Below are 115,343 nucleotides of genomic sequence, written 5' to 3'. Positions count from 1 at the left end.
CCACCGCGTTGCGGTGTCGGTGATCGCCCGCGCACAGCGCCCAGATGATGAAGATGTCGATGGCGATCAGCACGATGGCCCAGAACGGGTAGTAGGGGATCCACAGGAAGTTCGCGAGCGCACCGAGACCGGCGAGCGCGACACCGACGATGCGTGCCCACATGGCCCCGCTGGCGAGCAGCGCGACACCTGCGAGGAGGATCACGATGCCCAGGATGAGATGGATCCATCCCCAGCCCGTGAGGTTGAAGGAGAAGACGTAGTTGCGCGTCGTGACGATGATGTTGTCCTTGGCGAGGGCGGAGATGCCCTCCAGGAGGGCCATCGCGCCGCCGAAGATCATCAGAACTCCGGCGAATGCGGTCCACCCGCCAACGGTGTTCTCTTTCTGAGGGGCCATGGGTCACTCCTCACTTGAGAAACCTGGCCGCCGGAACGATCAGTCCGGTGGCCATGCCCTGGCTCCACGTTTCCACATGCACCCGTCATCCGCATGTCAGGGCGGCCCGGGCTCCACGACGCGCGGTGGGCCGGTACGGGCGGGGGCGCACCGGCGTCCGGTGGGGGAGGCGCCACCGAATCCGGGCCTCCCGTGCCACCGGACGCCTCGTCACGCCGCGGCCCTACGACCCCCTGCGGCAGTGCCCGGCAGCGGCACCGGATCGGGCGCGGGCCCCGGCTGCGGCCCGGGCGTCGGGGGCGCCGGGTTCGGCGGGACCGGATCCGGTTCGGGGCGCGGCGGCCCGGGGGGTACCGGATCGGGGCCGGGTGCGGGGACCGGGCCGGGTACCGGACCGGGCGTGGGGCCAGGGGGGCCGGGGGCCGGGCCCGGGGTCGGTGGCGCAGGGTCACGTGGGGTGTGCCCGAGGCGGGCGGTGGCTCGCTGTCGCATGCGGGGTCTCCTTGCCGTTCCGGTGCGGCCCATGCGACGCACCGGGCGTGAATTGCTCGGAATGCGTAGGTACCCGCTCCGGGCCCGGACCGGGGGCGTGGCGGGCCGAGTGCGCCCGGTCAGTCGTCCTGCCCAGGTTCCCGACCGCGCCCGGCCCGCTCCTCCAGGTGCCGGCGCTCCCGGCGGGCCCGCTCCCGGTCGGCCGGCGAGGCGTTGGTGACGTCCAGGAAGATCGGCTCGGCGCTGGGCCAGGTGTCGGTCATCGTCCGCTTGATCCGCACCAGCACCTCCTCGACCCGCTCGCTGTCCATGCCGCCGACCAGGTCGATACGGGCCGCGACCAGTGTCGAGCGGGGGCCCAGCCGCATCGTCAGCAGACGGGTCACCGCATCGATCTCCGGCTGCTCGTCCAGGAACCGGTGCAGCTCCTGGCGCAGTGCCGGGTCCGCGGCCTCGCCGATGAGCGCCCCGCGGGACTCCTTGGCCAGCTGGTACGCGACGTACATCAGCAGCGCGCCGATGAGCAGCGACGCCCAGGCCTCCCACTGCACCTCGCCGGTGACCAGGTGCAGTCCCATGCCGGCCATGGCCACCAGCACACCGAAGCAGGCGGTGGCGTCCTCGGCCAGCACCGTCCGCAGCGCCGGATCGTCGGCGGTGCGGATCGTCGCCAGCATCCCGCGGCCGGCCGCCCGGGCCTGGCCGTGCACCTGCACCAGGGCGCGGACCAGCGAGGAGCCCTCGGCGACCAGCGCCACGGCGAGCACCACGAGTCCGACCAGATAGCCCGTACGGGTCTCCGAACTGCCCGAGCGGAGCGCCTCGATGCCCTGGAAGAAGGAGAAGCAGCCTCCCATGACGAAGATGCCGACGGCGGCGAGCAGGGACCAGAAGTACCGCTCCTTGCCGTAGCCGAAGGGGTGCCGGTCGTCCGGGGCCCGCTTGCTGCGCTTGAGCGAGGCGAGCAGGAACAGCTCGTTGAGGCTGTCGGCGACCGAGTGCGCGGCCTCCGAGAGCAGCGCCGGTGAGTGCGCGAACAGCCCGCCGACCAGCTTGGCCAGCGCGATCACCAGGTTGGCGCCGAGCGCCACGAAAACCGTCACCGTGGTCCTGGCGTCCGCCCCGCGCTTCTGGTCGTCCGTCAAGCGTCGCCTCCCGGGTCGGTGGCCGGCCGCGGTGAGCGTAGCCGCCGGGGCCGGGGCGCGCACCCCCGCCGTCGTTGCGCCTCATGGCGCAACCGGCCGTTTTCCGGCCCGCGGACCGGGGAGTGTGCCGGGCGAAGCGGAACGGTGAGAGGACGGAGGGCGAGACATGACCGGCAGTCCCCCCAGAGGTGCGCAGTGCCCGCCCGGAGGCGCCCGGTGAACGCCGGGGGCGGACCGCGGGCCGTGGCCCGTACGCTCCTGGAGCGGTACGGCACCACCTATGCCGCCCAGGCCGGGATCCGTCCGGGGAACACCCCACAGCCGCTCTACCAGACGCTGGTGCTGGCCGGGCTGCTGAGCGCGCGGATCCGGGCGTCGGTGGCCGTGGCGGCGGCGCGCGCCCTGTTCGCGGCGGGTCTGCGCACCCCACGGCGGATGGCGGACGCGGCCTGGCAGCAACGGGTCGACGCCCTCGGCGAGGGCGGCTACCGGCGCTACGACGAGCGCACCGCCACTCAGCTCGGGGACGGCGCCCGGCTGCTGCTGGACACCTACGGCGGCGATCTGCGGCGGATGCGGGACGCGGCGGACGGCGACGCCGGCGCGCTGTGCGGCGCGCTGCGCCGGGTGCCGGGCATCGGTCCGGCCGGCGCGAGCATCTTCCTGCGCGAGGTGCAGGGCGTATGGCCCGAGTTCGCGCCGTACCTCGACGCCAAGGCCGTGCAGGGCGCCGAACGGCTCGGGCTGCCGGGGGAGGCTGGCGCGGCTGGTGGCGGAGGACGACCTCGCGGCCTTCGCCTCGGCGCTGGTGCGCGCGGCGCTGGAGGCGTCGGTCGTGGACGAGGTACGGCGGGCGGCGCCCGGCTGAGGCCGGTGCCGCCCGGTTTCAGTCGGGCGGCTCCGGGGACGGGTGCTCGTCCGGTTCCGCGCCGGGTGGCTCCGCGGGGGCCGGGCCCGGCTCGTCCGGCTCGGGCTCCGGCTCGGCCGGGACGGGGTCGCGGGGCAAAGGCTCGGGGTCGCTCGGCACGGTGCCCGGACCGTCGGGCGGGGGTTCGGTGGTCAGCACGGTCATGGCGGCCCTCCTTCCTCTCCATCGTGCGTCCCCTGCCCGCGGTCGGCCCCTTGACGGAAAGAGCGGGGCCGGCTTCGTGGGCGAACCGGCGTGGGCCCGGTTCACCGCGCCGGGCCCGGTTCACCGCGCGCCTGCGCCCCGACGTGGACAGCGGTGCCGGGCAACGGCGCAACGACGGTCTGCGTCAACGGCCCTTCTTAGAAGGCTCGTTGGTCCTGCTGTGAGCGCGGCCCGGCGAGCCCGGAGGGGCGGCCGGTCCTCAGTACACATCGCGCACGTAGCGCCGGTCGGCCATGAGCTGTTTAACGTATCCGGCGGCGGCGTCCTCAGTCAGCCCGCCGTGGTCGACCGCGATCTCCCGCAGCGCACGGTCGACGTCCTTGGCCATCCGGGAGGCATCGCCGCACACGTAGAAGTGGGCGCCGTCCGCCAGCCAGGACCACAGCTGGGCGCCGTGTTCCCGCATCCGGTCCTGGACGTAGACCTTGGCGCGCTGGTCGCGGGAGAAGGCGGTGTCCAGCCGGGTCAGCAGCCCGTCCCGGTGCAGCCGGCCGAGCTCGTCCTCGTAGTAGAAGTCGGTGGTGCGCCGCTGTTCGCCGAAGAACAGCCAGTTGGGGGCGCGGTGGCCGCGGGCCCGGCGCTCGTCGAGAAAGCCGAGGAAGGGCGCGACGCCGGTGCCGGGCCCCACCATCACCATCGGCGTGGCCGGATCGGCCGGGGGCCGGAAGTGCGCGGAGCGCTGTACGAACACCGGCACCGCGAGGTCGGGCCCGGCGTCGGCCAGGAACGTCGAGGCGACGCCCTTGCGCGGCCGGCCGTGCCGGTTCTCGAACCGGACGACGGAGACCGTCAGGTCGATCCGCCCGGGGTCGGTCAGCGGGCTCGACGAGATGGAGTACAGCCGCGGCTGCAGCCGTTTGAGGACCTCGGCCCACTCCTGCGCACCGGCCCGGACCGGGTGTTCGGCGAGCACGTCGACGGCCTGCCGGCCCCAGGCCCACTGGGCGAACTCGCCCTGGTTACCCGGGCGCAACAGCTTCTTGAGCACCCGGTCACCGGTGCGCTCGGCGAGCAGCCGGAGCAGGGCCGGGGTGATCCGGGTGAGGTCCAGGTGGCGGTGGAGCGCCTCGCCGAGCGGCACCTCGTCCAGGCTCGGGAGGCACACGGCCGCGGCGGGGTCGAGGCCGGTGACGGACAGCCACTCCTCGACCAGGTCCGGGCAGTTGACCGGCTGCACCCCGAGGGCGTCGCCCGCCGCGTACTCCAGGGGGCCGCCCTCGGCGTCCTGGGTGTCGAAGGTGAACCTGCGCACCTCCTTGGTGGCGCCGGCCCGGCTCAGCAGCTGGTTGCCGACGAGGCGGGCGGTGGCCGGGGCGGCCTTGGAGGGGCGGGCCGGACGCGGGGCGGCGGGCGCCGGAGCGGCGGACTCCGGGGCGGGGGCGGCCGGGGCCGGACCGGCGGTGTCCGGTGCCTCGCCGTCCGGCTCGGCCGCACCGTCCAGGGCGCCCAGCACCTGCTCCAGCCACTGCCCGGCCGGCTGCTCGTAGTCCGGCTCGCAGTCGGTGCGCGGCGCCAGCCGCACCGCGCCTAGCTCGGCCAGCCGGGCGTCGAGCCGCCGGCCGTGGCCGCAGAAGTCGTCGTACGAGGAGTCGCCCAGCGCCAGGACCGAGTAGCGCACCCCGTCCAGTCGGGGGGTGTCCGGGGCGTTGAGCGTCTCCCAGAACCCCGAGCCGTTGTCGGGGGCGTCGCCGTCGCCGAAGGTGCTGGTGACGAGGAGCAGGTCGGCGGTGCGCGGCAGCGCGGCGGGTGCGCTGTCGGCCATGCTCAGCAGCGTCGCCTCCCGCCCGCTGCCCTTCAGCCGCCGGGCCGTGTCCGCGGCGACCTCCTCGGCGTTGCCGGTCTGGGAGGCCCACAGGACCAGCACCGTGCGCGTGGCGGGGGCCCCGTCCGCGGTGCCGGTGCCGCCCGCACCGTCCGGCTCCGCCGTCGACGGGGTGGCCGGCACCCGGGAGAACATCCCGGCCAGCACGCCGTTGACCCACAGCGCGCGCTCCGCGGTGAACGGCGCCTGCGCGGGCAGGACGGGCGTGCCGACGGCCGGCGCGGACCGCAGTCCGGCGAGGAAGCCGGACAGATAGCGGCGCTCGTGCTCGGCCAGCTCCGGGGGTGCCGGCTCGGGGAGCCGGAACACCGCGGCCAGCTCCGCCACCACCGCCTCCGTGCCGCCGTCGCCCCCTGCCGCCGATTCCGGCGCACCCTCCTGCCGCGCCGCCGGCCCGCCGCCGCTGCCCCCCGCCTCGCCCGCCACCCGGGCCAGCGACACCGCGCACGCCTTGAACTCGGGCTGGAAGGAGACCGGATCGACCGCGTCGTGGGTGACCGCATTGACGCTCAAGTACTCCCCGAACAGGTCGTTCCAGTGGAACGGTGCGAAGCAGTTCCCGGGCCGCACCCGGTCGGTGACCACGGCGGGCAGCACCGCCCGCCCCCGCCGGGAGGCGACCTCCACCGCATCGCCCTCCACCACGCCCAGCGCCCCGGCGTCCTCGGGGTGGATCTCCACGAACGGGCCGGGGTTGAGCCGGTTGAGCTTGGTGACCTTGCCGGTCTTGGTCAGGGTGTGCCACTGGTGCTGCACGCGCCCGGTGTTGAGCACGAACGGGTAGTCGTCGTCGGGGAGTTCGGCGGCCGGGAGGTGCGGCCGGGCGAAGAACACCGCACGCCCGCTGTCGGTGGGGAAGGCCAGCCGGGGCCGGGTGCCGTCCGGCCGTACGGCGGCCCGCTGGCTGACCCCGTCGTTGAGGTACCGCACCGGGTTGCGGTCCGGGCCGTCCGGTGCCGCGCTGGGCCACTGCACGGGGGTGCTCCGCAGCCGCTCGTACGACACCCCGCGCAGGTCATAGCCGGTCCGCGGGTTCCAGGCGCGCTTGATCTCCTCGAATATCTCCTCCGCGCTGCGGTAGCCGAAGGCGTCCTCGTACCCCATCTCGCAGGCGATCCGGGCGATGATCCGCCAGTCCGGCCAGGCCTCGCCCGGCGGGTCGGCGGCCTGCCCCACCAGGGTCAGGGTGCGCTCGGAGTTGACCATCACCCCCTCGGACTCGGCCCACATCGCGGCCGGCAGCACCACATCGGCGTACGCATTGGTCTCGGTCTCCGCGAAGACGTCCTGCGCCACCACGAACTCGGCGGCCTCCAGGCCCTCGATGACGGTCCGCCGGTTGGCGACCGAGGCGACGGGGTTGGTGCAGATGATCCAGCACGCCTTGATGTCCCCGTCGGCCAGCTGCCGGAACATCTCCACGGTGCCCTTGCCGCCGCCGTCCGCCCGCAGCGTGCCCGGCGCCAGCCCCCACAACTCCTCGACGAACGCGCGGTCCTCGGCCACCAGCGTCGAGCGCTGCCCGGGCAGCCCCGGCCCCATGTAGCCCACCTCGCGGCCGCCCATCGCATTGGGCTGGCCGGTGAGCGAGAACGGTCCGCTGCCCGGACGGCACAGGGCCCCGGTCGCCAGATGCAGGTTGATCAGCGCATTGGTGTTCCAGGTGCCGTGGGTGCTCTGGTTGAGCCCCATCGTCCAGCAGCTCATCCAGGAGCCCGCCGCGCCGATCCACTCGGCGGCCCGGCGGAGGTCAGCCTCCGGGATGCCGGTGAGCTCGGCGACCACCGCGGGCGGATAGTCCCGCAGGAACGCCGGCATCGCCTCCCACCCCTCGGTGTGCTCGGCGATGAAGTCCTCGTCCAGCCGGCCGTCCTCGGCCAGCAGGTGCAGCAGCCCGTTGAGCAGCGCCAGGTCCGTGCCCGGGGCGATCTGCAGGAACAGGTCCGCCTTGGCCGCGGTGGCGGTGCGCCGCGGATCGACCACGATCAGCTTGGCGCCCGCCTTCACCCGTTCCATCAGCCGCAGGAAGAGCACCGGGTGGCAGTCGGCCATGTTGGCGCCGATCAGCAGGAAGACCTCGGCGTGCTCGAAGTCCTGGTACGAGCCGGGCGGGCCGTCCGCCCCCAGCGACAGCTTGTAGCCGCTGGCCGCGCTCGCCATGCACAGCCGGGAGTTGGCCTCGATGTGCCGGGTGCGCACAAAGCCCTTGGCCAGCTTGTTCGCCAGGTACTGCGCCTCCAGCGACATCTGCCCGGAGACGTAGAGGGCGAGCGCGTCCGGGCCGTGTTCGTCGACGACCGCGCGCAGCCGCCGGGCGGTCTGCCGCAGGGCGGTGTCCATCGCGGTGGGCGCGGGTTCGGCGCCGCGGTCGGTGCGCACCAGGGCGTGCGAGAGCCGTCCGGGCGCGCCGAGCAGCGCCGCGCTGGTCGCGCCCTTGGTGCACAGCCGGCCGGCGTTGGCCGGGTGCGCCTTGTCCCCGGAGGCCGAGCGGACGGTGCGCCGCCCGTTGTCGTCCACCGCCACGTCCAGCACGATCCCGCACCCGACACCGCAGTACGAGCACGCCGTCCGCACCTGGGTGCGGCCCTCTGCCAGCGGTTCCGGTGCGGTCACGGACGGTCCCCTTCGTGGTCGAAAAGCTCGGAAACGACCCTACGAACCGCCCGTTAACCGGGTGTCACATCGAGCGATCAACAGGCGTTACGGCGCCCACACACCGGCCAGCGGCGCTCCGTGAGGTGTCGGTCCGGCCGCCGCGCGTCGCTCGCCGAATGAGTGACTTAGAAAGTGTAGTCATTGCACTTTCTGAGTCGCTGTGCTTTTCTGTTGCCATGAACCCCACACCTCCCCGTATCGCGATCATCGGCGCCGGCCCCGGCGGGCTGACCTGTGCCCGCGTGCTGCAACGGCGCGGCGTACCGGTCACCGTCTTCGACCGCGACGCGTCCGCCGACGCCCGGCCGCAAGGCGGCACGCTGGACCTCCATCTGACGACGGGTCAGGCGGCCCTGCACGCAGCCGGGCTGCACGACGAGTTCACCGCCCTCGCCCGCCCCGAGGGGCAGCAGATGCGGCTGCTCGACCACGCCGGCACCGTGCTCTTCGCGCACCACCCCGCCCCCGACGAGCACGCCCGCCCGGAGATCGACCGGGGGCAGCTGCGCCGGCTGCTGCTGCGCTCGCTCGCCCCGGAGACCGTCCGCTGGGGCCACTACCTGCGCACCCTGCACCCGCTCGGCGACGGCCGCCACCGGGCCGAGTTCGACGGCGGTCACACCGAGACCTTCGACCTGGTCATCGGTGCCGATGGCGCCTGGTCCCGGGTGCGCCCGCTGCTCTCCGACGCCACCCCGCACTACTCCGGCGTCACCTTCGTCGAGTTCGGCCTCGACGACGTCGACAACCGCCACCCGGAGCTCGCCCGCCTGGTCGGCGACGGCAGCATGATGGCTCCCTTCGCCAACCGGGCGCTGATCGCCCAGCGCAACAGCAACGGCCACATCCGCGGCTACGCCGCCTTCCGGGGCTCGGAGGACTGGACGCTGGATGCCGGAGTGCGGATGGCGGACACCGAAGCGGTGCGGGCGGTGCTGCTCGACACCTTCGCCGGGTGGGACGAGGGGCTGCTGGCGCTGCTGCGGGAGAACGACGGCGGGTTCCTCAATCGTCCGCTGTTCGCCCTGCCGGTGCCGCACACCTGGACCCACACCCCGGGGCTGACCCTCCTCGGCGACGCCGCGCACCTGATGACGCCGTTCTCCGGCATGGGCGCCAACCTCGCCATGCTCGACGGCGCCGAACTCGCCGAGGCGCTGGCCGGGCACGACGGCCGGGACTCCGCACTGCGCGCGTACGAGGCGGCCATGCTGCCCCGCTCCGCCGAGGCGGCCGAGGGGGCCGCCCGCGGGCTGGCCAACGCCATCGCCCCCGACGCCCCGCAGGGCTCGCTGCGCCATGTGCGCCGGATGGCGGAGCAGGCGGAGCGGACCGGGCAGGAGGGCCCGTGACCGCCGTGGAACAGCCGCCGCCCGGCCGCCGGGAACGCAAGAAGGCCCGGACCCGCCAGGCGCTGGCGGACGCCGCTCTCCGCCTCTTCCTGGAGCGCGGCTACGACCAGGTCGGCGTCAAGGACGTGGCGGAGGCCGCGGACGTCTCGGTGACCACGCTGTTCAAGCACTTCCCCAGCAAGGAAGCCCTGGTGTTCGACCAGGACGCCGAGCAGCGCGCGGCCCTGCTCGCGGCCGTACGCGAGCGCGCGGACGGCACCACCGTCCTGGATGCGCTCCGGACCCACCTGCGCGCCCTGCTGGTGGGTGTCCATGAGGCCCCGGGGTTCCGGGAGTTCCGCGCACTGGTCGAGGGCACCCCGGCGCTCACCGAGTACGCCCACCGGATGTGGCTGCGCCATGAGGAGGCGCTGGCCGGGGCGCTGACCGAGGAGGTCGGCGGCGCCGCGGACGAGGTGGCGGTGCGGTCGTTGGCCCACTTCGTGCTGGCCGCCCCGCGGCTGGCCGGCGGCTGCGCCGACCCCGGCGCCGCGCTGGACGCGGTCTTCGTGCGGCTGCGGCAGGGCTGGCCCGACCTGGACGTCTGAGCCCTCCGGGCCGCGCCCGCGCTCCGGTTGCGGCCCGCTCCCGCGCTCCGGTTGCGGCCCGCTCCCGCGCTCCGGTTGCGGCCCGCTCCCGCCCGTCGCACGATCGGCAGCGTAGGGGCAGCGGCCGGCGGTACGCAGCGCGGGACGAGCGCGGCCCGGCCGGCTCGGCGCAGAGGGGTGGAACACCGTGAAGATCACTGAGCCCACCCCCGGCGCGCCCTGCTGGGTGGAGCTGGGCACCTCGGACGCCAGCGCCGCGGCGGGGTTCTACCGGGAGGTCTTCGGCTGGCGCATCGAGACCGACCCGCGCGAGGAGGCCGGCGGCTACACCATGGCGTACCTGGGCGCCGTGCCGGTCGCCGCGCTGACTCCGCGCTACGCCCCGGGGCAGCGGACCGCCTGGACCGTCTCGTTCGCGACCCGGGACGCCGATGCGCTGGCGGCCGCGGTCGCCGAGGCCGGCGGGCAACGGCTGACGGGGCCGATGGACGTCTTCGACGCGGGCCGCTTCGCGCTGCTGGCCGATCCGGAGGGGGCCGTCTTCTCGGTGTGGCAGGCCCGTTCGTTCGCCGGCGCCGGGCTGTTCAGCGCGCCGGGCTCGCTCGGCTGGGTGGAGCTCGCCACCCGGGACGCCGAGGCCGCCAAGCACTTCTACACCGGGGTCTTCGGGTGGACGGTGGGCGGCGCCCACGAGGACTATCCGCAATGGGGCGTCGACGGCGCCGACTTCGGCGGGCTGAGCGCGCTCGACGAGTTCTACCCCGACGACATCGAGGCGCACTGGCTGCCGTACTTCGCGGTCGCCGACGTCGACGGGACCGCGGCCCGGGCCGCCGAGTCCGGCGGGCTGCTGCTGGTGCCGCCGACGGACGTCCCCGACGGACCGAGGGTTGCGGTGCTCCGGGATCCGCAGGGGGCTTCTTTCGGCATCCACCGCGCGGGCACGGAGGGCTGAGTGTCGGCCGCACCGTGCGCCGCCGGTCACACGATCGGCGGCCTGTTCGTCGTTTCACCCGATTCTTGGGGTTGTTTGCGCGTATTGTCCGCTTCGCGGCAATGGGTGGCATTGCGCGTCAAGAACAGGAGACTCCTATGTCCACGACCGAAGTCCTCGTGGCCCGAGGCAGGAAGTTCGCGGCGGGCGCGGGTGCACTGACCGCGGCTGTCGCCCTGGGTGCGACGCTCTCGCTCGCGTCCCCAGCCCAGGCGACGCCCGGTCCGGCCGACACCATGAAGCCGTTCGGCACGGTCACCGCGAAGCGGGGTCTGAGTGCACGTCAGTACCCCAGCACGGACTCCTCCGTGAAGGGGTACTACCGGCACCGCGCGCAGGTCGGCCTGGTGTGCAAGGTCCGCACCCAGAGCGTCGGCGGCAACAGCCTGTGGTACCTGACCCGCGAGGAGCGGGGCACCTGGGTCGCGGCGAAGTACGTGACCAACAGCGGCGTCGTCAAGTACTGCAAGGACGTACAGCGCGGCCGGCTCATCCAGCCCGGCGGTCGCAACAACGCCGCGAAGCACGCCGTGGGCTGATGGGGCCCGGGCGAGGCCCGGTCCGGTGCCGAAGGTGCCGAACCGGGCCTTCGTGCGTCCGGGGGTGTGTCGGGCCGGGGGCGCAGGGCGGGGTGGCGTCGAGAGCCCCTTCCGTATTACTGGAACAAGTTCTACTGTGCCCTCCGAAGCGGCATCCGACGGACCGTCAGAATCAGGACGGCCCACGGACCGGACCACCGGACCGCAACCACGGGAGGGGCCGTGCACCTCGAATACACACCCGAGCAGCAGCAGTTGCGCACCGAGCTGCGCGGCTACTTCGCCGAGCTGGTGCCGGACGACGCCGCGGCACGGCACGCCGACCCCGCCGCCCAAAAGCGCTTCTACCGCGAGACCGTACGGCGCCTGGGCCGCGACGGCTGGCTCGGCGTCGGCTGGCCCAAGGAGTTCGGCGGGCGCGGGCTGACCCCGATGGAACAGTTCATCTTCTTCGACGAGGCGGCCCAGGCGGGCGTGCCGCTACCGCTGATGGCGCTGAACACCGTCGGCCCCACGCTGATGCAGTTCGGCACCGACGAACAGAAGGCCTACTTCCTGCCCCGGATCCTCTCCGGCGAGATCGACTTCGCCATCGGGTACAGCGAACCGGACGCCGGCACCGACCTGGCGGCCCTCAAGACCCGAGCGGTGCGCAAGGGCGACGAGGAGACCGGCCACTATCTCGTCAACGGCCAGAAGATCTGGACGACCAACGGGGACACTGCGGACTGGGTCTGGCTCGCCGTACGCACCGCCCCCATCGAAGAGGGCACCCCGCCCCACAAGGGCATCACCCTGCTGCTGGTCCCCACCAGCGACCCCGGCTACTCCTGCACGGTGATCAACACCCTTGCCTCGCACGACACCACCGCCAGTTACTACGAGAACCTCACCGTCCCGGCCGCCCGCCGCGTCGGCCGGGAGAACCAGGGTTGGCGGATCATCACCAACCAGCTCAACCACGAGCGGGTCACCCTCGCCGCCCACGGCACCATGGCCATCCGCGCTCTGCACGACGTCCAGCGCTGGGCCGCCGCCACGACGCTCGCCGACGGCCGCCGGGTCATCGACCTCGGCTGGGTCCGCGGACGACTGGCCCGCACCCACGCCCGGCTGGACGCCATGAAGCTGCTGAACTGGCGGATGGTCGACGCGCTCCAGCAGGGCACCCTCACCCCGCAGGACGCCTCCGCGGTCAAGGTCTACGGCTCCGAGGCCCGCCGCGACGCCTACGCCTGGCTGATGGAGATCGTCGGCGCCGCGGGCCCCCTCAAGGAGGCCTCGGCCGGTGCCGTCCTGCACGGCGAACTGGAGCGCGGCTACCGCTCCGCGGTCATCTTCACCTTCGGCGGCGGCAACAACGAGATCCAGCGCGAAATCATCACCTGGATCGGCCTGGGCATGCCCCGCGTACGACGCTGAGCGCGGCCCCGTACCGCCCGCCGGCCCGTCAGGCGGGCGGTACGGCGCCGGGGCGGTGCCCGCCGCCGATGCCCTGGCGGTCGCCGGTGCGGGCGGTGGCGCGGCGGACCGGGTCGGGGAACGCCCGGTCGACCGATGCGTCGAGGCGGGTGAGTTCCGCACGGACCGCGGGCCGCCGGCCGGCGGGCAGGGCGGCGAGCAGGCCCTCCAGCAGTGCCCGCAGGCGCCGGCAGATCTGCAGGGACGACGCCCCGTACTCCCGGATCTCGGTGACCGCGAGCTGGAGGTAGTCCTCCCAGGTCCGGCCGGGCACCACCAGCCGCGGACGGCCGTCGGCGCCGGTGAGGACATGGCGGTGGCGCAGTTCCGCCCCGCCGACCACGTGCAGGAACGCCTCGATGTGGTTCAGGACTTGGACGGCGGTCGTCGGGTCGTTCACGGCGGGCGACAGCGCGCGGATGGCGATGTCGACGAGCACCCGCAGGGCGAAGGCCGGATCCTGCTCGACCGTCCGCTCGGCGCCGAGCGCGATGCGCCCGGTCACCCGCCGGGGGTCGGGGAGCGGCCCGCCTCCGTGCACCTCGACCAGGACCGTTCCCGGTGGCACGAAGTCACCGACCGGATGGGTCAGCACCAGGACGCAGTCGTACCGTACGGCGGTGGCCCGGAGCCCGGCGACGTCGAACGCCTGGATGGCGCCGCCGAGTTCGGAGCGGACCGGGGTCACCGGACCGTCGGGGAGGGCGGGGGCGCCGTCGGCCGGCACCGGGCCGCGGGCCGCCGTCATCGCGCGGCACAGGACCTCCCGCCCCAGGCGGCCGACCAGGTCGGCGATGGCCACCGGTCGGAGGTTATGGGTGAACCGGTTGAGGTAGACCAGCAGGAGCACCAGGCTCACCGCGACGGCCAGCCCGGCCAGGGTGACCCCGAGGTCGGGGACCGCGTGCGGTTCGATGCTGCGCAGCAGGGAGAAGGCGAAGGCGAAGGTGCCGGTGAAGGTCGCCAGCACCGCCTTCTGCAGCCGGTCCCGGTACCACAGGCGCATGTACCGCGGGGACAGCGTCCCGGTCGCCTGCTGGACGACGAGGACGCCGATGGTCACCACGAACCCGAGCAGTCCCACCATGGCCCCGACGATGGCGGCGAGCACCCCGCTGGCCGTGGCGGCGGAGTACCGCCAGGACGTGGGGACCCAGGTGGCGCCCTCCGCGGCGATCGCGCACTGGGCGAGCACCGACCCGAGGACGAGCCCGAGCAGCGGGACGACCCACAGGCTGGCCCTGATGCGTTGCCGCAGCCGGAACCTGGACGCCCAGGAAAGCACGGAAGCCTCCGCCCGACAGATCGATTCGGGGCCCTGCCGTCCACCGTAATGCCGGTCCTTCGGCACCGCAGAACTCCCGCCCGCCGGCGCCGGGCCGGCTCGGCGGGCCGACCCCGTGGTCCCGGCTTACGCTGGGCGGAGGGACGGCATCCGGGGTATCCCCATCCGGGGAACGGCGAAGGGACGGCAGCCGGGCGACAGCGCATGCCGAAAGGGGCGCCGCGATGGCCGACTACCCGCTGATCGAGAACCATGGCGTGATCGGGGACCTGCAGACCGCGGCACTGGTCACCACCGACGGGACGGTCGACTGGTTCTGCTGCCCGCGCTTCGACTCGCCCAGCGTGTTCGGAGCCCTGCTGGACCGGGAGAAGGGCGGGCACTGCCGGGTCCGGCCGGCCCACGAGACGTACGCGACCAAGCAGTTGTACCTGCCCGACACGGCGATCCTGGTGACCCGCTACATGACCGAGGTCGGCGCCGGCGAGGTGGTCGACTTCATGCCGGTGACCGGGACAACGGCCACGCCCCGCCACCGTCTGGTCCGGCTGCTGCGCTGTGTACGCGGAAGCATGACCTTCGAGGTCGACATCGCCCCCCGGTTCGACTACGGCCGCGCGCCGCACGAGCTGCACCTCACTGAGCACGGGGCGGTGTTCTCCGCGCCGGGGCTGGAGCTGACCGCGCACGCGATCCGCGAGCCGCACGACGACCGGCTGGTGGACCACCTCGACGGCGGGAACGATGTGCACTTCGCCCTGACCCTCCAGGCGGGGCAACAGCGCGGGATGATCCTGGAGTCGGCGGCGGACGGGCCGCCCCGGGAGGTCCGGTATGCGGAGTTCCAGCAGCTCTTCGAGGAGACCGCGCAGTTCTGGCGGTCGTGGCTGGGCCGCTCGCGGTACTCCGGGCGGTGGCGGGAGGCGGTGGAGCGCTCCGCGGTGACCCTCAAGCTGATGACCTACGCGCCCAGCGGTGCCCTGGTGGCCGCCCCGACGGCCGGGCTGCCGGAGCAACTGGGCGGCGAACGCAACTGGGACTACCGGTTCACCTGGATCCGGGACGCCTCGTTCTCCGTGTACGCCCTGCTGGGGCTGGGCTTCACCGAGGAGGCGGCGGCGTTCATCGACTGGCTGGACGACCGGGTGCAGGAGCGGGCCGGCACCGCGGGCGGCTCCGGACCGCTGAACATCATGTACCGGGTCGACGGCTCCGCCGACCTCCAGGAGGAGATCCTGGACCACTGGGAGGGCTATGAGCGCTCGGCCCCGGTACGGATCGGCAACGGCGCCGCCAACCAGCTCCAACTGGACATCTACGGCGAGGCGATGGACAGCATCCACTTCGCCCACCGGCACGGCATCCAGCTGGGCCACCGGAGCTGGACCTCGCTGCGCACGCTCCTGGACTGGCTCACCGACCACTGGGACCAGGCCGGCGAGGGCCTGTGGGAGACCCGCGGGGGCCGCAAGCACTTCACCTACGGCCGGGTGATGTCCTGGGTGGCGTTCGACCGTGCGCTACGGCTCGCGGAGGCCAGCGGCCGGCCGGCCGCCACGGCACACTGGAGCAGCGCCCGCGACGCCCTGTACGACCAGATCATGGCGAAGGGCTGGGACGAGGGACGGCACGCCTTCGTCCAGCACTACGGCAGTGATGTGCTGGACTCCTCGCTGCTGCGGATGCCGACGGTCGGCTTCATCAGCCCCCAGGACCCGATGTGGGCGTCCTGCCTCGACGCGATGGACACAGAACTGGTCAGTGACAGCCTGGTCTACCGGTACAACCCGGAGGCCTCACCCGACGGACTGCGCGGCTCCGAGGGCACCTTCTCGCTGTGCACCTTCATGTACGTCGACGCACTGGCGCGGGCGGGCCGGACCGACCAGGCCAGACTCGTCCTGGAGAAGATGCTCGGGTACGCCAACCACCTCGGCCTGTACTCCGAAGAAATCGGTCTGACGGGCCGCCAGCTGGGCAACTTCCCGCAAGCCTTCACCCACCTCGCCCTGATCGACGCCGCCCTCACCCTGAACGAGACCCTCAACCGGGCGGGAAGCGACGGGGGTTGAGCCCAGGCCCCGGGGGTGACGGCACCGAGGGCGCCCGACCACACGGCCGTCAGGAAGCGGCCTGCCGTCCGGACGGCGACGGAGCGGCGGCGGTGCCGGGACCGAGCAGCACGACCGTGTCGCCCGCCCGCGGGCTGCCCGGATCCCGCGCGGTGACCGGGGCCAGCCGGCCGTTCGCCCGGACGACGAACAGCACCGTGTGGTCCGCCGGCACCGGAGCGGAGGCGGGCCGCACCAGGAAGCGGGCGCCCCGCGCATGGCGCTCGGCCAGTGCGGGCCGGACCAGGCCGGTGCCGAAGAGGACCTCGCCGCCGGTGTACGGGGCGGCGATGCCCTGGCCGCCGGGCGGCGGGCCGATGCGGTACACCGGCCCGTCGAAGGCGTCCTGCACCACGACCGAGGCGAGCGCGTTGAGGTCGTCGTCCTCGGTCAACAGCAGGACCGCCGCCACGCCCTCCAGCCGCGCCCGGGCGCCGGCGACGGCGGCCAGCAGCTCACCGGGCGCCAGTTCCAGCCCCGCGCCGGTGATCCGGTCCCGCTCCGCCGCCCGTCCGGACCACATCAGCACGTCCAGCCCCGCCGTGCTGAGCGCCCGCGCCAGGTCGACCACCCAGGGCGCCCCGCCCACCAACAGGGGCCGGGTGGCCGCCGGTCGGACGACGCGCAGCCGTGCGGCCACCGGGACCGCGGTCAGCCCGTAGACGACCACCGTGCCGACGATCACCAAGAAGGTGACCGGCAGGATCGTGCCGGCGCCGGGCAGCCCCCTCGCCACGAGCGTCGCCGAGAAGGCCGACGCGGTGGAGGCCGCGACGATGCCGCGGGGCGCCATCCAGCCGACGAAGGCCCGTTCGCCGGCGGGGAGAGCGGTCCCGGCGGTGGAGAGCAGCGCGACCAGCGGGCGCACCACCAGGACCAGCGCCGCCACCAGGGCGAGGGCCGGAAGCAGCACCGGGACGACGGACGCCGTCGTCACCGTCGCCGAGAGGGAGATGAACAGCAGGCCGAGGATGAGCTGGACGAGCGTCTCGAAGAACGGGCGGCGCGCCGGCATGTCGAAGCCGGGCAGGTTCGCCACCGTCAGCCCCATGACGATCGCCGCGATCAGGCCGGTGTCGTCCAGCACCATGTCACAGCCCGCGGACGCCACGACGACGGCCGCCAACTGCGCCAGCGTCCCGAGCGTCTCGCCGAGCCGGAGCGTGCGCAGGGTCAGCCACAGCAGAACGGTGCCCACCGCGCCGCCGGCCAGCCCGACGGCCACGCTGCCGAGGAACGCGCCGAACCGGAAGCCGTGGCCGGACTGGAACCCGCCGGCCTCGATGGAGTGGAAGACGACGGCGCTGAGGATGGCGCCGACCGGGTCGATCAGCGACCCCTCCCAGCTCAGGATCCGCCGCACCCGTTCCGTCGGCCGGACGTGGTCGAGCAGCGGGCCCACGACCGTCGGCCCGGACACCACGAGGATCGCGCCGAGCAGGGCGGCCACCGCCAGCGGCACCCCGAACAGGGCCGGCGCCAGGCCCACGGTGGCGCCCCAGGTCAGCAGTACGCCCAGCACGATCAGCCGGACCACGGTGCTCCGGGCCGGGCCCCGTAGATGGCGCAGGTCCAGGCTCAGCCCGGCGTCGTAGAGGATCAGCGCCACGGAGAGCGACACCAGCGGGGAGAAGGCCGGCCCCAGTAGCCGCACGGGGTCGACGGCGTCCGTCAGCGCGCCGGCGGCGAACCCGGCGGGCAGCAGCACGATCAGGGACGGCAGCCGCAGCCGGTGTGCCAGGATCTGGGCGCCCACCGCGAGCGCCACGGTCAGGCCGATGCCGAGGAAGACCTCGTCACCGGTCACCGTGGCCCCGCCCCCGGGGCGTTCCGCTCCGGCCGCGGCCCCTTGGGGTCAGCCGTCGCCTTCGCTGCCGCCGCGCCGCAGGTCGGCGTCGGTGAGGGATTCCAGTTCGCCATGGGTGTCCAGCCAGTACAGGAGGGCGACCGCGGGGAGGACCAGTACGACGGCCACGAGGGTGACCAGCAGCAGCCAGCGCAGCGTGCCGGCAGCGCCCGCGCCCTGGTCCACGGTCAGCGAGGTGGGGATCAGGTAGGGGCGTTGGGCGATGCCCCAGGCGAGGACCCCGGCCGCCACCACGGCGGTGGCCGCGGCCCGGGTCCGGGCGGTGACGGACCCGCGGAGCAGCAGCCACCCGGTGGCGAACGAGGCCGCCCCCGCGAGGACGACGAAGACGAGCCCGGGGCCGTGGGTGAGCCCGTGCCACACGTGCGGGGCGTCGCCATGGGTGACGAACAGCGTGATCACGGCCAGTGCGGCGAGCACGCCGAGCGAGCCCAGCGCGCGCCGGCGGAAGTAGCCGTCGAGGTCGGTGGCGCCGAAGCGCCGGGCGTCGCCGGCCAGGAACACGGCGCCGAGGAACGCCGCCATCGCGATGCCGAGCAGCCCGAAGAGCACCGACGTGGGGTTGGACCAGGCGTCGGCGGAGGCCCTCGTCCCGGGCGCCACCCGGCCCGAGGCGACCCCGCCGACCGCCGCGCCCAGGAAGAACGGCGTGAGCAGCGAGGCGATGGCGAACACGGCACCGTAGAGCCGCCGTCCGGCGAGCCGCCGGGTGGGCTTGCGCAGGGCGAAGCCGGCGCCCCGCAGCACGATGCCGACGGCGGCCAGCGCCAGCGGCAGCCACATGGCGGAGAACACGGTCTGGAACAGGACCGGGAATCCGGTCCACATGACGACGAAGACGAAGATCAGCCAGACGTTGTTGACCTCCCATACGGGCGCCATCGCATGGTCGATCAGCCACCTCGGCCGCCTGCCGCGCTCCGCGCCGCCCGCGGTGAGGTCCCAGAAGCCGGCGCCGTAGTCGGTGCCGCCGGCGCAGGCGTAGGCGGCGACCGCGAGCAGCAGGACGACGGCGACGATGCCCGCGGTCATGACCGGTCCTCACCGGAGGGGGCAGAACTGCCGCCGGCGGACGGGGTGTTCCCCGCCGGGGCGGTGGAGCGCGGCCCGTAGGGCGTGTCCGTCTCCGGTGCCTCGCCCCGGCGTCCCCCGGCGGTTGCGTCGGCGAGCCGCCAGCGGGTGCGCATCTTCAGCAGCACGGCGACGAACGAGCCGAAGATGAACGCGTACACCACGATCACCAGCCCGAACATGGTCCACAGGCTGCCGGGACGGGTCGAGGTCACCGCTTCGGCGACCCGCATGTGGAAGTAGACGATCCACGGCTGGCGGCCCACCTCGGTGGTGATCCAGCCGCACTCCACGGCGAGGGCGCAGGCGGCACCCGCGACCGCCGCGGCCCGGAAGAACCACGGTGACGAGGGGAGCCGGCGGTGCCGCAGCCACACCAGGCCGTACCACAGGGCGAGCAGCACCAGCACCGAGCCGATCCCGACCATGGTGTCGAAGGCCCAGTGCGCGATGGTGGCCTGAGTGGCCGTCGGCCGGTCGCTCGCGGGCACCGACGTCAGCCCCGTCACCTTGGTGTTCGGGCTGAAGCCGGCCAGGATCGAGTCGAGCTGGGGGACCTTGATGCCGCCCGAGACGGATCCGTCCGGATGCATCCGGCCGAAGAGGTACTCGGGCACGTGGGTGTCGGTCTTCCAGACGATCTCCATCGCGGCGAACTTCACCGGCTGCTTGTGGAACACCGAGCGGGCGATCGAATCGCCCAGCACGAACTGCACGGGGGTGCACACCGCGGCGAGGGTGAAGGGAACGGTGAACCCCAGCTTGTGGTAGCGGTCCCGCCGGCCGCGCAGCCGGCCGACGGCGTAGACGCCGGCCACCACATAGCCCGCGGTCATCACCATCGCCACGACGAAGTGCCAGTACTGCGGCCCGAACATCGGGGTGAAGAGCGTCTTCCAGATGTGCACGTCGACGGGGTGGCCCGCGGCGTCGAGGCGGAAGCCCTGGGGGGTGTTCATCCAGGAGTTGGCGGCCAGGATGCCGAACGCCCCGAGCAGCGCGGTGAACGGTAGCGGCAGCCCGAGCAGGAAGTGGGTGCGCGCAGGCAGCCTGCGCCAGCCGTAGAGGTAGATGGCGATGAGGACCGATTCGAGGAAGAACGCCCAGGCCTCGACGCCGAACCCGATGCCGAAGACATCACCCCACTTGCCCATCAACCCCGGCCAGAGCAGACCGAATTCGAAGGACAGCACGGTGCCGGTGACGACCCCGACCGCGAACTGCACGGCCATCACGGCCGACCAGCGCCGCGCCAGCAACAGCGCGACCGGGTCGTTGCGGCGCAGGCCGCGGTGGTGCATCACCAGGGTGATCAGCGGCAGCGCCACCCCCATGGGGACGAGGAGGATGTGCGAGGCCAGGGTGAAGGCCATCAGCTCCCTGGCCGGGAGCAGTTGGGCCGGCGCAGCCGCCAGCAGCTGGACGGTGGTGTGCATACGGGCCCTCCCGCCGCTCGGAGTCGTCGCAGGTCGCGCGGGGTCGGTCAGCCACCGGTGGCGAAGCCGGGGAAGAGTGTCATCCCGCCGTCGACGTAGAGGGTGGTACCGACGACGTAGTCCATGAGGTCGGAGGCCAGGCCGACCACGGCGTGGGCGATGTCCTGGGGTTCGCCGACGCGGCGGTAGGGGATCAGCCGCAGGAGGTCCTCCTCGGCCTCGGGCGTCTCCCAGGCGGCGCGGTTGATCGGCGTCTTGATGGCCCCCGGGGCGACCGCGTTCACCCGGATCTTCTGCGGGGCGAGTTCCTGGGCCAGGGTGGCCATCATCATCTGCACCCCGCCCTTGGACGAGGCGTAGTTGACGTGCCCCGCCCACGGGATGAGCTGGTGCACCGAGCTCATACAGATGATCTTGCCGGCCGCGCTGGACACCTCGGGGACGACCCCGCGCCGCAGGAACTCCTTGGTGGCCTCGCGCGCACACAGGAACTGGCCCGTGAGGTTGACCTCCAGCACCTTCCGCCACTGCGCCAGGGACATCTCGGTCACTGGGGCGTCGCGCTGCAGTCCGGCGTTCGCGACCAGGATGTCAAGCGTCCCGAACTCCTCGACCATCCGGTCGGTCATGGCGACGACCTGGTCCTCCTGCGACACGTCCGCCTCGTACGCCGCCGCGCGCACTCCGAAGGCGGCGATCTCCTCGACCACCTTCTCGGCCTCCTCGCGGCCGGCCACGTAGTTGACGACCACCTCCGCGCCGGCCCGGCCCAGGGCGACCGCGGTGGCCCTGCCGATACCGGAGTTGGCCCCGGTGACCAGCGCCTTCTGGCCCTTGAGGAGCTGGGTGGGGATCACGCCCTGGGGTGCGCCCACGGTGGAATTCACGTCTGCTCTCCTCCTCGCCGACCGGAAGCCCGGGCCGGGTACGGAGCGCCACAGAACCACCGAAGTCAGGGCGCGGACGCCGTGGCGAGCGGCCGTTGGGCCGCCCGGCGGAGGATCTTCGCCCGGTCGGACCACCGGCCGGCGTCGGCTGCCGGGCGGTGCCGGCGGCCCCGGGGGACGCGGCTCAGCGCAGCCTGTCCAGCAGGTGGTCGCCCACCCGCAGGGCGTTGGCCATGGCCGTCAGCGACGGGTTGACCGCGCCGATGCTCGGGAAGAAGCTGGTGTCGACCACGTAGAGGTTGTCCAGGTCGTGTGCCTTGCAGTGCACGTCCAGGGCGGAGGAGTCCGGGTCGTCGCCGAACCGCACGGTGCCGGCCTGGTGCGCGGTGGCCCCGATCGGCATGCCCTTGTGCAGGTAGATGCTGTGCGGCAGCAGATGGTCCTCGTGCATGCCCAGATGGCCGAGCAGGTGCTGGAGCTTGTGCCGGAGCCGTTGCAGGCCGGCGATGTTGTTCCGCTCGTCCAGGGCCAGGTGGATGCGCCCGTCGCCGTCCAGCGTGATCCGGTTGTCCGGCAGCGGAAGGTCCTCCCCGCACAGCCAGAAGTCGACGGCGTGGTGCGCCAGGACCTCGAAGGGCATATCGGGGGTCACCGCCCCCGCCCACCGGGGAGCCTCGCCGTGGATCTGCTCGGCGTCGGACTTGCCGAGCATCTGGATGCCGCCGAGGGGGTAGTCCCAGTCGTCCGCGCCCAGGTACCAGTCGTGCAGGGCGAGGGTCTTTTGGAACTGGGTGTCGTTGGGCTCCTTCGAAAGGGCCATCAGGGCGAGGTTGTTGTGCCGCATGTAGTGACGGCCGACCACGCCCGAGCGGTTGGCGAGCCCCTGCGGGTGCCGGTCGTCGGCCGACGCCAGCAACAGGGCGGCGGAGTTCACCGCCCCGCAGGACACCACCACGATGTCCGCGGTGTACCGCACCTCCGCGCCGTCCGCGAGCCGCACCACGACCGCGTCCACCCGGCGCCCGGCCGGGTCGGTCTCCAGCCGGACCACCCGGGCGCGGGTGACCATCTCGACGCCGGGGTGCTGCAGGGCGGGTTCCACACAGATCACCTGGGCGTCGGACTTGCCGCGCACCAGGCACGGGAAGCCGTCCACCCGGTTGCAGCGGATGCAGACGCTGGAGTGGGTGGCCCGGCCGGACTCGTCCTGGGTCAGGTTGACGCCGATGGGCAGGTGGAAGGGGTGCAGCCCGCGCTTCTCCAGATCGTCGCTCAACTGCTGGATGCGGGGCTCGTGTTCGACCGGGCCATGGGCGTACGGTGCGCTGGCCGGCCCTTCCCACGGATCCTCGCCGTGCCGCCCGTGCACCAGATAGAGGTGTTCGGCCTGGGTGTAGTACGGCTCCAGGTCCTCGTAACGGAGCGGCCAGGCGGGCGAGATGCCGTCGTGATGGCGCAACTCCCCGAAGTCCTCGGGCCGCAGCCGGAAGAGGGCGGCCCCGTAGAACTTGGTGTTCCCGCCGACGTAGTAATTGACCTCGGGCGGGAAGGTGTTGCCGTCCTTGTCGTACCAGAACTCCGGCGCCCGGTACTTGCCCCGGACGAACACCGCGGTGGAGTCCCAGTTGTCCCGCTCCCGAGGGAGGTAGTCGCCGCGTTCGAGGAGCAGTACCCGCTTCCCGGAGGGCGCGAGCCGGTGGGCGAGGGTGCCGCCGCCGGCGCCGGTACCGATGATGATGACGTCGTAGTGGGGGGAGTCGCCCACGGCGCTCACCGTCCTCGGGCTCGCGGCCCGGCGCTCCCGCCGGGACCTGGGTGCCCCCTCCTACGAACGTATACGCCCTCCGGGCGCGGGGCACCCGGGGGAGCGCACGGGGCCGCCGCGCTCACAGCACGGCGAGCGGATTCACCGGGGAACCGGTGGCGGCCGGCAGCCGCAGCGGAGCGACCACGCACAAGAAGTGCCACCGGCCCGCCTGTTCGCACGCCGGTGCCAGCTCCTCGAAGTCCAGGTAGTCCATCAGGTGCACCCCCATGGCCTGCACCGCCAGCACGTGCACGGGGAAGGCGACCCCGGGAACCGCGCTGGGGGCGGTGTCGTTGTTGCCGTCCGAGCCCAGCGCGGCCACGCACCGTTCGGCCAGGAACCGCATCGCGGTGGGGTGCAGACCGGCCCGGGACCGCGCGGTGTCCCACGGGCCGCGTTCCCGGCGCCGGCGACGGTGGCCCACCCGCACCAGCAGCAGGTCCCCGGGGCCGGCCCGCACCCCTTGGGCGGCCTCGGCGGCCGTCAGGTCCTCGGCCGTCACCTGGTCGCCGGGCTCCAGCCACGGGACCCCGCGCAGCCGGGGAATGTCCAGCAGCACGCCGCGGCCGACGATGCCGTCCCGCACCAGGTCGACCGTGAGGGCCCGCGCACCGTCCGGTGTCACGCTGCGGGCGGGCACACCGTCGTAGAGCGCGCCGTCGAACAGCACATGGCAGAGCGCGTCGAGGTGGCTGTCGGCGTCCCCGTGGACGTTCATCGCGAACCGGTCGCGGGCGAAGCTCAGCCCGGGCGCCCCGATGTCCCGCTCGGCCGGCCCGGTCATCCGGTGGACCGCGGGCTGCGGGTTGTCCGGCCCGGGCCGGGTCTCGATGGGCGCGGCCAGCGACACTGTGCGCCCGGACCGGACCTCGGCAGCGGCGGCCGCCACCCGGGCGGGCGTCAGGTGGCGCAGGGCGCCCGGACGCTCCTGCGAGCCGCCCGCGGCCCGGTCCCGCAGGTGCCGGTACAGCGCCCGGAAGTCGTCCTCGGACAGCGCGTGCGGCGCACTCCGGGATGCCGGTCCGGCCGCGCTCGTAGGATCCGTCACGTCCTCACCCTTCCGCGTTCCGCTCCGCGTCCACGGCCCGTTCCGGCGCCCTTCGGCGCATTTCAGCGCCTTTCAGCGTCCTTCGGCGCCCCTTGGAACTCCTCACACCATGACTCCGGAAGCCGGTGCTGTCTCGTCGGCGCTCGACGCGACAGCACCGGCGTGGTTCACGCGGACGCGGGCGGCCGTTCCCGGTCGGCCGCGTCGAGCAGCCGTTCCGCGGCCACCGTTGCCCCGTCGGTGCGGAGAGTGCCGGCCAGGGCCCCCGCCCGTGCGCGGGTCTCGGGCGTCAGGGCCGCTGCGAGCGTGGCGGACAGGGAGTCGACGGTCGGCGTCGGGCCGTGGTGAGCCGAGCCGATGCCCAGCTCGGCCACTCGGGTGGCCCAATACGGCTGGTCCACGATCCGCGGGACCACCACCTGAGGCGCGCCGGCCCGGGCCGCGGTCGTCGTGGTGCCCGCGCCGCCGTGGTGCACGACGGCGGCCACCCGGCGGAACAGCGCCTGCTGGTTGACCTCGCCGACGACGAAGCAGTCACCGGCGTCGTCGACCGGGGCCAGGTCGGCCCAGCCACGGGCGAGGACCACACGGCGGCCGTGCGCGCGGCTGGCTTCGATGGCCACCCGGGCGATGTCCTTCGGGGCGTGCGCGGCCATGCTGCCGAAGCCCACGTACACGGGCGGTGCGCCCGCGTCCAAGAACGCCTCCAGCCCCTCGGGGAGCGGACGGTCGTCGGGCAGCGTCCACGCCCCGGTCTGCACGATGTCGAGGTCCGTCTTGCCCTGCGCCGGACACAGCGTCGCGTCCGCCGCCAGCCACGGCCGGTCGGTGAGGACATGGTCGCGGACGTTGTCCACCGGCGGTAGGCCGATCGCCGCCCGATGGCGGTTCAGCGCCTCGCCGTACAGCGCGTTCACCCTCTGGGCGTCCTGCTCCCACAGCACCCGGTTGTCGGTCTCGTCCGGTGCGGACGGCTTGCCCGGCCGCGCCCCGGGAGGGAAGTGCCGCGACGGCAGACCGGAGAGGTGGAAGCACGCGTAGACGTAGCGGATGCCCCGTTTCTCGGCCACGTCCCGTGCGCCGGCCGGCATCAGGCCGGTTGCCAGCAGCACCTCACACCCCTCGGCCGCCGCGGTGAGCGTCTCGAACCGCGCGGCGACCAGTTCGGGAGCGAGCCGGAACGCGTCCTTTGCGGTCGGTGGCTTCGCTCCGGCGACCACCGAGCGCACCGTCGGGCCGAGTGGCACCAGCGGCACGCCGACCCGCGCCAGCAGCGCCGCGAACTCCTCGTCCGGTGGCGCGCACACCCGCACCTGCGCGCCGAATTCCCGCAATCCCACCGCCAGTCCCGCCAGTGGTTCGATGTCTCCGCGCGATCCCCACGTCGTCAACAACACGCGCATTCCGTGCCCCCCATGTCCGCACTTGCCGGCTATCGGCCGCCGATTCTGCGGTACGGCCCCGGTCTTGCCGCAAGCCCCCCGGGGCGCTATACGTTGAGAGTGGCAAGGGGTGCGATCTCCTTGCCCTTGCTCTTGCCCTCACCGCGGTGTCCGCCAGGCGGGCTCTAGGCGGTCGAGGAGCGTGTGGAAGGCCGCGTCGGTGTGCTCCTCGCCACCGAGTGCGGCCGAGGCGAAGAGCAGACCGAGCAGGGCGTCCACCACGACGGTGGCCTCGTTCCTGGCCCGTGCCTCGGGCATGCCCACCCCCGTGAAGAGCGTGGTGAGCAGCTGTGTCCACTCCGTGAGCGCCTCATGGGCGAGGGGGCCGTACCGTTCGGGGCGCAGCATGCTCGCGGTCATCACCTCGAAGGTGAGCGGGAGTACGGCGCGGCGGTCCGGGGTCCTGAATCGCCGCCACACCTCCTCCAGGACGCGCCGCACGCCCGCCGCGTCCTGGGGCGTGCCAACGGCGCCGAGCACGTCCTGGAAGCGCAGCAGCGGACGCCGTTCGTCGATCGAGAGGGCCTCCGCGACCAGCTGTTCCTTGGTGCCGAAGTAGTACAGGAGCATGCGGTCGCTGGTGCCCAGGGCCCGGGCCAGCGGGCGCAGGGAGAGGTTGGCGAGGCCGTTGTGCCGTAGGTAGGCGCGCACCTGGGCCAGCAGGTCGCGGCGCTTTGCCGGGTCGGCTGGTCGTGGCATGGGGGCCTCCCAGGTCCGGGGCGGTGGGCCACGGCAGCAGCTCGCCACGGTTGTCTGTTTTGCGAATTTTGGTGTGCTCTTTACTGTAGCGCCCGTTACGTGTATTCTTATACGTGTAGCAAACGCTACATAAATGGTGACTCCGGGTGAGATGTCCCGCGCGTTCGCGGTGGACCGACTCACTCCGAGTGACCGGCCTCCGACGGGACAGAAGGGACTGATCCTCCATGGGCAGCCCGTCCATCGGTCTCATGCAGCTGCGATGCGCCGGCCTCTGCCTCTCCTGGGCCACCTCGGGCCGGCGCGGCGCGCCACGACGTGCCGACGGCACACCGAAGGGTGTGGACGGGGCGGAGTGGGCCGCGCAGGACACCCCGGCATCGTGGGTGGCCCGGCACCTGACCCGGTGGGAGCGTCTCCTGCAGCCACTGCGGCCCCTCGACGCCCCCGTTGCCCGGGCCACCGCCCGGGAGGCTTCCTGGCCCCTCAGGCAGGACCTCACCTCGGCCGGCTGGTCCCGGCGGCTGGTGACCGGGCGGCTCGGCGAGTGGGGGCTCGGCGAGCTGGCCGACACCGCCGAGCTCCTGGTCAGCGAGCTGGTCACCAACGCCCTGCGCCATGCGCGAGGCCCGGTACGGCTCAACCTGAGCGTGTGCGAGGGCCGGCTGCGGTGCGAGGTGGAGGACACCAACGACGCCGGCCCGGTGCGCCGCACCGTTCCCCTCGACGCGGAGGGCGGTCGCGGGATCGAACTCCTCGACATGCTCAGCGAGGCGTGGGGCAGCTTCCGTACGGCCACCGGCAAGACGACCTGGTTCGAGCTGGCGGTTCCGGTGCAGTGGCCGGGCGCCATGGACCCGCAGACCGAGTTACCGCGGGCCGCTGGCGGCCGGCGTCGGGGCCGGGGCGGTTCCGGTGTCCCGCCGGCGGGTCAACTGGTCAGCTGGTACAGGCTCTTCCCGGTCAGCCAGAGCCCCAGCCCCAGGCAGATCAGCACGATCGCCTGCTGCTCGTGGCCCTCCAGCCACGCCCGCGCCCTGGGCAGCCGGGTCCGGGTCTCGGTCGACGCGAACACCGCGTAGAGCTCGGTGGCCAGCAGGCTCGCGGTGGCGAGCAGACAGAAGCCGAAGAGCGCCAGCCACGTCGTGAGATGGGAGGTGTTGGCCTGCACGACCGTGAGCGCGCCCGCCGCCACCAGGGCCCAGGGCTGGAGGAACACCGCGAGTCCGGCCGCCGCCCACGCCGAGCCCCGGTCGATCCGGGCGGTCAGGGAGTACGAGCTGCGCGGGCGGGCCGTGGTGCGCACCGTGGTGGCCGAGCCGCCGGACGGCGCGTCGTCCGCCGCCGGTGTCGGTGACGGTGTCGGCGCCGGACCGTGGGCGAGGGCCTTGGCCTTTCCCCGGTCCCGGTCCTTGCCCAGTCGGCGCCGCCGGAACTCCCCGTAGAGGACCAGCGACAGCCCCACGACGAGCTTGGCCACCAGGACCGCCGTCGAGGGCGGTGACCGGGGCGGTGGGGGTTGTCCTCCGGTCAGCGCCAGGACCAGGGCGATCACTGCGACGAGGCAGGCCAGCCAGCCGAGGATGAAAGCGAGCCCCTTCCACATGCCCCGTGCCGACACCAGCACCAGGACGAACGCCATGAAGGGCAGCGGGTTGAGCGTGATGGCCAGGGCGATGAGCAGCAGGTCGAGGACCATGGCGCCCCCATCGTGTCGGAACAGGTCGAGCGTACGCAGGGATCTCCGGGGTCACATCTCGTGGGCGGTGTTCGGGGCGCTGTGCGGGTCCGTGTGGGGACGGCGTTCGGGGGTGGGGCAGCGTACGGCCGCGGACCGTACGCAGGGTGCGGTGTGGGGCCGTGATCCACGGGGTGCGGGAGGCGGCCCGGTCCGCGCCGGCGGAGCGGGGGAGTCGAGGGAGAGCGGGAGGAGCCGGGGGAGAGCGGGAGGTGCGGCCGGTTCCCACCGGAGGCGCGGGAGGCACCTCCGGCCCTCACTCGCGTCCGGTCCTCACCCGGGTCCGGTCCACACCCGGTCCGGCCCTCACCCGCGTCCGGTCCTCGCCGGCGGAGCTTTGCCCGGAGCGATGGGCGGGGAGAATCGGAGCATCGCAGCGTCCCGATACCCGGACATCGGGACCGCGGCTCCGCAGCGGGCCTGGGGGACACCGGCCCGCCGAGGAACCGCACCGGCCACCGGGAGGCGTGGTGCAGGCGGACGACCCCGGGCTCTTCGGGCCCCGCTCGGTGACCTGGCAGATGCACGGTGACCCGATGATGTGGATCGCCGGCGTACGCGCGCTGCACCTCCAGGCGCTGCACCCGCGCGCGGTGCGCGGCGTGGTGCAGAACTCCGCCGCCTTCGACATGAGCGCGCGGGGCCGGCGGGACGCCTGGGGCCGGTTGATGCGGACCGCCGCCTTCGTCGGCACCCTCAGCTACGGCACCACCGACGCCGCCGAACGGGCCGGCGCGCAGGTCCGCGGCATCCACCGCCGGCTGTCCGCCACCGACCCGGCCACCGGCGCGCGCTACCGCCTCGACGAGCCGGAGCTGTTGCTGTGGGTGCACTGCGCCGAGGTGGACTCGTATCTGCACGTGCTGCGCCGCTCCGGCTATCCCGTCACCGCTGCCCAGGCCGACCGCTACCTCGCCGAGCAGCGGGCGAGCGCGCGGCTGGTCGGGCTGGACCCGGACACCGTGCCCGGCGACCGGGCCGCGCTGGCCGCCTACTTCGACCGGGTGCGGCCCGGGCTCGCGCTGACGCCCGAGGCCCGGAAAGTGGACGCCTTCCTGCGCCGGCCGCCGACCCCGGCCCCGCTCGTCCCGGCGCGCGCCCTGCTGTGGAGCTGGGTCGCACAGCTCGCCTACGGCGCCCTCCCGGCGTACGCACAGGAGCTCTACGGGCGTCCCGCACCCCCGCCGAGCGCGGTCACCCGCCGCCTGCGCGCCACCGGCCGCCTGCTTCGCGCCATTCCGCCCACGGTCCGCTGGCAGCTGCCACCCCGCCACATCCTGCGGGCGGTCGCACGGCTGGGCCCCGACACCCGCCCCGCGCCTTACAAGCTCCCCGCCTGCACCGCCATACTGGACGGGCACCAAGGCGCGCGGGGGGAGCTGCGCGGCTGACCGCGAGGCGGGGACGGGGGCTGCGGATCGCGATGGTGGAAGACAGACTTGTGCAAGGGCGCTACCGGCTGCTCGGCACCATCGGGCGCGGCGGCATGGGGGAGGTCTGGCGGGCCCGTGACGAGTCCCTGGGCCGGCAGGTCGCCGTCAAATGCCTCAAGCCCCTGGGGCCGCGGCACGAACCGTCGCTGCTGGAGGTGCTGCGGGAGCGGTTTCGCCGGGAGGCCCGGGTCGCGGCCGCCCTCCAGCACCGCGGCATCACCGTCGTCCACGACTTCGGCGAGGACGACGGCACCCTCTTCCTCGTCATGGAGCTGCTCAGCGGCCGCAACCTCAGCCAGCTGCTGGACGACAACCGTCGCCAGCCGCTGCCCGTCCCGGACGTCATCGACATCGCCGAGCAGGTCACCGCGGCACTGGCCTACACGCACGAACAGGACATCGTGCACCGCGATCTGAAGCCGGCGAACATCGTCCGCACCACCGACGGCACGGTCAAGATCTGCGACTTCGGCATCGCCCGCCTCAACCACGACATCGGCTTCACCGCCCGCCTCACCGGCACCGGCGTCGCCATGGGCAGCCCGCACTACATGTCGCCCGAGCAGATCGGCGCACACGCCATGGACCACCGCAGCGACCTGTACTCGCTGGGCTGCGTGCTCTACGAGCTGGCCACCGGGGTCCCGCCGTTCGACCTGGGCGACGCCTGGGCGGTGCTGGTCGGCCACCGCGACACCGCCCCGGCCCCGCCCCGTACGCTCCGCCCCGACCTGCCCGAGGCCTACGAGCGGATCGTGCTGGAGCTGCTCGCCAAGGACCCCGACGACCGGCCGCGGGACGCCGACGCACTGGCCAAGCGGCTGGCCGACGCCCGCCAGCCGCAGGCCGCCCGGACCGCCCGACCCGACGACGCCACGGTCCCGGACCGCCGACCGCCCGCCTGGACCCGGGGCATCACCCTCGGCTCCCCGGCGGGTGCCGCCCGGCGCCCGCCGGAGCGCGCCCCGGACCGGGCCGCCACGGTCCTCACCGATGCCTGGACCGACGGGGGATCCCCCCACCGTGCCGAGGCCTCTCCGGCCGCCGCGATCGTCAGCCCCGCTCCCCCGGACGACCGCCGCGCCGCCCTCCTCCGACGTCTGGAGGCCGGCCATGAACTCGCCCTTGAGGGGCGGCACTTCGAGGCACACCAGGTCTATGCCGAGGTGCTCACCGGCCAGGAGCGCGCCCTGGGCCCCGACCACCCCGACACCCTGGGCTGCCGCCACCACCTCGCGCTCAACCTCGGCCGACTGGGGCGACAGGAGGACTGTCACGCCCTGATCGGCGAGGTGGCCGCGGCCCGAGAGCGGGTGCTCGGCGCCCATCACCCCGACACCCTGACCACCCGCCATGAACTCGCCGGTGTGCTCGGCCGGCTGGGCAACTGGCCGGCCGCGGTACAGACCTGGCAGCAGGTCGCGGCGGCCCGCGCGGCCTCGCTCGGCCCCGACCACCCCGACACCCTCGCCACCCGTTACGAGGCCGGCATCGGCCTGGGCCGGCTCGGCCGCACCGCGGAGGCCCTGACGCTCTACCGTGACCTGGTGGCCGACCGTACCCGGGCCCAGGGCGCCGACGACCCGGACACCCTGCGCGCCCGGCACGGCCTCGGCGTCAGCCTGGGCCGGCTCGGGCGCTGGCAGGAGGCGCTGGCGGAGTCCCGGGAAGTGGCCCTGGTGCGGGCCCGGGCGCTCGGCCCCGAGCACCCCGACACCCTGGTCAGTCGCCGGGAGACCGCGGTGGCGCTGGGCTGGCTCGGCCGCTGGAGCGAGGCGCTGGACGACTACCGCGGGGTCGCCGAGGTCCGCGAACGGGTCCTGGGCGCGGCGCACCCCGACACCCTGGCCAGCCAGGGCGACCTCGCCCAGTGCCTGGAACAGGTGGGCCGTCCGGACGAGGCGGCCGCGGTGCACCGCCGGATCGCGGCGCTGCGCCGTGAGCGTGCCGGCCGCCGGCGGTAGCGGCGGCCGCTCCCGGCCCGTGCGCTCAGCCGGGCGTGACCCGGTAGAGCACGGTGCCGTGTGCCGGCACCCGCGCCACGATCTTGCCGCGGGTGTACGCGAGGTGGCCGGTCACCAGATCGCGCAGCCGGTAGGCGGACGCCTCCGGCAGCCCGGCCGCGCCCGCGGTGACGGACAGGGTGCGGGCCGCCTCGCCCGGGTTGAACAGCGCGACCGCCACATCACCGTTCTTCAGCGGCCTGGCCAGCACCACCGCGTCCCGGTCCTGCTCCACGATCCGGCCCTGGACGCCCAGTTCGTCCTGGTCGACCGCGATGACGTCCTTGTTGCCGAGGACCTCGCGTGCCTGTGGGGACAGCTTGTCCAGCGCCGTACTGGAGATCAGTGGCGCCGCCATCACCGCCCACAGCGACATCTGGCTCTGGATCTCGTGCCGGTTCAATCCGGTGTCGCCGGCCAGCAGGAAGTCCGGGTCGTTCCAGCGGCCGGGCCGCTGGAGGTCGGCCAGGTTCGCGTTGTAGCGGAAGTTGTAGACGATGGACGCCCACTTCGCGGCCGGGGTGCTCTGCTGCACCGCGATGTCCCGCCCGACCCGCCACAGGTTGCCGAGCTGCGCGGACCAGCCGATGACCCGGTGCCAGACGCTGTCACCGTCGTACTGGAAGTACGCCGGCGCGGAGATGGAGAAGGTGATCGGCCGGCCGGTGGCCCGCAGCGCGCCGCTCAGCTGTCCGTACAGGTCGCGGTAGGTCTCCTCCTTGCTGCGTCCCTGGGCGAGGGGCACATTGCAGCCGTCCGCCTTGACGTAGTCCACCTTCCACTGCGCGAACAGCTCGGCGTCCTCGCGGAAGTGGCCGAGACTGCCCGGGTACTTCTCACACGTCAGGGTGCCGACGTCCTCGTAGATCCCGAACTTCAGCCCCATCCTGTGCAGTTGTTCGCCCAGGTACGCCATGCCGTGCGGGAACTTCGCCGGGTCCGGCACCAGCTCGCCCTGGGGGCCGCGCTGCTTGCTCATCCAGCAGTCGTCGACCGTGACGGTGCGGTAGCCGCGCTGTGCCAGCCCCGTACGGACCAGGGCCCGCGCATTGTCCAGGATCGTCTTCTCGTCGATCCCGCACATGTAGTAGGACCAGTCGTTCCAGCCCATCGGGGGTGTGGGGGCCAGGTTGGGGTAGGGCGCTGCGGCGCGTGGGGCGCCGGGGGTGCGGACCGGCTCGGCGGCGGCCGAGGCGGGGGAAGGAGCCGCGAGCAGCCCGGCCGGGCAGGCGGCGACGGCGGTCAGTGCGGCGAGGACACGGCCGGTGCGGGGTACCGAAGGGCGGGACACGGGTCACCTCACGGGTGGGCGGGACGGCCTGGGTGGAGGAGCGCGGGTGCGGGACCGGGGCGGAGCACGGCCGGACGCTAGGAGCAGCCCCCGGGCCGGTCAAGAAGCCGCACCGGCCCGGCCGAAGGTTTCAGCCGCGTGCACCTGGCAACGGAGATCACCGCGTGCTACCAAGGGGCATGCCGGAACGGACTTCGTATGACGCGGTCATCGTCGGCGGCGGGCACAACGGACTGGTGGCCGCCGCCTATCTCGCACGCGCCGGACACAGCGTGCTGGTGCTGGAGCGGCTGGACCACACCGGTGGTGCGGCCGTGTCGACCCGGGCGTTCCCCGGGGTCGACGCCCGGCTGTCCCGTTACTCCTACCTCGTCAGCCTGCTACCGCCGAAGATCGTGCGGGACCTCGGCCTGCGCTTCGCGGTCCGCAAGCGCACCGTCTCCTCCTACACCCCCGCCGTGCGCGACGGCCGGCCCACCGGCCTCCTGGTCGGCGGCGGCGACGCCCGCACCCGGGCCTCCTTCGCCGAACTCACCGGCTCGGACCGGGAGTTCGACGCCTGGCAGCGGTTCTACGGCAGCACCCGGCGGCTCGCCGAGCGGGTCTTCCCGACCCTCACCGAGCCGCTGCCCACCCGCGCCGCACTCCGCGCCGCCGTCGACGACGACGCCACCTGGCACGCGCTGTTCGAACGCCCCCTGGGCGAGCTGATCGAGGGGACCTTCACCGACGACCTGGTGCGCGGAGTGGTCCTCACCGACGCCCTGATCGGCACCTTCGCCACCGCCCACGATCCGTCACTGCGGCAGAACCGCTGCTTCCTGTACCACGTCATCGGTGGCGGCACCGGCGACTGGGACGTCCCGCTCGGCGGGATGGGCGCCCTCACCGACGCGCTGGCCGAGGCCGCCCGCCGGGCCGGCGCGGAGATCGTCACCGACTGTGCGGTGACCGCCCTCGCCACGGACGGCACCGCCGCCGAGGTGACCTGCGACCTAGGGGCGATCGGTGCCCGCCGGGTGCTGGTCAACGCCTCCCCGCACGAGCTTGCCCGCCTCCTCGGCGAGGCCCCGCCACCCCCGGCCGAGGGCGCCCAGCTGAAGGTGAACATGCTGCTCACCCGGCTGCCGCGGCTGCGGGACACCCGGGTCGACCCCCGCGAGGCGTTCTCCGGCACCTTCCACATCGCCGAGGGCTACGACCGGCTGGAGCGCTCCTACCGGCAGGCCGCGGCCGGCGGACTGCCCGACGCACCGCCCTCGGAGATCTACTGCCACTCCCTGACCGACCCGTCCATCCTCGGCCCCGACCTGGTCCGGCAGGGCTACCAGACGCTCACCCTGTTCGGGCTGCACGCCCCGGCGCGGCTGTTCGCCGAGGACAACGACGCGGTCCGGGACCGGCTGCTGGCGGCCACCCTCGCCGAGCTGGAAGGCCACCTCGCCGAGCCGCTCGCCGACTGCCTGGCGCGCGATGCCGAGGGGCGGCCGTGCATCGAGGCCAGGTCGCCGCTGGACCTGGAGGCCGAACTGGGCCTGCCGGGCGGCAACATCTTCCACCGCGAGCTGGCCTTCCCGTACGCCGACCCGGAGGCCGGGGACACCGGGAGCGCGCCGGCCCGCTGGGGCGTCGGCACCGGCCACCCCAACGTCCTGCTGTGCGGCGCAGGCGCGGTGCGCGGCGGGGGAGTCAGTGGGATCCCGGGGCACAACGCGGCGATGGCGGTGCTGGAGGAGGGGTGACCGGCGGGGCGGGCCGCGGCGGGGCGAGCCAGCGGCGGGGCGGGCCGCCACCGCTCCGCCAGTGCGCCCCGCAACTTTCTGACGCTGCGTCAGAAAATCTCTTCCCTCGTACGACCCCCTGCGGCATCCTGCGCGCATGCAGACGGAGCTGAGCAATGCGCTGGGAGCCGAGCACGCCGTCTTCGGGTTCACGCCCTTCCCCGCCGTCGCCGCGGCGATCACCCGGGCCGGCGGGTTCGGGGTGCTCGGTGCGGTCCGCTACACCGCACCGGACGAACTCGCCCGTGACCTCGACTGGATGGAGCAGCACACCGACGGACTGCCGTACGGCGTCGACGTGGTGCTGCCCGCCCGGAAGGTGGAGGGCGTCAGCGAGGCGGACGTCGAGGCGATGATCCCCGAGGGGCACCGCCGGTTCGTCACCGAGCTGCTCGACAAGCACCGGGTGCCGCGGCTCGCCGAGGGCGAGGCGTCCGGCTGGCGGATCACCGGATGGATGGAGCAGGTCGCCCGCAACCAGCTCGATGTGGCCTTCGAGTACCCGGTCAAACTGCTCGCCAGCGCCCTCGGCTCCCCGCCCCCCGACGTCATCGCGCGGGCCCACGACCGCGGCATCCTGGTCGCCGCACTGGCCGGCAGCCCCCGGCATGCGCGGCACCACAAGGACGCCGGCATCGACATCGTCGTCGCCCAGGGGTACGAGGCCGGCGGGCACACCGGCGAGATCGCCACCATGGTCCTGACCCCCGAAGTGGTCGCCGCCGTCGACCCGTTGCCGGTGCTCGCAGCGGGCGGCATCGGCACCGGCGAGCAGATCGCCGCCGGCCTCGCCCTCGGCGCCCAGGGTGTCTGGCTCGGCTCGGTCTGGCTGACCACCCGGGAGGCCGAGCTGCACTCCCGGCGGCTGACCGCCAAGCTGCTCGCGGCCGGGCCCGGCGACACCGTCCGCTCCCGCGCCCTGACCGGCAAGCCCGCCCGCCAGCTCCGTACGGAGTGGACCGACGCCTGGGACGACCCCGCAGGGCCCGGCCCGCTCCCGATGCCCCTGCAGGGCCTGCTGGTCGCGGAGGCCAACTCCCGTATCCAGCGGTACGAGGTCGAGCCGCTGCTGGGCACCCCCGTCGGCCAGATCGTCGGCCGGATGAACAGCGAACGCAGCGTACAGGCGGTCTTCGACGACCTCACCCGTGGCTTCGAGCGGGCCATCGACCGCATCAACCGCATCGCCGGACGCGCCTGAACTCACAGGAGGACAGCGGAATGACCAAGGACTCCCCACCGCCCAACGGCTTCTGGGCGCAGGCCACCGCCGACCCCGACCGCACCGTGCTGATCGCCCCGGACGGCGAGGAGTGGACCGCGGGAAGGCTGCACGCCGCGAGCAACCAACTGGTCCACGGGCTGCGCGCGGCCGGCCTGGAGCGCGGCGACGCCTTCGCCGTGGTCCTGCCCAACGGCGTCGAGTTCTTCACCGCCTACCTCGCCGCGTCCCAGGCCGGCTTCTACCTCGTCCCGGTCAATCACCACCTGGTCGGCCCGGAGATCGCCTGGATCGTCGCGGACTCCGGCGCCAAGGTGCTGATCGCCCACGAGCGGTTCGCGGAGGCGGCACGTCAGGCCGCCGACGAGGCGGAGCTGCCCGCCGCGCAGCGCTACGCCGTCGGCGACATCGACGGCTTCCGCCCGTACGCCCAACTCCTCGACGGAGAGCCGGAGTCGGCGCCCGGCGACCGCACCCTGGGCTGGGTGATGAACTACACCTCGGGCACCACCGGGCGCCCCCGCGGCATCCGCCGCCCGTTGCCCGGCACCCCGCCCGAGGACGCCTACCTGGGCGGCTTCCTCGCCATCTTCGGCATCACCCCGTTCGACGACAACGTCCACCTGGTCTGCTCGCCGCTCTACCACACCGCCGTGCTGCAGTTCGCCGGCGCCTCCCTGCACCTCGGCCACCGGGTCGTCCTGATGGACAAGTGGACGCCGCAGGGGATGCTCGCCCTGATGGAGGAGCACCGCTGCACCCACACCCATATGGTCCCCACCCAGTTCCACCGGCTGCTCGCGCTGCCGGCCGAGGTCCGGGAGTCCTTCGACGTCAGCGCCATGCGGCACGCCCTGCACGGCGCCGCGCCCTGCCCCGACCACGTCAAACGCGCCATGATCGACTGGTGGGGCGGCTGTGTCGAGGAGTACTACGCGGCGAGCGAGGGCGGCGGTGCCTTCGCCACCGCCGAGGACTGGCTCAAGAAGCCCGGAACGGTCGGCAAGGCCTGGCCGATCAGCGAACTCGCCGTCTTCGACGACGACGGCAACCGGCTGCCGGCCGGCCGACTCGGCACCGTCTACATGAAGATGACCACCGGCGGCTTCCGCTACCACAAGGACGAGGGTAAGACGCAGAAGAACCGCATCGGCGACTTCTTCACCGTCGGCGACCTCGGCTATCTGGACGAGGACGGCTACCTCTTCCTGCGCGACCGGAAGATCGACATGATCATCTCCGGTGGGGTGAACATCTACCCCGCTGAGATCGAGGCGGCGCTGCTCGCTCACCCCGCGGTCGCCGACGCCGCGGCCTTCGGCATCCCGCACGACGACTGGGGCGAGGAGGTCAAGGCCGTCGTGGAACCCGCCGAGGGCCACCGCCCCGGCCCGGAGCTGGCCGCCGACATCCTCGCGCACTGCGCCCGACAGCTCGCCGGATACAAGCGCCCCCGCTCCGTCGACTTCACCGCCGCCCTGCCCCGCGACCCCAACGGCAAGCTCTACAAACGGCATCTGCGCGCCCCCTATTGGGAGGGCCGCGAACGCTCCGTGTGACCGGGGGCCGGCCTTTCGCGGGGCTCCTCGGCGTCCCGGTGCTCGGCGAGCGAGGGACGGCCGTAGATGCCCGGTGGCACCGTCCGTGCCGTCCGCGGGGGCGGTGCGAGCGCTCCGTGTGACCTCACCGCGGACCGCCGGGGCGGGCGGAGCGCCGTCCCGCCCCGGCCGTCCGGCCGGGTGCCTTGACCGGGAACGGGGCGCGGCCGAGGATCGCGCCATGATGCGAGCGCAGAGCAACACGGTCGACGGGGTCCTGCGGCGCAGTGCCCGCCGGGTGCCCGGGCGGACGGCGGTCCGCTACCGGGAGCGCGCCTGGACCTATCAGGAGCTGGACGCCGCGGTGACCGCCGCGGCGCGACTGCTGCTGGCGGACGGCCTGCGGCCCGGCGACCGGGTCGCTTCCTACGGCCACAACTCCGACGCCTACCTGATCGGCTTCCTGGCTTGCGCCCGGGCGGGACTGGTGCACGTACCGGTCAACCACGGCCTCACGGGCGAGGATCTGCGGTACCTCCTCGACCAGTCGGGCAGCACGCTGGTGCTCACCGACACCGCGCTGGCGCCTCGGCTGCCGGACCGGGTGCGCGCCATGCCGCTGTACGGCGCGCCCGACGGGCTGCTGGAGCGGCTGGCGGAGCACCGTGCCCCGGCCGATGCCGACGCCGATGCCGACGCCGGTGCCCATGCCGGTGCGGACACCGGTGCCGGGGCCGCCGTTCCGCTGCCGGAGGTCTCCGACGACAGCCTGGTCCAGCTGCTCTACACCTCGGGCACCACCGCCCTGCCCAAGGGCGCGATGATGACGCACCGGGCGCTGGTGCACGAGTACACCAGCGCGGTGGTCGCCCTCGACCTGGCGGAGACCGACCGGCCGCTGCACTCACTGCCGCTCTACCACTCCGCCCAGATGCATGTGTTCCTGCTGCCCTACCTGGCCGTCGGCGCGGAGAACACCATCCTGGACGGGCCCGACCCGGAGCAGATCTGCACGCTGGTCGAAGAGGGCCGGGCGGACAGCCTGTTCGCGCCGCCCACCGTGTGGATCGCACTGTCCCAGCACCCCGGCTTCACCACCCGGGAGCTCGGCGGACTGCGCAAGGCCTACTACGGTGCCTCGGTCATGCCGGTGCCGGTACTGGAACGGCTGCGTGCGCACCTGCCGGGGCTCGCCTTCTACAACTGCTTCGGGCAGAGCGAGATCGGGCCGCTGGCGACCGTGCTGCGCCCGGAGGAGCACCAAGAGGGCCGGATGGACTCCTGCGGACGGCCGGTGCTCTTCGTCGAGGCCCGGGTGGTGGACGAGCGGGGCCGGGAGGTGCCGGACGGCACCCGTGGCGAGGTCGTCTACCGGTCCCCGCAGCTGTGCACCGGCTACTGGGACAAGCCGGAGGAGACCGCGGAGGCGTTCCGGGACGGCTGGTTCCACTCCGGGGACCTCGCCGTCCGTGACGCGGAGGGCTACTTCACCGTGGTCGACCGGCTCAAGGACGTCATCAACTCCGGTGGCGTGCTGGTCGCCTCGCGCCAGGTGGAGGAGGCGCTCTACGCACATCCGGACGTGGCCGAGGCCGCGGTCATCGGGCTGCCGGACGAGCGGTGGATCGAGGCGGTGACCGCGGTGGTGGTACGGCGCACCAACGACACGGGCGCAGCGGCGCCGGTGGGGGAGCGGGAGCTGATCGAGGCGGCACGGGCGCGGCTCGCGCCGTTCAAGGTGCCCAAGCGGGTGATGTTCGTGGAGGCCCTGCCGCGCAACGCCAGCGGAAAGGTCCTCAAGCGCGCGCTGCGCGAGCGGTTCGCCGCGCCCTGAGCGGCGCGCGGAGGGCGGTTGTCAGTGCCCCCTGCCATCCTGAGGAAGGCGGGAGCACGCCGCGCACGCCTCGATCCGTACGACGGAGGACCACCCATGCTGACCACCGATTACGTACCCGGTACCCCCAACTGGCTCGACCTGGGCGCCCCCGACATCGACGCCGCGGCCGCCTTCTACTCCGCCGTCCTGGGCTGGACCTTCACCTCGGCCGGCCCGGAGGCCGGCGGGTACGGCTTCTTCCAACTCGACGGCAAGACGGTTGCCGCGGTCGGCCCGCTGACGGACGGCGCGAGATCAGCCTGGACCGCGTACTTCCACACCGCCGACGCGGACGCCACGGTCACGGCGGTGGAGCGGGCCGGCGGCACGGTGCGGGTTCCGCCGATGGATGTCTTCACCGCCGGCCGGCTGGCCGCGTTCACCGACCCGACGGGCGCGGAGTTCGCGGTGTGGCAACCGGGCGACGTCCAGGGCCTGGAGAAGGTCATGGAGCCCAACGCACTCTGCTGGACGGAGCTGTACACCACGGACGCGGCCGCCGCGAAGGACTTCTACCGCTCGGTCCTCTCCTGGAGCTACCAGGACATGCCGATGGGCGGCGACATGGTCTACTCGATCGTCTCCGCGCCGGGCGGCGGCCGGGGTGACGACACCGGCCACGGCGGCATCATGCAGCTCCAGAAGGAGCATCTGGCCGCCGGCTCGACGTCCGAGTGGCATCCGTACTTCGGCGTGACCGACTGCGACGCGACGTTCAAGGCCGCCGTCGACCACGGCGCCACGGTCCTGATCCCCCCGTCCAACGCCCCCGGCGTCGGCCGGCTGGCGATGCTCAAGGACCCGGCCGGCGCCCCGTTCGCGCTGATCAAGGGGGACCCGGAGATGACCTGACCGCCCGCCGGCGGGGCCGGGCGGTCCCGCGGACCGGCCACCGGCGGGCGCGGTGACCTCCAGTCCATGGAGGTCACCGGGCGCGGGGTCAAGGAGCGGCGTCCGGTGCGGCGAGAGGGCGCGCTGGGCGTTGCGAGGGGCGATCGTGGCCCGTTGGGCACTAGGACGGCGCGCCCGACAGGACCTCCACCCTGCCGGTGTCGAGGGAGTAGTAGGCGCCGACGACGGCGAGGGCGCCCTTGCGGACGAGGGGGGCCAGGTCCTGGTTGGAGCGCAGGTCGGCCGCGGTGAGGGTGACCTGGGCGCGAGCCATGGTGTCGACCGGGTCGCTGCCGCCTTCCCGGACCGCCTGTTCGTACGCGGGCCGCAGCGCCCGCACGATCGCCTCCAGATTGCCGGGCAGCGGCTTGCCGTCCCGGAGCGAGGTGTAGGAGGCCTCGACGGCGCCGCACCGCTGGTGCCCGAGGACCACGATGAGCGGGGTACCGCTCGTCATGGGCCCGTACTCCACGGAGCCGGTGACCACCGGGTCGATCGCCTCCCCACCGGTGCGCATCACATAGAGGTCGCCCAACCCGGTGTCGAAGAGGAGCTCAGGCGGCACCCGGGAGTCGATGCACGCGAGGACCGACCCGAAGGGCTTCTGCTTCTGGGCCACGAACTCGCGCCGGTCCGGATCGCGGTCGGGATGCTGGAGTGCCCCGCTCACCCAGCGCTGGTTGCCTTCCATCAGGCGGGTGAAGGCCGCCGCGGGCGTGGTCGGCCGCTGCGTCGGCTGCGTGGTCGGCCGCGCCTGCGGTGAGGTGCCGGCTGCCGGCGGGGCGCCGCTCGTCGAGGAGCACCCGGTGAGTGCCGCTGTGGCGACGCACAGTCCGCCGGTGAGCAGGGCCCTGCGGTCCGGCCGTCTCGCTCCGTCCATCGGTCGTTCCCCTCAGTCCGCTGGGACGTCTGGACACGTCCTGGTCAGGGCGATTGTTCCGGCCGGCGGGGGAGCCTCATGGGAGGCGCAAGCGGGCGGCGCCCGCTGTGCCACCGACGGCCCACAGAACCCGTCCGGTCGGCGGTGCCCGGGGCCAGGTGTGGTTCGGAGAGAGCGGTTCCCCGCTGTCAGGCCTGGCGGGCGGAGGACGCGAGGCGATCGGCGAGCGCGACGACGAGGTCGCGCAGTTCATCGGGGCGCTCGATGACGAACGGCCGGTCGAGTGAGGCGAGTACCGGAGGCAACCAGTCAAGCCGCTCCGCCCGTAGCTCGACGCGCAGCCAGCGCTCGACCGCCTGGTCCTGGCCGGACCCGGGCTCGTGCTCCTCCAGGCTCGCGACGCTGGCGGGAAGGTGGGTGCGGATCTGCTCAACTGTCCCGTGGATCCGCAAGGTCACCTCATGCTGGTACGCAGCCGTGGCGAACCCTGACAGCACGCGCTGTGCCGGACCGGGGCCCACCGGCGCCTCGAAAGAGCCGGGCAGGGTCCGCACGTCTGCGAGGCGATCGAGCCGGAAGGTTCGGTCCTCGCCGATCCGGGCGTCCTTGCCCGTGACGTACCACCGGCCCGCATGGGCGACGATCCCGTACGCGTGCAGCGTGCGTTCGCTGCGCCGTCCGTCGCGGTCGGTGTAGCGGATCGAGACCGGTCGGCGGTGGCGCACCGCATCGGCCAGGGTGAGCAGGACTCCCGTGTCCGGGGTGCCGAACTCGCCCGGCTGGTCCGTGAAGGCGAGCGCCTCCAGGAGTGTGTCCAGCCGACGGGCGAGGTGCTGGGGCAGCACCCGCCGGATCTTCGCCGCTGCCGTCTCGTTCGCCGTGTGGTCCGTCGTCGTCAGCCCTGCCCGGCGGCCGGCGACCAGACCGAGCAACACGGCCAGCGCCTCGTCGTCGCTGAGCATGAGCGGCGGCAAGCGGTACCCGGGGGCGAGCCGGTACCCGCCGTAGCGGCCGCGCACCGATTCCACGGGCACGTCCAGGTCGATCAGGTGGTCCACGTACCGCCGCACGGTGCGCCCTTCGACGCCGAGCCGGTCAGCGAGTTCGGCCACCGTCCTGGTGCCGCCCGATTGCAGCAGCTCCAGGAGTGTCAGCACGCGGCCAGTGGGGCGAGGCATGCGCACAACTTAACGCGAATACAGGACCGATTCTGTCCACTATTTCTCCTAGCCTGCGACGTGCACGCCCTCCAGCACAGCCGAGGAGATCCCATGGACTTCGTCTCGATCCGCATCATCACCAGCGACGTAGCGCGCCTCGTCGAGTTCTACGAGCGAGCTACGGGGGCGCGGGCGACGTGGGCCACCGAAGACTTCGCCGAACTCAACACCGCGAGCGCAACCCTCGCGATCGCCAGCACCCGCACCGTCCCGCTGTTCGCCCCGGGCTCTGCCCGCCCGGCGGACAACCACAGCGTGATCACCGAGTTCCTCGTCGACGACGTGGACCGCGTTCACCAGAACCTGACCGGCTTCGTCACCGACTTCGTCAACGAACCCACCACGATGCCCTGGGGCAACCGGTCGCTGCTGTTCCGCGACCCCGACGGCAACCTCGTCAACTTCTTCACCCCCGTCACCCGGGAGGCCATCGAGAAGTTCACACCTCACCGCGCTCCTTCGGCCGGGCGTCCACGATGCGCTTGATCTTCCCGACCGAGCGCTCCAGGGTCTCCGGGTCGACGATCTCCACGGCGACCGAGACGCCGATGCCGTCCTTGACGCCCCGTGCGATCAGCCCGACGGCCGTGGTGCGCTCCTCGGGGATGGCGTCGGGGCGGGCCTCGGCGCGGACGGTGAGGTGGTCCATCCGGCCCTCGCGGGTCAGCCTCAGCTGGAAGTGCGGGGCGACACCCGGCGTACGGAGCACGATCTCCTCGATCTGTGCGGGGAAGAGATTGACCCCGCGCAGGATGATCATGTCGTCGCTGCGCCCGGTGATCTTCTCCATCCGGCGGAAGGCGGGGCGCGCGGTGCCGGGCAGCAGCCGGGTCAGATCGCGGGTGCGGTAGCGGATGACCGGCATCGCCTCCTTGGTGAGCGAGGTGAAGATGAGTTCGCCGTGCTCGCCGTCGGGCAGGACCTCCCCGGTGAGCGGGTCGACCACCTCGGGGTAGAAGTGGTCCTCCCAGATGTGTAGCCCGTCCTTGGTCTCCACGCACTCCTGGGCGACGCCGGGCCCCATCACCTCCGACAGGCCGTATATGTCGACGGCGTCGATGGCGAACCGCTCCTCGATCTCGCGGCGCATCTCCTGCGTCCAGGGCTCGGCGCCGAACACCCCCACCCGCAGCGAGGTGCTGCGGGGGTCGATGCCCTGCCGCTCGAACTCGTCCAGCAAGGTGAGCATGTACGACGGGGTGACCATGATGATCTCGGGGCGGAAGTCCTGGATGATCTGCACCTGCCGGGCGGTCATCCCGCCGGACGCCGGGACGACCGTGCAGCCGAGCCGCTCCGCGCCGTAGTGCGCGCCCAGGCCGCCGGTGAACAGCCCGTAGCCGTAGGCGATATGGACGAGGTGGCCGGGGCGGGCACCGGCCGCGCGGAGCGAGCGGGCCACCACATCCGCCCAGTGGGAGAGGTCGCGCTCGGTGTAGCCGACGACCGTGGGCCGGCCGGTGGTGCCGCTGGAGGCGTGAATCCGGCGCACCTGCCCCCGTGGGACGGCGAACATCCCGAAGGGGTACTGGGCGCGCAGATCGTCCTTGACGGTGAACGGGAACCGGGCGAGGTCTCCCAGCGAGCGGCAGTCCTCAGGGCGCACTCCGGCCCGGTCGAAGGACTCCCGGTAGAAGGGCACCCGCGCATAGGCATACTCCAACGAGGCGCGCAGTCGGGTCAGTTGCCGCTCCCGCAGCTCCTGTTCCGAGAGCCGTTCCGCCTCGTCGAACGCCGCACCGTGCGTGGCCCCGCCCGTCACCGCTTCCGGCATGGAGTGTCACCGCCTCGTCTCCCTACCGATCATTCGGTAGCTGCATGCTGGACCAAGTAATCAGCGCGCGGCGAACACGTCAAGGGGCGTGACGCAGACGGCCCAGGGGTAGCGTCCTGCGCATGAGCGAGCTCCGGAAGGTGCAGGTCGGTGACGTCCAACTGGCATACCGGGAGTGGGGCGAGCCGACGGCGCCCCCGGCGGTGCTGCTGCACTGCCTCGGGGAGGACGGTGAGGACTGGCGGGGCGTGGTCGGCCGGCTGGCCGGCACCCACCGGGTCCTCGCCCTCGACCAGCGCGGCCACGGACACAGCGACCGGCCGGGGGAGTACGGCTTCGCACGCTGGCGGGACGATGTCCTCGGCTTCCTCCAGGCGCTCGGCCTGGAGCGGGTGACCCTCATCGGGCACGCGCTGGGCGCCACCGCCGCCGTGCTGGTGGCCGCCGAACGCCCCGGCCTGGTGGACCGCCTGATCCTGGAGGAGGCGGCCCCACCGCTGCCGGCCGAGCCGCAGGAGGGCCCGCAGCCGTTCGACCCGGACGCCACCCCGGCCGCCGCCGGGCACCACACCCCCGATCCCCGGTGGTGGGATGCCCTGCCGAGGATCACCGCGCCCACCCTCGTCATCGCCGGCGGCCCGACCAGTCCGGTGCCCCAGGAGCAGCTCGCCGCCCTGGCCGAGCGGATCCCCGACGCCCGGATGGTGACCGTCGAGGGCGCCGGCCACCTCGTCCACGAGGAGCGCCCCGGCGAGTTCCTCGCTGCGGTCACCTCGTTCCTCGCGCCCCGTTCGTAGTCGGAGGCGTTGCCGCGGGGCCCCTGCGCGCGGACGTCTTTTAGGCTCGCCGTCGTACGCCCACGGGGCGTACGACGGGGTGACGTCCGTACGGGCGGGCCCTGGGGTTCTTGGGTTCGAGAAAGGCCGACCGTGCAGCTGACCCTCCCGATGCGCCGCGCACTGACCGCCGGCGTCGCCGCCACCGTGCTGTTCACCGGGGCAGGCAGCGCCCTGGCGGCGCCGGCCGCGTCCCCGGCGCCGGGCGCCTCGTCCGCGTCGGCCGTGGCGTCGGCGTCGGGCGCCTCGTCCGCGTCCCCGGCGTCGGTCGCCGCCCCCGCGCATGCCCCCTGGTCCGGACCGCTCCGCCCGCTGGTCACCCTGTCCGCCGAGCGGCTGGCCACCGCCGACCTGGTGGCCGCGGCGAAGTGGGGCACCGACAGCCCGATCGACGACCCGGCCCGGGAGCGGCAGGTGCTCGATGCGGTGGCGGAGCAGGCCCGTCAGGTGGGGGCCGACCCGGCGGCGACGGTGCGGATCTTCCGGGACCAGATCGAGGCCAACAAGGTCGTGCAGCGCGGCCTGCACCGCCGGTGGACCGCGGATCCCGACACGGCCCCGACCGCGCGCCCCGACCTGGGCGAGGTGCGCAAGGAGATCAACCGCATCAACACCGCGCTGGTACGCGCCGTCGCCGACTCCGCGGGCGCCCGCTCCGCGCCGTCCTGCCGGCCGCTGCTGGTCGCCGCCGAGGCCCGGGTGCGCCACGAACGACACCTGGACGCTTTGCACTCCCTCGCCCTGGCCCGCTCGCTGCGCTCGGCCTGCGCCACCGGGTGAGCCCGGGCGGGCCCGTCACATCCGGCGTTCTGTCGCCAGCTCGCACGCTTGCACCTCTCAAGGAGGAGTGATGTTCGACCTCATCGTCATCGCGCACGTTCCCCGGACCGAGGACATCACTCCGGTCGCTGACGCCCTGGCCCGCATGCGCCCGCTGTGCCTTGCTGAGGACGGCTGCGTCAGTTGGGAGGCGTACCACTCGCACGAGGATCCGGCCCGGTTCGTCCTGGTCGAGCGCTGGGCGACGCGGGACCACTGGGAGGCCCACGATGCCGGCGAGGCCATCCAGAAGATCTACTTGCCTGAGATCATGCCGCGCATCGAGCGTGAGGTGCACCCGAGCGCTCCGGTACGGCTCTGACGCTGGGCAGGCCCCTCGCGCCGGGCCCGCCGCGTCCGGGCGTTCCGGCTGAGCCCGGGTGCCCTCGTCGTGCCGGCCCCGTCCCGCCCGGCGTTCCGACTGAGTGCCGGGTGGACGTCCGGCCCGGCGTTCCGACTGAGTCCCGGGCGGGACGTCACGCCCGGCGTTCGCCCGCCGCCACCGCCCTGGCCCAGCGGTAGTCCGCCTTGCCGCTGGGCGAGCGCTGGATGCGGTCGGTGAAGACCACCGCGCGGGGGATCTTGTAGCCGGCCAGTCGGGACCGGCAGTGGCGCTGTATCCCCGCCAGGTCCAACGGGGCCGATCCGGAGCGCAGTTGGACCACCGCCGCCACCCGGCTGCCCCAGCGCGGGTCCGGTACGCCCGCCACCAGCGCGTCGTACACGTCCGGATGCGCCTTCAGCGCCTGTTCGACCTCCTCCGGATAGACCTTCTCGCCCCCGGAGTTGATGCACTGCGAGCCCCGCCCGAGGACGGTGACGATGCCTTCCCCGTCGACGGTGGCCATGTCCCCCAGCAGCACCCACCGCTCGCCGCCCGCCTCGAAGAAGGTCTCGGCGGTCTTGGCCGGGTCGTTGTAGTAGCCCAGCGGGACGTGCCCGCACTGCGCGAGGCGGCCCACCTCGCCGGCCGGCACCGGTGTGCGGGTCGCCGGATCCACCACCGCGGTACGGGAGTTGACCCGCAGCCGGAACCCCTTGCCGGGGCCTGAATCGTCGGTGGCGGTGCCGTTGAAGCCGGACTCCGAGGAGCCGAAGTTGTTGAGCAGCAGGGCGCCCGGGACCAGCGCGGCGAACTGGGCGCGGACGGTCTCGGAGAGGATCGCGCCGGAGCTGCTGACGCTGAGCAGCGAGGAGTGGTCGATGTCCTTCAGTGGGCCGGCGAGCGCGTCGACCAGCGGTCGCAGCATCGCGTCCCCGACCAGGGACACGCTGGTGACCCGCTCCCGTTCGACGGTCCGCAGCACCTCCTCGGGCACGTACTTGCGGTGCAGGACGACCTTCTGCCCGAAGTGGAAGGCGATGAAGGCGGTGAGCGTGGAGGTGCCGTGCATCAGCGGGGGAGTGGGGAAGAAGACCAGGCCGGCGCCGCCCGCCGCCACCCGCTCGGCCAGTTCCTCCGGGCGGGTGACCGGCTCGCCGGTCGGCGCCCCGCCGCCCATCCCGGAGAAGAACAGGTCCTCGTGGCGCCACATCACGCCCTTGGGCATTCCGGTGGTGCCGCCGGTGTAGATGACGAGCTGGTCGTCGGCCGAGCGCGGGCCGAAGCCGCGGTCGGGCGAGCCGGCGGCCTCCGCGTCCGCCAGCGCGACCGGTGTCAGGCTCGGCTCGGGGGCGCCGGGCGGCGGGGTGCCGACCCGTACCAGGTGCCGTAACGAGGGAGCCTGGGGCAGGGTGGCGGCCACCCGGCCGGTGAACTCCGCGTCGAAGACCAGCGCCGCCAGATCCGCGTCCCGGTAGAGGTAGGCCAACTCCTCCTCGACGTAACGGTAGTTGACGTTCACCGGTACGGCGCGGATCTTCAGGCAGGCGTAGACGGCCTGGAGGTAAGGGACGCCGTTGTACAGGTGCAGGCCGACGTGGTCGCCCGGGCCGATGCCGTGCTCGTCGAGGTGGTGGGCCAGCCGGTTGGCGGCGCGGTCCAGCTCCGCGTACGTCAGCCGCCGCTCCGCGCCGGTGCCCGGATGGTCGAGGTACACCAGCGCCTCGCGGTCGGGGACCGTATCGACGATCGACTCGAAGAGGTCGGCCAGGTTGTACTCCACGTCTCCTCCAGAGCGGGCGGACGCCGGATCGGTCCGGTCGGCGGACCGGGCCCGGCGGTCATTAGAGCGCCGCCGGGAGGAGCAGGGAAGGGCTCCGGGCCAAGAAATCTGACTGTGTGTCAGAAAAGCCTTGAACTCGCCGTGCGCCTACTGCAACCTGTTCTCGTTCGGGGGACCGCGAACGGAAGGGGTGGGGGACGGCATGGCCGGTACGGAACATCTCACCGTGGAACGCAGGGGCGCCACCCTGGTGCTCACCCTCAACCGGCCGGAGGCGAAGAACGCCCTGTCCCTGCCGATGCTGGTGGGCCTGTACGACGGCTGGATCGCCGCCGACCAGGACGACGAGGTGCGCTCCATCGTCCTGACCGGAGCCGGCGGCACCTTCTGCGCCGGCATGGACCTCAAGGCCCTGGCCGGCGACGGACTGGCCGATGACGGCCACCGCGACCGGCTGCGCGCCGACCCGGACCTGCACTGGAAAGCGATGCTCCGCCACCACCGCCCCCGCAAACCGGTGATCGCCGCCGTCGAGGGCCACTGCGTCGCCGGCGGCACCGAGATCCTCCAGGGCACCGATATCCGGGTCGCCGGCGAGAGCGCCACCTTCGGGCTCTTCGAGGTACGGCGCGGACTGTTCCCCCTCGGCGGCTCCACCGTCCGGCTACCCCGCCAGATCCCCCGCACCCACGCCCTGGAGATGCTGCTCACCGGCCGGCCCTACCCGGCCCCCGAAGCCGCCCGGATCGGCCTGATCGGCCAGGTCGTGCCCGACGGGAGCGCGCTGGAGAGGGCCCTGGAGATCGCCGAACGGATCAACGCCTGCGGGCCGCTGGCCGTCGAGGCCGTCAAGGCGTCCGTCTACGAGACCGCCGAGCTGACCGAGGCCGACGGACTCCGGGCCGAACTCGCCCGCGGCTGGCCCCTCTTCGACACCGCCGACGCCAAAGAGGGCGCCCGGGCCTTCACGGAGAAGCGTCCACCCGTCTACCGGCGCGCCTGACCCCCAGGAGTCCCCATGTCAGAGGTCCTCACGGCGCCCCTCGTCGTGGAATTCCCCTTCACCCGCTCGCTCGGCCCCGTCCAGAGCGCCTTCCTCACCGGACTGCGCGAACGCACCGTCCTCGGCGTACGGGCGACCGACGGCCGGATCGTCGTACCGCCCACCGAGTACGACCCGGTGACCTCCGAGGAGCTCCGCGACCTGGTCGAGGTCTCCGCCGGCGGCACCGTCACCACCTGGGCCTGGAACCCGGCCCCGCGCCGCGGCCAGCCGCTGGCCACCCCCTTCGCCTGGGTCCTGGTCCGGCTCGACGGCGCCGACACCGCGCTGCTGCACGCCCTCGACGCGCCCGGCCCCGACGCCGTCCGCACCGGGATGCGGGTCCGGATCCGCTGGGCCGCCGCACGCACCGGCGCGATCACCGACATCGCCTGCTTCGAACCGTCCACGGACGCCCCGGCAGACGTCCAACCCGCCCCGCACCCGGGAGAGTTCGCCGAACCCGTCACCGGCATCACCGCCGCCGCCCGGCTCGACTACACCTACGCCCCGGGCCGCGCCCAGACCCGCTACCTCCAGGCGCTGGCCGAGCACCGGACCATCGGCGAACGCTGCCCCGCCTGCCGCAAGGTCTACGTCCCGCCCCGCGGCGCCTGCCCCACCTGCGGCGTCGCCACCGACACCCAGGTCGAGGTGGGCCCCCGCGGGACCGTCACCACCTTCTGCATCGTCAACATCAAAGCCAAGAACCTCGACATCGAGGTCCCCTACGTCTACGCCCACATCGCCCTGGACGGCGCCGACCTGGCGCTGCACGCCCGGATCGGCGGCATCCCCTACGACCAGGTCCGGATGGGCCTGCGGGTGGAACCCGTCTGGACCGACGGCGGACGCTACCCCGACCACTACCGCCCCACCGGCGAACCGGACGCCGCCTACGACAGCTACAAGGAGCTGATCTGATGAGCGCGCCGCCCCGCGAGGTCGCCGTGGTCGCCTTCGCCCAGAGCCGGCACGTCCGCGACAGCGCCGCGACCTCCGAGGTCGAGATGCTGATGCCGGTCCTGCACGCCGTGCTCGCCCAGACCGGTTTGACCGCCGGCGAGATCGGCTTCACCTGCTCCGGCTCCTCCGACTACCTCGCCGGCCGGGCCTTCTCCTTCACCATGGCCCTGGACGGCGTCGGTGCCTGGCCCCCGATCTCCGAGTCGCACGTCGAGATGGACGGGGCCTGGGCGCTCTACGAGGCCTGGGTCAAGCTCCTCACCGGAGAGGCCGACACCGCCCTGGTCTACGCCTACGGCAAGTCGTCGCCCGGCGACCTCCCCGAGGTCCTCACCCGCCAGCTCGACCCGTACTACGTCGCCCCGCTCTGGCCCGACTCGGTGGCGCTGGCCGCCCTCCAGGCCCGTGCGCTGATCGACGCGGAGCTGACCGACGGGCGGGAGCTGACCACGATCGCCGCCCGCAGCCGCGCCGCCGCCGGGGACAACCCGCACGCCCAGCTGCGCGGTGCGGTCCCCACCGGCGCGCCGCTGGTCGCCCCGCTGCACGCCGGCCACTGCCCGCCCCTCGGCGACGGCGCCGCCGCGGTCGTCCTCGCCGCCGGCGACACCGCCCGCCGGCTGACCGACCGCCCCGCCTGGATCCGCGGCCTGGACCACCGCATCGAGGCACACGGCCTGGGCGTCCGCGACCTCACCGACTCCCCGTCCACCCGGCTCGCCGCCGAACGCGCCGGCTACTTCGCCCGCCCGGTGGACACCGCCGAACTGCACGCCCCGTTCGCCTCCCAGGAAGTCGTACTGCGCCGCGCCCTGCGGCTCGACGGGCCGGACGCCGCGGACGTGGCGATCAACCCCTCCGGCGGCGCCCTGGCCGCCAACCCCGTCATGGCCACCGGACTGATCCGGATCGGCGAGGCCGCCGCCCGCATCCAGCGCGGCGCGTCCGACCGGGCCCTGGCACACGCCACCTCGGGGCCGTGCCTCCAGCAGAACCTGGTCGCCGTTCTGGAAGGGGAGACCCGATGAGTGAGGCGAGCAAGGAGCCGGTGGCCGTCGTCGGCATCGGCCAGACCAAGCACGTCGCCGCCCGCCGCGACGTCTCGATCGCCGGACTCGTCCGGGAGGCCGCCCGACGGGCCCTGGACGACGCCGAGTTGACCTGGTCCGACGTCGACGCCGTGGTGATCGGCAAGGCGCCCGACTTCTTCGAGGGCGTGATGATGCCCGAGCTCTACCTCGCCGACGCCCTCGGGGCCGTCGGCAAACCCATGCTGCGGGTGCACACCGCCGGATCCGTCGGCGGCTCCACCGCCTTGGTCGCCACCAACCTCGTCGCCGCCCGGGTCCACCGCACCGTGCTCACCCTCGCCTTCGAGAAACAGTCCGAGTCCAACGCGATGTGGGGCCTGTCCCTGCCGATCCCCTTCCAGCAGCCGTTGCTCGCCGGCGCCGGCGGCTTCTTCGCCCCGCACGTCCGGGCGTACATCCGCCGCACCGGCGCCCCCGCCACCACCGGCTCCCTGGTCGCCTACAAGGACCGCCGCAACGCCCTGAAGAACCCCTACGCCCACCTCCACGAGCAGGACCTCACCCTGGAGAAGGTCCAGGCCTCGCCGATGCTCTGGGACCCGATCCGGTACTCCGAGACCTGCCCCTCCTCGGACGGTGCCTGCGCCATGGTCCTCACCGACCGCGCCGGAGCCGCTCGCGCACCCCATCCGGCGGCCTGGGTGCACGGCGGGGCGATGCGCAGCGAACCCACCCTCTTCGCCGGCAAGGACTTCGTCTCCCCGCAGGCCGGCAAGGACTGCGCCGCGGACGTCTACCGGCAGGCCGGGATCACCGACCCGCGCCGGCAGATCGACGCGGTGGAGATGTACGTCCCGTTCAGCTGGTACGAGCCGATGTGGCTGGAGAACCTGGGCTTCGCCGAGGAGGGCGCGGGCTGGCGGCTCACCGAGTCCGGCGTCACCGCGCTCGACGGCGACCTCCCGGTCAACCCCTCCGGCGGGGTCCTCTCCACCAACCCCATCGGCGCCTCCGGCATGATCCGCTTCGCCGAGGCGGCGCTCCAGGTCCGCGGCCGGGCCGGCGAGCACCAAGTCGAGGGCGCCCGCCGGGCGTTGGGGCACGCCTACGGGGGCGGCGCCCAGTTCTTCTCGATGTGGCTGGTGGGCGCCGACTGCCCGGCGGCCTGAACTGGCGCTCTGACCGGACCGGCGGCCTGACGCCGGGGCGCCGACCGGGCCGGCGGCCTGACGCCGGGGCGCCCCTTCCGGAGTCCTGGCACCGGGGAGCTCTGCCCGGCGTGCCCGCGACTCCGTTGCCGGCGTGCCCGCAACTCCGTTTCCCACCAGGGCGCTCCGGCACTGCCCACCGCCTCGCCACGTCCCCTGTCCGTCCCCGGACGCAGTGGCTAGGCTGATCGCGGAGGACGAACCGGAACCGGGAGGAGCGGGAGACGTGGCCGAGAGCATCACCGAGCAGCGACTCATGGGCGGGCCCAGGCCCGATCTCGATCTGACGCAGGCCGAGTGGCAGTCGAGCACCCAGGGCGTGGGCGGTGTCCAAGTCGCCTTCGTCGAGGGCTATATCGCCATGCGCAACCGCCGCAGCCCGGAGATCCCGGCAGTGATCTTCTCCCCGGCCGAATGGCGTGCCTTCGTCCTCGACGCGCGGGAGGGCGCCTTCGACCTCACCTAGGCGGTCCGTCCGGGTTGCGCGGGCTGTTGGGTGCCGGGTGCCGGGCGCCGGTTCGCCTTCGCGGCGGCCGGCGCGGTCCGGCTCGCGGCCCTCGCCCTCGCCCTCGTCGGGCCGGTGGCCGGACCGGGCACCGGCCGGCACCGGCCGGCGCCGCCGCGGGCCCGTCAGGTGAGCACCACACACCCGCGCGCCCGCAACGCCCGCACCGGCTCCGCCCCGTCGTCGACGGAGTTCCAGCGCAGGTCCAGCTTCTCCAGCGACGGCAGCCGCGCGATCCACGGCGGCAGCCGTCCGATCCGGTTGCCGCGCAGGTCGAGCCGGCGGAGCAGCGGCAGCGCGGCCAGCGCCTCGGGGACCCGCGGCAGCGCGTTGTCCCGCAGCTCCAGCAGCCGTAGCTCCCGCAGCGCCGCCACGCTCCCCGGCAGCTCGGCCAGCGCATTGCCGCCCAGCCACAGCTCCCGGAGCCGGTCGAGCCCGCCCAAGGAGTCCGGGAGCTGGGTCAACTCCGCCTTCTGGACGCGCAGTTCGACCAGGCCGGTCATCGAGTCGACGGCGGCCGGCAGCCGTCGGAGCGGATTCTCCCCGAGGTTGAGGTAGCCGAGGCGGGTCAGCGCCCCGAGGGTGTCCGGCAGCCCCGTCAGCCGGTTGTCGTGCAGATAGAGGTAGCGGGTCAGGCCGGTGAGGTCGCCGAGCGCGTCCGGCACCGCGGTCAGCGCGTTGTGCCCGAGGTCCAGGGTGTGCAGCGCCCGCAGCCGGCCCAACTCCGCCGGCACCGCGGCCAGCTGGTTGTCGGCCAGGATCAGCACCTCCCAGTCCGTCCGCCGCCAGGCCTCGGCCGGCACCGAACGCAGGTCCGCCTTCCAGAGGGTGAGGGTGCGGGGTGGTGCGGACACGGGCGGTCTCCTTCTTTCGTACGGCTCACAGAACCGGGTTCCGGTGGTGCGGGCTACGGCCAGTCCAGCAGCTCCGGCAGCGGCGCACTCGCGCCCGCCCGGCGGCAGTCCAGCGGTCCTCGCGGTGCCCGCCCGGCCACCCAGGCCGTGAGGTCGGTGAGCCGGCCGCGGACGGTCGCCTCCGGCCCGGTCGTACCGCCGTACTCCCTGCGGAACTCCGCGTCCGTGGCCGCCAGGACGAGGCGCGCGGTGCGCGGGACCCGGGGCGCCAGGTGCTCCATCAGATGGCCGCACAGCTCCCGCGACCAGTCCTGCGGACCGGGGCCGAGCCGGGCGTCCGCCGTATGGATCTCCAACTCCCGCCACCAGGACAGCAGCGCGGTGAGCAGGGTGCCGTCGCGATAGCGCACCGGACGCGACCAGTCGGCCGGGCCGACCGCCGCCCAGGCCGCGGCCGCCTCGTCCAACGCCGCCGCCACCGCGTCCCCCAGCGCGCCCGCGGGGCGCCGCGCACCGGTCTCGATCCCCGCGGCCCGCTCCGGGCGCCCGCCGTCGTACAGCTCGACCAGCTCACCGCGCAGCGCCGTGCGGGCCTGCCGGGCCAGCGCCAGACCGATGCCCTCAAGGTGCGCCAGAACATGAGCCCGCGACCAGCCGGGCAGTGCGCTCGGCTCCCGTACCGCGGCCTCCGTCAGGTCGGGCAGCAGTGCGCGCAGCCGCTCCTGGCCCGCCCCGACCGCGGCGCGTACGGACCCGGCTGGCGGCGCGCCCGCCGGTGTCGCGCCCTGCGGCGTCGTCCCGTCCGTCGTCACGGCCACAGCAGCTCCTTCGTCCAGTGCGAGCCGGCCCGTCGGTAGACCAGCCGGGTGTGGTTGCGAGCCGCGTCGCCCTGCCAGAACTCCACCGACTCGGGGCGCACGGTGTGCAGCGTCCAGCCGGGCGCCACCAGGTCCGGCTGGACGGCGAGGCGGGCCGCCGACGCGGCCACCGCGGCGTCCCGTTCAGCCAGGTCGGCCAGCGGGCCGCTCTGCCGGCCGAGCAGCGCCTCGGCGCGGGCGCCGGCGCTCCGGGCGAGGAAGTCGGCGGCGGCGCGCTCCGCGCTCTCCCGCACCACCGGCCCGCGCACCCGCACCTGACGGGCGAGCGGCTGCCAGTAGAACGTCAGCGCGGCGTACGGGCGGGCCGCCAGCTCACGGCCCTTGGTGCTGTCGGCGTGTGCGGCGAACCGCCAGCCGTCCGCATCGACCTCCTTGAGGATCAGCGTCCGGGCCGACGGGTTCCCCTCGGCGTCCGCAGTCGAGACCGTCATGGCGTGTGGTTCGGGAACCTCCGCGCGGACCGCGCCGAGGAGCCAGTCGGTGAAGAGTGCGACCGGCTCCCCAGGAGTGTCCACCGGGTCGAACGTCGGCAACTCTCCTGTGAAGACCGGGAGTTCGCGCAGCAATTGCCGTAGGTCCGGCATGATCCCCCTCGCTCGCTCTAATGGTTGAGGGCGACGCTACCATTAGCGCTATGACCGCCACACGGCTCGCACTCGATCTCGCCGTCACCCTCCGCCACGACGGCCAGGGCGGTGTCACCGACGACCTCGCCGACACCGCCGGGCTCACCGCCTGGATCCGTGAACGGGCCGCGCTCCTGGACTGCGCCGCCGACCCGGTCACCCCCGACGAGGCGCTGCACACCGCCGTGCGGGAGCTGCGGGCCGCGGTCCGGGCGCTGTTCGCTCGCGCCGTCCGCCCCGGCGAGCCCAGCTCCGCCGACGCCCACCGGCTGCTTCCGGAAGAGGAGGCGGTCCGCCGGCTCAACGCCGCAGCGTCCCTGGTCCCCACCACACCGCGGCTCAGCTGGGCGCCGGACGCGCCGCCCGCCGTCCGGCTCAGCCCCGCCGGCTCCCCGCCGCCCGCCGACCGGATCCTCGCAGCGCTCGCCCGCGCCGCCATCGCCTTCCTCGACGGGCCCGAGCGCGCCCTGCTGCGCGCCTGCCCCGCCCCCCGCTGCGTGCGCTACTTCGTCAAGGAGCACGCCCGCCAGGCGTGGTGCAAGCCCTCCTGCGGCAACCGGGCGCGGGTGGCCCGGCACCACCAGCGGCAGCGGGAGGGCCGCCGGGACGGCAGCTAAGGTGTCGGGCATGACCGGCGAACGCGATCTCCAGGTCCTGCTGCGGGGGCTGCGGCCGGAGCTGCACGAGGGCACCTACGTCTTCACCTCCGTGTCCGGCGCGGTCCCCCCGGGCCTGGCCCCGGTCGTCACCGTCGCCGAACCCGAAGGCCTCACCCTCGTCCTCCGCCAGGAAGAGGCCGACCGCACCGGTCTGGCGTACGACTACCGCGCCGCCTGGATCACCCTGCGGGTGCACTCGGCCCTGGACGCCGTCGGCCTGACCGCCGCCCTGGCCACCGCGCTCGGCCGGGCCGGCCTCAGCTGCAACGTCGTCGCCGGCTTCCACCACGATCACCTCTTCGTGCCCCATGAGGCCGCCGAGGAGGCGCTGCGCGTCCTCCACGAGCTGTCCGAACAGGCCTGATACCGGGCACGCGGGGGAGCGCCGGCCGCCCCGCAAGCGGAGTGCTCCCCACCCCGACGTCCGCGCGGCGCGCCCGCCCGGGCCACGTACGATGGCGGCATGTCCTTCCTCCGCCGCCGTAGCGCAGCCACGCCCGCCGGTCCCGACTTCGACGTTCTCGCCATGGACCCGGGGGACTGGCCGGGCAACCTGGGAGCCGGGTTGCTGCCCGCGCCCGATGGCAGCTGCCAGGGCGTCTTCCTCCGCTACGACCTCTTCGGCGGCCGCGGGCCGGCGATGATCATCGGCAACCTGCCGGAAGGCTCCCCGGCCCGCGAGCTGGACGAGGGACAGGTGCCCTTCGAGGTGGCCCAGCTGCTGGCGGCGCTCGGCAACGACGAACCCGTCACGGTCGTCGAGAGCGAGGACACCCCCGTGATGCACGACGACAACCTGCTGATCGTCAAGCGCATCAAGTGCTCCGAGAGCCGGATCTCCTGCGCCCAGTTCGACCGCAGCGACGGCGTGCTGGTGACCATCGCCAGCTGGGACCGGCCGATCACCGACGACCTCTACGCCCTGCTCAAGCCGCTGCCGGCGGAGCTCTTCCAGCAGGGCTGACCGCCGGCCCGGACCGGCGGCGGACCGGCGCACCCCGGTGGACGCGGGGGGTCCGCCCCGCCCACCGAGGTGCCGTGCCCGCCCGGCGGTGTGGGATCTACTCGGGGTCTGAGCGGTGCACCTCCACGTCCGCCGCCCGCACATACCCCACGCGGTGCCCGAGCTGGATCTCGTAGTAGACGTCGTCGCCGCGCACCACCTCGTGCTCGGAGACGTCGAACGTCGGGGAGTAGAAGTACTCGCCCCGTACCCGGCCCCCGATCACGTAGCTCTGCCCGGCGGCCAGCTTGTACGGCAGCGGCGAGACCGCCTGGTAGGGCACGCCCTCGGGGTACGCGTCCCGCTCCGGGTAGGCGCGTCCGTAGACCGGGATCTGGGTCCGGCCCTCCTTGGGCGTGGCGACCAGCCCCCGGGCGTTGACCGCGGTCGGTGCGTCGGCCGGGTTACGGAACCACGCCCGCTGCCCCAGGTACCAGATCGCTGTCCAGTTGCCGGACCGGCCGGCCACCGCGAACCGCTGGCCCGTTGTGGCGCGGGCGCCGGTGTCGTTCACGCCCTGCGTCGAGTCGCTGCCGTCCTGGTGCAGTCCGATGTCCTTCACCAGCGGGGCGCTCTCGCTCGGCGCGGTGTACAGCCGGACCGCCCCGGAGCCGTGCGGCGCACAGGTGTCACCGGGCTTCTCGCAGCCGGTGTAGCGCGGCTTGTTGGCGCCGTAGTCCGGACGGATGGTCACCAGCCCGCCCTGGTGCCCCGGCGCGGCGTGGAACGGCTTGCCCAGCAGGGCGAAGTAGTGCGCCCAGTCCCAGTACGGCCCGGGGTCGGTGTGCATCCCGGCGATGGTGGACGTGGTCGTGCCCGGCACATTGTCGTGGCCCAGGATGTGCTGCCGGTCGAGCGGCACGTCGTACTTGCGGCTGAGGTACTTCACCAGGTGCGCCGACGCCCGGTACATCGCCTCGGTGTACCAGGCGTCCGGAGCGGCGAGGAAGCCCTCGTGCTCGATGCCGATCGAGTGCGCGTTGAGGTACCAGTTCCCCGCGTGCCAGGCGACGTCCTTGGTCGGCACATGCTGGGCGATCAGCCCGTCCGCGGAGCGGATCGTGTAGTGCCAGGACACGTACGTCGGGTCCTTGATCAGCTTCAGGGTGACGTCCCACGGCCCCTCGGTGTCGTGGATGACGATGCTGTTGATCTTCTGGTCCCTGGGCCGGTCCGCCTTGTCGTGGTTGCCGTAGTCGTTGTCGCCGAACTCCTCGTACGGCGCCGGCACCGACTCACAGGCCACGCTCCGGGGGCACTCCAACCGGCGCCGGGCGGCCCGTGCCGCCGGGTCGGACGGCGTGCCGAGACGTTTCTGCTGTCCGGCGTCGGGGGTCAGCCCCGGCGCGGCGGCCAGCGTGACCCGCTGCCCGGCATCGTTCGTACGGGCCTGGCCCTGGCGCATCACCGCGAACACCTCGTCCGCGAAGGCCTTGCCCCCGGACGCGCTGTCCTGGCCGCCGTAGCGCGCCACCGCCCCGTACCACCGCGCCGGGTCCCCGCTCGCCGGCAGGCCCAGCTTCCGCTGCGCGGCGGCCAGCAGCGCCGCCCCGCCCAGCACATTGGACGCCGGATCCGTGCGCAGCCGCTCGGCCCGCAGCCCGGTCAGCCGCGCCGCCGTCGCCAAGGTCCGCATCCGGGCCGGGAGTTCGGCCGGCAGCGTAGCCTGCTGCACCGCACCGGCCGGTACCCGCTTACGGGCGCGCGAGGAGTCCCCGCGGGCGTCCTCGTTGCCCTCGCTGAACTCCGGCGCCCCGGTCAGGGCCGTACGGGCATCGGTCAGGTGCATCGGGCCGTAGCCCCCGGACACACTGGGCGCGCCGGCGTGGCCATCCCAGCGGGACTCCAGGTAGGAGACGCCCAGCAACACACTGCGCGGCACATGGAAGCGGGCGGCGGCCTCGGTGAAGGCCTGCTGCAACCGGTCCGTCCGGGGCTGCCCGGCACTGGCCGACGGCGCCCCCGAGAGCGGCAGCAACAGCAGCGCCGCCGCGATCGCGGTGGTGGATCTGCGCAGGGCGGGTCGGTGGAATCTCTTCTCGTCTTCCGGGGCGGATCCTCGCAAAGCAACCTCCTCGTACCGGCCCGAACCGGGCGATGTGACGGTTGGTGCGCAAACGGCCGTGCGGAACGGGACCCGAGCGTAGATCCTTGGCCGGGCCCAGAGCCATACGTGTGCCGACGGTCCGTCAATCACCGTGCCGGGTCAGGATTCCGCATGTCAGGGCATCTCCAGAGGAGCTTTCCCGGAGCGGTGCCGGGCCTGCGGGGCGTCAGTGGAATGGACCAATGAACCGATCCCGGACCGGGCGTGTCCCGGAGACCGGGTGGGTGAGGCATCCCGACGGGCACAGGGGTGTGGGGTCCGGACGCACACATGGGTGAGCGGCGCATCCCCGTACCGGGTGCGCCGCTCACAGTCCCCCTCAGGAGTGCCCTCCAGGTAGGCACCCCCGCTCTCCGGTGGTCAGCGGGTGCCGACCGCCGCCCGTACCGCACGGCGCGCCATCTGGCAGTCGTCGTGCAGCCGGCGGAGCAGCAGCCGCTGCTCCTCGCCCGCAGCCGGCACACCGGGGTGCCCCGGGCCCGGTGCGCCCGTCGGCGCGGGCTCGCGCATGGTCCGTTGGACCGCGGTTTCGTAGCGCCGGATCTCACGGGTCAGGATCAGCATCAGGTTCACCAGGAAGGCGTCCCGCGAGGCCGGGCCCGCATTCTGGGCGAGCTGGCTGATCTGGCGGCGGGCCACCGGGGCGTCGCCGAGGACCGACCAGAGGGTCGCCAGGTCGTAGCCAGGCAGGTACCAGCCGGCGCTGTCCCAGTCCAGCAGCACCGGGCCGGCCGGGGAGAGCAGCACGTTGTTCAGCAGGGCGTCGCCGTGGCAGAACTGGCCCTGCGTATGCGACAGCCCGTGCAGCAGCTTCTGCAGGTCGCCCAGGTCACGGTCGGTCAGCAGCCCCAGGTCGTGGTAGCGGCCGATCCGGCCCAGGTAGTCCAGCGGGGTGTCGAACAGCCCGGCCGGCGGACGCCACAGGTTGAGCCGGCAGATCGCACCGAGCGCGGCCCGAACGTCCGCACGAGGGGGCGCCTCGGCGGGGTGCCGCGTCATCGCCGCCACCCGCCCGGGCATCCGCTCCACGATCAGCGTGCAGTTGTCGGGGTCGGCCGCCACCAGCCGCGGCACCCGAACCGGCGGACGGTGCCGGACGAATGCGCGGTATGCACTTATTTCCTGCCGGAAGCGTTCTGCCCACGCGGAGGAGTGGTCCAGTAAACACTTGGCGACCGCGGTCATCCGGCCCGTGGTGCCGACGAGGAGCACGGACTTCCCGCTGCGGCGCAGCACCTGGACCGGATTGAACTCCGGACAGATGCGGTGCACCGACGCGACCGCGGCGCGCAGCTGGGCGCCCTGGGGCCCGGACAGGTCCAGCCTCCCGCTGAGCGGTTGGGTGCCCGTCCCCTGCGTCCGCCGACCCCGTCCGCCGGCGAGACCCGGTACCGCCCCCGCGGATGGGGAGGGGGTGAGGTACGGCCCGTTGCCCGCCGGGTGGGGGCGGTACGGCCGGGTGGGGGCGGTCACGGCGGACGATGCTGCATACATGGGTGAGACAGATCCCTTCGTGCGCCGACGAGTTGCGTGCGCTCCCCGGCCTGGTGGAGAGAACCCGTGAACGGGCCTCGTGCAGAAGGCCGATCCAGGGTCCCTGTGAAGGGCGCGCACCCTGGGGAATGCGGTCCCGCCACCAGGCCGAGGGCGGCACATCTACAGAACACTCGGCTGCGGGTGGCAGACCATCTGGCGCACCCTGGCGAACCCTGGCGAATGGTCGCAGCGCACGTCACTGGCCGTTACTGTCAACTCAGTCGAGGAACCTGGGGGCTTGACGTGGACAGGCAGCCGAACACCCGTCTCGCGGACCTTTTCGGCCTGGCAGGCTGGTCCAAGGGAGAGCTCGCGAGACTGGTCAACCGGCAGGCGGCGGCCATGGGCCATCCGCAGCTGGCGACCGACACCTCGCGGGTGCGGCGCTGGATCGACATGGGGGAGACGCCCCGGGATCCGGTGCCCAAGGTTCTGGCCTCCCTGTTCACCGAGCGCCTCGGCCGTGTCGTAACCATCGAGGACCTCGGGTTCGCAAGAACCGGTCGCTCGGGGAAGCGGCAGGCCATGGACGGTCTGCCGTGGGCACCCGACCGGACCGCTGCGGTCCTCACGGAATTCACGGGAATGGACCTCATGCTCAACCGACGCGGCTTGGTGGGGGCGGGCGCAGCGCTCGCCGCGGGCTCCGCCCTCACCGGCGCCATGTACGACTGGCTGCACACCGATCCGGCCCCTGCCCGCACCCCACACCACCGTGCCCCGTTCGCCTCCGATTCCCTCGACGAACTCGACCAGATCGGCCTCGACCGCTATGAGGCGGCCCCCGTGGGGTCGCAGGAGATCGATGCGCTGGAGCGCTCGGTGGAGGTCTTCCGCGCCTGGGACGCGGCCCGCGGCGGCGGGCTGCAGCGCAAGGCCGTGGTCGGCCAACTCAACGAAGTGGGCGGCATGCTCGCCTACCACCACCCCGACCATCTGCAGCGGAGGCTGTGGGGGGTGGCCGCCAATCTGGCCGTGCTGGCCGGCTGGATGTCCCATGACGTGGGCCTGGAGCCCACCGCCCAGAAGTACTTCATCATCGCCGCCCATGCGGCCCGCGAGGGCGGCGACCGCCCGCGTGCCGGGGAGGCGCTGTCCCGCGCCGCCCGCCAGATGGTCCACCTGGGCCGCCCCGATGACGCGCTCGACCTGATGCAGCTCGCCAAGTCCGGCTCCGGCGAGGAGACCCTGCCGCGCACCCGCGCCATGCTGCACACCATCGAGGCCTGGGCGCAGGCCTCCAAGGGGAACGGCCAGGCCATGCGGCGCACCCTCGGCGAGGCCGAGGAGCTGTTCGTCTCCGACAAGAGCGACGTACCGCCGCCCTGCTGGATGCAGATGTTCGACGAGGCGGATCTGCACGGCATGCAGGCGCTGGCCTTCCGTACGCTCGCCGATCACGACCCCGCGGCCGCCAAGATCGCCCAGCAGCACGCCAGGAAGGCCCTGGAGCTCCGTGCGGGCGGCCGCCAGCGGTCGCAGATCTTCGACTACATCTCCATGGCGTCGGCCTGCTTCATCGGCGACGACCCCGAACAGGCCGACCGCTACGCCAGGCTCGCGCTGGTGTCCATCGGCGAGAACTCCTCCCACCGCACCTGGGACCGACTGCGCGAGATGTTCCGGCTGACCGGGCAGTACGCCAACTACGCCAAGATCCAGGACCTGCGCGAGGAGATCCAGCACGTCCTGCCGAAGGCGAAGCCCAAGGCCAAGGGGTCCGGACTCGGACCGGGGATCGGATCGGGAGTGGGCAAGAACTTCTCGGTCTGAAGCGCGACAGGGCCGCTCCGGCGCCGGATGCGCCGGGCCCTGCCGACCGGCCCCCAGGACGCACCCCGAGCCGTACCGGGGCGCCGCCGCACGCCCGTGGTCAGGCAGGCCTTCTGCGTTCCTGATCAAACGTCAGATGTCATCCGTCATAGGCAACTTCACCTCTCACCGCAGCCCTCCACCGCGATCACCGACGGGCCCGTACGGGACGGGCTCCGCCGGGGCGGACGGCGTCGGATCCGCCGGCCTGCCCCAGCCGCCGCGCGGTGCGTCAGTCGCCGACCCTGGCGACCAGCACACAGGCATCGTCCTCACGCTCGGCGCTGCCGAACTCCTCGACGACGATACGGACGCTGTCCTGGGCGCTCCGGGCCCCGGCGAACCGCGGCGCCAGGGACAGCAGCCGCTCGGCCCCTTCGTGTGCCGCGTCGGGGCCGTGCGAGCGGCGCGGCAGCAGGCCGTCGGTGTGCAGCACCAGCAGGTCGCCGGGCTCCAGTTGTTCGGTGTGCTGGGTGTAGGACGCACCCGAGGTCGCCCCGAGCAGCACGCCCTCGGGCGGGTCCAGCGCGCGCCCCGTGCCGCCGCGGAACAGCAGCGGTGCGGGGTGCCCGGCCTGGGCCCACTCCAGCGTCCGGGTCTCCGGGGCGAACCGGCCGCACACCGCGCTGCCGAGCGCCGGCTGGGCGGCGGTGTCCAGCAGCTGGTTGAGGAACGCCATCAGCGGCCCCGGCCGGTGACCGGCGACCGCCATTCCCCGGAGCGCACCGAGCACCATCGCCATCCCGGACGTGGCGGTGGCGCCATGACCGGTGAGGTCGCCGACGCTCAACAGCGTTGTGCCATCGGGGAGTTGGAGCGCGTCGTACCAGCCCCCGCCGATCAGGGCACTGGTGCCCGCCGGCAGGTAACGGCCGGCGAGGTCGAGGGCGACCGGACCGCCCTGCGGGAACCGCAGGGAGCCGCGCCACGGCGGTAGCACGGCCTCCTGCAGCTCGACCGCAAGCCGGTGCTCGGTCTGCGCGATCTGCCGCTCGCGGTGCAGCGAGTCACGGGTCTCGCGTACCGCCTGCTGGCTGCGGCGCAGCTCGCTGACGTCCCGCAGCACGGCCCACATACAGGCGGTGCCGCCGTCGGCGTCGAGCACCGGCTCGCCCACCATGTGCACCGTGCGCAGCGTGGCGTCCGGCCGCACGATGCGGAACTCGCCGTCGATCGGCCGGCCGTCCACCAGGCAGTCGGTGACCATGGCGGCCAGCCCTTCCTGGTCCTCGGGGTGGACCAGCGCCGGCAGCTCGTCGAGGGTGAGCGGACCCTCCGCGGGGGACCGCCCGAAGATCGCGAACAGCTCGTCGGACCAGCTGACCTCGTCCGTGAGCAGATTCCACTCGGCGCTGCCCACCCGGCGCAGCAGCGCGCCGCGCTGCGGGGGCTCGGGTTCCGCCGCGGTGGCCGGCGGGGCGTCCGCCGCGACCCCGTCGTCGTCACTCTCGGTAGGCAGGCCGGTTCTCAGCTGGTCGAGGTGGCCGTCGAGATCGTCGAGGTGGTGCACGGCGAGATCGCACAGCGCCCGCTGCCAGCGCAGCTGCGGGTCGGTGGCGAGGTCGGTGTCCACCGCGGACTCCCGGCGCACCGCGTCGAGGCCGCCGCGCAGGCGGCGCGCCTGCGTGATGAGGGCCTCGACGGTCTCGCGCTCGGGGGGCCGGTCTGCTGGATGGTCCGCGAAGAGAGGGGACGGCATGACGTACTCCGTGATCAGGCGGCGCCGGGCTGAGGGCCGGTAACGACTGTCGCACAGGCCGCGACCGTGCGTAAGGGATTTGGCACTACCCGATACGGTGGTGCATCTGGCATATGCCATTGGCCCTCCCCGGCATATCCGGGCCGGACCTGCGGAATTACGGGTTCCAGGCTAGGCTTCGGCCGCCGTACCGCAGGCGTTTCCGTCGATACCACCCGGTCAAGAGGGACACCGTGCATACGGCCCGCAACCACCGGCAAGAATGCCGGGCAGCGGAAATCCCGTTGCCAGCCTGCCCCCCGCACCGGATGCTGACCTCATGTTCGATCCAGACATAGCGCCCAGTGGCACCCTGCTCGGCCTCCTGCAGCGAGGCCGCGGCGACGGGACCCTGCATGCCCTCGCGGCGCCGCGGGCCGAGGCGCTCGCGGCACTCAACGACAGTGTGCTGCGCGACCCCCGACGCGACTGGCAGGTCGAGAACCGCTCGCTCTACTACGCGCGCCTCTACATGCAGCTCGACGGCGGGCTCGAAGAGATCGAACGCCACCTCTTCCACCCCGACGACCTCGTCGACACGGGGGAGGAGCGCACCGGTCTCGCGCTCGCCGTGCTCGGCCACCTCGCCGCCTACGGCAGGGACGCCGCACGGCTGCTGCTGCGCAGCTACGCCGCGGCCGGCAGCAACTGGCGCTGGGCCCTCGACGAGCTTGCGCTGCGTGACGACGACGCCGGGCTGCTCGGCCTCGCGCCCGCGGTCCTCGCCCGTTTCCCCGAGACCGAGCAGGGCGAAGCGGAGCTGGCGACCGCCGTGCGCGACGCCTTCGAACCCCGCCCCTGGCGGCTGTGGGCCGAGGACCCCCGCTACGGCCCCCGCCTGACCGCCGCCGGCGAACAGGGCTCCTTCGACCGCTGGCAGCGGCAGCTGCGGCCCCGCGGCCCGCGCCCCGGATGGAGTGTGACCGAGGTCCTGCAATGGGCCCAGCAGGGCCTGGACGGAGAACCCACCGAGCACCGCCACCTCGCCGCCGCCCGCTGCCTCGCCGCCGTGGTCGGCCCCGAGGACCGCCCGGAACTGCTGCGGGCCGCACGCAGCGGGCCGGACGCGGCGCGCGCCGCCGCACTCCACCACCTCGCCGAGCGCGGTGACCCGGACGCCCTCGACCTGATCGAGGCCGCCGCCACCTGCCCCCTCTCGTCCGAACCGCTGGTCTCCGCCGCGCTCGCCTCGTTCGAGCGGATGCGCAGCGTCGCCGCCGTCGAGCGGGCCCGCGGCTGGGCCCCGCGCGCCGACCGGTTGGGCGCGTCCGCGGCCGCGGTGCTGGCCCGCCGGGGCGCCCAGCGCGACGCGGAGCTGGTGCTGGCCGCGCTGCGCCGTACCGTCCGCGAGGAGGGCCCGGACGCGGCCGGCCTGTGGGAGCTGGTCACCGGCACCGGCCGCCTCGGCGTCGCCTGCGCCGCCCCCGTCCTGCGGCACATCTACCGGGAGACCTCCTCCTCCCACCTCCGCGGCCGGGCTGCCGCCGCGCTGGCCGCCACCGACCCCGGCTTCGCGGCCGGCTTCGCCGTCGAGTGCCTGTGGGACTGCGAGGAGACCACCCGCGAGCTGGCCGCCCTGCACGCCGCCACCGGCGACGACCGCGTCGTCGAACAGCTCCGCCGGCTCGCCACCGATCCGGCCGAGGAGGCCGACGTCCAGCTAGCGGTGCGCAGCCGGTTCGGGCCGGACGCGTCGGCGGTGTGAGGCCCGGAGGGGCGCATCGGTCCGAGGGCCGTGGAAGGGCAACGGCCTCATCGCCCACATCCGCGGACAACGGCGACACGGGTGCGGTCCGGGCCTCCGGCAGCACCGCGCGAACCCCACCGGCAAGCTGCTGTGCGCCCGCCGCCCCCGGGTCACCGTCAGCTTCGGGCACGGGGCGGGGCTTCCTGCCCCGTGGAAGCACAGGCGGCCTGCTGCTACCCGCGCCGAGCCCTCCGCCGACCAGTGGACCGACCGCCTCCCCCGTACCCGACCGGTGTTCGGGGGCGGGCTTCGGGCCGGTCGCCGACCGTCGGCGGTGATCCTCAAGACGTCGTTTCACAGGGTGCCGACGCTGAGACGGGACCGGACGAAGGGCCCTGTCGCGAGCCCGAGCAGGGTGAAGGCAGCGAGCCGTTGCAGGCCCGGCTGTGCGGAGAAGTCGCTGTGCTGGATGCCGTAGGCCGCATACCAGTTGGCCATCAGGTCGGTCGCCATGATGACGCACATGAGGTCCACGCCCGCTCGTCTCCCGAGGACCAGGAGCAGGGCAGCGAGCGAGTCGAAGGCCGCCAGTGCGGACCAGTAGAGGTTCAGCCAGTCCGGAGCCCAGCTGTACGGATGCAGGCCGCTGCGGATGAGGTCAGTGAGGTGTGAAACGGCTCCCACGAAGACCAGCACGGCGACATACACGGTCACCAGCGCCACCACCCACCATGGAGCCCGGGATGCCCATCGGATCACGCGATCGATTCTCTCAGCGCCGGAGGCCGGGCCGGGTGCGGTTCGGCGTGTGCGGCGGCGTTAGTCGACCAGAGCGGAAGCAATGCTGAGAAGGCCGGAAAGCGCTCAGCCCCGTGTTCGTAGCGGCGGTCCAGCTGGCTGCGGGCCTCAACAGGGTGGGCGGCCGGTGTTCCGGGCCGGTGGGCGGCATGACGGGCCGGTGGGCGGCGCCCGCCGGCTACGGTGCCAAGGACAGCCCCTCGGCCTCCAGTGCGTCGCGCAGGATGCCCAGGGCCTTGGGGCCCATCCCGTGCAACCGGCGCAGTTCCGACGTGCTGGCACCGGCCAGCTGGGAGAGCCGCAGATAGCCCGCGCGCTCCAGGGCCCGGCGAGCCGGGGCGCCGACCGCCGGAGGAATGCCGTCCGAGGGCTCACCCGTCGTCGCGTCGTCCGCCGTCACGGGGCCTCCTCACCGTCCGCAGCACCGCCTCCGCTCCCAGCGTGACACCCCTCGCGCCGGTGCGCCCGCCCGCCTGCGGGGAACGCTCATGGGACGTTCTCCGGCTGGAAAGATCCACGTGGGGTCCTGAACGCACGCCCCGCCGACAACAGCCCTATGCGTGTCGTCATCGTCACCGAATCCTTCCCGCCCGATGTCAACGGCGTCTCCCATTGCGCCCTGGAAACCGCCCGGCACCTCGTACGGCGCGGGCACGAGCCGCTCGTCATCGCACCGCTGGGCGGCGGGACGCCTGGCGACCGGACGACCGAGAGCCCGTGCCCGGTCGTCCGGGTGCCCTCGATGCCGCTGCCCGGATACCCGCAGGTGCGGATCGCGCTCCCCGGGCGCCGGCTGGCCGCCGCGCTCGACGGCCACCGGCCCGACCTGGTGCACCTCGCCAGCCCGTTCGTCCTCGGCGCCCGCGCCATGGCCGCCGCCACCCGCCGGCGGGTGCCCGCGGTCGCCGTCTACCAGACCGACCTGGGCCGCTACGCCCGCACCTACCTCGGGGGCGGCGCGGCCACCGCCTGGCGGCGCATCCGCGCCGTGCACGCCGCCGCCGACCGCACCCTGGCGCCCTCCAGCGCGGCGCTGCTGGACCTGACCGAGCACGGCGTACCGCGGGTCCACCTCTGGCCGCGCGGTGTCGACTCCCGCCGGTTCCAGCCGGGGCGGCGCGACCCGGTGCTGCGCAGCTCCCTGCTGGCGGGACGGGAGCTGCTGGTGGGGTACGTGGGACGGCTGGCGCCGGAGAAGGACGTCCGGCTGCTGGCCGAGACCTCCCGTCTCCCCGGCGTCCGCACCGTGGTCATCGGCGAGGGCCCCAGCGCCGCCGGCCTGCGCACCACGCTCCCGGAAGTCCGCTTCCTCGGCCGCCGCACCGGCGACGAACTCGCCCGGCTCTACGCCTCGTTGGACGTCTTCGTGCACACCGGACCGTACGAGACCTTCTGCCAGACCGTGCAGGAGGCGATGGCCTCCGGCGTGCCGGTCGTCGCCCCCCGGGCCGGCGGACCGGTCGACCTGGTCGACCACGGCCGTACCGGGCTGCTGGTGACGCCCGGCGACGGCACCGCGTTCCGGGACGCGGTGCGCCTGCTCGGCGGCAGCGACGAGCTGCGGGCGCGGTACGGCGCCGCGGCCCGCCGCGCTGTCGCCGACCGCACCTGGGCGGCGGTCGGTGACCAGCTCCTGGGCCACTACGACGCGGTGCTCGCTGACCGGACGGCGGTGGCGGCATGACCCGGCGGCGGGAGAACGGCGCCGGACTGCGGATCGTACGGATCGCCAACTTCGTCACCCCGGCCTCCGGCGGACTGCGCACCGCGCTGCGCGAACTCGGCGTGGGCTACCGGGCCGCCGGGCACGAGCCGGTGCTCATCGTGCCCGGGCCTTTGGGCACCGGCGGCCCGGTCGGCCCGGACGGGGTGCGCGACGAACTCACCGCACAGGGCCGGGTGATCACCCTGCCGGGGCCGGAGCTGCCGGGCAGCGGCGGCTACCGCATGCTGACCGACCGACGGCGGCTGCAGCGGCTGCTGGAGACGCTGGCCCCCGACCGGCTGGAGGTCTCCGACCGTACGACGCTGCGCTGGACGGGCGAGTGGGCCCGCCGGTCCCGGGTGCCCGCGGTGATGGTCTCGCACGAGAGCGTGGACGGGGTGCTGCGCACCTGGGGCGTGCCGCAACCGCTCGCCCGCGCCGCCGCCGACCGCCTCAACCGCCGTACCGCGTACGCCTACAGCCGGGTGGTGTGCACCACCGAGTGGGCGGCGGCGGAGTTCACCCGGGCCGGTGCGCGCAACGTCGTACGGGCCCCGCTCGGCGTCGATCTCGACGTCTGGCACCCGGACTGTCGCAGCCAGGCGCTGCGCCGGCGCTGCGCGGGACGGGCGGAGCACCTGCTGCTGATGTGCTCCCGGCTGTCGCAGGAGAAGCGGCCGGGCCGGGCCCTGGACGCCCTGGCCGAGCTGCGCCGGCGCGGGGTCGACGCGGCACTGGTGGTGGTCGGTGACGGGCCGCTGCGGGCGCGCCTGGAGGCCCGGGCGCACGCCGAGCGGCTGCCGGTGGCCTTCCTCGGCCACCTCGCCGACCGCTCCCGGGTCGCCGCGCTGCAGGCCGGTGCCGATCTCGCGCTGGCGCCGGGACCGGCCGAGACCTTCGGGCTGGCCGCGCTGGAGGCGCTCGCCTGCGGCACCCCGGTGGTCGCCAGCGCGGCCTCGGCGCTCGCCGGTCTCGTCGGCAGCGGCGGTGACACCGCGCTCGACGACGGGCCCTCCTTCGCCGATGCCGTCCAACGGGTGCTGGCCCGGCCCGAACCCGCGCGGCGCGCCGCCGCCCGCCGGCGTGCCGAGGGCTACGGCTGGCAGCCCGCCGTGGACGCCTTCCTGGCCGCGCACGACGCGCCGACGGCTCTCGGGCGGCCGGTGCCCGCACCGGTGGCGCCGCACCCGGCCGGCCCGCGGGGCGGGTGGTGACGGTGATGCCGGAGGGGGTGGCGATACCCGCCCGGGAGGCGACCGGTGGCCCTGACGAGGCGGCTCGCCCGGTCGGTGGCTTGGCTGGTGTGTCCTGCTCGGTCGGTGGGTCCGCAGATGCGGTGCGTCCGGCCGGTGGCTCTGCTGATCCGATGCGTCCGGCGGGTGGCTTGGCTGGCACGCCCTGCTCGGCCGGTGGGTCCGCAGATACGGCCCGTCCGGTCGGCGGCTCTGCTATTCCGGTCCGTCCGGTCGGTGACTTTGTTGTTCCGGTCCGTCCGGCCGACCGTGCCGCGGGCCCGGCCCGCTTCGTGGCGCTCGGTGATTCGCTCACCGAGGGGCTGGGCGACCCCGTACCGGGTGGTTGGCGCGGCTGGGCCGCGCTGCTCGCCGCGGCCCTGGGCGAGCGGCCGGACGGCGTGCCGCTGGTGAACCTCGCGCAGAGCGGGGCGCTGGCGTCCGACGTGGCCGAGCGGCAGCTGCCCGCCGCCCGCGCGCTGGCACCGCGGTACGTCTCGCTGATCGTCGGCGCCAACGACACCCTGCGCGCCGCCTTCGCCATCGAGCGGGTCGCGGCCGCGCTGGACCGGGCGCACGGCGCGCTCAGCGCGGACGGCGCCGTGGTGTTGACGGCGTGTCTGCCCGACCCGGGGCGGATGTTGGGGCTGCCCGGCCCGCTCGCCCGCCCCCTGGGCCGCCGGATGCGCGCCGTCAACACCGTCGTGCACGCCGTCTCCGCCCGCTACGGCGGCGTACACCTGCACCTCGCCGACCACCCCTGGACCGCCGAGCGGGGCTCCTGGAGCGTGGACCGGCTGCACCCCAGCGAGCGCGGTCACCGGCTGCTGGCCCGCGGCTTCCACACCGCGCTCGCCGCCGCCGGCGTGCCGGTCGGCGAGCCGCCCGCGCTCGCCCTGGACGGCCGGGCACCGAGCCGGGCCGCCTCCGTCCGGTGGATGGCGACCAAGGGGACGCGCTGGGTCGCCGCCCGGTGCACCGATCTGTTGCCCGGACTGCTCGGCCTGGCGCTGACGGAGTGCCGGCACGGACTGGCCGGCTCCGGACGCCTGCTGGACGCCGCCACCGAGGGCGCCACCCGCGGCGCGCTGGCCGCGCTGGGCGCCGGGCCCGCGCCGAAAGACCCCGCCCCGGTGCAGGGCGCTGCGACAATGGCAGGATGACGACCGGACGCTGGGAGTTCTGGATCGACCGCGGTGGCACCTTCACGGACGTCGTCGGCAGGCGCCCGGACGGCCGGCTGGTCACCGGCAAGCTGCTCTCCCACCACCCCGAGCGCTACCGGGACGCGGCGGTCGCCGGCATCCGGATGATGCTGGGGCTCGGCCCGGACGAACCGGTGCCCGCCGAGCGGGTCTCCGTCGTCAAGATGGGCACCACCGTTGCCACCAACGCCCTCCTGGAGCGCACGGGCGAGGCGACCGTCCTGCTGACCACCGAGGGCTTCCGCGACGCCCTGAAGATCGCCTACCAGAACCGCCCGCGGATCTTCGACCGGCGGATCGTCCTGCCCGAGGCGCTCTACGACCGGGTGATCGAGGTACCGGAGCGGATCGGGGCGCACGGCGAACCGGTCCGCCCCCTGGATGCCGCACCGGTCCGCGAGGCGCTGCGGCGGGCCCGCGCCGACGGGCTGCGCAGCGCCGCCGTGGTGCTGCTGCACGGCTACCGCCACCCCGAGCACGAGCGGGCCGTCGCCGCGCTCGCCCGCAGCGCCGGCTTCGCCCAGGTCAGCTGCTCGCACGAGGTCAGCCCGCTGATGAAGCTGGTGCCGCGCGGGGACACCACCGTCGTCGACGCCTACCTCTCCCCGATCCTGGGCCGCTACGTCGACGAGGTCGCCGCCCAACTCCCCGGCATCCGGCTGATGTTCCTGCAGTCCAACGGCGGGCTGCGGCAGGCCGCGCACTTCCGCGGCAAGGACGCGGTGCTCTCCGGTCCGGCCGGCGGGGTGGTCGGGATGGCCCGTACGGCGGCCGAGGCCGGCGACGGACACGACCGGGTGATCGGCTTCGACATGGGCGGCACCTCCACCGATGTGTCGCACTACGCGGGCGAGTTCGAGCGGGTCTTCGGCAACGAGGTCGCGGGCGTACGGATGCGCGCCCCCATGATGAACATCCACACCGTCGCGGCCGGCGGCGGCTCCGTCCTCCACTTCGACGGGCGCCGCTACCGGGTCGGCCCCGACTCGGCCGGCGCGGACCCCGGACCGGCCTGCTACCGGCGCGGCGGCCCGCTGACCGTCACCGACGCCAATGTGATGCTCGGCCGCATCCAGGCCGCCCACTTCCCCGCGGTCTTCGGGCCGGACGGCGACCGCCCACTGGACGCCGAGACGGTCCGTACCCGCTTCACCGAACTGGCCGCCCGGGCCGCCGCCGAGACCGGGGACGACCGCGGGCCTGAGGAGGTGGCGGCCGGCTTCCTGGAGATCGCGGTGCTCAACATGGCCAACGCGGTCAAGAAGATCTCCGTCCAGCGCGGCCACGACATCACCCGCTACACCCTCACCAGCTTCGGCGGCGCCGGCGGCCAGCACGCCTGCGCGGTCGCCGACGCCCTGGGCATCGGCACGGTCCTGGTGCCCCCGCTCGCCGGCGTGCTCTCGGCGTACGGCATCGGGGTCGCCGACGCCACCGCGATGCGCGAACAGGCCGTGGAGGCGGAGCTCGACGACCCCACCGCCCTCGACCGGGTCCGGGAGGTGTGCGACGCGCTCGCCGCGCAGACCCGGCGCGAACTCCTCGACGACGGGGTGCCGGAGCGGTCCCTCACCACCCGCGCCCGGGTGCTGATCCGCTACGCCGGCACCGACGCCACCCTCGGCGTCCCGCTCGCCGACGCCGCCACCATGGCCGACGGCTTCCGCCGGGCGCACCGCGAGCGGTACGCCTTCACCATGGACAAGCCGCTGGTGGCCGAGGCGGTCTCGGTCGAGGCGCTGGGGGAGGCCGGCGGGGCACGCGGCTACGAGGTGCCCTCCGGCGGCCGGACGGCGCAGCTGCGGCCGGTGGCGACGGTCCGGATGTACGCGAACGGACGCCGGCACGACACCGGCCTCTACCGACGCGGTGACCTGCGCCCCGGTGACACCCTCAGCGGTCCGGCGATCATCGCCGAGGACGATGCGACCACGGTCGTCGACCCGGAATGGCGGGCGGCCGTGGGGGAGCGCGGCCACCTCGTGCTGACCCGCACCCGCCCCCGCACCGGCCGGACCGCGGTGGGCACCGAGGCCGACCCGGTGATGCTGGAGGTCTTCAACAGCCTCTTCATGGCGATCGCCGAGCAGATGGGCGTCCGCCTGGAGCACACCGCGCACTCGGTCAACATCAAGGAGCGCCTGGACTTCTCCTGCGCCCTCTTCGACGCGGAGGGCAATCTGATCGCCAACGCCCCGCACATCCCGGTGCACCTGGGGTCGATGGGGGAGTCCATCAAGGAGGTGCTGCGGCGCCGCGGCGACGACCTGCGGCCGGGCGACGTCTACGCCGTCAACGACCCGTACCACGGCGGCACCCACCTGCCGGACGTCACCGTCGTCACCCCCGTCTTCACCTCCGACGGCGACCAACTGCTGTTCCTGGTGGCCTCCCGCGGTCACCACGCCGAGATCGGTGGCATCACCCCCGGCTCGATGCCCGCCTTCAGCCGCACCATCGACGAGGAGGGCATCCTCTTCGACAATTGGCTGCTGGTCCGCGACGGCAGGCTGCGCGAGCGCGAGACCCGCGCCCTGCTCACTTCCGGTCCGTACCCCTCCCGCGCACCGGACGCCAACCTCGCCGACCTGCGTGCCCAGATCGCCGCCAACGAGAAGGGCATCGCGGAACTCCGGCGGATGACCGACCAGTTCGGCCTGGACGTGGTACGGGCCTACATGGGGCACGTCCAGGACAATGCCGAGGAGTCGGTGCGCCGGATCATCGCCGGGCTGTCGGACGGCAGCTGCCGCTACGAGACCGACGCCGGCGCCCGCATCCAGGTGGCCCTGACCGTCGACCGCGCCGCCCGCAGCGCCGTCCTGGACTTCACCGGCACCTCACCCCAGCAGCCCGGCAACGCCAACGCCCCGACCTCGGTGGTGATGGCGGCGGTGCTCTACGTCTTCCGGACGCTGGTCGCCGAGGACATCCCGCTCAACAGCGGCTGCCTCAAGCCCGTCCGGGTGCGCATCCCGGAGGGCTCGATGCTCGCCCCGGTCCACCCCGCCGCCACCGTCGCGGGCAATGTGGAGACCTCCCAGGCTGTCACCGGAGCGCTCTACGCCGCGCTCGGCGTGCAGGCGGAGGGCTCGGGCACCATGAACAACCTGACCTTCGGCAACGACCGGGTGCAGTACTACGAGACCGTCGCCAGCGGCTCGGGCGCGGGCGACGGCTTCCACGGCGCGGACGCCGTACAGACCCATATGACCAACTCCCGGCTGACCGACCCGGAAGTGCTGGAGTGGCGCTACCCGGTCCGCGTCGAGAGCTTCGCCGTCCGCGCCGGCAGCGGCGGCCGGGGCCGCTGGCACGGTGGCTGCGGCGTCGAGCGCCGGCTGCGCTTCCTGGAGCCGATGACCGTCGCCCTGCTGACCAACCACCGCAGGGTCCCGCCGTACGGCATGGCGGGCGGTGCCCCCGGCGCGCTGGGCGCCAACCTCATCGAGCGGGCCGACGGTTCGTGCGAGCAACTGGCCGGCTGTGACGCGGCGGAGGTCGGCGTGGACGACGTGCTGGTGCTGCGGACCCCGGGCGGCGGTGGGTACGGCCCGGCCCCGGACGGGCCCGCGCCCGGGCCGGCCGCGCGGCGCGGCTGATCAGCGCAGCCGCAGGAACCGCACCGGCGTCCCCGGCACCGCCTGGGCCGCGGGGGCCAAGAAGCGCTCCGGGACGACGCCCACGACCGGATAGCCGCCGGTGGTGGGGTGGTCGTGCAGGAACAGCACCGGCTGGCCAGCCGGCGGGACCTGTAGGGCACCCAACGGCATGCCCTCGCTGGGCAGTTCGCCGGGCCGGGCGCGCTCCAGCGACGGCCCCTCGGTGCGCAGGCCGATGCGGTTGCTGGCCGGGGAGACCCGGAAGCGCCCGGTGGTCAGGGTGCGCAGCCCGGCCTCGGTGAACCAGCCGTCCCGGGGGCCGGGGACGAACGGCAGGACCAGCTCGGCCACCGGGCCGCGGTGCGGGACGGCGTCCGCGGCGGCGGGCGGTCCGCACGGGTCGCCCAGGGGCAGCACCGTGCCGTCGCCGAGCGGCGCGGGGCCGAGTCCGGAGAGCAGATCGGCGGCCCGGCTGCCCAGCACCTCCTCGGTGTCGATACCACCGGCGAAGGCCAGGTGGGAGCGCAGGCCGTGGGTGGCGGGCCCGGCGTCCAGGACCGCGCCCGCCGGGACGTGGACCGGGGCGCCCCAGGGGGCCGGCCGGCCGTCGACGGTCACCGGGCAGGGCGCGCCGGTAACGGCCACCGTGGTGGCGGTGCGCACCCGGACGGCACAGCCGGTCAGGGTGGTCTCCAGGGCGGCGGCCGACCCGGGGTTGCCGACCAGGCGGTTGGCCAGGCGGTGCGCGGGCTCGTCGAGGGCACCGGCCCGCGGCACCCCGAGGTGGGCGTGGCCGGGCCGGCCGAGGTCCTGGACGGTGGTGAGCGCGCCGGCCCTGACGACCGAGAGGGCGCGGTCGGTCATCGGGCGGACTCCACGGTCTCCTGGGGGACGAAGCGGACGCGGGTGCCGGGCGCCAGCAGCGCCGCCGGTTCCCGGTGCGGGTCCCACAGCAGGGCGTCGGTACTGCCGATCAGCTGCCAGCCGCCCGGGGAGGAGCGCGGATAGACCCCGGTGTACGGGCCGGCCAGCGCGACCGCGCCGACCGGGACCTTGGTGCGCGGCGTCTCCCGGCGAGGGACGTGCAGGTGCTCGGGCAGCCCGGTCAGATAGCCGAAGCCGGGGGCGAACCCGCAGAAGGCGACGTGGAACGCGGTGCCGGAGTGCAGGCGCACCACCTCCTCGGGAGTGGTGCCCCACAGGGCGGCGACATCGGCGAGGTCGGGCCCGTCGTAGCGGACCGGGATCTCGACGGTGGGCCGGTTCGTGGCGGTGAGCGGAGGGACGTCCCAGGTGGCGAGCTCGGCGATCAGCCCGCGGGGGTCGGCCAGACCGTCGAGGAAGACCGTACGGGCGGCCGGCACGATCTCACCGACCCGCGGCAGGGTGCCGTCGGCCGCCCGGCGCAGCAGCTCGGCGTGCAGCGCCTCGACCTCCTCGGCGCTGTCCAGTTCGACGAGCAGACCGTGTTCACCGACCGGCAGCGGCCTCATGCGAAGCTCCGTATCCGCACGCCGGCCGCGGCCAGTTCGGTCCGCACCCGCCGGGCGAGGGCGGCGGCGCCGGGGGTGTCGCCGTGCAGGCACAGCGAGCGGGCGGTGACCTCGACCCGCCGGCCGTCCAGGGAGGTGACGTGGTGGTCGCGAGCCATGCCGAGGGCGCGCTTGACGACCTCGTCGGGGGCGTGGACCACCGCGCCCGGCTCGCGGCGCGGGACGAGGGTGCCCTCGGCGGTGTAGGCACGGTCGGCGAACGCCTCGCCGACCGTGGGCAGCCCGGCGTGCCCGGCGGCCTCGTGCAGTCGGGAGCCGGGCAGGCCCAGGACCGGCAGCGCGCCGCCCGCGGTGCGGATGCCCGCGATCACGGCGCCGGCCTGCTCCTCGTCGTGCACACAGCGGTTGTAGAGCGCGCCGTGCGGTTTCACGTAGGCCACGCGGGTCCCGGCGGCGCGGGCGAAGACGTCCAGGGCGCCGATCTGGTAGGTGATCTCGTCGGCCAACTCGTCGGGAGGGACGTCCATCGCGCGGCGGCCGAAGCCGGCCAGGTCGCGGTAGGACACCTGGGCGCCGATCACCACCCCGCGCTCGGCGGCGCGTTCGCACACCCGGCGCATGGTGCCCGGGTCGCCGGCGTGGAAGCCGCAGGCGACGTTGGCGCTGGTGACGACGGACAGCAGGGCCTCGTCGTCGGTCAGCTGCCAGCGGCCGAAGCCCTCGCCGAGGTCGGCGTTGAGGTCGATGACGGGGGCGGCCACGGGGGAGCCTGCGCCGTCCGGGGAGTCCACCACGTCGCTCCTGTCTGTCCGTTCGCGAGCTGCTCGGTGCCGGCCGGGCGGGCCGGGGCAGGGCACGCGTGGGGGAATGGAGAAGGCCGGGCCGGCCGGCCCGCTCCGTAGCGACTCTCCCCCGAGGGCCATCGAGCCGACCGGCGTGGAGACAACGTAGGGGATTGTTCAACGATCCGACAAGAGTTGTGTGCCACCTCGTCGGGTGGCCGTTGTGTTGTCCCCTCATCTGGGATTGACTTTCGCGCGGATACGCCCGGACCGCCCGGTAAGGCCCCCGGGCACGGTACGAGAGCGGGGAGCGGTATGGCCGGCGGAACGGCGAAGAACGACCAGTGGCGGCTCGCCGAGGTGTCGGGACTGGAACGGGACCGCGCCCTCCTGGGGCGCGCCAGCACCGCCGAGCGGGTCGCCGACATCCTGCGCGACCGGATCGCCGAGGGGTACTTCCCGCCCGGCGCCCGGCTCTCCGAGGAGAGCATCGGGGGCGCGCTGGGCGTCTCCCGCAACACCCTGCGCGAGGCGTTCCGGCTGCTGACCCACGAGCGGCTGCTGGTCCACGAGCTCAACCGCGGGGTCTTTGTGCGGGTGGTGACGGTCGAGGACCTGGACGACATCTACCGGGTGCGCACGCTGGTGGAGTGCGCGGCCGTGCGGAGCCTGGGGAAGGGGCCCCACGACGCCCGGGTGCGGGCGGCCGTCGCGGCGGTCGAGGCCGCGGTGCAGGCCGGTGAGGCGGCCTCCGGCGCCCGTGCGTGGCAGGACCTGTCGACCGCGAACATCCGCTTCCATCAGGGCATCGTGGCCCTCGCGGGCAGCCCCCGCACCGACGAGCTGATGCGCGGGGTGCTGGCCGAGCTCCGGCTGGTCTTCCACGTCATGGCCGACCCCCGGCGCTTCCACGCGCCCTACCTCACCCGCAACCGCCAGATCGTCGAGGCGCTGCAGGCGGGCGACGCGGCCGAGGCCGAGCGGTTGCTGCAGTCCTATCTGGAGGACTCGCGGGCCCAGTTGTCGGGCGCCTACGCCCAGCACATCGCCGAGGAGTGACGGCGGAGCCGAGGATCCTTCGCGCAGACCGGGGCCGAGGATCCTTAGCGCCGATCGGAGTCGAGGATCGTTCGTGCAGACCCCTTGTCGGATCGTTCAACAATCACCTAGCCTCCGCTGCAATCTCTGCACCCTCTCCATCGACCCGCAGCGGTCCCGTACGCGGAAGGCAGATCCATGATCGTTCTGCTCGGCGTGCTCGTCGTCGTCATCGGCTTCGCCACGAAACGCAACCCCCTCCTGGTCGTGGGGGTGGCCGGTATCGCCACCGGCCTCCTGGGCGGACTCTCGCCGGCCAAGGTGCTCGCCGCCTTCGGCGAGGGCTTCGCCGGCAGCCGGGCGGTGACGATCTTCGCGATCACCCTCCCGGTCATCGGGCTCCTGGAGCGCTACGGCCTCCAGGAGCAGGCCCGAGCCCTCATCGCCCGGTTCGCCCGGCTCACCACCGGCCGCTTCCTCGCGCTCTACCTGGGCCTACGGCAGATCGGCGCCGCGGTCGGGCTGACCAACGTCTTCGGGCACGCCCAGACCGTCCGCCCGCTCGCCGTCCCGATGGCCGAGGGCGCCGCCGAGCGCCGGTACGGCAGCCTCCCGGACCGCACCCGGGAGAAGGTCCGCTCGTTCTCCGCCAGCGCGGACAACGTCGGGCTGTTCTTCGGCGAGGACGTCTTCCTCGCCGTCGGCTCGATCCTGCTGATCACCGGCTTCGTCAACACCACCTACGGCACCCACCTCGAACCGCTGCACCTCGCGCTGTGGGCGATCCCCACCGCCGTCTGCGCCTTCCTGTTCCACGGCTGGCGGCTGCTGCGCCTGGACCGCCAGTTGGAGCGCGAACTGCTCACCGCCAACGTCCCGTCCGGCGCAGTGGAGGCAACCCAGTGATCAAGGCAGAGTGGTTCTACTGGCTGGTCGGCCTCAGCTTCCTGGTGATGGCCGGCCGGATGGTCACCGACCGCAGCAACCCCAAGCGCCTCGGCACCGGCGCCTTCTGGGGCCTGATCGGCGCCGGCTTCATCTACAGCAGTTGGGTGGTCACCAAGCAGGCCCCGGCCGAACCGCTGGGCGTCGCCGTCCTGGTGATGGCGGTGCTGGCCGGCTTCGGTTTCACCGGGCGCGGCACCCCGCGCACCACCACCCCCGAGGAGCGCACCGCCAGCGCCGCCCGGCTGGGCAACCGGCTGTTCATACCGGCCCTGACCATCCCGGTGGTCGCCATGGCCTGCGCCGTGGGCGTCAAGAACCTCTCCTTCGGGGGCGAGCCGGTCCTCCAGGAGGGCAGCGAGACCATCCTCGGCCTCGGCATCGGTGCCGTCTTCGCCCTGGTCGTCGCCATGGTCATCCTGCGGGAGAAGCGGATCTCGGTCCCGGTGGAGTCCGGCCGCTCCATGCTGGAGGCGATGGGCTGGGCGATGCTGCTGCCGCAGATGCTGGCCACGCTGGGCGCCATCTTCCAGGTCTCCGGGGTCGGCGACCAGGTCGGCAAGCTCACCGCCGCGGCCCTCCCCAAGGACTCGCTGCTGATCGCCGTCCTCGTCTACTGCGTGGGCATGTTCGCCTTCACCACCGTCATGGGCAACGCCTTCGCCGCGTTCCCCGTGATGACCGCGGCGGTCGGCTGGCCGGTGCTGATCGGCCACTTCCACGGCAACCCGGCCGCCGTCCTGGCCCTCGGCATGCTCGCCGGATTCTGCGGCACCCTGGTGACCCCCATGGCGGCCAACTTCAACATCGTCCCGGCCGCCCTGCTGGAGCTGAAGGACCAGTACGGGCCCATCAAGGCGCAACTGCCCACCGCGGGTGTGCTGCTCGGCTGCAACGTCGTGATCATGGCGCTGTTCGCCTTCTGAACGCCCTGCCGCCGCGGCACCGGGACGGCCCGGTGCCGCGGGCGCTGCCCAGGGCTTCCTCCGTCCCGCACCCGCACTCGTACTCGCTCGCGTAATTGCTCCGCTCCCGTACTTGCTCCGCTCCCGTACTCGCACTCGTATCGAGGAAGACCGAATGACCCGGGTACTGCTGACCGGTTTTGCGCCCTTCGATGGGGAATCGACCAACCCCTCCTGGCAGGCGGTACGTGCCGCCGTCGCCGAACCGCCCCCTGGAATAGCGGCCTCCGCCGTCGAACTGCCCTGTGTCTACGGGGCGTCGATGGCCGTGCTGCGCGCCGCCATCGAGGAGACCCGCCCCGCCGTGGTCATCTGCGTCGGACAGGCCGGCGGCCGTCCGGACATCACCGTCGAGCGGATCGCCGTCAACCTCGATGACGCCCGGATCCCCGACGCCGCCGGTGCCGAACCCATCGACGAGCCGATCGTGCCCGGCGGGCCCGCCGCCTACTTCTCCACCCTCCCGGTCAAGGCGTGCGTGGCGGCGGTCCGCGCCGCCGGACTGCCCGCCTCTGTCTCCCACACCGCCGGCACCTTCGTCTGCAACCACGTCTTCTACGGCCTCTCCCATCTCATCGCCACCGAACTCCCGGGCGTACGGGGCGGGTTCGTGCACGTCCCCTACGCACCCGAGCAGGTCACCGCCCGCGCCCTGCCCTCACTCCCGGCCGACGCGGTGGCCCGCGCCCTCCGGGAGATCGCGATCACCGCGGCGCACACCGACACCGACATCCGGGTCGTCGGCGGGGCGACGCACTGAACGGCTCCACCGTCCGCGCATTGAACGGCTCCACCGTCCGCGCGCTGAACGGCCCCACCGTCCCCGCCCCGGACGGCCGCCGGCGCGGGACGGGGGCCGGTGCCCGGCCCGGAACGGGTTCAGGCGACGGGCTCGGGGCGGGACCTGGCCGTCGGTGTGGAACGGGACCCGGGAGCCGGCCCGGGAAGGGGCCCGGTGACCGGCGCGGGACGGGACCTGGCGGCCGGCCGCGGCGGGCCGCACCGTAGACTGGCGCACCGGCCGACGCCTCGCCCCGCGAGGGTCCGTCAACGCGCCCACCAGGCGTTCCACCCCGCAACGGAACCGCGCCGTTTCGTCCGTTGTCGGTGCGAGCGCCTACTCTGTGCGACGTGACTTTTCCCGCCCCGGGGCCCGCTGCGCCCCAGCTCAACGGGGTCAACCGACCCGCGCCGGGCCCGGCCGCCGACGAAGGCCTGGCCCGGCGGCTGCGTGCCCTTGCGTGCACCGCGCCGCTGCACGACCTCGATGTGCGCAAGGCCAACCTCGCGGGCGAGTACGGCGTCTACGCCATGGCCGAGGTCGCGCTCGCCGTGATCGACCTCGTCACCCTCAACATGGACTTCGACACCGGCGCCGACCACGAAGAGATAGTGGCGAAGGTGCTCCCGCGGATCGCGGCCCAGACCCCCGGCCGCCCGGCGGGCGAGCACGAGCGGGTGGCTCGCTGGGTGCTGGAGAACCTCATCAACGTCGGCAGCGTCGACCGCGGCTTCCGCGCCGTCTACGGCACCTTCGGCACGGACGGCGCGTACGTCCGCCGCGACTACGACTTCAAGCTGATCGAGGAGGTCCCCGGCGCCGGCGGCAGCGTCTTCCTGCGGGCCACCGACGAGGCGGTCAACGTCCTGGTCGGCGCGCTCGACACGGACGTCACCAGCGCCCAGATCGCCGCCGAGGTCAAGCTGGAGGTGCTGATCAACCGCGGTCGGCTGGCCGATGCCCAGCTCGCCGCCGAACAGGCCCGCTACCGCACCGTCCAGTACGCCGAGACGCTCCGCCGGACCCTGGACGCCACCCGGCGCAACGTCCGCGCGGTGGACTGGCTGGAAGCCGTCCCCGACATGATCAACGAGGCGCTGGACCACGTCGCGGACCGCTACCGCCACGAGAACGCCATCCTCACCAACATCCGCAAGGCCCGCGACGAGACCGAGGAGCCCGAGCACAAGCGCCGCGCCGCCGAGCTCGTCGACATCGTCAAGGACTGCATCCGCCGCCACACCCAGCTGCAGTCCCGGCTGCTGGAGGCCGGCCCGCTGTTCCGTGCCGAACAGGACCGGCAGGCCTTCGCCGCCCCCGCCGCCCGCTCCGGCCTCGACCTCTACGGCCAGCTCGTCGCGCCCCTGCTGCCGCTCCCCGTCGAGCAGGCCCTCCGGGTCACCGACGCCTTCTTCGCCCGCGGCACCGGCCTGCGCACTCCCTCTGCCGTCCGCGTCGGCGACCTCGTCGAGGTGCTGCTCACCCCGCCCGTGGAGCGCGAGCACCTCGGCGCCGAGATGCCCGAGCCGGACCTGGTGGCCACCCCCGACGACAGCCGCTTCAGCGAGGCGCAGTTCGACGCCGCGACGGCGCTGCTCGACCTGCCCGCCGACGCGCCCCGCCGGCTCTCCGGCCTGCTCGCCGAGGCACGCCGCAGCGACCCCGAACTCCCCTACCTCGTCGCCCTGTTGGCGGTGCATGCGGCCAGTCCGCCGGTCGGCACCGCCTACCGCCAGGGCGAACAGCAGCTGCTCTTCGCGGTCGACGACGGCACGGAGCTGGTCGACCCCGAGTTCGGCGGCGCCGACCTGATCGTCGGCACCGCCCTGCTGGACGCCGCGGGGATGGCCGCGGACCGCTCGGAGGTGGCCTGATGGCCCCCGCCCCGGGCGCCGAGCCGATACCCGGCCCACCGTCCGCCCCCGGCCGCCGGCGGACCGCGCCCCACGCCCCGCCGTCCGCGCACCGGCCCCCGACGCACCCGACCGACCCCCGCAAGGAGCCCGCCCCGTGACCCAGTACGACGCCGACGAGGTGCCGCAGCCGGACCCGGCATCCCCGAGCGCCGAGCCGGGCCGTGGCCTGTCCACCGCCGACGCCGAGCCGGCCCCGGTGCGCCCCGCGGGCCTCACCCCGGCCGACGCCGCCGACGCCGCGCGGCTGGTCTCCTTCGGCCTCCAGCCCAAGCTGCTGCCGGCCCGCGACGCCGAGTACGGCGAGCTGCTGCGCCGCTACCGCGACGATCCGGCCTTCGCCCGCCTCGCCGACGCCGTCGCCGGCGGCCTCGGCCTGGTCGTCCTGGAGGTCTCCACCCGCGCCGGAATGGCCGTCACCGCCGCCGAGGACTCCGTCTTCGCCGTCCGCATGGGCGACTACGCCCGCCGGGCCGCCGCCGACTCCGCCGACCGCTTCCTACACGGCCTGGCCCACCTCGCGGTGGCCGCGCTGGCCTTCCCGCGCCCCGAGGACCTCGCCGACGACGGCTACATCGGCCGGATCACCGTCAACGGCGTCGACGCCTTCGTCCGGCAGGCCTGCCGCCGCCTGGAGGAGCGGGCCGAGGAGCAGGGCGAGAACACCGACCCGGTCACCGACGCCCCCGGCCTGGAGTCCGCCTGGCGCATCTACGCCCGCCGCAGCGCGACCGGCGCGACCAAGGACGCCCGGCGGCTGGCCGGTTCGACCACCGGCATCATCGCCAAGGCCGTCACCTTCCTCGTCGACTCCGGGTTCCTCCAGCGCACCGGTGACGACGCCGGCGGCGCCTACCGCACCACCGCCCGCTACCAGCTCCAGGTCCGCGACATGGCCGGCAGCGCCGCCATGGCCGAGCTGTTGGAGCTGGGCATCGTCCCGGTCGCCGACGGCAACGGCACGCTGCTGCCCGGCGAGGACACCGACGACCTCGACCTGGTCGCCGACGCCGGCCTGCCGTTCCACTCCGGCTGACGCCGCCCGCCCGACCGCACCCACCCACCGTCCCGCCGTCACGACAACGAGAGTCCGCCATGTACGAGCTGTCCCGGGTCCGCCTCTACTCCATCGGGCCCGCCGGTGCGCGCTACGCCGACACCGTGCTGGACCTGCGGGGAGTCGGCGCGCCGGTGCCCCGGCCGGCCCCGGCCCAGGCGGACTTCTTCGAGGACGAGCCGGTCGGGCCGCCGCGCCGCCCCGCGCCCGCCGGTGTGCTCTTCCTGGAGAACGGCGGCGGCAAGTCCGTCCTGCTCAAGCTGATCTTCTCGGTGATGCTGCCCGGCCACCGCAACACCCTCGGCGGCGCCAGCTCCGGCGTGCTGCGCAAGTTCCTGCTCGCCGACGACTGTGGCCATGTCGCCCTGGAGTGGCAGCACGTCCTGACCGGCGAGAGCGTGGTCGTCGGCAAGGTCAGCGAGTGGCGCGGCCGGCAGGTCTCCAACGACCCGCGGAAGTTCGCCGAGGCCTGGTACAGCTTCCGGCCCGGGCCCGGCATGAGCCTGGACTCGCTGCCGGTCGCCGAGGCCACCGTCGTCCGCCCCCGTCAGGAGGGTGGTGAGGGCAGCTCCGGCGCACAGGGCCGGCGCCGCACGATGAAGGGCTTCCGCGACGTCCTCACCGAGGCCGGGAAGAACTACCCCAATCTCGACGTGGTGTGGGAGGAGATCCACGAGCGCTGGAACGAACACCTCGGCGAGCTGGGCCTGGACCCCGAACTCTTCCGCTACCAGCGGGAGATGAACGCCGACGAGGGCGAGGCCGCCGGCCTGTTCGCGGTGAAGAACGACTCCGACTTCACCGACCTGCTGCTGCGCGCCGTCACCGACACCCGCGACACCGACGGCCTGGCCGACCTCGTGCACGGCTTCGCCCACAAGCTCGGCCGCCGCGCCGAACTCACCGCCGAACGGGACTTCACCGCCGGCTCCCTCGACCTGCTCTCCCGTATCGCGGACGCCGCCGAGCAGCGCGAGCGCGCCCGCGAGGTGCACGCCGGCGCCGAGCGCCGCACCCGGTCCCTGGCCCAGCGGCTGCACGCCCGCGGCACCGAGGAGCGCGGGCGGGCCGCCGAGCTGGCCGACCAGGTCGCCACCGCGGCCCACCGGGTCACCGACGCCGAGCAGGTCCGCGACCGCCGCTCCCTGGTCTCCGCCGAACTCGCTTACCGGCACGCCTCGTTGGCGCTGACCGCCGCGGAGAAGGGCGCCGCCGCCCAGCGCCGCGAGCTCAACGACGCCCGTACGCTGCACAGCGCCTGGCAAGCCGCCGAGATCGCGCTGCGGCACCGCGCCGCCGCCGACCGCTCGACCCGGGTCGCCGCCGCCATCCGCGAGGCCGAACGCGACGCCGCCCCGGCGCTCGCCGCCCGTGCCACCGCCGCCGCCGACCTCGTCCGGGCGCTGCACGCGGCGGCCGAGGCCGGTGAGCGGGTCGCCAACGAGGAGGAGGAGCGGTCCGCCGCCCTCCAGGAGGCCGGCGAGTCCGCGCACCGCGACGCCACCACCGCCGCCACCCACGCCCAGCGTGCCCGCAGCGAGGCCGACCACCTCCGGCAGCGGCTCGCCGAGGTCGCCGAGGAGACCGCCGAGGCGGTCCGGGCCGGCTGGCTCGACGACAGCGCACCGGACGCCGACCCGGCCCGGGCCGCACTGGCCGCCTCCGACGCCGAGAAGACCGCCGTCGCGGCCTGGGACGTGGCCCGGGAGGCGGCGCGCCAGGCCACCGACCGGGCCCGGGAGACGGCCGCCCGGCACTCCGCCGCCGAACTCGCCGCGGCCCGCGCCGCCGACGCCGCCGAGGCCGCCGGGCGGGCGTGGGACGCCGAGCGGATGGCGGCCGAGTCGATCGGCGCCGAGCAGCGGCTCGGTGAACTCCTCGGGCTGCCGCAGTCCGAGGCGAGGGCGATGGGCGTCCCTGGGCCCCGTACGGCCGCGTCCGGCGCGGAACCGGGCGCCGGGCGCCGCTCCACCACGGCCGGACCGCTGACCGCGGAGGAGCTGGACCGCAACGCCGATGCGCTGCGGGAGATGCTGGAGGAGGGCGTCGCCGCCGCCGAGCGGCAGCTGTTCGACCTGCGCACGGCCGCCGCGGACGACTCCCGGATCCTCGGCGCGCTGGGCGACGGCGGTCTGCTGCCCCCGGGCCCGGACGTGCTGGCCGCGGTGGAGTATCTGGGCGAGCACGGCGTACCGGCGCTGCCCGGCTGGCGCTACCTCGCGCAGTCCGTCGACCCCGCCGACCACGCCCGGGTGCTGGCCGCCCGGCCCGAGCTCGTCGACGGCGTCATCATCACCGACCCGGAGACCCACGCCCGGGCCCGCGAGGTGCTCGCCCAGGCCGCGCTGCTGCCGCGCTCCGCGGTCGCGGTCGGCACCGCCGCCGCGCTGCTCGCCCCCACCCCGGCCCCCGACGAGCGGGACTCCGGCGCCTACGGCGTTTTCCTGGTACCGCCGAACCCGGCGATGCACGACGAGTCCGCCGCCGATGAGGAGCGCCGGGCGCTGCGGGCCCGCGCCATGGAGCGCGACGAGGAGATTCGGGCGCTGGCCGCCCGGCTCGCCGGCGACCGCGCGCTGGCCGCCCGGCTCGGCTCCTGGCGCACCGGCTGCCCGGCCGGCCGCCTGGTGGAGCTGGCCGCCGCCGCGGAGGAGACCCGTACGGCCGCGGAGGCCGCCGCCGCCGGGCTGGCCGAGGCCCGGGCCGCCCGGGACGAGGCCGAGGAGACCGCGGCCGAGGCCACCGGGGTGCGCGACGAGCGGCAGGAGGCCGCCCAGCGCGCCGGCCGCGCCGCCGACCTGCTCGCCGGGCTCGCCCACCGGCTGCGTGAGCGGGCCACCTGGCAGTCCCGGCTGCGTGAACTCGCCGATGAGTCCGCCGAGTTCGAGGCCCGCGCCGAGGAGTGCGTGGATCGCGCCCGGGCCGCCGACGAGGACCGCCGGGCCGCCCAGCGCGCCGCCGACGACGCCCGCCGCACCGCCCGTGCCCTGCGCGCCGAACGCGCCGAGATCGCCGGCGTCCCGGACGACCTGGGCGAGGCGTCGGAGGCCGCCGGCGCCTCGCTGCCCGCGCTGCGCGAGGCCTACCGCGCCGCCTCCCAGGTCTATGAGAAGGTCGGCGTGGGCGCCGACCTGCGGGCCGAACAGGCCCGGGCGGAGGGCGAGGAGTCCGCCGCGCTGGCCGAGCTCAACCGCCTCACCAACAAGGTCCGCACCCGCGCCGAGGCGCTGCTGGAGAGCCCGGACGCCGCCGACGGCCCGTCCCGCCAGGCCGCCGCGACCCGCGCCGAGTCGCTGGTGCACATGCTGGAGAGCCGCGCCTCGGCCGCCAGCGAGCAGCTCGGCCGGCTGCGCGGCGAGGCCGAGCGGCTGGCCCCCACGGACGGCGAGGCGCACACCGAGCTGCCCGAGGAGCTGGTGCCCGCCGACGCCGACGGCGCCAAGGAGCTGCTCCGCACCGCCAACGCCGAACTCGCCACCGCCACCGACGCGTTGGAGGCCGCCCGGACGCAGCACGAGGAGCTGCTGCGGGCCCATCGCGCGGCCGAGGACGCGGCCGGCGGGTTCGACGAGACCGCCGCCCTGCTCCGGGACCTGCTGCGCGACCAGCAGGAGGCCGAGGCCGCCGCGGAGGAGCGGATCGAGCCGTACTCCGGGTCCCTCGCCGAGGCCCGGCAGGCCGCCGCGGAGTCCCGCCGCTCGCTGCGCGGCTGCGCCGCCGACCTGTCCGGCGCCGATTCCGCGGTCCGGGAGGCCTCCGACGTCCTGGTGCGGCACGCCAACTCCACCCGTTACGAGCAGGTCCGCACCCCCGCCCGGCAGCAGATCCGCGAGCTGCCCGCCGCGGCGCTGCCGGACCACGCGGCCAAGTGGGCGGAGGCGTTCGCGCCCCGGCTGCGGGTGCTCACCGACGAGCTGGAGCAGTTGGAGCGCAACCGCGACTCCATCGTCGACCGGCTCCGCGGTCTGGTGGAGTCGTCGCTGACCACCCTGCGCTCCGCCCAGCGGCTGTCCCGGCTGCCCGAGGGGCTGGGGGAGTGGTCCGGCCAGGAGTTCCTGCGGATCCGCTTCGAGGACCCCGACCAGGCGACGCTCACCGAGCGGCTGGGCGAGGTCATCGACGAGGCGACGCGCGCCGCGGTCAAGAAGAACAGCGATCTGCGACGGGACGGGATGTCCCTGCTGCTGCGCGGGGTCAGCGCGGCGCTGCAGCCGCGCGGGGTGGCCGTGGAGATCCTCAAGCCGGACGCGGTGCTGCGCGCCGAGCGGGTGCCGGTCGGGCAGATGGGCGATGTGTTCTCCGGTGGCCAGCTGCTGACCGCGGCCATCGCGCTGTACTGCACGATGGCGGCGCTGCGCAGCAACGACCGGGGCCGCGACAAGCAGCGGCACGCCGGCACGCTGTTCCTGGACAACCCCATTGGCCGCGCCAACGCCACCTACCTGCTGGAGCTGCAGCGCGCCGTGGCCGATGCGCTGGGCGTCCAACTGCTCTACACCACCGGCCTGTTCGACACCACCGCGCTCGCCGAGTTCCCGCTGGTGATCCGGCTGCGCAACGACGCGGACCTGCGGGCCGGCCTGAAGTACATCAGCGTCGAGGAGCATCTGCGGCCGGGCCTGCCGCAGCCGGACCCGTCCGGGGAGGCGGTGCACGGCCAGATCACCGCGACGCGGATGTACCGGCGGCCCGAGGAGCAGCCGCCCGCTGAGGAGCAGTCGCCCGTCGGGGAGGAGCCGGACCCGGCCGCCGGGTGACCGGCGCCGGGTGACCGGGCGCTGCGGTCAGGGCACCACCACCGACCGCAGCACCTCCCCGCGCTGCATCCTGGCGAAGGCCGTCTCCAGGCCGTCGAGCGTGACGGTCTCGCTGATGAACCGCTCCAGGTCGAGCTTGCCGCTCAGGAACAGGTCGATCAGCACCGGGAAGTCGCGGCTGGGCAGGCAGTCGCCGTACCAGGAGGACTTCAGGGCTCCGCCGCGGGCGAAGAGGTCGATCAGCGGGAGCTCGATGCGCTGGTCCGGGTCGGGGACGCCGACCTGGACCAGGGTCCCGGCCAGGTCACGCATGTAGAAGGCCTGCCGGTAGGTCTCGGGGCGGCCCACCGCGTCGATGACGACGTCCGCGCCGTGCCCGCCGGTGAGGCTGCGGACCGCCTCGACCGGGTCCGTCCCGCGGGAGTTGACGGTGTCGGTGGCCCCGAACCGCTCGGCGGCGTCCAGCTTGCCGTCGTCGAGGTCGATGGCGATCACCCGCCGGGCGCCGGCCCGGGAGGCGCCGGCGATGGCGGCGTTGCCGACCCCGCCGCAGCCGATGACGGCGACGGTGTCGCCGCTGCCGACGGCCCCGGTGTGCACGGCGGCGCCGTAGCCGGCCATCACCCCGCAGCCGATCAGCCCGGCCGCCTCCGGGCGGGCCGCGGGGTCGACCTTCACCGCCTGCCCCGCGGCGACCAGGGTCTTCTCGGCGAAGGCACCGATGCCCAGCGCGGGGGAGAGCGGGGTGCCTCCCCCGGACTCCGTCCGGGAGGTACCCCCGAGCAGGGTCATCCGCTGGGTGGCGGTGCGGGAGTCGAAGCAGTACCAGGGCCGGCCGCGGCGGCAGGAGCGGCAGCCGCCGCAGGGCGCCCGCCAGGCGAGGACCACGTAGTCCCCGGGGGCCGGCTCGCGCACCCCCGGACCGACGGCCTCGACGACCCCGGCCGCCTCATGGCCGAGCAGATACGGGAAGTCCTCGCCGATCGCGCCGTCCCGGTAGTGCAGATCGGTGTGGCACACCCCGCAGGCCTGGACGGACACCAGCACCTCTCCCGGGCCGGGGTCGGGCACGACGATCGGCAGCACCTCGACGGGCGCGCCCTTCTCCAGGGCGACGACGGCGCGGGCTTCGTGCGGCATGTCTCACTCCTAGGACAGCGCCTGCGGTGGCGGCAGGGCGGGCGGTGCGCGGGAGGTGGCACGGGTGCCGGTGGGGGGTGGAGTGGTGCGCTGCGCTGGGAACGGGGACGGCGGTGGAGAGCGCTCCGGCACCGTCCCCGATGTTGCCTATCACGCGCGTGGTTGCGCGATAGGAGACATGCTGGGAGTCCGTCAGGGATCCGTCAAGGGCGATTTTCCGCTGCCGGGTTCACCCCGGATACCCCATGCGGCGGGAGAGCTCCAGGGCCGCCTCGGTGGAACGCTCCGCCAGCTCCGGCAGCCGTTCCCGCGCCATCCGGTAGGCCGGACCGGACACCCCGAGCGCTCCGATCACCGCACCGTCGTGCGCCCGCACCGGCGCCGCCACCGCGTTCAGCCCGATCTCCAACTCCTCGCTGGTGCAGGCGAATCCGTCGGCCAGCGCGGCGGTGAGCTGGGTGCGCAGGCCGGCCGCCGTGGTCAGGGTGTGCTCGGTGAAGCGGGGCAGTGCCCGGCGCACCAGGCTCTCGCGGCGCTCCGCCGGTAGGTACGCCAGCAGCACCTTGCCGCTGGCGGTGGCGTGCAACGGGGTGCGTCGGCCCAGCCAGTTGTACGCGGTGACCGCGGCGGAGCCCCTGGCCTGCATGATGTTGACCGCCGCATCGCCGTCCAGGACCGCGATGTTGGCGGTCTCCCCGGTGTCCTCGGCGAGCCCCCGGCACACCGGTTGGCCCTCCTGCGAGATGTCCAGTCGGATCGCCGCCGCGCCGGCCAGCCGCAGCACCCCGGCGCCCAGGAAGTACTTCCCGCGCTCCTTCTCCTGCTCGACCAGCCCGCGGTGCTCCAGCACCCCGAGGATCCGGAACGCGGTCGACTTGTGGACCCCCAACTCCCCGGAGATCTCGGTCACCCCGGCCTCGCCCAGCCTGGCCAGGATCTCCAGCACGCTCACCGCGCGGTCCACCGACTGGACGGACCCCGCCCCGCCGCGCCGCTCCTCGGACCGGTCGTCCGCCGTCCCGTTCGTGTTCGCCATGGGTCTGTGCGTCACCACCCGCCGGCTCCGCCGGGCCGACCCGGGACGTCTTCCCCCAAGCCCTTGACGGCCCGCACCACGCCTTGGATTCTGTTGCGCATCGCGCTCTGCGATGCGTTATTCAGAACACATGATACCGATCAGCGCGAGGGGGGCCAGATGATTCCCGTCTGCCGCATCGAGGACCTGCCCGAGGGCGAGTCCGTACGGATCGAGATCGACGACACCACACCGCCCATCGCGGTCTTCCACGCCGAGGGCGGGCTCTACGCCGTCGACGACACCTGTAGCCACCAGGACGCCTCGCTCTCCGAGGGCTGGGTCGAGGGCTGCTTCGTCGAATGCCCGCTGCATGCCGCCCTGTTCGACCTGCGCACCGGGGCCCCGGCCTGCCTGCCGGCCCGCCGCCCGGTACGCACCCACGAGGTCAGCGTCCTGGACGGAATGATCCATGTACGCCCCGCCGTAAGGGAAGAGGCGGTGGCGTAGGCCGGCCCAGGCGCCCACCACCGGGGCCCGCCCGCACCGGTGCGTCCGCTGCGGGCGTCCGCCCGTTGGTGCGGTCCCTCAGGCTGCAGCCCGGTCCGTACGGGAGCGGTCGCCGCGGGCGTCGCGGCGTTCCTGTCGGCGGGCCCGGCGGCGCTCGCGGCGCAGCGCACGGGCGGTGCTGCTCGGCTGGGACCGCACGCCGTGGCGCTGCACCCAGACCTGACGGGTCACCCAGACGTCCAGGACGCCCCAGGTGGCGACGACCGTGCTGCCGACCGTGCTGAGGACGGCGGGGAAGGCGAGCCAGGAGCCGGCCAGGGTGCTCAGGAAAGCGATCATGGCCTGGATCAGCGTGAGGGCCACGATGATGACCGCGCGCACCGCGGCGGTGCGCACCGGATCCGGCATCCGGGACCGGGTCGCCGGTTCCTCCTGCCACAACGGCGGTCTGCCGGTGTCCATGACAGCCTCACACTCCCCGCACTCTCCCCGTGTGTCCGGCCGTTGGGTGGCTGCCCCCGTTTCGCCGGGTGCATGCCGGTACCGCCGGACCTGTCACCGTCCATGGTCACGTACCGGAGCCCCGCGGGGTCGTGTGGGGTGCGCGGTACGGTCCACCGCCCGCCCCACGACGTCCGCGACGGGCCCGGTCAGGTGCCGACATAGGCCGCGAGGTGCTCACCGGTGAGGGTGGCGCGGCCGGCGACGAGGTCGGCGGGGGTGCCCTCGAAGACGATCCGGCCACCGTCGTGACCGGCGCCGGGGCCCAGATCGATGATCCAGTCGGCGTGCGCCATGACCGCCTGGTGGTGCTCGACGACGATGACCGACTTGCCGGAGTCGACGAGCCGGTCGAGCAGGGCCAGCAACTGCTGGACGTCGGCGAGGTGCAGGCCGGCGGTCGGCTCGTCGAGGATGTAGACGCCGCCCTTCTCGGCCATGTGGGTGGCCAGCTTGAGCCGCTGCCGCTCGCCGCCGGAGAGCGTGGTGAGCGGCTGGCCGAGGGCGAGGTAGCCGAGCCCGACGTCGGCGAGCCGGGTCAGGATGCGGTGCGCGGCCGGTGTGCGCGCCTCGCCGGCACCGAAGAACTCCTCGGCCTCGGCCACCGACAGCGCCAGCACCTCGCTGATGTCGCGGCCCCCGAGGCGGTGCTCCAGCACCGAGGCGTGGAACCGCTTCCCCTCGCACTCCTCGCAGGTGGTGGCGACACCGGCCATCATCGCCAGGTCGGTGTAGAGGACGCCGACGCCCTTGCACGTGGGGCAGGCGCCCTCGGAGTTGGCGCTGAACAGCGCCGGCTTGACCCCATTGGCCTTGGCGAACGCCTTGCGAACCGGATCGAGCAGCCCGGTGTACGTCGCCGGGTTGCTCCGCCGCGAGCCGCGGATCGCGCCCTGGCCGATCGACACCACACCGGCGTCGGCGGCGCCCGGCTGCCCGGGCAGCGACCCGTGCACCAGCGAGCTCTTGCCGGAGCCGGCGACGCCGGTGACGACGGCGAGCACCCCGAGCGGGATGTCGACGTCGACGTCCCGCAGGTTGTGCGTCGCCGCGCCCCGGATCGCCAGCGCCCCGGTGGGGGTCCGCACCGTCGCCTTCAGGGACGCCCGGTCGTCGAAGTGGCGGCCGGTGACGGTCCCGCCGGCCCGTAGCCCCTCGACGGTGCCCTCGAAGCAGACGGCGCCGCCCGCCGTACCGGCGCCGGGGCCGAGGTCGACGACGTGGTCGGCGATCGCGATCGTCTCCGGCTTGTGCTCCACCACGAGCACCGTGTTGCCCTTGTCCCGCAGCCGCAGCAGCAGGTTGTTCATCCGCTGGATGTCGTGCGGGTGCAGGCCCGTGGTGGGCTCGTCGAAGACATAGGTGGTGTCGGTGAGCGAGGAGCCGAGGTGGCGGATCATCTTGACGCGCTGTGCCTCGCCGCCCGACAGCGTGCCCGACGGCCGGTCGAGCGAGAGGTAGCCGAGACCGATCTCCGCGAACGAGTCCAGCGTGTGCTGCAGCTTGCCGAGCAGCGGCGCGACCGATGGCTCGCCGAGGTCGCGGACCCAGTCGGCGAGGTCGCTGATCTGCATCGCGCAGACGTCGGCGATGCTGATCCCCTTGATCTTCGACGACCGGGCCGCCTCGGCGAGCCGGGTGCCCTCGCACTCGGGACAGGTGGCGAAGGTGACGGCCCGCTCGACGAAGGCGCGGATGTGCGGCTGCAGGGAGTCGACGTCCTTGGACAGCATCGACTTCTGGAGCTTGGGGATGAGCCCCTCGTAGGTCAGGTTGATGCCCTCGACCTTGATCTTGGTCGGCGCCTTGTGGAGCAGGTCGGCGAGCTCGCGCTTGGTGTACTTGCGGATCGGCTTGTCCGGGTCGAAGAAGCCGCAGCCGGTGAAGATGCGGCCGTACCAGCCGTCCATGCTGTAGCCGGGGATGGTGAGTGCGCCCTCGTTGAGCGACTTGCTGTCGTCGTACAGCTGGGACAGGTCGATGTCGCTCACCGAGCCGCGGCCCTCGCAGCGCGGACACATCCCGCCGGTGATGGCGAACTCGCGGCGCTCCTTCACGGTCCGCCCGCCGCGCTCCAGGGTGACCGCCCCGGCCCCGCTGATCGAGGCGACGTTGAAGGAGAACGCCTGGGGCGAGCCGATGTGCGGCTGCCCGAGCCGGCTGAAGAGGATGCGCAGCATCGCGTGCGCGTCGGTGACGGTGCCGACCGTGGAGCGGGGGTCGCTGCCCAGCCGCTGCTGGTCGACGATGATCGCGGTGGTCAGCCCCTCCAGCACATCGACCTCGGGCCGTGCCAGCGTCGGCATGAAGCCCTGCACGAAGGCGCTGTAGGTCTCGTTGATCAACCGCTGCGACTCCGCGGCGATGGTGTGGAAGACCAGCGAGCTCTTGCCCGAGCCGGAGACGCCGGTGAACACCGTCAGCCGACGCTTGGGGATCTCGATGCTCACGTCCTTGAGGTTGTTCTCGCGCGCGCCGACCACGCGGATCAGATCGTGGCTGTCGGCGGCGTGTGGCGCGGGCGACGGGGTGTGCGTCCTCGGGGCAGTGCTCATCGTGATCTCCATCCGTCAAGCGGGCCGCCTGCCCGGTCTCCGCCGGCGTCGCCCGGCTCGATCCAATCACCTTCCTGGTCCGTTCGGGGGCCCCGTGGTCCGGTTGGTCCGGCTCGTGGAGCGCGGGGGTGCGGGGGCCGGTGTTCAGGGGTCCTGGAGCAGCCCGAGGACGTTGCCGTCGGGGTCGGTGACGGTGGCCACCAGACGGCCGCCACCGACGTCACGCGCGGGCTCCCGCAGGGTGGCGCCCGCGGCGGTGACCTCGGCCAGCTTCGCCTCCAGGTCCGCCACGTGCCAGTAGGCCACCGGTGCGGTCATGGCCCCCGGCCCACCGCCCGGCACCAGGCCGATGTGCTGGCCCGCGACCTCGAAGCCGACGTAGTAGGACTCGTCGGACTGCGGCGGTACGCCGAGCAGGGCGGTGTACACCTCCTTGGCCGTTGCCAGGTCGGAAACGGGGTGCAGCACGGTCTTGATTCCCTGGGTGGCAGAGCCGGTCATGGTCACTCCTGAGGTCGTCGGTCCGCATGGAACGGTCTGACTCCACGATGACCGGTAAGTCAGGGAACCGACACCCTTGCCACCCCATATGGCGTTACCTCCCAGCGCCCGGAACCTACCGGCGGGGCAGCTGCCTCCTGATGTCCGGTCCCGGAGTCGGGGGCCGTCCCGGGCCGTTCGTACGGGCGGGTTGTCCGGGAATCGGCGGACAACTCATGACGTTCCGTCGCGGGCCCTTTCCCCGACGTCACAAGAGGTCTTCGGGTTGGTCCCCCGGCAGTAGTAGGCTCGCGCCGTTTGTTGACGGAACATCGCCCCCGTGCGCCGGGGTTGACGTAGGGGAGGCCATGCGCTTTCGCGGGAAGTCGGTCCGCCGGAAGATCGTGGCGTTGCTGCTCGTACCACTGCTGTCCCTGACGTCCATGTGGGCGTTCACGACCTATTTCACCGGGCGGGAAGCCAACCAGCTGCTGGACGTCGGCAACGTCGTACGGAAACTGGCCTATCCGGTCGAGGACGTCGTCGACACCCTCCAGTTGGAGCGCCGGCAGAGCCTGCTCTACCTCGCCGACCGGCGCGGCGCCGATGCGGTCGGCACACTGCACCGGCGGACCCGGGCCACCGACGAGGCCATCCGCGTGCTGCGCGCGGACGCCGACACCCGCGACGTACGCGAAGACCTCACCGGCGACGCCGGGGAGCGGATGAAGGGCGTCCTCAAGAGCCTGGCCACGCTCGGCACGCTGCGCGCCCAGGTCGAGGACAACACCGTCACCCGCGACGAGGCCCTGGAGAGCTACAACTCCCTGGTCGACCCCAGCTACGACTTCCTCTCCACGCTGCACGCCCTGGAGAACGTGGAGATGGACAAGCAGGCCCGCGCGCTGGTCGTCGTCACCCGCGCCCGTGAGGCCGTCGCCCGCGAGGACGCCCTGATGTCCGCGGTGCTCGCCTCCGGCAGCATGAGCAGGCGCGATGTGCGCGCACTGTCCGACCGGGTCGCCGAGCGACGGGTGCTCTACCGCACCGGCCTGTCCGTCCTGCCGGCCCGGGACCGGGACAGCTACGAGGACTACTGGCACTCCGCCCGGGCCCGCGAACTGATCTCCTACGAGGACCGGGTGATCGCCGCCGGTGCCCAGGCCGGCCCCCATGCGGTCAACGCCGAGCGGTGGTCCGGCGCGGCGGACAAGGTGCTCGACGACCTCCACCGGATGGGCAAGGAGGCCGGCGAGCGCTACCAGGAGCGCGTCGCGCCGGTCGCCACCCACGTCCTGGTCAAGGCCGCCGCCGCCGGCGTGCTGGGCTTCATCGCGCTGCTGGTCTCGATCATCGTGTCGTTCCGGATCGGCCGCCGCCACGTGAAGGACCTGACCCGGCTGCGCAAGACCGCACACGAGGTCTCCGGCGTCCGGCTGCCGAGCGTGATGCGCCGGCTGGCGGCCGGTGAGCAGGTCGACGTGGAGACCGAGGCGCCCCGCCTCGAATTCGGCCCAGACGAGACCGGCCAGGTCGGCCAGGCGCTCAACACCCTCCAACGGGCCGCGATCGAAGCCGCCGTCAAACAGGCCGACATGCGGCGCGGGGTCTCCGAGGTCTTCGTCAACCTCGCCCGCCGCAACCAGGTCCTGCTGCACCGTCAGCTGACGCTGCTGGACACCATGGAGCGGCGCACCGAGGACACCGACGAACTCGCCGACCTCTTCCGGATCGACCACCTCACCACCCGCATGCGGCGGCACGCCGAGGGCCTAGTGATCCTCTCCGGCGCGGCCCCCTCCCGGCAGTGGCGCAAGCCGGTGCAGCTGATGGACGTGGTGCGCGCGGCGGTCGCCGAGGTCGAGGACTACGCGCGGATCGAGGTGCGCCGGCTGCCGCGGCTCGCGGTGGACGGCCCCGCCGTGTCGGACCTCACGCACCTGATCGCCGAACTCCTGGAGAACGCCACCGTCTTCTCCCCGCCGCACACCGCCGTCCAGGTCCTCGGTGAGCGGGTCGCCAACGGCTACGCCCTGGAGATCCACGACCGCGGTCTGGGCATGACCCCCGACCTGCTGCTGGAGGCCAACCTCCGGCTCGCCGAGACCCCCGAGTTCGAGCTGTCCGACACCGACCGGCTCGGCCTGTTCGTGGTCAGCCGGCTGGCCCAGCGACAGCAGGTACGGGTCTCGCTCCAGCCCTCGCCGTACGGCGGCACCACCGCGGTGGTCCTCATCCCCAGGGAGATCCTCACCGAGACCCCCGCCGGCGGCCGGGAGGACGCCGGCCCGGCCGCTGACCAGCTGCCCGGCAGCCCGATCGGCAACGAACTGGAGCACGCCGCGGGCAAGTTGGCCGCGCTCTCCCAGGATCCGCAGCCGCTCACCGCGCGCGAGCTGCGCGCCCCGGCCGTCGTTGACGGACCGGTGGAGCTGGAGGTGCCGCTGGGGCCGGACGAACTCGGGCCGCACGAGGACGAGGAGAACCTCTTCCGCGCACGGGGCCGCGAGCGGGCCGCGGACCGGGGCGGCGAGGCCGGCCGGGACCGCGGGCGCGACCGGGACCGCCGCAGCGGCGGCACCCCGGCCACCGGGCCGCGCAGCATCGCCCCGGTGCCGCCGGTCCCCGACGGCGAACAGCACCAGCAGGCCCGGGACCAGGCCCCCGGTGGCGGGCTCGCACCGCTCCCGCGGCGCCCCCGGCCCCCGGTACTGGTCTCCGACCACGGCAGGACGGTCGACGGCCGGGACGGCGGCCGCGAGGAGGGCGCGCCGGATTCCGGGCGGCCCGCCGGCGAGGAGTCCGGCGGGACCGCTCCGGCCCGCGAGACGCCCCCGGCCACCACCTCCACCGGGCTGCCCCGCCGGGTCCGGCAGGCCAGCCTCGCGCCCCAGCTCAGGTCCGACGCGGACGGTCCGGACGCGCAGGACGGAGCGGAGCGCACCGGCGCACCGCCCCCGCCGCCCCCGGACGACCGGGACGCCGAGGAGGTCCGTTCCCGGATGGCCTCGCTCCAACGGGGCTGGCAGCGCGGCCGCCGTGAGAACGGCGAGGAGCCGCGCGGGAGCGCGGCCCCGGACGACACGGACCCACCGGCCCAGGGGCCGGCGGCCGCGGACACCACAGACCCGGATGCCCCGAATCCGGCGCCGCAGCACGGCGACGGGACGGGCACCGCAGCACCACCAGGAACCACATCGGGAGGGGACGGTCCATGACCGCACCGAAGGCAGCAGCTTCCACCGCATCGGGCTCGGCGAAGGGAGCCGGTGAGCTGAGCTGGCTCCTGGACGAGTTGGTGGAACGGGTCGGCTCCATCCGCAAGGCGCTCGTCCTCTCCAGCGACGGACTGGCCACCGGCGCCTCCAAGGACCTGACCCGGGAGGACGGCGAGCACCTGGCCGCGGTCGCCTCCGGCTTCCACAGTCTGGCCAAGGGCGTCGGCCGGCACTTCGACGCGGGGCAGGTCCGGCAGACCATGGTCGAGCTGGACGACGCGTTCCTGTTCGTCAGCGCGGCCGGCGACGGCAGTTGCCTGGCCGTGCTCGCCGATGCGAACGCCGACGTCGGGCTGATCGCGTACGAGATGACCCTGCTGGTCAAGCGCGTGGGCGCGCACCTGGGCACCGCGCCCAGGCCCGGCCTGTCCACCTGAGCCGTGACGACGGTGACGCCATGAGCGAGCAGGGCGGCCGGGCGCCGCGCGACCGGAAGGCGGCCCACTGGTACGACGACGAGGCGGGCCCCGTCGTCCGGCCGTACGCCATGACGCGCGGGCGCACCCGCACGGCCGCCGAGGGGCGCCTCGACCTGATCGCGCAGGTGATCGCCGAGAGCCGGGCGGAGCGGACGATCGAGGATCAGACGCTCTCGCCCGAGCATGTCGAGATCGTCGAGCGGTGCCGGCAGGCGCCGCTGTCGGTCGCCGAGCTGGCGGCCGAACTCGACCTGCCCGTCGGCGTGGTGCGGGTGCTGATCGGCGATCTGCTGGACGCGGACCTGGTCCGGGTCAGCCGGCCGGTGCCCCCGGCCGAGCTGCCCGACGCAGAGGTGCTGCGGGAGGTGATCGACGGCCTGCGGGCGTTGTGACCCGCCGACCCGCCGACCCGCCGACCCGCCGACCCGCCGGCCCGCAGGCCCCCAGTCACCGCCGCCGTCGCGCTGCGTACCGCGCGGCGGCGGCCACCGCCGTACGCAGCCGTTCGGGGCGGGCCGGCAGACCGCCCCGGTCAGCCGGACGACCACCCGTTGGACCTCTCGCCGGACCGTATTCGCACGGCAGCGCCCTCGGCCTGCCCCGTCGGAGCTGCCAACGCGAGCACCTCAGCCGCCCGGTGGTTGCCCCGCGCGCCGTATGCCGCTCCGTACGCCGCGCCGACCGGCTCGGTCACGCCGGCCACTTCGGCCGGCTCGCCCCGTCCCCGACCGGGAGCCGGGGCCCCTCCACCACTCCATCGGTGACCCGTCAGCACACCTGCCCCCCGCAGCCGGAGCCGCAGCCGCCGGCGGGTGACCGGGTACCGTCGGTCGGCGAAGCGTCCCAGTGGCAGACCGCCGGGGGCCGCTGGCACCTCCGCGCCGGTGGTGAGCCCTGGATCGGAACCCCGGTCCGCCGGCACCTCCGCGCCGGCGGCGGATCCCCGCATCGGCTCCCCAGACCGCCGGATCCCCAGACCGCCGGACCCCCAGACCCCCAGACCGCCGGACCCCCAGACCGCCGGCCCCCCCAGACCGGCGGACCACCGGAATCCCGGACCCCCGGACCGCCGGGACCTGGCCCGCAGCCCCCCCCGGACGACCTGCCCGGCGCGGGCCGCCCAGCTCGTTGAGCATCGCTCAATATCGCGGTACGGTCCATTGAGCAACTGTCAACAGGAGGAGCAGCGCCGCCATGCCCACTTCCGCGACCCCGGCGACCCCCACCCCCTTCGAGCGCCTGGAGATCCCGGCCGGCCCGCACACCCACGACGCGCTGGCCTGCGGACCCGCCGACGGGGAGCTCGTCCTGCTGCTGCACGGCTGGCCCGAGTTCGCCGACTCCTGGAGCGGGGTGCTGCCCGCCCTCGGTGCGGCCGGCTACCGCGCCGTCGCCGTCGACCAGCGCGGCTACTCCCCGGGCGCCCGCCCCGAGGGCATCGCCCCCTACGCCGTCCCCGAACTCGTCGCGGACGCACTGGCCTTCGCCGACTCTCAGGGTGCCGGCCGGTTCCACCTCGTCTCCCACGACTGGGGCGGCATGGTCGCCTGGGCGCTGGCCGGCGCCCACCCCGAGCGGCTGAAGTCCCTGACCGTGCTGGCCACTCCGCACCCCGACGCCCTCGACCGGGCCGCCGCCGAGGACTCCGACCAGCACCACCGCCTCGACTACGTCCGGTTCTTCCGCCGGGACGACGGCGCGGCGGAGACCGCCCTGCTCGCCGACGACGCGCGGCGGCTGCGCGCGGCCTACGGCGGCAAGGTGCCCGAGGCGCTCGTCGACGCCAATGTCCGCAGGCTCTCCGAGCCGGGCGCGCTGACCGCCACCCTGAACTGGTACCGAGCCCCGGAGTCCGTCATCTCGGTGCCGGCCGGCCGGATCGCCGTCCCCACCCTGTTCCTGTGGGGGAGCGAGGACGTGGCGCTGGGGCGCGCCGCGGCCGAGTCGACGGGGGAGTGGGTGGACGGCCCGTACCGCTTCGAGGAGCTCTCCGGGGCCAGCCACTGGCTCCCCGAAGAGGTCCCCGACCTCGTCACCCCGAGGATCCTCGCCCACCTCGGCCAGTACGCCTGACGGCCGCCGGGCCGGGGCCGCACCGGGCCCCGGCCGGTACGCCGGAGGGGGCGCCCGGGCAGGCTCTAAACTGCAGACATGTCCGGCAAGCGAGCCACCCGACTCACCCCCGACCAGCGCCGGGAGCAGCTGATCGGCATCGGGATGGAGATGCTCGCCGAGCGCTCCCTGGACGAGCTGTCCACCGACGAGGTGGCCCGGCGCGCCGGGATCTCCCGGGGCCTGCTCTTCCACTACTTCGACTCCAAGCGGGACTTCTACCGCGCCGTGGTCCGCACCGCGTGCGACCGGTTCACCGCCGCCACCGATCCGGACGGCTCGCTGGAACCGGTCGCCTGGATGCGGGCGTTCATCGCCGGGTTCGTGGCGTACGTCCTGGAGCACCGTCAGGTCTACCTCGCCCTGGTGCGGGGCGCGGCCGGCGGCCACCCCGCCGTCGCCGACATCGTCGGCGAGGCCCGGCAGACACTGGCCCACCGGCTGCGTGACGGCCAGCGCCGGCTCGGCTTGCCGGACGGCCCCCGCCGGGAACTCGCCTGCCGTGCCTGGATGGCGTTCGCCGAAGAGGCCGTCACCACCTGGCCCGCGGAGGGGAACGGCGACGACGCCCGCGAGGAGCTCTGCGCCTTCATCGAGTCCAGCTTCGTCAGCCTGCTGGGCCAGCTGGAGAGCCCCGCGACGCTCACGCCCCGCTGAGCGGGTGCCCGCAGGAGCCGTTCGTGTGGAGCGGGGCCGGGCGGGCGCGCCGGCCTGCGTGGCCCAAGCGTGATGCATCTCAAGTGGGCGCCGTGCTGAGCACGTTGTACGGTTCCCTTGCGCCTGCTGCCCGTCCCGAGTGCGGGGAACGAGCGCGAGCACCGCCCGCACACCCGGCAATTCAGGAGAAGAGACCCATGGCCTTCGGGCGTTCCGCTCGTCACCGCCGGACCGCCGCCGTCGAGCCGGTGACGCTGAAGATCCTGGTCGCGGGCGGCTTCGGCGTCGGCAAGACCACCATGGTCGGTGCGGTCAGCGAGATCAAACCGCTGCGCACCGAGGAGCGGTTGACCGAGGCGGGCCGGCCGGTCGACGACCTGCACGGGGTGGAGGCCAAGTCCACCACCACCGTCGCGATGGACTTCGGTCGGATCACCCTCAGCGACCAGCTGGTCCTCTACCTCTTCGGCACCCCGGGCCAGGACCGGTTCTGGTTCCTGTGGGACGAGCTGGCCCGCGGTGCGCTCGGCGCGGTGGTGCTCGCCGACACCCGCCGGCTCGCCGACAGCTTCTCCGCCATCGACTACTTCGAGCGGCGCAAGCTGCCCTTCATGGTCGCGGTGAACTGCTTCGACGGCGCCGACCGCTACCCCGAGGAGTCGATACGGGAGGCCCTCGACCTGGACCCCCAGGTGCCGGTGATGCAGTGTGACGCCCGGCGCAAGGACTCCGTCCGCGATGTGCTGATCGCCGTCGTCGAGCACGCGAGGCAGGCCGGCGGTCGGCGCCCGGAGCCCGCGCTGCCCTGACCACCGGCGCAGGTACGGCCGGCACCCCGCCGTCCGGGGCACCGGCCGTACGCCTGCACCGCACCGCACGCACCGCACTGCACCGCACCGCGCCGGCGGCATGCGACGCCGCCGCAGCTCAGCGTGCCGGACCCCGCGCCCGCGAAGGCCCGAAAGCACTGCCCTACGACGCCGCCGGACCGTCCTCGGCCAGCCAGCCGAAGCTCCGCTCCACCGCCCGGCGCCAGTTGGCGAACTCCCGGTCGCGGGTCGGCCCGTCCATCCGCGGGGTCCACTCGGTGTCCCGCTTCCAGTGGCTGCGCAGCTCGTCCAGGTCCTGCCAGACACCGGTCGCCAGGCCGGCCGCGTACGCCGCGCCCAGACAGGTGGTCTCCGAGATCACCGGGCGGATCACCGGCACGCCCAGCACGTCCGCCTGATGCTGCATCAGCAGCTTGTTCGCGGTCATCCCGCCGTCGACCTTGAGCTGGGTGATCCGCACACCGGAGTCCTGGAACATGGCGTCCACCACCTCCCGGGTCTGCCAACTGGTCGCCTCCAGCACCGCGCGCGCCAGGTGCGCCTTGGTGACGAAGCCGGTCAGACCGGTGACCACCCCACGGGCGTCCGAGCGCCAGTAGGGCGCGAACAGGCCGGAGAACGCCGGCACGATGTAGGCGCCCCCGTTGTCGGGGACGCTCGCCGCCAGCGGCTCGATCTCGTCGGCGGACGCGATGATGCCGAGCTGGTCGCGGAACCACTGCACCAGGGCGCCGGTGATGGCGATGGAGCCCTCCAGGCAGTAGACCGGGTCCTCGCCGCCCAGTTGGTAGCCCATGGTCGTCAGCAGCCCGTTCTTGGACGGGACCGGACGGTTGCCGGTGTTCAGCAGCAGGAACGAGCCGGTGCCGTAGGTGTTCTTGGCCTCGCCGACGCCGAAGCAGGTCTGCCCGAAGACCGCCGCCTGCTGATCCCCCAGCGCGGACGCCACCGGAACCCCGTGCAACTGCCCCACCGCGGTGCCGTACACCTCCGCCGACGAGCGGATCTCCGGCAGCATCGCGGCCGGCACCCGCATCGCCGAGAGGATCTCCGGGTCCCACTGGAGGGTGCCGAGGTTCATCAGCATGGTGCGGCCGGCATTGGTCACATCGGTGACGTGCACCCCGCCGTCGATGCCGCCGGTGAGGTTCCAGATCAGCCAGGAGTCCATGGTGCCGAAGGCGATCTCCCCGCGCTCGGCACGCTCCCGCAGCCCGGGCACCGTATCCAGCAGCCAGGCCGCCTTCGGACCGGAGAAGTAGCTGGCCAGCGGCAGCCCGGTGGCCTCTCGGAAGCGGTCCTGGCCGTCCGCGCCGCCGAGTTCGGTGCACAGCTGGGAGGTCCGGGTGTCCTGCCAGACGAGGGCGTGGTGCACCGGTCTGCCGGTGATCCGGTCCCACAGGACCGTGGTCTCCCGCTGGTTGGTGATGCCCAGGGTGCTGAGCTGGTCGGCCCGCAGCCCGGCCGCGGAGAGCGCGCCCGCGACCACCGCCTGCACCTTGGACCAGATCTCGGCGGCGTCGTGCTCCACCCAGCCGGGCCGGGGGAAGATCTGCCGGTGCTCGCGCTGGTCGACGGCGACGATCGCCCCGCCGTGGTCGAAGATGATGCAGCGGCTCGATGTGGTGCCCTGATCGATCGCGGCCACGTACGTCCCGGAGTGGTCCGTCATACCGTCACGTCTCCTTACGTCCTGGCTCTGGGTGGGTGCGAACCGGCGCCGCTCAGAACACGCACCGGTGGATCAGGCCCGAGAGCACCGCGCCGATCAGCGGGCCGGCCACCGGTATCCAGGCGTAACTCCAGTCGGAGGAGCCCTTGTGGGGGATCGGCAGCACGGCGTGCACCAGACGCGGTCCGAGGTCGCGGGCCGGGTTGATGGCATAGCCGGTCGGCCCGCCCAGCGACAGCCCGATGCCGACGACCAGCAGCGCCACCAGCAGCACATTGATCCCGGAGCCGTAGACCCCGGCGTGCGCCCCGGGTACCTGTCCGATGCCGATGCCCTGGTTCTCGCCGAAGAACAGCAGCGGCAGCACCAGACCGGCGGTGGCGATGACCTCGGTGACGAGGTTGGCCACCGGCTTGCGGATCTCCGGACCGGTGGAGAAGATCCCCAGCGTCGGCTGGGGGGTCGCGCCGGACCGCCCGTCGTTGGCGGCGAACTGCGCGTAGTACAGCGCCCAGGCCAGGACGGCACCGAGCACCGCGCCCACCATCTGCGCCAGCACGTACACCGGCACTTTCGACCACGGCGTGCCGCCCGCGACCGCCGAGCCGACCGTCACGGCCGGGTTGAGGTGCCCGCCCGACAGTGGCGCAGCGGTGTACGCCCCGGCCAGGACGCCCATGCCCCAGCCGAAGGCGATCGCGACCCAGCCGGCGGCCCGGGCCTTGGAGTGGTGCAGGGTGACGGCGGCGCACACCCCCGTGCCGAACAGGATCAGCACGGCGGTGCCGATCACTTCACCGGCGATGATGTCCCCATTGGAATACATGGCGGCTCCTTGGCCCTCGCCCGGGGACGTCCCCCGGTCCTCCGTGCAGGGTGCGTGCCACCGGGTGGCAGCGGACAGCCGCTGCCACCCGGCCGGGGTGCCGTGAGCGCGGCGGCGCCGACTGGCACCCGGAAGTGTTCACCCGAGGTGATGGGCCGTCAAGGTCGCTCACAGTAGGAGATGTCGACGCTCCCGCACCCTTCCGGAGCGTGCGCGCGGACGCCCTGGCGAGGCACGCCCCGCGCCCGGCGCGGACCCGCTGCCGGGCCCGTAGGCGGCCTGCCGCCCGGGGCGGAACCCCGGTACAGTCACCGCGCGATCATGCCTTCGCGAGGGAGCGCGCCCGTGACCGAAGCCGCCCGTACCGATGCCCCGGCCGCCGCCCCCGGCGAAACGCCCGCCGTGCGGCTGACCGCCGTCAGCAAAGCCTTCGGCGCCGTACGCGCCGTCGACCAGGCCGAACTCACCCTGCGACAAGGGGAGTTCTTTTCCCTCCTTGGCCCCTCCGGATCCGGCAAGAGCACCCTGCTGCGGCTGATCGCCGGGTTCGAGCGTCCCACCTCGGGCCGGATCGAACTCGCCGGCCGCGAGGTGACCGCGCTGCCGCCCAGCCGGCGCGATGTGCACACCGTCTTCCAGGACTACGCGCTCTTCCCCCATATGACGGTCGAGCAGAACGTCGCCTATGCGCTGACCGTCGCCGGGGTGCGCCGGGCCGAGCGGCTCGCCCGCGCCCGTGAGGCACTGCGCACCGTACGGCTCGACGGCTACGGGCCGCGCCGGCCCGCACAGCTCTCGGGAGGCCAGCGCCAGCGGGTGGCACTCGCCCGGGCCCTGATCGACGACCCCGGGCTGCTGCTGCTCGACGAGCCGCTCGGCGCGCTCGACCTCCAGCTGCGGCAGGAGATGCAGCGCGAGCTGAAGCGCCTCCAGCGCGCCACCGGCATCACCTTCCTCCTGGTCACCCACGACCAGGAGGAGGCGCTGACGCTCAGCGACCGGCTCGCCGTCCTCGACCGCGGCCGGATCGTGCAGACCGGCCCGCCGCTGGAGGTCTACGACCGGCCCGCCACCGCCTTCGTCGCCGGCTTCGTCGGCACCACCAACCTGCTGCGCGGCCCGGCCGCCCTCCGGATCGCCGGCGTACCGGGCACCTGCAGCCTCCGTCCGGAACGGATCCGGATCGCCGCCCCGGACGGCCCGGACGGTGCGCCGGGACCCGGCGAACGCTGCCGCGCCGGCCGGATCACCGAGATCGCGCACGCCGGCGCCCACACCCGCTTCGTCGTACGGCTCGACGACGGCGGCGACCTGCTGACCGCACTGCGGCTGAACGCGGCGGGGCCGCTGGGCGCCGCCCACCCCGGCGCCGCCGTGCACCTGCTGTGGCGCACCGACGACGCGTTCGCCGTGCCGGACTGACGGCACGTCGGCCGCACCACCCCGGCGCATCCGGCCTGGGACGCGCCCTGGTGACACAGCGCATGCTTCCGGATACTGGCGGGGCCCGACAGCCGTGTGTGACAGGGGAGTCCACCATGCGCAACGCGAAACCGTGGAAGGCGGCCGTGGCGGCCGGCGTCCTGCTGCTGGCCGTCGCCTGCGGCTCCGGCGGGGGAAAGGATGATCAGGGCCCGGCCGAGCAGCGGTCCGTCGGCAAGGGCGAGGGCCGGGTCGACATCATCGCCTGGGCCGGATACGCCGAGGACGGCTCCAACGACCCCAAGGCCGACTGGGTGCACCCCTTCGAGAAGCGGACCGGCTGCCGGGTCAACACCAAGATCGCCGGCACCTCCGACGAGATGGTCGCGCTGATGAAGACCGGCGAGTACGACACCGTCTCCGCCTCCGGCGACGCCACCCTGCGGCTGATCGCGGCCAAGGACGTGGCGCCGGTCAACACCCGCCTGGTTCCCCACTACCGCGACATCTTCCCCGGCCTGAAGATGCGGCCGTTCAACTCCAGGAACGGGCAGATGTACGGCATCCCGCACGGCCGCGGCGCCAACCTCCTGATGTACCGCACCGACCGGGTCTCCCCGGCACCCGACTCCTGGAAGGCCGTCTTCGACGGTGCGGCGCGGTACCCGGGCAAGGTCACCGCCTATGACTCACCGATCTACATCGCCGACGCCGCCCTCTATCTGATGACGGCCCGCCCCGAACTCGGCATCAAGGACCCCTACGCCCTGGACCAGCGGCAACTGGCCGCCGCGGTGGCCCTGTTGAAGAAGCAGCGGCGGTACATCGGCGAGTACTGGAGCGACTACCAGAAGGAGGTCACCGCCTTCAAGGGCGGCGACAGCGTCATCGGCACCACCTGGCAGGTCATCGCCAACACCGCCACCGCGGAGAAGGCCCCGGTCAAGGCGGTCCTGCCGAAGGAGGGCGCCACCGGCTGGTCCGACACCTGGATGGTCTCCGCCCGGGCCCGGCACCCCAACTGCGCTTACAAATGGCTCGACTGGATCGTCTCACCGAAGGTGAACGCCCAGGTCGCCGAGTACTTCGGCGAGGCGCCGGCGAACGCCAAGGCGTGCCGGGAGACCACCGACCCGCACCACTGCGCCGTGTACCACGCCGCCGACGAGGGCTACTACCGGCGCGTCCACTTCTGGACCACCCCCGTCCCGCAGTGCCTCGACGGCCGCACGGACGTGAAGTGCACCGACTACGCCCAATGGACCCGCGCCTGGACGGAGATCAAGGGCTGAGCGGCGGCCGGGCGATGTCCGCCGGCCGGCGCGAACCGGGCGAGCAGGCCCGGCTCGCCGCCCTGCTCGCACCGCCCCTGCTGTGGCTGGTCCTGGCGTACCTCGGCTCGCTCGCCGTGCTGCTGCTCTCCGCCTTCTGGACCACCGACCCCTTCACCTCCGACGTCCTGCACACCTGGACGGCCGACAACTTCCGCGAGGTCCTCACCACGCCCGTCTACCGCACGGTCGCCCTGCGCACCCTCGGCATCGCCGTCGCCGTCACCCTCCTCGACGCCCTGCTCGCGCTGCCCATGGCCTTCTTCATGGCGCGGGTGGCCAGCGGCCGGCTGCGCCGGGCGCTGCTGGTCGCCGTGGTCACCCCGCTGTGGGCCGGCTACCTCGTCAAGGCGTACGCCTGGCGGGTGATGCTCGGCGAACACGGCCTCGTCAACGCGGCGCTCGCCCCGCTCGGCCTGCGCGGGCCCGGATACGGCACGACCGCGGTGGTGATCGTGCTCGGCTACCTCTGGCTGCCGTACATGATCCTGCCGGTCCACGCGGCCCTGGAACGGCTGCCCGCACACCAGTTGGAGGCCTCGGCGGACCTCGGTGCGGGCACCCTGCGCACCCTGCGCTCGGTCGTCGCCCCCGCCGTCCGCCCGGCCTTGCTGGCCGGCTCCGTCTTCACCTTCTTGCTCTCCCTGGGCGACTACCTCACCGTGCAGATCGTCGGCGGCCGCACCCAACTGCTGGGCAATGTCATCGCCTCCCAGGTCACCCTCGACCTGCCGCTGGCCGCCGCGCTCTCCGCCGTCCCCGTCGCACTGGTCGTCTGCTACCTCGCCGCGGTCCGCCGGGCCGGTGCGCTCGACTCGCTCTGACCGGTCCCGAAAGGAGGCAGCCCGGTGCACCTGTCCCGTACCGCCCGGATCGTCCTCGGGGGGATCACGGCCGCCGGCCTGGCCCTGATCCACCTCCCGCTGCTGCTGGTGGTGGTCAACTCGCTCAATGCGGACCGGTCGTTCGCCTGGCCGCCGTCCGCGCTGACCGGGGAGTGGTGGCGCCGCGCGCTGCACAGCCCGGGCCCGCGCGACGCGCTGTGGACCTCGCTGCAGGCCGGTCTCGGCGCCACCGCCGTCGCGCTGGTCCTCGGGTCGCTGGCCGCCTTCGCGGTGCACCGCCACCGCTTCTTCGGCCGGCGGACCGTCTCGTTCCTGCTCGTGCTGCCGATCGCGCTGCCGGGCATCGTCACCGGCATCGCCCTCAACGCCGCCTTCCGCACCGTCCTGGCGCCGCTGGGCGTCGGCCTCGGCCTGTTCACGGTGGTCGCCGGCCATGCGACCTTCTGTGTGGTCATCGTCTTCAACAACGTCGCCGCCCGGTTGCGGCGGATCGCGCCCTCGCTGGCCGAGGCCTCCGCCGACCTGGGCGCCGCTCCCCGGCAGACCCTGCGGTACGTCACCCTCCCGGCGCTGCTCCCGGCGCTGTTCGCCGGTGCGCTGCTGGCCTTCGCGCTCTCCTTCGACGAGGTGGTGGTGACCACCTTCACGGCCGGTGCGGGGACCACCACCCTGCCGATCTGGATCTACCAGAACCTCTCCCGCCCCCGGCAGGCACCGGTCGTCGACGTCCTCGCCGCGCTGCTGATCGCGCTGTCGGTGATCCCGGTGTACGCCGCCCAGCGGCTCTCGTCGGACCCCGCCGGCGGGCGGCTCTGAGCCCGTACGGTGCGGCCCGGCGCCCACCACCTTCGGCCCGGGCCACGGGCGGACCGGCGGGGGGAGAACCGGCGGGATCTCCGGCGAACCGGATGCGGCCCTGCCGCGTCCCTGAGAGCAGGGCCCGGGGCACGGGACCGACGGGGGTGGCTCCGTGCCCCGGCCCGCGGACGGCACGACACCGGCCGAGCGGGCCCCGCTGCCGCTCGCCTTCGACCGCGCCCGGCTCGTCACCTACAGCCTCGAAAGCGCCCGCGACCCGCCGCCGCCACGGCCGCCCGCCGGGTCACCGCACCGGGAAGTCGAAGTAGGTGTCCGGAAAGGTCTCCGGCTGGAAGGTGAAGTGCCACCACTCCTCGGGGAGGTTGACGAATCCGGCCCGCTCCAGCCCGTGCTTGAGCACCATCCGGTGGTGCCGCTGTCGCCCGTGGATCCTCGGGTCGAGGGTGTGCGCCAGGGTGTCGAAGCAGTCGAAGCCGGTGCCCATGTCCAACGAGTTGTCCGGGAAGCGCACGGCCTTCGGCCCGTAACAGGACGTCAGCGGCTCACCGGGCACATACGGACGGGTGGGCACGGCCGGCAGCCGCACCAGCGTCAGATCGACCGTACTGCCCCTGCTGTGACCGGACTTGGCGGCGATATAGCCGTCGTCGAACAGCTTCGCCTTGTCCTCCCGGGGATAGAACTCGGCCTTCATCCGCTGGTCGCCGAGGTCCTTCGCCCACCGGACGAAGTGGTCCACGGCGCGCTGCGGCCGGTAGCAGTCGTACACCTTCAGCGACAGCCCCTGCCGGAGGAAGGCGCGCTGGGCCCGGTGCAGCGCCTTCGCCGCATCGCGGGTCAGCAGGCACTCCGGCCTGCGGTAGCCGTCCACCGGCACCCCCATGAAGGTGTGCGGCGAGGCGTAGCGCATCTCCTGGAGGATCGTCGGGTCCACCGCCCGCAGGGCGACGAACTCCCCCGGCCGCTGCGGGTCCTTGGGGGCGGCGGACGGCGGAGCCGCCCGGTGGGCGGGCCCGGCCGCCTGCGACGGCACGGTGGTGGCAACGGCCATGAGGGCGGCGGCAGCGACGGTCAGTCCCCGCAGCGCAACAGCAAGTCTGGGCATGGCCCTCGTCTACCAGGCGCGGCAGGGGAGGGGAAGACCACGGCCCGGTACCCGCCCGCCGGGCACGGCCGCACCGCCCACCGCCCCACCTCGTCAGGACCCCTTCCCGGGACCGGCCCCAGCGGACGCCTCCCCGTCGTCCGTCCCCCGCACCCGCACCGGATACCCCACCGCGCCCCCGTCCCGCCGCTCCACCACCACCCGGCCGCCCACCCACCGCGAGCTGAAGCGCTGCACGGTCGGCCGCTGCCAGCCGTCCCCGGCGTCCGGCACCACCAGCCCGCCGCCCCCGCGTCCCGCCGCCGGCGCCCACACCTCCAACTCCGTCCCGCCGTCCGCACCGGCCACCGGCAGCACCGCACCGGCCCGCGCCAACACCGGGATCCGCGACAGCGGCGCCTCCACCCACACCTGGCCGGGACCGTCGTACGCCCGCCCGGTCGCGGTGTCGTACCACCGCCCGCGCGGCAGCCGCACCGGCCGCCGGGTCACCCCCGCCGCCAGCGCCGGCGCCACCAGCAGCGCATCGCCCAGCAGGAACGCGTCGTCGCAGTCCCGCAGCGCCCGGTCCCGCGGCGAACCCCACCACAGCGGACGGACGTACGGCGCCCCGGTCAGCCGGGCCAGCTGGCCCAGCGTCCCGAAGTACGGCAGCAGCCGCTGCCGCCCCCGCAGCGCCGCACGGGCGTGCTCCAGCACCTCCGGGCCGAACTCCCAGGGCTCCCGTCGCCCCGCCCCGATCGCCGAATGGGTACGGAACAGCGGGAGGTAGGCGCCCAGTTGGAACCAGCGCAGATACAGCTCCGCGGACGGCACCCCGGAGAACCCACCGATATCGGGCCCGCTGTAGGGCACCCCGCACAGCCCCAGGCCCAGCACCAGCGACAGCGACGCCCGCAGCCCCGGCCAGCCGGTCGCCACATCCCCCGACCAGGTGCCCCCGTAGCGCTGCAGCCCCGCCCACCCCGACCGGGAGAACAGGAACGGCCGCTCCTCCGGGCGCAGTTCGCACAGCCCCTCGAAACCGGCCCGTGCCATCGCCAGCCCGTAGACGTTGTGCGCCTCCCGGTGGTCGCCGCCCCGCCCCTCCAGCGCGTGCCGGGCCGAGCGCGGCAGCGTCCGCTCGCCGAACGCGGTGAACGAGACCGGCTCGTTCATGTCGTGCCACACCCCGGAGAAGCCCTGCGCCAGCCGCTCCGCGTACAGCCCGCCCCACCACTTGCGCACCCGCGCGTCGGTGAAGTCCGGGTACACCGACTCGCCCGCCCAGACCACCCCGCGCACCTCCCGCCCCCGGTCGTCCCGCACGAACGCCCCGGCCGCCGCCCCGCCGTCGTACACCGCGTCCCCCGGATCCGCCTTCACCGCCGGATCCACGATCGACACCAGCCGCACCCCCTCGGCCCGCAGCTCGCGCGCCAGCCCCGGCAGGTCCGGGAAGCGCGTGCGGTCGACCGTGAAGACCCGGTGCCGGTCGAAGTGATCGATGTCCAGATGGACGGCGGACAGCGGCAGGTCGTGCTCCCGGTAGCCCGACACCACCCGCCGCACCTCCTCCTGGCAGCCGAATCCCCAACGGGCGTGCTGATGGCCCAGCGCCCATCCGGGCGGCAGCGCCGGCGCCCCGGTCAGCGCCGTCCAGACCTGGAGCACCCGGGCCGGGGTGCCGGCCAGCACCCAGTAGCGCAGCGGCCCGCCATCCATCCGCAGCTCGCAGGTGCCCGGCCGGTCGTGCCCCGACCCCGCGCCCTCCGCCCCCTCGCGCAACAGCACCCGGCCGTCCCAGGAGTTGTCGTGGAAGACCAGGTGCGTACCCGCGTCCGCCACCACCAGCTGCACCGGCATCGTCAGCGACAGCGGATCGTCACCCGGCACGAACGCACCACCGGGGTCGGTGTTCCACAGCCGGTACGCACCGTCCCGCAGCCGCGGCCCGTGCGCCCGCCCGCCCAGTCCGAAGAACCGGGCGTCGGCCGCCACCTCCGAGCGCTGCACCCACCGCGACACCCCGCCCCCCGCCGGCAGCCCGGCGGCCTCGTCCGGGGCGCCCGGCTGCTCCACGGGGTCCCACCAACGCGGCGGCAGCTCCCGCCGCAGCACCGCCCCACCGGGCGTGCGCACCTCGACCGCGCCGTGCCGGGACACCACCACCAGCACCCGCTCCGAAACCACCCGCCAGCCGCCCTCGGTGTCGGGCTCCAGCACCGCCCGCGCATCGACCTCCGGACACGCCCCGGCCAGGGCGTACGAGGGCTCCGGACCGGCGCCGTCCCAGCCGCAGAACACCGCACCGCCCGCCGCCACCCGCACCCGCAGCGACGACCGCGCGAAGTGGATCACCCCACCACCGGGCCGGGGCTCGGCCCCACGCGCCGCCCCCGGCACCCGCGCCCGCTCCGTCGCCCGCCGCGGCAGCGCTCTGGCGTCCGCCCGCCGCGCCCGCCACGCCGAGCGCACGGACCGCAGCCCCTGCGCCGGCCCGACCGCCCTGACCACCCGTACCGACCGCACCAGTTCACGCCCGTCCATGCCGGTCAGCCTGCCATTGACGTGCGGGTCCGCGGGCATCGTTCAACTGCCGTTCACCTGCGCTGGGTCACCCTCGGCCATGCCGGGGCCATGGCATCGCCGCCCAGTGGCCGAAATCTCCCGGCCGCCCCGCCACGTGGCGGGGCCACATCCGTCACCCCCCGAATGTGGGCAGTCCACCCTGGTGCACAAGACGATCACATGGCATCGTCCAGTCAAGCCGTGTCATGCGCACACGCCGGGCCGGGGGACACCCACCGCGTGGCGCACCCGACGCATACGACGCGCACCGACCGGGAGCCGCTCCATGACCACCGCACCGCAGTCCGACCGCACCCCGGAGCCCCTCTGGCAGCCGGGCCCGGACCGAATCGCCGGCGCGCAGGTCACCCGCTTCCACGCCTGGGCCGCCGCCCACCACGGCGCACCCGCCCCCACCGACGACCCCGCGGCCGACTACGCCGCCCTGCACCGCTGGTCCGTCGACGCCCTCCCGGCCTTCTGGCGGGCCGTCGCCGAGTGGTTCGACGTCCGCTTCACCGCCCCGTACGAGACCGTCCTCGGCGACCGCGCCATGCCCGGCGCCCAGTGGTTCCCCGGTGCCACCCTCAACTACGCCGAGCACGCCCTGCGCGCCGCCGAGGACCCGGCCCGCGCCGGCGATCCCGCGCTGCTGTACGTCGACGAGACCCATGAGCCCGCCCCCGTCACCTGGGCGGAGCTGCGCGCTCAGGTCGGCTCGCTGGCCGCCGAACTCCGCCGCCTCGGCGTCCGCCCCGGCGACCGCATCAGCGGCTACCTCCCCAACGTCCCGCAGGCCGTCGTGGCCCTGCTCGCCACCGCCGCGGTCGGCGCCGTATGGACCTCCTGCGCCCCCGACTTCGGCGCCCGCAGCGTGCTGGACCGCTTCCAGCAGGTCGAGCCGGTCGTGCTGTTCACCGTCGACGGCTACCGCTACGGCGGCAAGGAGCACGACCGCCGCGACACCGTCGCCGAACTCCGCTCCGCACTCCCCACCCTGCGGGCCGTGGTCCACATCCCGCTGCTCGGCACCCCCGCCCCCGAAGGCGCCCTGAACTGGTCGGACCTGACCTCGCAGCACACCGAACCGGTCTTCGAACCGGTCCCCTTCGACCACCCGCTGTGGGTCCTGTACTCCTCCGGCACCACCGGCCTGCCCAAGGCCATCGTCCAGTCCCAGGGCGGCATCCTGCTCGAACACCTCAAGCAGACCGGCCTGCACTGCGACCTCGGACCCGACGACCGGTTCTTCTGGTACACCTCCACCGGCTGGATGATGTGGAACTTCCTGGTCGGCGGGCTGCTGGTGGGCGCCACGATCGTGCTCTACGACGGCAGCCCCGGCCACCCCGACATCACCGCCCAGTGGCGGGTCGCCGAGGCCACCCGCACCACCGTCTACGGCACCTCCGCCGCCTACGTCATGGCCTGTCGCAAGGCCGGCATCCACCCCGCCCGCGACCTGGACCTCTCCGCCATCACCTGCGTCGCCACCACCGGCTCCCCGCTCCCGCCGGACGGCTTCCGCTGGCTCCACGACTGCTTCGCGGAGAGCGGCGCCGACCTGTGGACCGCCTCCGTCAGCGGCGGCACCGACGTCTGCAGCTGCTTCGCCGGCGCCGTCCCCACCCTCCCCGTCCACATCGGCGAGCTCCAGGCCGCCTGCCTCGGCACCGACCTCCAGGCCTGGGACCCCCAGGGCAAGCCCGTCACCGACGAGGTCGGCGAACTGGTCGTCATCAACCCCATGCCGTCGATGCCCACCCGCTTCTGGAACGACCCCGACGGCACCCGCTACCACGACAGCTACTTCGACATGTACCCCGGCGTCTGGCGGCACGGCGACTGGATCACCCTCACCGCCCGCGGCAGCGTCATCATCCACGGCCGCTCCGACTCCACCCTCAACCGCCAGGGCGTCCGGATGGGCTCCGCGGACATCTACGAGGCCGTCGAACGCCTCCCCGAGATCCGCGAATCCCTCGTCATCGGCCTCGAACTCCCCGACGGCGGCTACTGGATGCCGCTCTTCGTCCACCTCGTGCCCGGGGCCACCCTCGACGACCCCCTCCGCGACCGCATCAAGCGCACCCTGCGCGAACAGCTCTCCCCCCGGCACGTCCCCGACGACATCATCGAGGCCCCCGGCGTCCCGCACACCCTCACCGGCAAGCGCATCGAGGTCCCCGTCAAACGCCTCCTCCAGGGCACCCCGCTCGACAAGGCCGTCAACCCCGGCTCCGTCGACAACCTCGACCTGCTGCGCTTCTACGAGCAGGTGGCCCGCGACCACGCGGCCGGCGACCGGTAGCCGGCAGACCCGGCCCGCGCCGGACCGGAGGCGAGGACGCCCACGGCGCGGCGCGGAACCGGCAGTGTCACACCCCCCGATTACTCTCGGTGACAAGTGGCGTGCGGACCGCGCACGCCACACCGAGCTCACTCAGGGGGACCCATGACATCCGCATCCCGGCCCGGCCACCGCACCGCCCGCACCAGCGCCCAGCACAGACTGCGCCGTGAGGTCCCCTGCACCGCCGCCGTCCTCGCCGACGAGCGGGACTTCCGCGCCATGCGCCGCTACCGCACCTTCGCCTTCGACGACCACCGCGGCTACCTCCGCCAGATGGAGACCCTGCTGCGCACCCTCACCGCCCAAGGCGTCCTGACCACCCTCAGCCTCTTCGACCCGGCCGCCTACGAGACGTACTGCGCGGACCTCGCCCTCGACCCGGACCGCCCCGAGAGCCGCACCCGCTACACCGCCGAGGCCGCCCGCACCGGCGCCACCGTCACCTACGAGGGCGAACCGCTCAGCCGGCTTATCCCGCTCCTCGTCGAGGAGGCCGGCCGCCAGGCGGCCTGGCGGCACGCCTCCGCCCTCCTGGCCGGCGCCGGCCGCTGCGAAGAGTGCGGCGCGGACCTCGCGCACGCCGCCTTCGCCCGCGCCACCCACGCACTCCAGCAGCTCCTCACCGCCCTCGGCGACGGCACCCAGCACCTCGTCTGCTCCCTCGGGGTGGGCGCCCCGCCCCTCGTGGCCGCCCTGCACCCCACCACCCGCTCCGACACCCCCGCCCCGGCCGCCGAATCCGAATCCCTGATCTTCTGTACGGTCCTCGCCGCCGGCCTCGCCATGGGCACCCCCGGCGGCATCGTCTCCCGCACCACCACCGATGACTCGCGACGCGACACGGTCCGCGGCTGGGCCCTCTGGGACTCCTGGCTCCGCCCCCTGACCGCCTCCGAGGTCTTCGCCGCCTACTGCACCGACGCCGACACCGGCGAACCCATCCCGCCCGAGCACGGCGTCGTCCACGCCCCCGGCCTCCCGCTCATCCCACCACCCGACCTCCACGGCCCGCACTGACCGTCCCGTTCCCCGAACACAGAACGGCCGCCCCGCCACAAGGGCGGGACGGCCGTCAGCATCTCGCGGTCACTCGCCGGAGAGCACCGCCTGTGCGGCGGCGCGTGCGTCGTCGGGGGTGTCGGTGGCGCGGGCGGCTGCTGCGGCTCGTTCGCACTGGGCCAGGGTGTGTTTGGCCAATGTCGTCCGCACGTAGGGCAGTGCGGCGGCACCCATCGACAGGCTGGTGACGCCGAGTCCGGTCAGCACGCAGGCCAGGAGGGGGTCGGAGGCGGCTTCGCCACACACGCCGCAGGTTTTGCCTTCGGCCTTGGCGGCGTCGGCGGCGGTGGCGACGAGGTC

The 115,343-nt window shown here is 73.8% G+C and carries 91 protein-coding genes and 2 pseudogenes (1 of these 93 running past the window's edge); 53 read left to right on the top strand and 40 right to left on the bottom strand.

All coding sequences use genetic code 11. The features are described 5' to 3' along the window. A protein-coding gene (locus AB0G84_RS07935) for a hypothetical protein (RefSeq protein WP_361317122.1) crosses the window boundary here: on the bottom strand, positions 1-400 show its 5' portion. The gene continues 5 nt to the left of window position 1, outside the view; the window shows 400 of its 405 coding nt (coding positions 1-400); it begins with the start codon at positions 398-400; its stop codon lies beyond the left edge, outside the window. Positions 401-1,011: 611 nt separating this feature from the next. Then, on the bottom strand, positions 1,012-2,037 hold the full coding sequence (locus tag AB0G84_RS07930; protein ID WP_361317119.1) for a cation diffusion facilitator family transporter: 1,026 nt from the start codon (positions 2,035-2,037) through the stop codon (positions 1,012-1,014). A 216-nt stretch (positions 2,038-2,253) separates the two neighbouring features. Between AB0G84_RS07930 and AB0G84_RS07925 the strand changes: the two are divergent. Then, positions 2,254-2,905: pseudogene (locus tag AB0G84_RS07925) on the top strand (endonuclease). A gap of 18 nt (positions 2,906-2,923) precedes the next feature. Here the strand turns inward: AB0G84_RS07925 and AB0G84_RS07920 are convergent. Together AB0G84_RS07920 and AB0G84_RS07915 are read right to left on the bottom strand one after the other, a co-directional pair. Beyond that, entirely contained in the window at positions 2,924-3,109 is a 186-nt protein-coding gene (locus AB0G84_RS07920; RefSeq protein WP_361317116.1) for a hypothetical protein, read from the bottom strand. A gap of 259 nt (positions 3,110-3,368) precedes the next feature. Next, on the bottom strand, positions 3,369-7,604 hold the full coding sequence (locus AB0G84_RS07915; RefSeq protein ID WP_361317113.1) for a bifunctional nitrate reductase/sulfite reductase flavoprotein subunit alpha: 4,236 nt from the start codon (positions 7,602-7,604) through the stop codon (positions 3,369-3,371). 218 nt (positions 7,605-7,822) lie between these two features. Here AB0G84_RS07915 and AB0G84_RS07910 point away from each other — a divergent pair, with 218 nt between their 5' ends. The 5 genes from AB0G84_RS07910 to AB0G84_RS07890 all read left to right on the top strand — a co-directional run bounded on the left by AB0G84_RS07910 (position 7,823) and on the right by AB0G84_RS07890 (position 12,540). Then, positions 7,823-8,998 carry an NAD(P)/FAD-dependent oxidoreductase gene (locus tag AB0G84_RS07910; protein WP_361317110.1) on the top strand — a complete coding sequence of 392 codons (1,176 nt, stop codon included), beginning with the start codon at positions 7,823-7,825 and terminating at the stop codon, positions 8,996-8,998. Continuing rightward, positions 8,995-9,585, top strand: a complete 591-nt coding sequence (locus tag AB0G84_RS07905; RefSeq protein WP_361317108.1) for a TetR family transcriptional regulator — start codon at positions 8,995-8,997, stop codon at positions 9,583-9,585. Before AB0G84_RS07910 ends, AB0G84_RS07905 begins: the two co-directional genes overlap by 4 nt. A 187-nt stretch (positions 9,586-9,772) precedes the next feature. Next, positions 9,773-10,540, top strand: a complete 768-nt coding sequence (locus AB0G84_RS07900; protein WP_361317106.1) for a VOC family protein — start codon at positions 9,773-9,775, stop codon at positions 10,538-10,540. Positions 10,541-10,677: 137 nt separating this feature from the next. Next, the gene (locus AB0G84_RS07895) at positions 10,678-11,118 is read left to right on the top strand and encodes an SH3 domain-containing protein (protein WP_361317104.1); all 441 of its coding nucleotides are present in this window, start codon (positions 10,678-10,680) and stop codon (positions 11,116-11,118) included. A 222-nt stretch (positions 11,119-11,340) separates the two neighbouring features. After that, the gene (locus tag AB0G84_RS07890; RefSeq protein WP_361317102.1) at positions 11,341-12,540 is read left to right on the top strand and encodes an acyl-CoA dehydrogenase family protein; all 1,200 of its coding nucleotides are present in this window, start codon (positions 11,341-11,343) and stop codon (positions 12,538-12,540) included. Positions 12,541-12,568: 28 nt separating this feature from the next. Here AB0G84_RS07890 and AB0G84_RS07885 read toward each other — a convergent pair whose 3' ends face one another. After that, a complete protein-coding gene (locus AB0G84_RS07885) occupies positions 12,569-13,864 on the bottom strand; it encodes a DUF2254 domain-containing protein (RefSeq protein WP_361317099.1) in 1,296 nt (431 codons plus the stop codon). A gap of 224 nt (positions 13,865-14,088) precedes the next feature. On the opposite strand from AB0G84_RS07885, the gene AB0G84_RS07880 reads away from it, so the two are divergent. Continuing rightward, on the top strand, positions 14,089-15,936 hold the full coding sequence (locus tag AB0G84_RS07880; protein ID WP_361317097.1) for a glycoside hydrolase family 15 protein: 1,848 nt from the start codon (positions 14,089-14,091) through the stop codon (positions 15,934-15,936). Between the two features lie 49 nt (positions 15,937-15,985). On the opposite strand, the gene AB0G84_RS07875 is transcribed toward AB0G84_RS07880, so the two are convergent. The 8 genes from AB0G84_RS07875 to AB0G84_RS07840 all read right to left on the bottom strand — a co-directional run bounded on the left by AB0G84_RS07875 (position 15,986) and on the right by AB0G84_RS07840 (position 26,232). Then, positions 15,986-17,782 carry a cation:proton antiporter gene (locus tag AB0G84_RS07875; RefSeq protein WP_361317094.1) on the bottom strand — a complete coding sequence of 599 codons (1,797 nt, stop codon included), beginning with the start codon at positions 17,780-17,782 and terminating at the stop codon, positions 15,986-15,988. Between the two features lie 48 nt (positions 17,783-17,830). After that, the gene (locus tag AB0G84_RS07870; RefSeq protein WP_361317091.1) at positions 17,831-18,874 is read right to left on the bottom strand and encodes a cytochrome d ubiquinol oxidase subunit II; all 1,044 of its coding nucleotides are present in this window, start codon (positions 18,872-18,874) and stop codon (positions 17,831-17,833) included. Continuing rightward, complete coding sequence (locus tag AB0G84_RS07865) at positions 18,871-20,349, bottom strand: cytochrome ubiquinol oxidase subunit I (RefSeq protein WP_361317088.1); 1,479 nt, start codon at positions 20,347-20,349, stop codon at positions 18,871-18,873. Before AB0G84_RS07865 ends, AB0G84_RS07870 begins: the two co-directional genes overlap by 4 nt. A 47-nt stretch (positions 20,350-20,396) precedes the next feature. Beyond that, positions 20,397-21,236: an SDR family oxidoreductase gene (locus AB0G84_RS07860; protein WP_361317086.1), complete on the bottom strand. Its 840-nt coding sequence runs from the start codon at positions 21,234-21,236 to the stop codon at positions 20,397-20,399. A gap of 184 nt (positions 21,237-21,420) precedes the next feature. Further along, positions 21,421-23,001 (bottom strand): GMC family oxidoreductase, encoded by a 1,581-nt coding sequence (locus AB0G84_RS07855; protein WP_361317084.1) that lies wholly within the window; start codon positions 22,999-23,001, stop codon positions 21,421-21,423. A 121-nt stretch (positions 23,002-23,122) separates the two neighbouring features. Further along, positions 23,123-24,037 carry a cyclase family protein gene (locus tag AB0G84_RS07850; RefSeq protein WP_361317823.1) on the bottom strand — a complete coding sequence of 305 codons (915 nt, stop codon included), beginning with the start codon at positions 24,035-24,037 and terminating at the stop codon, positions 23,123-23,125. Between the two features lie 221 nt (positions 24,038-24,258). Next, complete coding sequence (locus AB0G84_RS07845; RefSeq protein WP_361317081.1) at positions 24,259-25,494, bottom strand: glycosyltransferase; 1,236 nt, start codon at positions 25,492-25,494, stop codon at positions 24,259-24,261. Between the two features lie 138 nt (positions 25,495-25,632). Next, on the bottom strand, positions 25,633-26,232 hold the full coding sequence (locus AB0G84_RS07840; protein WP_361317079.1) for a TetR/AcrR family transcriptional regulator: 600 nt from the start codon (positions 26,230-26,232) through the stop codon (positions 25,633-25,635). Positions 26,233-26,459: 227 nt separating this feature from the next. Between AB0G84_RS07840 and AB0G84_RS07835 the strand changes: the two are divergent. After that, positions 26,460-27,056, top strand: a pseudogene (locus AB0G84_RS07835) (ATP-binding protein); the annotation flags it as partial. A gap of 107 nt (positions 27,057-27,163) precedes the next feature. On the opposite strand, the gene AB0G84_RS07830 reads toward AB0G84_RS07835, so the two are convergent. Then, entirely contained in the window at positions 27,164-27,931 is a 768-nt protein-coding gene (locus AB0G84_RS07830; protein ID WP_361317077.1) for a GAP family protein, read from the bottom strand. A 560-nt stretch (positions 27,932-28,491) separates the two neighbouring features. On the opposite strand from AB0G84_RS07830, the gene AB0G84_RS07825 reads away from it, so the two are divergent. Together AB0G84_RS07825 and AB0G84_RS07820 are read left to right on the top strand one after the other, a co-directional pair. Then, positions 28,492-29,361 (top strand): oxygenase MpaB family protein, encoded by an 870-nt coding sequence (locus tag AB0G84_RS07825; RefSeq protein WP_361317821.1) that lies wholly within the window; start codon positions 28,492-28,494, stop codon positions 29,359-29,361. A gap of 32 nt (positions 29,362-29,393) precedes the next feature. Continuing rightward, entirely contained in the window at positions 29,394-31,367 is a 1,974-nt protein-coding gene (locus AB0G84_RS07820; protein ID WP_361317075.1) for a tetratricopeptide repeat protein, read from the top strand. A gap of 25 nt (positions 31,368-31,392) precedes the next feature. Here the strand turns inward: AB0G84_RS07820 and AB0G84_RS07815 are convergent, their stop codons facing one another. Beyond that, positions 31,393-32,697 (bottom strand): glycoside hydrolase family 27 protein, encoded by a 1,305-nt coding sequence (locus AB0G84_RS07815; RefSeq protein ID WP_361317073.1) that lies wholly within the window; start codon positions 32,695-32,697, stop codon positions 31,393-31,395. Positions 32,698-32,876: 179 nt separating this feature from the next. Between AB0G84_RS07815 and AB0G84_RS07810 the strand changes: the two genes are divergently transcribed. From AB0G84_RS07810 to AB0G84_RS07790, 5 genes are all read left to right on the top strand, one after another. Then, a complete protein-coding gene (locus AB0G84_RS07810; protein WP_361317071.1) occupies positions 32,877-34,439 on the top strand; it encodes an NAD(P)/FAD-dependent oxidoreductase in 1,563 nt (520 codons plus the stop codon). Positions 34,440-34,575: 136 nt separating this feature from the next. Continuing rightward, on the top strand, positions 34,576-35,679 hold the full coding sequence (locus AB0G84_RS07805) for a nitronate monooxygenase family protein (protein ID WP_361317068.1): 1,104 nt from the start codon (positions 34,576-34,578) through the stop codon (positions 35,677-35,679). A gap of 20 nt (positions 35,680-35,699) precedes the next feature. Continuing rightward, positions 35,700-37,259: an acyl-CoA synthetase gene (locus tag AB0G84_RS07800; RefSeq protein WP_361317065.1), complete on the top strand. Its 1,560-nt coding sequence runs from the start codon at positions 35,700-35,702 to the stop codon at positions 37,257-37,259. 220 nt (positions 37,260-37,479) lie between these two features. After that, positions 37,480-39,072 (top strand): fatty acyl-CoA synthetase, encoded by a 1,593-nt coding sequence (locus AB0G84_RS07795; RefSeq protein ID WP_361317063.1) that lies wholly within the window; start codon positions 37,480-37,482, stop codon positions 39,070-39,072. A gap of 96 nt (positions 39,073-39,168) precedes the next feature. Beyond that, positions 39,169-39,966: a VOC family protein gene (locus AB0G84_RS07790; protein ID WP_361317061.1), complete on the top strand. Its 798-nt coding sequence runs from the start codon at positions 39,169-39,171 to the stop codon at positions 39,964-39,966. 160 nt (positions 39,967-40,126) lie between these two features. Here AB0G84_RS07790 and AB0G84_RS07785 read toward each other — a convergent pair whose 3' ends face one another. Both AB0G84_RS07785 and AB0G84_RS07780 read right to left on the bottom strand, forming a co-directional pair. Further along, entirely contained in the window at positions 40,127-40,885 is a 759-nt protein-coding gene (locus tag AB0G84_RS07785; protein ID WP_361317059.1) for a carbonic anhydrase, read from the bottom strand. A 188-nt stretch (positions 40,886-41,073) separates the two neighbouring features. Continuing rightward, entirely contained in the window at positions 41,074-42,063 is a 990-nt protein-coding gene (locus AB0G84_RS07780) for a YafY family protein (RefSeq protein ID WP_361317056.1), read from the bottom strand. A 93-nt stretch (positions 42,064-42,156) separates the two neighbouring features. Between AB0G84_RS07780 and AB0G84_RS07775 the strand changes: the two genes are divergently transcribed. Further along, positions 42,157-42,591 carry a VOC family protein gene (locus AB0G84_RS07775; protein WP_361317054.1) on the top strand — a complete coding sequence of 145 codons (435 nt, stop codon included), beginning with the start codon at positions 42,157-42,159 and terminating at the stop codon, positions 42,589-42,591. Here AB0G84_RS07775 and paaK read toward each other — a convergent pair. Next, on the bottom strand, positions 42,545-43,879 hold the full coding sequence (gene paaK, locus AB0G84_RS07770; RefSeq protein WP_361317051.1) for a phenylacetate--CoA ligase PaaK: 1,335 nt from the start codon (positions 43,877-43,879) through the stop codon (positions 42,545-42,547). The genes AB0G84_RS07775 and paaK overlap by 47 nt on opposite strands. 122 nt (positions 43,880-44,001) lie before the next feature. On the opposite strand from paaK, the gene AB0G84_RS07765 reads away from it, so the two are divergent. The 3 genes from AB0G84_RS07765 (at position 44,002) to AB0G84_RS07755 (ending at position 45,856) form a co-directional block, all read left to right on the top strand. After that, positions 44,002-44,676 carry an alpha/beta hydrolase gene (locus tag AB0G84_RS07765; RefSeq protein ID WP_361317048.1) on the top strand — a complete coding sequence of 225 codons (675 nt, stop codon included), beginning with the start codon at positions 44,002-44,004 and terminating at the stop codon, positions 44,674-44,676. A gap of 132 nt (positions 44,677-44,808) precedes the next feature. Further along, positions 44,809-45,495, top strand: coding sequence for a chorismate mutase (locus AB0G84_RS07760; protein ID WP_361317045.1), 687 nt, complete (start codon positions 44,809-44,811; stop codon positions 45,493-45,495). Between the two features lie 70 nt (positions 45,496-45,565). After that, positions 45,566-45,856, top strand: coding sequence for an antibiotic biosynthesis monooxygenase (locus AB0G84_RS07755; protein WP_361317042.1), 291 nt, complete (start codon positions 45,566-45,568; stop codon positions 45,854-45,856). Positions 45,857-46,010: 154 nt separating this feature from the next. Here the strand turns inward: AB0G84_RS07755 and AB0G84_RS07750 are convergent, their stop codons facing one another. Continuing rightward, positions 46,011-47,639, bottom strand: a complete 1,629-nt coding sequence (locus tag AB0G84_RS07750) for an acyl-CoA synthetase (protein ID WP_361317039.1) — start codon at positions 47,637-47,639, stop codon at positions 46,011-46,013. Positions 47,640-47,841: 202 nt separating this feature from the next. Between AB0G84_RS07750 and AB0G84_RS07745 the strand changes: the two genes are divergently transcribed. The 5 genes from AB0G84_RS07745 to AB0G84_RS07725 all read left to right on the top strand — a co-directional run bounded on the left by AB0G84_RS07745 (position 47,842) and on the right by AB0G84_RS07725 (position 52,352). Then, positions 47,842-48,642, top strand: a complete 801-nt coding sequence (locus AB0G84_RS07745; RefSeq protein ID WP_361317036.1) for a crotonase/enoyl-CoA hydratase family protein — start codon at positions 47,842-47,844, stop codon at positions 48,640-48,642. A gap of 15 nt (positions 48,643-48,657) precedes the next feature. Then, on the top strand, positions 48,658-49,605 hold the full coding sequence (locus AB0G84_RS07740) for an OB-fold domain-containing protein (RefSeq protein WP_361317034.1): 948 nt from the start codon (positions 48,658-48,660) through the stop codon (positions 49,603-49,605). Then, entirely contained in the window at positions 49,605-50,675 is a 1,071-nt protein-coding gene (locus AB0G84_RS07735) for a thiolase domain-containing protein (RefSeq protein ID WP_361317031.1), read from the top strand. Before AB0G84_RS07740 ends, AB0G84_RS07735 begins: the two co-directional genes overlap by 1 nt. Continuing rightward, positions 50,672-51,847: a thiolase domain-containing protein gene (locus AB0G84_RS07730; protein WP_361317029.1), complete on the top strand. Its 1,176-nt coding sequence runs from the start codon at positions 50,672-50,674 to the stop codon at positions 51,845-51,847. Before AB0G84_RS07735 ends, AB0G84_RS07730 begins: the two co-directional genes overlap by 4 nt. 265 nt (positions 51,848-52,112) lie before the next feature. Next, positions 52,113-52,352 (top strand): DUF397 domain-containing protein, encoded by a 240-nt coding sequence (locus AB0G84_RS07725; RefSeq protein WP_361317026.1) that lies wholly within the window; start codon positions 52,113-52,115, stop codon positions 52,350-52,352. Between the two features lie 164 nt (positions 52,353-52,516). On the opposite strand, the gene AB0G84_RS07720 is transcribed toward AB0G84_RS07725, so the two are convergent. From AB0G84_RS07720 to AB0G84_RS07710, 3 genes are read right to left on the bottom strand one after another with little or no spacing between them, the layout of a single operon-like run. Further along, the gene (locus AB0G84_RS07720; RefSeq protein ID WP_361317024.1) at positions 52,517-53,245 is read right to left on the bottom strand and encodes a leucine-rich repeat domain-containing protein; all 729 of its coding nucleotides are present in this window, start codon (positions 53,243-53,245) and stop codon (positions 52,517-52,519) included. 53 nt (positions 53,246-53,298) lie between these two features. After that, positions 53,299-54,063 (bottom strand): maleylpyruvate isomerase family mycothiol-dependent enzyme, encoded by a 765-nt coding sequence (locus tag AB0G84_RS07715; protein ID WP_361317021.1) that lies wholly within the window; start codon positions 54,061-54,063, stop codon positions 53,299-53,301. Then, entirely contained in the window at positions 54,054-54,707 is a 654-nt protein-coding gene (locus AB0G84_RS07710) for a pyridoxal 5'-phosphate synthase (RefSeq protein WP_361317018.1), read from the bottom strand. Before AB0G84_RS07710 ends, AB0G84_RS07715 begins: the two co-directional genes overlap by 10 nt. Positions 54,708-54,757: 50 nt before the next feature. Between AB0G84_RS07710 and AB0G84_RS07705 the strand changes: the two genes are divergently transcribed. From AB0G84_RS07705 to AB0G84_RS07695, 3 genes are all read left to right on the top strand, one after another. Beyond that, entirely contained in the window at positions 54,758-55,366 is a 609-nt protein-coding gene (locus AB0G84_RS07705) for an ABATE domain-containing protein (protein WP_361317016.1), read from the top strand. A 10-nt stretch (positions 55,367-55,376) separates the two neighbouring features. Continuing rightward, the gene (locus tag AB0G84_RS07700; protein WP_361317014.1) at positions 55,377-55,772 is read left to right on the top strand and encodes an ACT domain-containing protein; all 396 of its coding nucleotides are present in this window, start codon (positions 55,377-55,379) and stop codon (positions 55,770-55,772) included. A gap of 99 nt (positions 55,773-55,871) precedes the next feature. Next, positions 55,872-56,372, top strand: coding sequence for a hypothetical protein (locus tag AB0G84_RS07695; protein WP_361317012.1), 501 nt, complete (start codon positions 55,872-55,874; stop codon positions 56,370-56,372). Between the two features lie 97 nt (positions 56,373-56,469). Here the strand turns inward: AB0G84_RS07695 and AB0G84_RS07690 are convergent, their stop codons facing one another. After that, a complete protein-coding gene (locus AB0G84_RS07690) occupies positions 56,470-58,476 on the bottom strand; it encodes a peptidoglycan recognition family protein (RefSeq protein WP_361317009.1) in 2,007 nt (668 codons plus the stop codon). A gap of 402 nt (positions 58,477-58,878) precedes the next feature. Then, positions 58,879-60,012 (bottom strand): aminoglycoside phosphotransferase family protein, encoded by a 1,134-nt coding sequence (locus AB0G84_RS07685; protein ID WP_361317007.1) that lies wholly within the window; start codon positions 60,010-60,012, stop codon positions 58,879-58,881. Positions 60,013-60,297: 285 nt separating this feature from the next. On the opposite strand from AB0G84_RS07685, the gene AB0G84_RS07680 reads away from it, so the two are divergent. Next, positions 60,298-61,827 carry a hypothetical protein gene (locus AB0G84_RS07680; RefSeq protein WP_361317004.1) on the top strand — a complete coding sequence of 510 codons (1,530 nt, stop codon included), beginning with the start codon at positions 60,298-60,300 and terminating at the stop codon, positions 61,825-61,827. Between the two features lie 271 nt (positions 61,828-62,098). On the opposite strand, the gene AB0G84_RS07675 is transcribed toward AB0G84_RS07680, so the two are convergent. Continuing rightward, entirely contained in the window at positions 62,099-63,565 is a 1,467-nt protein-coding gene (locus tag AB0G84_RS07675) for a SpoIIE family protein phosphatase (RefSeq protein WP_361317001.1), read from the bottom strand. Positions 63,566-63,884: 319 nt separating this feature from the next. Between AB0G84_RS07675 and AB0G84_RS07670 the strand changes: the two genes are divergently transcribed. After that, the gene (locus AB0G84_RS07670) at positions 63,885-65,309 is read left to right on the top strand and encodes a HEAT repeat domain-containing protein (protein ID WP_361316998.1); all 1,425 of its coding nucleotides are present in this window, start codon (positions 63,885-63,887) and stop codon (positions 65,307-65,309) included. 336 nt (positions 65,310-65,645) lie between these two features. Here the strand turns inward: AB0G84_RS07670 and AB0G84_RS07665 are convergent, their stop codons facing one another. Together AB0G84_RS07665 and AB0G84_RS07660 are read right to left on the bottom strand one after the other, a co-directional pair. Continuing rightward, the gene (locus AB0G84_RS07665) at positions 65,646-66,050 is read right to left on the bottom strand and encodes a hypothetical protein (protein ID WP_361316996.1); all 405 of its coding nucleotides are present in this window, start codon (positions 66,048-66,050) and stop codon (positions 65,646-65,648) included. 217 nt (positions 66,051-66,267) lie between these two features. After that, the gene (locus AB0G84_RS07660; RefSeq protein WP_361316994.1) at positions 66,268-66,489 is read right to left on the bottom strand and encodes a DNA-binding protein; all 222 of its coding nucleotides are present in this window, start codon (positions 66,487-66,489) and stop codon (positions 66,268-66,270) included. Between the two features lie 156 nt (positions 66,490-66,645). On the opposite strand from AB0G84_RS07660, the gene AB0G84_RS07655 reads away from it, so the two are divergent. The 4 genes from AB0G84_RS07655 (at position 66,646) to AB0G84_RS07640 (ending at position 73,833) form a co-directional block, all read left to right on the top strand. After that, positions 66,646-67,773 carry a glycosyltransferase family 1 protein gene (locus tag AB0G84_RS07655; protein WP_361316992.1) on the top strand — a complete coding sequence of 376 codons (1,128 nt, stop codon included), beginning with the start codon at positions 66,646-66,648 and terminating at the stop codon, positions 67,771-67,773. Continuing rightward, positions 67,770-69,008: a glycosyltransferase gene (locus AB0G84_RS07650; protein ID WP_361316990.1), complete on the top strand. Its 1,239-nt coding sequence runs from the start codon at positions 67,770-67,772 to the stop codon at positions 69,006-69,008. The genes AB0G84_RS07655 and AB0G84_RS07650 overlap by 4 nt, the downstream gene beginning before the upstream one ends. A 311-nt stretch (positions 69,009-69,319) precedes the next feature. Next, the gene (locus tag AB0G84_RS07645) at positions 69,320-70,189 is read left to right on the top strand and encodes an SGNH/GDSL hydrolase family protein (protein WP_361316987.1); all 870 of its coding nucleotides are present in this window, start codon (positions 69,320-69,322) and stop codon (positions 70,187-70,189) included. Beyond that, entirely contained in the window at positions 70,186-73,833 is a 3,648-nt protein-coding gene (locus AB0G84_RS07640) for a hydantoinase B/oxoprolinase family protein (RefSeq protein WP_361316984.1), read from the top strand. The genes AB0G84_RS07645 and AB0G84_RS07640 overlap by 4 nt, the downstream gene beginning before the upstream one ends. Here the strand turns inward: AB0G84_RS07640 and AB0G84_RS07635 are convergent, their stop codons facing one another. Genes AB0G84_RS07635 through AB0G84_RS07625 form a run of 3 tightly spaced genes read right to left on the bottom strand, consistent with a single transcriptional unit; the run spans position 73,834 to position 76,117 of the window. After that, positions 73,834-74,697: a biotin-dependent carboxyltransferase family protein gene (locus AB0G84_RS07635; protein ID WP_361316981.1), complete on the bottom strand. Its 864-nt coding sequence runs from the start codon at positions 74,695-74,697 to the stop codon at positions 73,834-73,836. Next, on the bottom strand, positions 74,694-75,326 hold the full coding sequence (gene pxpB, locus AB0G84_RS07630) for a 5-oxoprolinase subunit PxpB (protein ID WP_361316979.1): 633 nt from the start codon (positions 75,324-75,326) through the stop codon (positions 74,694-74,696). Before pxpB ends, AB0G84_RS07635 begins: the two co-directional genes overlap by 4 nt. Further along, positions 75,323-76,117 carry a 5-oxoprolinase subunit PxpA gene (locus AB0G84_RS07625; protein WP_361316976.1) on the bottom strand — a complete coding sequence of 265 codons (795 nt, stop codon included), beginning with the start codon at positions 76,115-76,117 and terminating at the stop codon, positions 75,323-75,325. The genes pxpB and AB0G84_RS07625 overlap by 4 nt, the downstream gene beginning before the upstream one ends. A gap of 306 nt (positions 76,118-76,423) precedes the next feature. On the opposite strand from AB0G84_RS07625, the gene AB0G84_RS07620 reads away from it, so the two are divergent. The 7 genes from AB0G84_RS07620 to AB0G84_RS07590 all read left to right on the top strand — a co-directional run bounded on the left by AB0G84_RS07620 (position 76,424) and on the right by AB0G84_RS07590 (position 87,564). Further along, the gene (locus AB0G84_RS07620; protein WP_361316973.1) at positions 76,424-77,167 is read left to right on the top strand and encodes a GntR family transcriptional regulator; all 744 of its coding nucleotides are present in this window, start codon (positions 76,424-76,426) and stop codon (positions 77,165-77,167) included. A gap of 177 nt (positions 77,168-77,344) precedes the next feature. Further along, a complete protein-coding gene (locus AB0G84_RS07615; protein ID WP_361316970.1) occupies positions 77,345-78,052 on the top strand; it encodes a DUF969 domain-containing protein in 708 nt (235 codons plus the stop codon). Further along, complete coding sequence (locus tag AB0G84_RS07610; RefSeq protein WP_361316968.1) at positions 78,049-79,017, top strand: DUF979 domain-containing protein; 969 nt, start codon at positions 78,049-78,051, stop codon at positions 79,015-79,017. Before AB0G84_RS07615 ends, AB0G84_RS07610 begins: the two co-directional genes overlap by 4 nt. A 154-nt stretch (positions 79,018-79,171) precedes the next feature. Then, positions 79,172-79,816 (top strand): pyroglutamyl-peptidase I, encoded by a 645-nt coding sequence (gene pcp, locus AB0G84_RS07605; RefSeq protein WP_361316965.1) that lies wholly within the window; start codon positions 79,172-79,174, stop codon positions 79,814-79,816. Between the two features lie 371 nt (positions 79,817-80,187). Next, a complete protein-coding gene (locus AB0G84_RS07600) occupies positions 80,188-81,711 on the top strand; it encodes a hypothetical protein (protein WP_361316963.1) in 1,524 nt (507 codons plus the stop codon). 208 nt (positions 81,712-81,919) lie between these two features. After that, the gene (locus AB0G84_RS07595) at positions 81,920-82,786 is read left to right on the top strand and encodes a hypothetical protein (protein ID WP_361317819.1); all 867 of its coding nucleotides are present in this window, start codon (positions 81,920-81,922) and stop codon (positions 82,784-82,786) included. A gap of 59 nt (positions 82,787-82,845) precedes the next feature. Then, the gene (locus AB0G84_RS07590) at positions 82,846-87,564 is read left to right on the top strand and encodes a hypothetical protein (RefSeq protein WP_361316961.1); all 4,719 of its coding nucleotides are present in this window, start codon (positions 82,846-82,848) and stop codon (positions 87,562-87,564) included. Positions 87,565-87,591: 27 nt separating this feature from the next. Here the strand turns inward: AB0G84_RS07590 and AB0G84_RS07585 are convergent, their stop codons facing one another. Together AB0G84_RS07585 and AB0G84_RS07580 are read right to left on the bottom strand one after the other, a co-directional pair. Further along, positions 87,592-88,704 (bottom strand): S-(hydroxymethyl)mycothiol dehydrogenase, encoded by a 1,113-nt coding sequence (locus tag AB0G84_RS07585; RefSeq protein WP_361316958.1) that lies wholly within the window; start codon positions 88,702-88,704, stop codon positions 87,592-87,594. 229 nt (positions 88,705-88,933) lie between these two features. After that, a complete protein-coding gene (locus tag AB0G84_RS07580) occupies positions 88,934-89,740 on the bottom strand; it encodes an IclR family transcriptional regulator (RefSeq protein ID WP_361316956.1) in 807 nt (268 codons plus the stop codon). A 159-nt stretch (positions 89,741-89,899) separates the two neighbouring features. On the opposite strand from AB0G84_RS07580, the gene AB0G84_RS07575 reads away from it, so the two are divergent. Further along, positions 89,900-90,229 carry a bifunctional 3-phenylpropionate/cinnamic acid dioxygenase ferredoxin subunit gene (locus tag AB0G84_RS07575; protein ID WP_361316954.1) on the top strand — a complete coding sequence of 110 codons (330 nt, stop codon included), beginning with the start codon at positions 89,900-89,902 and terminating at the stop codon, positions 90,227-90,229. Positions 90,230-90,307: 78 nt separating this feature from the next. Here the strand turns inward: AB0G84_RS07575 and AB0G84_RS07570 are convergent, their stop codons facing one another. The 3 genes from AB0G84_RS07570 to AB0G84_RS07560 form a co-directional block, all read right to left on the bottom strand. Beyond that, a complete protein-coding gene (locus AB0G84_RS07570) occupies positions 90,308-90,691 on the bottom strand; it encodes a hypothetical protein (protein WP_361316951.1) in 384 nt (127 codons plus the stop codon). A gap of 188 nt (positions 90,692-90,879) precedes the next feature. Then, positions 90,880-93,285, bottom strand: a complete 2,406-nt coding sequence (locus tag AB0G84_RS07565) for an excinuclease ABC subunit UvrA (protein ID WP_361316949.1) — start codon at positions 93,283-93,285, stop codon at positions 90,880-90,882. Between the two features lie 144 nt (positions 93,286-93,429). Next, positions 93,430-93,786 (bottom strand): VOC family protein, encoded by a 357-nt coding sequence (locus tag AB0G84_RS07560; protein ID WP_361316947.1) that lies wholly within the window; start codon positions 93,784-93,786, stop codon positions 93,430-93,432. A 347-nt stretch (positions 93,787-94,133) separates the two neighbouring features. Here AB0G84_RS07560 and AB0G84_RS07555 point away from each other — a divergent pair, with 347 nt between their 5' ends. The 6 genes from AB0G84_RS07555 to AB0G84_RS07530 all read left to right on the top strand — a co-directional run bounded on the left by AB0G84_RS07555 (position 94,134) and on the right by AB0G84_RS07530 (position 101,040). Beyond that, entirely contained in the window at positions 94,134-96,983 is a 2,850-nt protein-coding gene (locus AB0G84_RS07555) for a nitrate- and nitrite sensing domain-containing protein (protein ID WP_361316945.1), read from the top strand. After that, positions 96,980-97,420 (top strand): roadblock/LC7 domain-containing protein, encoded by a 441-nt coding sequence (locus AB0G84_RS07550; protein WP_361316943.1) that lies wholly within the window; start codon positions 96,980-96,982, stop codon positions 97,418-97,420. Before AB0G84_RS07555 ends, AB0G84_RS07550 begins: the two co-directional genes overlap by 4 nt. 20 nt (positions 97,421-97,440) lie before the next feature. After that, on the top strand, positions 97,441-97,854 hold the full coding sequence (locus AB0G84_RS07545; protein ID WP_361316940.1) for a DUF742 domain-containing protein: 414 nt from the start codon (positions 97,441-97,443) through the stop codon (positions 97,852-97,854). A gap of 802 nt (positions 97,855-98,656) precedes the next feature. Next, positions 98,657-99,535 carry an alpha/beta hydrolase gene (locus AB0G84_RS07540; protein ID WP_361316937.1) on the top strand — a complete coding sequence of 293 codons (879 nt, stop codon included), beginning with the start codon at positions 98,657-98,659 and terminating at the stop codon, positions 99,533-99,535. Between the two features lie 78 nt (positions 99,536-99,613). Beyond that, positions 99,614-100,231, top strand: a complete 618-nt coding sequence (locus tag AB0G84_RS07535; RefSeq protein ID WP_361316935.1) for a TetR/AcrR family transcriptional regulator — start codon at positions 99,614-99,616, stop codon at positions 100,229-100,231. A gap of 197 nt (positions 100,232-100,428) precedes the next feature. Further along, entirely contained in the window at positions 100,429-101,040 is a 612-nt protein-coding gene (locus tag AB0G84_RS07530; protein ID WP_361316933.1) for an ATP/GTP-binding protein, read from the top strand. 163 nt (positions 101,041-101,203) lie between these two features. On the opposite strand, the gene glpK is transcribed toward AB0G84_RS07530, so the two are convergent. Together glpK and AB0G84_RS07520 are read right to left on the bottom strand one after the other, a co-directional pair. Further along, positions 101,204-102,733 (bottom strand): glycerol kinase GlpK, encoded by a 1,530-nt coding sequence (gene glpK, locus AB0G84_RS07525; protein ID WP_361316930.1) that lies wholly within the window; start codon positions 102,731-102,733, stop codon positions 101,204-101,206. A 52-nt stretch (positions 102,734-102,785) separates the two neighbouring features. Further along, positions 102,786-103,559 (bottom strand): MIP/aquaporin family protein, encoded by a 774-nt coding sequence (locus AB0G84_RS07520; RefSeq protein WP_361316927.1) that lies wholly within the window; start codon positions 103,557-103,559, stop codon positions 102,786-102,788. Positions 103,560-103,904: 345 nt separating this feature from the next. Between AB0G84_RS07520 and AB0G84_RS07515 the strand changes: the two genes are divergently transcribed. From AB0G84_RS07515 to AB0G84_RS07500, 4 genes are all read left to right on the top strand, one after another. Further along, the gene (locus AB0G84_RS07515; RefSeq protein WP_361316924.1) at positions 103,905-104,981 is read left to right on the top strand and encodes an ABC transporter ATP-binding protein; all 1,077 of its coding nucleotides are present in this window, start codon (positions 103,905-103,907) and stop codon (positions 104,979-104,981) included. Between the two features lie 116 nt (positions 104,982-105,097). Further along, positions 105,098-106,273, top strand: coding sequence for an ABC transporter substrate-binding protein (locus AB0G84_RS07510; protein WP_361316921.1), 1,176 nt, complete (start codon positions 105,098-105,100; stop codon positions 106,271-106,273). A 14-nt stretch (positions 106,274-106,287) separates the two neighbouring features. Continuing rightward, a complete protein-coding gene (locus AB0G84_RS07505; protein WP_361317817.1) occupies positions 106,288-107,136 on the top strand; it encodes an ABC transporter permease in 849 nt (282 codons plus the stop codon). 24 nt (positions 107,137-107,160) lie between these two features. Further along, on the top strand, positions 107,161-107,973 hold the full coding sequence (locus tag AB0G84_RS07500; protein WP_361316918.1) for an ABC transporter permease: 813 nt from the start codon (positions 107,161-107,163) through the stop codon (positions 107,971-107,973). Positions 107,974-108,259: 286 nt separating this feature from the next. On the opposite strand, the gene AB0G84_RS07495 is transcribed toward AB0G84_RS07500, so the two are convergent. After that, on the bottom strand, positions 108,260-109,081 hold the full coding sequence (locus tag AB0G84_RS07495; protein WP_361316915.1) for a M15 family metallopeptidase: 822 nt from the start codon (positions 109,079-109,081) through the stop codon (positions 108,260-108,262). 93 nt (positions 109,082-109,174) lie between these two features. Further along, positions 109,175-111,610, bottom strand: a complete 2,436-nt coding sequence (locus tag AB0G84_RS07490; RefSeq protein WP_361316913.1) for a TIM-barrel domain-containing protein — start codon at positions 111,608-111,610, stop codon at positions 109,175-109,177. A 307-nt stretch (positions 111,611-111,917) separates the two neighbouring features. On the opposite strand from AB0G84_RS07490, the gene AB0G84_RS07485 reads away from it, so the two are divergent. Then, entirely contained in the window at positions 111,918-113,942 is a 2,025-nt protein-coding gene (locus tag AB0G84_RS07485) for an acetoacetate--CoA ligase (RefSeq protein ID WP_361316910.1), read from the top strand. 144 nt (positions 113,943-114,086) lie between these two features. After that, entirely contained in the window at positions 114,087-115,001 is a 915-nt protein-coding gene (locus tag AB0G84_RS07480) for a hypothetical protein (RefSeq protein ID WP_361316907.1), read from the top strand. Positions 115,002-115,070: 69 nt separating this feature from the next. Here AB0G84_RS07480 and AB0G84_RS07475 read toward each other — a convergent pair. Further along, positions 115,071-115,343 (bottom strand): putative PEP-binding protein (locus tag AB0G84_RS07475; protein WP_361316905.1); only part of this gene is annotated, 273 nt, incomplete at its 5' end.

The organism is Streptomyces sp. NPDC020742 (assembly GCF_040641675.1).
Lineage (GTDB): Bacteria > Actinomycetota > Actinomycetes > Streptomycetales > Streptomycetaceae > Streptomyces.
This window is presented reverse-complemented; position numbering and strand designations above follow the sequence as displayed.

Excerpts from the sequence above, each read along its gene's own strand:
- AB0G84_RS07920 (WP_361317116.1), bottom strand. The coding sequence starts at position 3,109 with ATGACCGTGCTGACCACCGAACCCCCGCCCGACGGTCCGGGCACCGTG.
- AB0G84_RS07910 (WP_361317110.1), top strand. The coding sequence starts at position 7,823 with ATGAACCCCACACCTCCCCGTATCGCGATCATCGGCGCCGGCCCCGGC.
- AB0G84_RS07895 (WP_361317104.1), top strand. The coding sequence starts at position 10,678 with ATGTCCACGACCGAAGTCCTCGTGGCCCGAGGCAGGAAGTTCGCGGCG.
- AB0G84_RS07880 (WP_361317097.1), top strand. The coding sequence starts at position 14,089 with ATGGCCGACTACCCGCTGATCGAGAACCATGGCGTGATCGGGGACCTG.
- AB0G84_RS07870 (WP_361317091.1), bottom strand. The coding sequence starts at position 18,874 with ATGACCGCGGGCATCGTCGCCGTCGTCCTGCTGCTCGCGGTCGCCGCC.
- AB0G84_RS07865 (WP_361317088.1), bottom strand. The coding sequence starts at position 20,349 with ATGCACACCACCGTCCAGCTGCTGGCGGCTGCGCCGGCCCAACTGCTC.
- AB0G84_RS07845 (WP_361317081.1), bottom strand. The coding sequence starts at position 25,494 with ATGCGCGTGTTGTTGACGACGTGGGGATCGCGCGGAGACATCGAACCA.
- AB0G84_RS07840 (WP_361317079.1), bottom strand. The coding sequence starts at position 26,232 with ATGCCACGACCAGCCGACCCGGCAAAGCGCCGCGACCTGCTGGCCCAG.
- AB0G84_RS07830 (WP_361317077.1), bottom strand. The coding sequence starts at position 27,931 with ATGGTCCTCGACCTGCTGCTCATCGCCCTGGCCATCACGCTCAACCCG.
- AB0G84_RS07825 (WP_361317821.1), top strand. The coding sequence starts at position 28,492 with ATGCACGGTGACCCGATGATGTGGATCGCCGGCGTACGCGCGCTGCAC.
- AB0G84_RS07820 (WP_361317075.1), top strand. The coding sequence starts at position 29,394 with ATGGTGGAAGACAGACTTGTGCAAGGGCGCTACCGGCTGCTCGGCACC.
- AB0G84_RS07810 (WP_361317071.1), top strand. The coding sequence starts at position 32,877 with ATGCCGGAACGGACTTCGTATGACGCGGTCATCGTCGGCGGCGGGCAC.
- AB0G84_RS07805 (WP_361317068.1), top strand. The coding sequence starts at position 34,576 with ATGCAGACGGAGCTGAGCAATGCGCTGGGAGCCGAGCACGCCGTCTTC.
- AB0G84_RS07800 (WP_361317065.1), top strand. The coding sequence starts at position 35,700 with ATGACCAAGGACTCCCCACCGCCCAACGGCTTCTGGGCGCAGGCCACC.
- AB0G84_RS07795 (WP_361317063.1), top strand. The coding sequence starts at position 37,480 with ATGATGCGAGCGCAGAGCAACACGGTCGACGGGGTCCTGCGGCGCAGT.
- AB0G84_RS07790 (WP_361317061.1), top strand. The coding sequence starts at position 39,169 with ATGCTGACCACCGATTACGTACCCGGTACCCCCAACTGGCTCGACCTG.
- AB0G84_RS07785 (WP_361317059.1), bottom strand. The coding sequence starts at position 40,885 with ATGGACGGAGCGAGACGGCCGGACCGCAGGGCCCTGCTCACCGGCGGA.
- AB0G84_RS07780 (WP_361317056.1), bottom strand. The coding sequence starts at position 42,063 with ATGCCTCGCCCCACTGGCCGCGTGCTGACACTCCTGGAGCTGCTGCAA.
- AB0G84_RS07775 (WP_361317054.1), top strand. The coding sequence starts at position 42,157 with ATGGACTTCGTCTCGATCCGCATCATCACCAGCGACGTAGCGCGCCTC.
- paaK (WP_361317051.1), bottom strand. The coding sequence starts at position 43,879 with ATGCCGGAAGCGGTGACGGGCGGGGCCACGCACGGTGCGGCGTTCGAC.
- AB0G84_RS07765 (WP_361317048.1), top strand. The coding sequence starts at position 44,002 with ATGAGCGAGCTCCGGAAGGTGCAGGTCGGTGACGTCCAACTGGCATAC.
- AB0G84_RS07755 (WP_361317042.1), top strand. The coding sequence starts at position 45,566 with ATGTTCGACCTCATCGTCATCGCGCACGTTCCCCGGACCGAGGACATC.
- AB0G84_RS07745 (WP_361317036.1), top strand. The coding sequence starts at position 47,842 with ATGGCCGGTACGGAACATCTCACCGTGGAACGCAGGGGCGCCACCCTG.
- AB0G84_RS07740 (WP_361317034.1), top strand. The coding sequence starts at position 48,658 with ATGTCAGAGGTCCTCACGGCGCCCCTCGTCGTGGAATTCCCCTTCACC.
- AB0G84_RS07735 (WP_361317031.1), top strand. The coding sequence starts at position 49,605 with ATGAGCGCGCCGCCCCGCGAGGTCGCCGTGGTCGCCTTCGCCCAGAGC.
- AB0G84_RS07730 (WP_361317029.1), top strand. The coding sequence starts at position 50,672 with ATGAGTGAGGCGAGCAAGGAGCCGGTGGCCGTCGTCGGCATCGGCCAG.
- AB0G84_RS07710 (WP_361317018.1), bottom strand. The coding sequence starts at position 54,707 with ATGCCGGACCTACGGCAATTGCTGCGCGAACTCCCGGTCTTCACAGGA.
- AB0G84_RS07705 (WP_361317016.1), top strand. The coding sequence starts at position 54,758 with ATGACCGCCACACGGCTCGCACTCGATCTCGCCGTCACCCTCCGCCAC.
- AB0G84_RS07700 (WP_361317014.1), top strand. The coding sequence starts at position 55,377 with ATGACCGGCGAACGCGATCTCCAGGTCCTGCTGCGGGGGCTGCGGCCG.
- AB0G84_RS07695 (WP_361317012.1), top strand. The coding sequence starts at position 55,872 with ATGTCCTTCCTCCGCCGCCGTAGCGCAGCCACGCCCGCCGGTCCCGAC.
- AB0G84_RS07685 (WP_361317007.1), bottom strand. The coding sequence starts at position 60,012 with ATGTATGCAGCATCGTCCGCCGTGACCGCCCCCACCCGGCCGTACCGC.
- AB0G84_RS07675 (WP_361317001.1), bottom strand. The coding sequence starts at position 63,565 with ATGCCGTCCCCTCTCTTCGCGGACCATCCAGCAGACCGGCCCCCCGAG.
- AB0G84_RS07670 (WP_361316998.1), top strand. The coding sequence starts at position 63,885 with ATGTTCGATCCAGACATAGCGCCCAGTGGCACCCTGCTCGGCCTCCTG.
- AB0G84_RS07655 (WP_361316992.1), top strand. The coding sequence starts at position 66,646 with ATGCGTGTCGTCATCGTCACCGAATCCTTCCCGCCCGATGTCAACGGC.
- AB0G84_RS07650 (WP_361316990.1), top strand. The coding sequence starts at position 67,770 with ATGACCCGGCGGCGGGAGAACGGCGCCGGACTGCGGATCGTACGGATC.
- AB0G84_RS07640 (WP_361316984.1), top strand. The coding sequence starts at position 70,186 with ATGACGACCGGACGCTGGGAGTTCTGGATCGACCGCGGTGGCACCTTC.
- AB0G84_RS07635 (WP_361316981.1), bottom strand. The coding sequence starts at position 74,697 with ATGACCGACCGCGCCCTCTCGGTCGTCAGGGCCGGCGCGCTCACCACC.
- pxpB (WP_361316979.1), bottom strand. The coding sequence starts at position 75,326 with ATGAGGCCGCTGCCGGTCGGTGAACACGGTCTGCTCGTCGAACTGGAC.
- AB0G84_RS07620 (WP_361316973.1), top strand. The coding sequence starts at position 76,424 with ATGGCCGGCGGAACGGCGAAGAACGACCAGTGGCGGCTCGCCGAGGTG.
- AB0G84_RS07615 (WP_361316970.1), top strand. The coding sequence starts at position 77,345 with ATGATCGTTCTGCTCGGCGTGCTCGTCGTCGTCATCGGCTTCGCCACG.
- pcp (WP_361316965.1), top strand. The coding sequence starts at position 79,172 with ATGACCCGGGTACTGCTGACCGGTTTTGCGCCCTTCGATGGGGAATCG.
- AB0G84_RS07590 (WP_361316961.1), top strand. The coding sequence starts at position 82,846 with ATGTACGAGCTGTCCCGGGTCCGCCTCTACTCCATCGGGCCCGCCGGT.
- AB0G84_RS07585 (WP_361316958.1), bottom strand. The coding sequence starts at position 88,704 with ATGCCGCACGAAGCCCGCGCCGTCGTCGCCCTGGAGAAGGGCGCGCCC.
- AB0G84_RS07580 (WP_361316956.1), bottom strand. The coding sequence starts at position 89,740 with ATGGCGAACACGAACGGGACGGCGGACGACCGGTCCGAGGAGCGGCGC.
- AB0G84_RS07575 (WP_361316954.1), top strand. The coding sequence starts at position 89,900 with ATGATTCCCGTCTGCCGCATCGAGGACCTGCCCGAGGGCGAGTCCGTA.
- AB0G84_RS07570 (WP_361316951.1), bottom strand. The coding sequence starts at position 90,691 with ATGGACACCGGCAGACCGCCGTTGTGGCAGGAGGAACCGGCGACCCGG.
- AB0G84_RS07565 (WP_361316949.1), bottom strand. The coding sequence starts at position 93,285 with ATGAGCACTGCCCCGAGGACGCACACCCCGTCGCCCGCGCCACACGCC.
- AB0G84_RS07560 (WP_361316947.1), bottom strand. The coding sequence starts at position 93,786 with ATGACCGGCTCTGCCACCCAGGGAATCAAGACCGTGCTGCACCCCGTT.
- AB0G84_RS07555 (WP_361316945.1), top strand. The coding sequence starts at position 94,134 with ATGCGCTTTCGCGGGAAGTCGGTCCGCCGGAAGATCGTGGCGTTGCTG.
- AB0G84_RS07550 (WP_361316943.1), top strand. The coding sequence starts at position 96,980 with ATGACCGCACCGAAGGCAGCAGCTTCCACCGCATCGGGCTCGGCGAAG.
- AB0G84_RS07545 (WP_361316940.1), top strand. The coding sequence starts at position 97,441 with ATGAGCGAGCAGGGCGGCCGGGCGCCGCGCGACCGGAAGGCGGCCCAC.
- AB0G84_RS07540 (WP_361316937.1), top strand. The coding sequence starts at position 98,657 with ATGCCCACTTCCGCGACCCCGGCGACCCCCACCCCCTTCGAGCGCCTG.
- AB0G84_RS07535 (WP_361316935.1), top strand. The coding sequence starts at position 99,614 with ATGTCCGGCAAGCGAGCCACCCGACTCACCCCCGACCAGCGCCGGGAG.
- AB0G84_RS07530 (WP_361316933.1), top strand. The coding sequence starts at position 100,429 with ATGGCCTTCGGGCGTTCCGCTCGTCACCGCCGGACCGCCGCCGTCGAG.
- glpK (WP_361316930.1), bottom strand. The coding sequence starts at position 102,733 with ATGACGGACCACTCCGGGACGTACGTGGCCGCGATCGATCAGGGCACC.
- AB0G84_RS07520 (WP_361316927.1), bottom strand. The coding sequence starts at position 103,559 with ATGTATTCCAATGGGGACATCATCGCCGGTGAAGTGATCGGCACCGCC.
- AB0G84_RS07510 (WP_361316921.1), top strand. The coding sequence starts at position 105,098 with ATGCGCAACGCGAAACCGTGGAAGGCGGCCGTGGCGGCCGGCGTCCTG.
- AB0G84_RS07505 (WP_361317817.1), top strand. The coding sequence starts at position 106,288 with ATGTCCGCCGGCCGGCGCGAACCGGGCGAGCAGGCCCGGCTCGCCGCC.
- AB0G84_RS07495 (WP_361316915.1), bottom strand. The coding sequence starts at position 109,081 with ATGCCCAGACTTGCTGTTGCGCTGCGGGGACTGACCGTCGCTGCCGCC.
- AB0G84_RS07490 (WP_361316913.1), bottom strand. The coding sequence starts at position 111,610 with ATGGACGGGCGTGAACTGGTGCGGTCGGTACGGGTGGTCAGGGCGGTC.
- AB0G84_RS07485 (WP_361316910.1), top strand. The coding sequence starts at position 111,918 with ATGACCACCGCACCGCAGTCCGACCGCACCCCGGAGCCCCTCTGGCAG.
- AB0G84_RS07480 (WP_361316907.1), top strand. The coding sequence starts at position 114,087 with ATGACATCCGCATCCCGGCCCGGCCACCGCACCGCCCGCACCAGCGCC.